The 115,343-nt window shown below is 39.2% G+C and carries 110 protein-coding genes, 1 tRNA gene and 1 riboswitch (1 of these 112 running past the window's edge); of the genes, 60 read left to right on the top strand and 51 right to left on the bottom strand.

The window, feature by feature from the left end; genetic code table 11:
- Positions 1 to 6: 6 nt before the first annotated feature.
- The 4 genes from IO68_RS30485 to IO68_RS30500 all read right to left on the bottom strand — a co-directional run bounded on the left by IO68_RS30485 (position 7) and on the right by IO68_RS30500 (position 2,315).
- The gene (locus IO68_RS30485) at positions 7 to 318 is read right to left on the bottom strand and encodes a hypothetical protein (RefSeq protein WP_023014030.1); all 312 of its coding nucleotides are present in this window, start codon (positions 316 to 318) and stop codon (positions 7 to 9) included.
- Between the two features lie 158 nt (positions 319 to 476).
- A complete protein-coding gene (locus IO68_RS30490) occupies positions 477 to 1,094 on the bottom strand; it encodes a DUF6915 family protein (protein ID WP_023014032.1) in 618 nt (205 codons plus the stop codon).
- A gap of 115 nt (positions 1,095 to 1,209) precedes the next feature.
- The gene (locus tag IO68_RS30495; RefSeq protein ID WP_007482728.1) at positions 1,210 to 1,719 is read right to left on the bottom strand and encodes a GNAT family N-acetyltransferase; all 510 of its coding nucleotides are present in this window, start codon (positions 1,717 to 1,719) and stop codon (positions 1,210 to 1,212) included.
- Positions 1,716 to 2,315, bottom strand: a complete 600-nt coding sequence (locus tag IO68_RS30500) for a TetR/AcrR family transcriptional regulator (protein WP_007482727.1) — start codon at positions 2,313 to 2,315, stop codon at positions 1,716 to 1,718. Before IO68_RS30500 ends, IO68_RS30495 begins: the two co-directional genes overlap by 4 nt.
- Before the next feature lie 195 nt (positions 2,316 to 2,510).
- Between IO68_RS30500 and IO68_RS30505 the strand changes: the two genes are divergently transcribed.
- Positions 2,511 to 4,313 carry an acyclic terpene utilization AtuA family protein gene (locus tag IO68_RS30505; RefSeq protein ID WP_023014033.1) on the top strand — a complete coding sequence of 601 codons (1,803 nt, stop codon included), beginning with the start codon at positions 2,511 to 2,513 and terminating at the stop codon, positions 4,311 to 4,313.
- A 66-nt stretch (positions 4,314 to 4,379) separates the two neighbouring features.
- Here the strand turns inward: IO68_RS30505 and IO68_RS30510 are convergent, their stop codons facing one another.
- Positions 4,380 to 6,347: a DUF2075 domain-containing protein gene (locus IO68_RS30510; protein ID WP_023014034.1), complete on the bottom strand. Its 1,968-nt coding sequence runs from the start codon at positions 6,345 to 6,347 to the stop codon at positions 4,380 to 4,382.
- Positions 6,348 to 6,529: 182 nt separating this feature from the next.
- Between IO68_RS30510 and IO68_RS30515 the strand changes: the two genes are divergently transcribed.
- The 5 genes from IO68_RS30515 to IO68_RS30535 all read left to right on the top strand — a co-directional run bounded on the left by IO68_RS30515 (position 6,530) and on the right by IO68_RS30535 (position 13,081).
- A complete protein-coding gene (locus IO68_RS30515; RefSeq protein ID WP_023014035.1) occupies positions 6,530 to 7,411 on the top strand; it encodes an SDR family oxidoreductase in 882 nt (293 codons plus the stop codon).
- Entirely contained in the window at positions 7,408 to 9,021 is a 1,614-nt protein-coding gene (locus IO68_RS30520) for an acyl-CoA carboxylase subunit beta (protein WP_023014036.1), read from the top strand. Before IO68_RS30515 ends, IO68_RS30520 begins: the two co-directional genes overlap by 4 nt.
- Positions 9,022 to 9,119: 98 nt before the next feature.
- Positions 9,120 to 10,277, top strand: coding sequence for an acyl-CoA dehydrogenase family protein (locus IO68_RS30525; RefSeq protein ID WP_023014037.1), 1,158 nt, complete (start codon positions 9,120 to 9,122; stop codon positions 10,275 to 10,277).
- Positions 10,278 to 10,292: 15 nt separating this feature from the next.
- Entirely contained in the window at positions 10,293 to 11,126 is an 834-nt protein-coding gene (locus IO68_RS30530) for an enoyl-CoA hydratase/isomerase family protein (protein ID WP_023014038.1), read from the top strand.
- A complete protein-coding gene (locus IO68_RS30535) occupies positions 11,126 to 13,081 on the top strand; it encodes an acetyl/propionyl/methylcrotonyl-CoA carboxylase subunit alpha (protein WP_023014039.1) in 1,956 nt (651 codons plus the stop codon). Before IO68_RS30530 ends, IO68_RS30535 begins: the two co-directional genes overlap by 1 nt.
- A 29-nt stretch (positions 13,082 to 13,110) precedes the next feature.
- On the opposite strand, the gene IO68_RS30540 is transcribed toward IO68_RS30535, so the two are convergent.
- The 10 genes from IO68_RS30540 to IO68_RS30585 all read right to left on the bottom strand — a co-directional run bounded on the left by IO68_RS30540 (position 13,111) and on the right by IO68_RS30585 (position 21,063).
- Positions 13,111 to 13,578: a hypothetical protein gene (locus IO68_RS30540; protein WP_023014040.1), complete on the bottom strand. Its 468-nt coding sequence runs from the start codon at positions 13,576 to 13,578 to the stop codon at positions 13,111 to 13,113.
- A 124-nt stretch (positions 13,579 to 13,702) separates the two neighbouring features.
- On the bottom strand, positions 13,703 to 14,632 hold the full coding sequence (locus IO68_RS30545; RefSeq protein ID WP_031234917.1) for a lipase secretion chaperone: 930 nt from the start codon (positions 14,630 to 14,632) through the stop codon (positions 13,703 to 13,705).
- 15 nt (positions 14,633 to 14,647) lie between these two features.
- The gene (locus IO68_RS30550) at positions 14,648 to 15,994 is read right to left on the bottom strand and encodes a sphingomyelin phosphodiesterase (RefSeq protein ID WP_004877444.1); all 1,347 of its coding nucleotides are present in this window, start codon (positions 15,992 to 15,994) and stop codon (positions 14,648 to 14,650) included.
- A 409-nt stretch (positions 15,995 to 16,403) separates the two neighbouring features.
- Entirely contained in the window at positions 16,404 to 16,823 is a 420-nt protein-coding gene (locus IO68_RS30555) for a roadblock/LC7 domain-containing protein (protein ID WP_019383686.1), read from the bottom strand.
- A 23-nt stretch (positions 16,824 to 16,846) separates the two neighbouring features.
- Positions 16,847 to 17,389, bottom strand: coding sequence for a GTP-binding protein (locus IO68_RS30560; protein ID WP_019383687.1), 543 nt, complete (start codon positions 17,387 to 17,389; stop codon positions 16,847 to 16,849).
- Between the two features lie 8 nt (positions 17,390 to 17,397).
- Positions 17,398 to 18,369 carry a hypothetical protein gene (locus IO68_RS30565; protein WP_023014042.1) on the bottom strand — a complete coding sequence of 324 codons (972 nt, stop codon included), beginning with the start codon at positions 18,367 to 18,369 and terminating at the stop codon, positions 17,398 to 17,400.
- A gap of 166 nt (positions 18,370 to 18,535) precedes the next feature.
- The gene (locus IO68_RS30570; protein WP_004877436.1) at positions 18,536 to 18,895 is read right to left on the bottom strand and encodes a hypothetical protein; all 360 of its coding nucleotides are present in this window, start codon (positions 18,893 to 18,895) and stop codon (positions 18,536 to 18,538) included.
- A 387-nt stretch (positions 18,896 to 19,282) separates the two neighbouring features.
- Positions 19,283 to 19,942 carry a hypothetical protein gene (locus IO68_RS30575; protein WP_004877434.1) on the bottom strand — a complete coding sequence of 220 codons (660 nt, stop codon included), beginning with the start codon at positions 19,940 to 19,942 and terminating at the stop codon, positions 19,283 to 19,285.
- Positions 19,943 to 19,963: 21 nt separating this feature from the next.
- Positions 19,964 to 20,389, bottom strand: coding sequence for a ClpXP protease specificity-enhancing factor (locus IO68_RS30580; RefSeq protein WP_004877433.1), 426 nt, complete (start codon positions 20,387 to 20,389; stop codon positions 19,964 to 19,966).
- A 14-nt stretch (positions 20,390 to 20,403) separates the two neighbouring features.
- Positions 20,404 to 21,063 (bottom strand): glutathione S-transferase N-terminal domain-containing protein, encoded by a 660-nt coding sequence (locus tag IO68_RS30585; protein WP_023014043.1) that lies wholly within the window; start codon positions 21,061 to 21,063, stop codon positions 20,404 to 20,406.
- Between the two features lie 126 nt (positions 21,064 to 21,189).
- Here IO68_RS30585 and IO68_RS30590 point away from each other — a divergent pair, with 126 nt between their 5' ends.
- Positions 21,190 to 21,591 carry a hypothetical protein gene (locus IO68_RS30590; protein ID WP_023014044.1) on the top strand — a complete coding sequence of 134 codons (402 nt, stop codon included), beginning with the start codon at positions 21,190 to 21,192 and terminating at the stop codon, positions 21,589 to 21,591.
- 58 nt (positions 21,592 to 21,649) lie between these two features.
- Here IO68_RS30590 and rpsI read toward each other — a convergent pair whose 3' ends face one another.
- On the bottom strand, positions 21,650 to 22,036 hold the full coding sequence (gene rpsI / locus IO68_RS30595) for a 30S ribosomal protein S9 (protein WP_004877427.1): 387 nt from the start codon (positions 22,034 to 22,036) through the stop codon (positions 21,650 to 21,652).
- Between the two features lie 12 nt (positions 22,037 to 22,048).
- Positions 22,049 to 22,477 carry a 50S ribosomal protein L13 gene (gene rplM, locus IO68_RS30600; protein WP_004877426.1) on the bottom strand — a complete coding sequence of 143 codons (429 nt, stop codon included), beginning with the start codon at positions 22,475 to 22,477 and terminating at the stop codon, positions 22,049 to 22,051.
- Positions 22,478 to 22,737: 260 nt separating this feature from the next.
- On the opposite strand from rplM, the gene IO68_RS30605 reads away from it, so the two are divergent.
- The 17 genes from IO68_RS30605 (at position 22,738) to IO68_RS30685 (ending at position 38,564) form a co-directional block, all read left to right on the top strand.
- Positions 22,738 to 23,388: a hypothetical protein gene (locus IO68_RS30605; RefSeq protein WP_004877424.1), complete on the top strand. Its 651-nt coding sequence runs from the start codon at positions 22,738 to 22,740 to the stop codon at positions 23,386 to 23,388.
- Between the two features lie 83 nt (positions 23,389 to 23,471).
- Positions 23,472 to 24,458: a 4-hydroxythreonine-4-phosphate dehydrogenase PdxA gene (pdxA, locus tag IO68_RS30610; protein WP_023014045.1), complete on the top strand. Its 987-nt coding sequence runs from the start codon at positions 23,472 to 23,474 to the stop codon at positions 24,456 to 24,458.
- Positions 24,459 to 24,498: 40 nt separating this feature from the next.
- The gene (gene rsmA / locus IO68_RS30615) at positions 24,499 to 25,311 is read left to right on the top strand and encodes a 16S rRNA (adenine(1518)-N(6)/adenine(1519)-N(6))-dimethyltransferase RsmA (protein ID WP_023014046.1); all 813 of its coding nucleotides are present in this window, start codon (positions 24,499 to 24,501) and stop codon (positions 25,309 to 25,311) included.
- Positions 25,311 to 26,150, top strand: a complete 840-nt coding sequence (locus tag IO68_RS30620) for a symmetrical bis(5'-nucleosyl)-tetraphosphatase (protein ID WP_023014047.1) — start codon at positions 25,311 to 25,313, stop codon at positions 26,148 to 26,150. Before rsmA ends, IO68_RS30620 begins: the two co-directional genes overlap by 1 nt.
- Before the next feature lie 127 nt (positions 26,151 to 26,277).
- Positions 26,278 to 27,594, top strand: a complete 1,317-nt coding sequence (locus IO68_RS30625; RefSeq protein WP_171068584.1) for a glycosyltransferase family 4 protein — start codon at positions 26,278 to 26,280, stop codon at positions 27,592 to 27,594.
- A 25-nt stretch (positions 27,595 to 27,619) separates the two neighbouring features.
- The gene (locus IO68_RS30630; protein ID WP_007482695.1) at positions 27,620 to 28,171 is read left to right on the top strand and encodes a phosphatase PAP2 family protein; all 552 of its coding nucleotides are present in this window, start codon (positions 27,620 to 27,622) and stop codon (positions 28,169 to 28,171) included.
- Positions 28,172 to 28,267: 96 nt separating this feature from the next.
- Entirely contained in the window at positions 28,268 to 28,468 is a 201-nt protein-coding gene (gene iscX, locus IO68_RS30635) for a Fe-S cluster assembly protein IscX (RefSeq protein WP_004877416.1), read from the top strand.
- 109 nt (positions 28,469 to 28,577) lie between these two features.
- The gene (gene ndk / locus IO68_RS30640) at positions 28,578 to 29,009 is read left to right on the top strand and encodes a nucleoside-diphosphate kinase (protein ID WP_003654870.1); all 432 of its coding nucleotides are present in this window, start codon (positions 28,578 to 28,580) and stop codon (positions 29,007 to 29,009) included.
- Between the two features lie 120 nt (positions 29,010 to 29,129).
- Positions 29,130 to 30,365, top strand: coding sequence for a 23S rRNA (adenine(2503)-C(2))-methyltransferase RlmN (rlmN, locus tag IO68_RS30645; RefSeq protein WP_004877414.1), 1,236 nt, complete (start codon positions 29,130 to 29,132; stop codon positions 30,363 to 30,365).
- Positions 30,366 to 30,381: 16 nt separating this feature from the next.
- Complete coding sequence (gene pilW / locus IO68_RS30650; protein WP_007482693.1) at positions 30,382 to 31,182, top strand: type IV pilus biogenesis/stability protein PilW; 801 nt, start codon at positions 30,382 to 30,384, stop codon at positions 31,180 to 31,182.
- A complete protein-coding gene (locus IO68_RS30655) occupies positions 31,173 to 31,964 on the top strand; it encodes a helix-turn-helix domain-containing protein (RefSeq protein ID WP_023014050.1) in 792 nt (263 codons plus the stop codon). The genes pilW and IO68_RS30655 overlap by 10 nt, the downstream gene beginning before the upstream one ends.
- Before the next feature lie 22 nt (positions 31,965 to 31,986).
- Entirely contained in the window at positions 31,987 to 33,102 is a 1,116-nt protein-coding gene (gene ispG, locus IO68_RS30660; protein ID WP_004877403.1) for a flavodoxin-dependent (E)-4-hydroxy-3-methylbut-2-enyl-diphosphate synthase, read from the top strand.
- On the top strand, positions 33,099 to 34,391 hold the full coding sequence (gene hisS / locus IO68_RS30665; protein ID WP_023014051.1) for a histidine--tRNA ligase: 1,293 nt from the start codon (positions 33,099 to 33,101) through the stop codon (positions 34,389 to 34,391). The genes ispG and hisS overlap by 4 nt, the downstream gene beginning before the upstream one ends.
- A 31-nt stretch (positions 34,392 to 34,422) precedes the next feature.
- Positions 34,423 to 35,121, top strand: coding sequence for a YfgM family protein (locus IO68_RS30670; RefSeq protein WP_023014052.1), 699 nt, complete (start codon positions 34,423 to 34,425; stop codon positions 35,119 to 35,121).
- Positions 35,121 to 36,263 (top strand): outer membrane protein assembly factor BamB, encoded by a 1,143-nt coding sequence (bamB, locus tag IO68_RS30675; protein WP_004877394.1) that lies wholly within the window; start codon positions 35,121 to 35,123, stop codon positions 36,261 to 36,263. The genes IO68_RS30670 and bamB overlap by 1 nt, the downstream gene beginning before the upstream one ends.
- Positions 36,264 to 36,438: 175 nt before the next feature.
- Positions 36,439 to 37,848 carry a ribosome biogenesis GTPase Der gene (gene der, locus IO68_RS30680; protein ID WP_004877392.1) on the top strand — a complete coding sequence of 470 codons (1,410 nt, stop codon included), beginning with the start codon at positions 36,439 to 36,441 and terminating at the stop codon, positions 37,846 to 37,848.
- Between the two features lie 62 nt (positions 37,849 to 37,910).
- On the top strand, positions 37,911 to 38,564 hold the full coding sequence (locus IO68_RS30685) for a 4'-phosphopantetheinyl transferase family protein (protein WP_023014053.1): 654 nt from the start codon (positions 37,911 to 37,913) through the stop codon (positions 38,562 to 38,564).
- Positions 38,565 to 38,621: 57 nt separating this feature from the next.
- Here the strand turns inward: IO68_RS30685 and IO68_RS30690 are convergent, their stop codons facing one another.
- Positions 38,622 to 40,052, bottom strand: coding sequence for an NCS1 family nucleobase:cation symporter-1 (locus IO68_RS30690; RefSeq protein WP_023014054.1), 1,431 nt, complete (start codon positions 40,050 to 40,052; stop codon positions 38,622 to 38,624).
- 191 nt (positions 40,053 to 40,243) lie between these two features.
- On the opposite strand from IO68_RS30690, the gene IO68_RS30695 reads away from it, so the two are divergent.
- The gene (locus IO68_RS30695; RefSeq protein WP_004877353.1) at positions 40,244 to 40,957 is read left to right on the top strand and encodes an aspartate/glutamate racemase family protein; all 714 of its coding nucleotides are present in this window, start codon (positions 40,244 to 40,246) and stop codon (positions 40,955 to 40,957) included.
- 105 nt (positions 40,958 to 41,062) lie between these two features.
- On the opposite strand, the gene secF is transcribed toward IO68_RS30695, so the two are convergent.
- The 8 genes from secF to queA all read right to left on the bottom strand — a co-directional run bounded on the left by secF (position 41,063) and on the right by queA (position 49,803).
- Positions 41,063 to 42,031, bottom strand: a complete 969-nt coding sequence (gene secF / locus IO68_RS30700; protein ID WP_004877351.1) for a protein translocase subunit SecF — start codon at positions 42,029 to 42,031, stop codon at positions 41,063 to 41,065.
- Between the two features lie 10 nt (positions 42,032 to 42,041).
- On the bottom strand, positions 42,042 to 43,943 hold the full coding sequence (secD, locus tag IO68_RS30705; RefSeq protein WP_004877349.1) for a protein translocase subunit SecD: 1,902 nt from the start codon (positions 43,941 to 43,943) through the stop codon (positions 42,042 to 42,044).
- A gap of 51 nt (positions 43,944 to 43,994) precedes the next feature.
- Positions 43,995 to 44,324, bottom strand: coding sequence for a preprotein translocase subunit YajC (yajC, locus tag IO68_RS30710; protein ID WP_004877347.1), 330 nt, complete (start codon positions 44,322 to 44,324; stop codon positions 43,995 to 43,997).
- Between the two features lie 99 nt (positions 44,325 to 44,423).
- On the bottom strand, positions 44,424 to 45,554 hold the full coding sequence (tgt, locus tag IO68_RS30715) for a tRNA guanosine(34) transglycosylase Tgt (RefSeq protein WP_023014055.1): 1,131 nt from the start codon (positions 45,552 to 45,554) through the stop codon (positions 44,424 to 44,426).
- A 162-nt stretch (positions 45,555 to 45,716) separates the two neighbouring features.
- Positions 45,717 to 46,286: a LemA family protein gene (locus IO68_RS30720; protein WP_019383705.1), complete on the bottom strand. Its 570-nt coding sequence runs from the start codon at positions 46,284 to 46,286 to the stop codon at positions 45,717 to 45,719.
- 79 nt (positions 46,287 to 46,365) lie between these two features.
- Positions 46,366 to 47,394: a membrane protein gene (locus tag IO68_RS30725; RefSeq protein ID WP_023014056.1), complete on the bottom strand. Its 1,029-nt coding sequence runs from the start codon at positions 47,392 to 47,394 to the stop codon at positions 46,366 to 46,368.
- A 164-nt stretch (positions 47,395 to 47,558) separates the two neighbouring features.
- Positions 47,559 to 48,626: a hypothetical protein gene (locus tag IO68_RS30730; protein ID WP_023014057.1), complete on the bottom strand. Its 1,068-nt coding sequence runs from the start codon at positions 48,624 to 48,626 to the stop codon at positions 47,559 to 47,561.
- A 139-nt stretch (positions 48,627 to 48,765) separates the two neighbouring features.
- On the bottom strand, positions 48,766 to 49,803 hold the full coding sequence (gene queA, locus IO68_RS30735; RefSeq protein WP_007482668.1) for a tRNA preQ1(34) S-adenosylmethionine ribosyltransferase-isomerase QueA: 1,038 nt from the start codon (positions 49,801 to 49,803) through the stop codon (positions 48,766 to 48,768).
- 179 nt (positions 49,804 to 49,982) lie between these two features.
- On the opposite strand from queA, the gene IO68_RS30740 reads away from it, so the two are divergent.
- The 10 genes from IO68_RS30740 (at position 49,983) to IO68_RS30785 (ending at position 61,019) form a co-directional block, all read left to right on the top strand.
- Positions 49,983 to 50,069, top strand: a tRNA-Leu gene (locus IO68_RS30740).
- Between the two features lie 115 nt (positions 50,070 to 50,184).
- Entirely contained in the window at positions 50,185 to 50,811 is a 627-nt protein-coding gene (locus IO68_RS30745; protein WP_023014058.1) for a hypothetical protein, read from the top strand.
- A gap of 178 nt (positions 50,812 to 50,989) precedes the next feature.
- Positions 50,990 to 52,261 (top strand): sensor histidine kinase, encoded by a 1,272-nt coding sequence (locus IO68_RS30750; protein ID WP_023014059.1) that lies wholly within the window; start codon positions 50,990 to 50,992, stop codon positions 52,259 to 52,261.
- A 72-nt stretch (positions 52,262 to 52,333) separates the two neighbouring features.
- Entirely contained in the window at positions 52,334 to 55,084 is a 2,751-nt protein-coding gene (gene glnE / locus IO68_RS30755) for a bifunctional [glutamate--ammonia ligase]-adenylyl-L-tyrosine phosphorylase/[glutamate--ammonia-ligase] adenylyltransferase (protein ID WP_023014060.1), read from the top strand.
- A gap of 29 nt (positions 55,085 to 55,113) precedes the next feature.
- On the top strand, positions 55,114 to 56,040 hold the full coding sequence (locus IO68_RS30760) for a branched-chain amino acid transaminase (protein WP_004877335.1): 927 nt from the start codon (positions 55,114 to 55,116) through the stop codon (positions 56,038 to 56,040).
- A gap of 142 nt (positions 56,041 to 56,182) precedes the next feature.
- Entirely contained in the window at positions 56,183 to 57,343 is a 1,161-nt protein-coding gene (locus IO68_RS30765; RefSeq protein ID WP_023014061.1) for a nucleotide sugar dehydrogenase, read from the top strand.
- A gap of 179 nt (positions 57,344 to 57,522) precedes the next feature.
- Complete coding sequence (locus tag IO68_RS30770; RefSeq protein ID WP_004877331.1) at positions 57,523 to 58,278, top strand: hypothetical protein; 756 nt, start codon at positions 57,523 to 57,525, stop codon at positions 58,276 to 58,278.
- Positions 58,279 to 58,313: 35 nt separating this feature from the next.
- Positions 58,314 to 59,309 (top strand): Stealth CR1 domain-containing protein, encoded by a 996-nt coding sequence (locus IO68_RS30775; protein WP_023014062.1) that lies wholly within the window; start codon positions 58,314 to 58,316, stop codon positions 59,307 to 59,309.
- Between the two features lie 15 nt (positions 59,310 to 59,324).
- Positions 59,325 to 60,083, top strand: a complete 759-nt coding sequence (locus IO68_RS30780) for a glycosyltransferase family 25 protein (RefSeq protein ID WP_023014063.1) — start codon at positions 59,325 to 59,327, stop codon at positions 60,081 to 60,083.
- Between the two features lie 24 nt (positions 60,084 to 60,107).
- Complete coding sequence (locus IO68_RS30785; RefSeq protein WP_023014064.1) at positions 60,108 to 61,019, top strand: glycosyltransferase family 32 protein; 912 nt, start codon at positions 60,108 to 60,110, stop codon at positions 61,017 to 61,019.
- Between the two features lie 11 nt (positions 61,020 to 61,030).
- On the opposite strand, the gene IO68_RS30790 is transcribed toward IO68_RS30785, so the two are convergent.
- The 3 genes from IO68_RS30790 to IO68_RS30800 all read right to left on the bottom strand — a co-directional run bounded on the left by IO68_RS30790 (position 61,031) and on the right by IO68_RS30800 (position 64,976).
- Positions 61,031 to 62,968, bottom strand: a complete 1,938-nt coding sequence (locus tag IO68_RS30790) for an acyltransferase family protein (RefSeq protein ID WP_031234919.1) — start codon at positions 62,966 to 62,968, stop codon at positions 61,031 to 61,033.
- A gap of 94 nt (positions 62,969 to 63,062) precedes the next feature.
- Positions 63,063 to 63,959: a hypothetical protein gene (locus tag IO68_RS30795; RefSeq protein ID WP_023014066.1), complete on the bottom strand. Its 897-nt coding sequence runs from the start codon at positions 63,957 to 63,959 to the stop codon at positions 63,063 to 63,065.
- A 111-nt stretch (positions 63,960 to 64,070) separates the two neighbouring features.
- The gene (locus IO68_RS30800) at positions 64,071 to 64,976 is read right to left on the bottom strand and encodes a family 8 glycosyl transferase (RefSeq protein WP_023014067.1); all 906 of its coding nucleotides are present in this window, start codon (positions 64,974 to 64,976) and stop codon (positions 64,071 to 64,073) included.
- A gap of 385 nt (positions 64,977 to 65,361) precedes the next feature.
- Here IO68_RS30800 and IO68_RS30805 point away from each other — a divergent pair, with 385 nt between their 5' ends.
- A complete protein-coding gene (locus IO68_RS30805; protein ID WP_023014068.1) occupies positions 65,362 to 66,156 on the top strand; it encodes a glycosyltransferase family 25 protein in 795 nt (264 codons plus the stop codon).
- Between the two features lie 113 nt (positions 66,157 to 66,269).
- Entirely contained in the window at positions 66,270 to 66,989 is a 720-nt protein-coding gene (locus IO68_RS30810; RefSeq protein ID WP_007482485.1) for a putative nucleotide-diphospho-sugar transferase, read from the top strand.
- A 45-nt stretch (positions 66,990 to 67,034) separates the two neighbouring features.
- On the opposite strand, the gene IO68_RS30815 is transcribed toward IO68_RS30810, so the two are convergent.
- The 5 genes from IO68_RS30815 to IO68_RS30835 all read right to left on the bottom strand — a co-directional run bounded on the left by IO68_RS30815 (position 67,035) and on the right by IO68_RS30835 (position 71,821).
- A complete protein-coding gene (locus tag IO68_RS30815) occupies positions 67,035 to 67,817 on the bottom strand; it encodes a glycosyltransferase family 32 protein (RefSeq protein ID WP_023014069.1) in 783 nt (260 codons plus the stop codon).
- Positions 67,818 to 67,919: 102 nt separating this feature from the next.
- Positions 67,920 to 68,789 carry a lysophospholipid acyltransferase family protein gene (locus IO68_RS30820; RefSeq protein WP_023014070.1) on the bottom strand — a complete coding sequence of 290 codons (870 nt, stop codon included), beginning with the start codon at positions 68,787 to 68,789 and terminating at the stop codon, positions 67,920 to 67,922.
- 5 nt (positions 68,790 to 68,794) lie between these two features.
- Positions 68,795 to 69,016, bottom strand: coding sequence for a hypothetical protein (locus IO68_RS30825; RefSeq protein ID WP_004877311.1), 222 nt, complete (start codon positions 69,014 to 69,016; stop codon positions 68,795 to 68,797).
- Between the two features lie 119 nt (positions 69,017 to 69,135).
- On the bottom strand, positions 69,136 to 70,917 hold the full coding sequence (gene aspS, locus IO68_RS30830) for an aspartate--tRNA ligase (protein WP_004877310.1): 1,782 nt from the start codon (positions 70,915 to 70,917) through the stop codon (positions 69,136 to 69,138).
- Between the two features lie 139 nt (positions 70,918 to 71,056).
- Positions 71,057 to 71,821 carry a DUF4184 family protein gene (locus IO68_RS30835; protein WP_023014071.1) on the bottom strand — a complete coding sequence of 255 codons (765 nt, stop codon included), beginning with the start codon at positions 71,819 to 71,821 and terminating at the stop codon, positions 71,057 to 71,059.
- A 137-nt stretch (positions 71,822 to 71,958) separates the two neighbouring features.
- Here IO68_RS30835 and znuD point away from each other — a divergent pair, with 137 nt between their 5' ends.
- The gene (znuD, locus tag IO68_RS30840; RefSeq protein WP_023014072.1) at positions 71,959 to 74,025 is read left to right on the top strand and encodes a zinc piracy TonB-dependent receptor ZnuD; all 2,067 of its coding nucleotides are present in this window, start codon (positions 71,959 to 71,961) and stop codon (positions 74,023 to 74,025) included.
- A 79-nt stretch (positions 74,026 to 74,104) separates the two neighbouring features.
- The gene (locus IO68_RS30845; RefSeq protein WP_023014073.1) at positions 74,105 to 75,568 is read left to right on the top strand and encodes a phospholipase D family protein; all 1,464 of its coding nucleotides are present in this window, start codon (positions 74,105 to 74,107) and stop codon (positions 75,566 to 75,568) included.
- Between the two features lie 26 nt (positions 75,569 to 75,594).
- Here IO68_RS30845 and IO68_RS30850 read toward each other — a convergent pair whose 3' ends face one another.
- On the bottom strand, positions 75,595 to 76,044 hold the full coding sequence (locus IO68_RS30850; RefSeq protein WP_171068585.1) for a hypothetical protein: 450 nt from the start codon (positions 76,042 to 76,044) through the stop codon (positions 75,595 to 75,597).
- A 171-nt stretch (positions 76,045 to 76,215) separates the two neighbouring features.
- Here IO68_RS30850 and IO68_RS30855 point away from each other — a divergent pair, with 171 nt between their 5' ends.
- The gene (locus tag IO68_RS30855) at positions 76,216 to 76,701 is read left to right on the top strand and encodes an RcnB family protein (RefSeq protein ID WP_004877299.1); all 486 of its coding nucleotides are present in this window, start codon (positions 76,216 to 76,218) and stop codon (positions 76,699 to 76,701) included.
- Between the two features lie 151 nt (positions 76,702 to 76,852).
- The gene (locus IO68_RS30860) at positions 76,853 to 77,218 is read left to right on the top strand and encodes an RcnB family protein (RefSeq protein ID WP_004877296.1); all 366 of its coding nucleotides are present in this window, start codon (positions 76,853 to 76,855) and stop codon (positions 77,216 to 77,218) included.
- 41 nt (positions 77,219 to 77,259) lie between these two features.
- Here the strand turns inward: IO68_RS30860 and IO68_RS30865 are convergent, their stop codons facing one another.
- Positions 77,260 to 77,757 carry a phosphate-starvation-inducible protein PsiE gene (locus IO68_RS30865; protein ID WP_023014075.1) on the bottom strand — a complete coding sequence of 166 codons (498 nt, stop codon included), beginning with the start codon at positions 77,755 to 77,757 and terminating at the stop codon, positions 77,260 to 77,262.
- Between the two features lie 491 nt (positions 77,758 to 78,248).
- Here IO68_RS30865 and IO68_RS30870 point away from each other — a divergent pair, with 491 nt between their 5' ends.
- The 5 genes from IO68_RS30870 to IO68_RS30890 are packed head-to-tail and all read left to right on the top strand — an operon-like array spanning position 78,249 to position 81,925.
- Positions 78,249 to 78,644 (top strand): type IV pilin protein, encoded by a 396-nt coding sequence (locus IO68_RS30870; RefSeq protein ID WP_023014076.1) that lies wholly within the window; start codon positions 78,249 to 78,251, stop codon positions 78,642 to 78,644.
- A complete protein-coding gene (locus IO68_RS30875) occupies positions 78,641 to 79,111 on the top strand; it encodes a GspH/FimT family pseudopilin (protein ID WP_023014077.1) in 471 nt (156 codons plus the stop codon). Before IO68_RS30870 ends, IO68_RS30875 begins: the two co-directional genes overlap by 4 nt.
- Before the next feature lie 11 nt (positions 79,112 to 79,122).
- Complete coding sequence (locus tag IO68_RS30880) at positions 79,123 to 79,623, top strand: hypothetical protein (RefSeq protein ID WP_023014078.1); 501 nt, start codon at positions 79,123 to 79,125, stop codon at positions 79,621 to 79,623.
- A 12-nt stretch (positions 79,624 to 79,635) separates the two neighbouring features.
- Positions 79,636 to 80,715, top strand: a complete 1,080-nt coding sequence (locus IO68_RS30885; RefSeq protein WP_081401475.1) for a PilW family protein — start codon at positions 79,636 to 79,638, stop codon at positions 80,713 to 80,715.
- 13 nt (positions 80,716 to 80,728) lie between these two features.
- Complete coding sequence (locus IO68_RS30890) at positions 80,729 to 81,925, top strand: hypothetical protein (RefSeq protein ID WP_023014080.1); 1,197 nt, start codon at positions 80,729 to 80,731, stop codon at positions 81,923 to 81,925.
- A 52-nt stretch (positions 81,926 to 81,977) separates the two neighbouring features.
- Here IO68_RS30890 and IO68_RS30895 read toward each other — a convergent pair whose 3' ends face one another.
- Both IO68_RS30895 and IO68_RS30900 read right to left on the bottom strand, forming a co-directional pair.
- Complete coding sequence (locus tag IO68_RS30895; RefSeq protein ID WP_004877291.1) at positions 81,978 to 83,759, bottom strand: acyl-CoA dehydrogenase C-terminal domain-containing protein; 1,782 nt, start codon at positions 83,757 to 83,759, stop codon at positions 81,978 to 81,980.
- A 160-nt stretch (positions 83,760 to 83,919) separates the two neighbouring features.
- Positions 83,920 to 85,722, bottom strand: a complete 1,803-nt coding sequence (locus IO68_RS30900; protein ID WP_023014081.1) for an acyl-CoA dehydrogenase C-terminal domain-containing protein — start codon at positions 85,720 to 85,722, stop codon at positions 83,920 to 83,922.
- Here IO68_RS30900 and IO68_RS34030 point away from each other — a divergent pair.
- Positions 85,714 to 85,887, top strand: coding sequence for a hypothetical protein (locus tag IO68_RS34030; protein ID WP_155598339.1), 174 nt, complete (start codon positions 85,714 to 85,716; stop codon positions 85,885 to 85,887). The genes IO68_RS30900 and IO68_RS34030 overlap by 9 nt on opposite strands.
- 123 nt (positions 85,888 to 86,010) lie before the next feature.
- On the opposite strand, the gene IO68_RS30905 is transcribed toward IO68_RS34030, so the two are convergent.
- The gene (locus IO68_RS30905) at positions 86,011 to 86,385 is read right to left on the bottom strand and encodes a hypothetical protein (RefSeq protein ID WP_023014082.1); all 375 of its coding nucleotides are present in this window, start codon (positions 86,383 to 86,385) and stop codon (positions 86,011 to 86,013) included.
- Between the two features lie 131 nt (positions 86,386 to 86,516).
- On the opposite strand from IO68_RS30905, the gene baeS reads away from it, so the two are divergent.
- Complete coding sequence (gene baeS / locus IO68_RS30910) at positions 86,517 to 88,187, top strand: sensor histidine kinase efflux regulator BaeS (protein WP_023014083.1); 1,671 nt, start codon at positions 86,517 to 86,519, stop codon at positions 88,185 to 88,187.
- Positions 88,188 to 88,236: 49 nt separating this feature from the next.
- Positions 88,237 to 88,923: a response regulator gene (locus IO68_RS30915; protein WP_004877282.1), complete on the top strand. Its 687-nt coding sequence runs from the start codon at positions 88,237 to 88,239 to the stop codon at positions 88,921 to 88,923.
- A gap of 274 nt (positions 88,924 to 89,197) precedes the next feature.
- On the opposite strand, the gene IO68_RS30920 is transcribed toward IO68_RS30915, so the two are convergent.
- The 3 genes from IO68_RS30920 to IO68_RS30930 all read right to left on the bottom strand — a co-directional run bounded on the left by IO68_RS30920 (position 89,198) and on the right by IO68_RS30930 (position 92,543).
- A complete protein-coding gene (locus tag IO68_RS30920; RefSeq protein ID WP_023014084.1) occupies positions 89,198 to 89,779 on the bottom strand; it encodes a L,D-transpeptidase family protein in 582 nt (193 codons plus the stop codon).
- A gap of 15 nt (positions 89,780 to 89,794) precedes the next feature.
- Positions 89,795 to 91,237, bottom strand: coding sequence for a protein adenylyltransferase SelO (locus IO68_RS30925; RefSeq protein ID WP_023014085.1), 1,443 nt, complete (start codon positions 91,235 to 91,237; stop codon positions 89,795 to 89,797).
- 136 nt (positions 91,238 to 91,373) lie between these two features.
- Positions 91,374 to 92,543, bottom strand: a complete 1,170-nt coding sequence (locus tag IO68_RS30930) for an acyl-CoA desaturase (RefSeq protein ID WP_004877277.1) — start codon at positions 92,541 to 92,543, stop codon at positions 91,374 to 91,376.
- A gap of 211 nt (positions 92,544 to 92,754) precedes the next feature.
- Between IO68_RS30930 and IO68_RS30935 the strand changes: the two genes are divergently transcribed.
- The gene (locus IO68_RS30935; protein ID WP_023014086.1) at positions 92,755 to 93,282 is read left to right on the top strand and encodes an META domain-containing protein; all 528 of its coding nucleotides are present in this window, start codon (positions 92,755 to 92,757) and stop codon (positions 93,280 to 93,282) included.
- A 29-nt stretch (positions 93,283 to 93,311) separates the two neighbouring features.
- On the opposite strand, the gene IO68_RS30940 is transcribed toward IO68_RS30935, so the two are convergent.
- From IO68_RS30940 to IO68_RS30950, 3 genes are all read right to left on the bottom strand, one after another.
- On the bottom strand, positions 93,312 to 94,031 hold the full coding sequence (locus IO68_RS30940; RefSeq protein WP_023014087.1) for a glycerophosphodiester phosphodiesterase: 720 nt from the start codon (positions 94,029 to 94,031) through the stop codon (positions 93,312 to 93,314).
- A 19-nt stretch (positions 94,032 to 94,050) separates the two neighbouring features.
- Entirely contained in the window at positions 94,051 to 94,638 is a 588-nt protein-coding gene (locus IO68_RS30945) for a cob(I)yrinic acid a,c-diamide adenosyltransferase (RefSeq protein ID WP_023014088.1), read from the bottom strand.
- Positions 94,639 to 94,731: 93 nt separating this feature from the next.
- Positions 94,732 to 96,588 (bottom strand): TonB-dependent receptor plug domain-containing protein, encoded by a 1,857-nt coding sequence (locus IO68_RS30950; protein ID WP_023014089.1) that lies wholly within the window; start codon positions 96,586 to 96,588, stop codon positions 94,732 to 94,734.
- Positions 96,589 to 96,624: 36 nt separating this feature from the next.
- Positions 96,625 to 96,837: riboswitch (cobalamin riboswitch) on the bottom strand.
- A 118-nt stretch (positions 96,838 to 96,955) separates the two neighbouring features.
- Here IO68_RS30950 and IO68_RS30955 point away from each other — a divergent pair.
- The 3 genes from IO68_RS30955 to IO68_RS30965 are packed head-to-tail and all read left to right on the top strand — an operon-like array spanning position 96,956 to position 99,347.
- Complete coding sequence (locus IO68_RS30955; protein WP_023014090.1) at positions 96,956 to 97,612, top strand: phosphoribosylanthranilate isomerase; 657 nt, start codon at positions 96,956 to 96,958, stop codon at positions 97,610 to 97,612.
- The gene (gene trpB / locus IO68_RS30960) at positions 97,596 to 98,825 is read left to right on the top strand and encodes a tryptophan synthase subunit beta (RefSeq protein ID WP_004877265.1); all 1,230 of its coding nucleotides are present in this window, start codon (positions 97,596 to 97,598) and stop codon (positions 98,823 to 98,825) included. Before IO68_RS30955 ends, trpB begins: the two co-directional genes overlap by 17 nt.
- Positions 98,826 to 98,834: 9 nt before the next feature.
- Positions 98,835 to 99,347: a DUF1543 domain-containing protein gene (locus IO68_RS30965; protein ID WP_023014091.1), complete on the top strand. Its 513-nt coding sequence runs from the start codon at positions 98,835 to 98,837 to the stop codon at positions 99,345 to 99,347.
- A 50-nt stretch (positions 99,348 to 99,397) separates the two neighbouring features.
- Here the strand turns inward: IO68_RS30965 and IO68_RS30970 are convergent, their stop codons facing one another.
- Positions 99,398 to 101,182: a bifunctional metallophosphatase/5'-nucleotidase gene (locus IO68_RS30970; protein ID WP_023014092.1), complete on the bottom strand. Its 1,785-nt coding sequence runs from the start codon at positions 101,180 to 101,182 to the stop codon at positions 99,398 to 99,400.
- A 217-nt stretch (positions 101,183 to 101,399) separates the two neighbouring features.
- On the opposite strand from IO68_RS30970, the gene IO68_RS30975 reads away from it, so the two are divergent.
- Positions 101,400 to 102,395 (top strand): DUF2804 domain-containing protein, encoded by a 996-nt coding sequence (locus IO68_RS30975; RefSeq protein ID WP_023014093.1) that lies wholly within the window; start codon positions 101,400 to 101,402, stop codon positions 102,393 to 102,395.
- A gap of 112 nt (positions 102,396 to 102,507) precedes the next feature.
- Here IO68_RS30975 and IO68_RS30980 read toward each other — a convergent pair whose 3' ends face one another.
- Positions 102,508 to 103,383, bottom strand: coding sequence for a metal-dependent hydrolase (locus IO68_RS30980; protein ID WP_023014094.1), 876 nt, complete (start codon positions 103,381 to 103,383; stop codon positions 102,508 to 102,510).
- 119 nt (positions 103,384 to 103,502) lie between these two features.
- On the opposite strand from IO68_RS30980, the gene IO68_RS30985 reads away from it, so the two are divergent.
- Complete coding sequence (locus IO68_RS30985; RefSeq protein ID WP_023014095.1) at positions 103,503 to 104,525, top strand: AraC family transcriptional regulator; 1,023 nt, start codon at positions 103,503 to 103,505, stop codon at positions 104,523 to 104,525.
- Between the two features lie 292 nt (positions 104,526 to 104,817).
- Here IO68_RS30985 and IO68_RS30990 read toward each other — a convergent pair whose 3' ends face one another.
- Positions 104,818 to 106,149: a Na+/H+ antiporter NhaC family protein gene (locus IO68_RS30990; protein WP_031234922.1), complete on the bottom strand. Its 1,332-nt coding sequence runs from the start codon at positions 106,147 to 106,149 to the stop codon at positions 104,818 to 104,820.
- A gap of 276 nt (positions 106,150 to 106,425) precedes the next feature.
- Between IO68_RS30990 and trpA the strand changes: the two genes are divergently transcribed.
- Genes trpA through IO68_RS31010 form a run of 4 tightly spaced genes read left to right on the top strand, consistent with a single transcriptional unit; the run spans position 106,426 to position 110,466 of the window.
- Positions 106,426 to 107,229, top strand: a complete 804-nt coding sequence (trpA, locus tag IO68_RS30995; protein WP_004877253.1) for a tryptophan synthase subunit alpha — start codon at positions 106,426 to 106,428, stop codon at positions 107,227 to 107,229.
- The gene (accD, locus tag IO68_RS31000) at positions 107,226 to 108,122 is read left to right on the top strand and encodes an acetyl-CoA carboxylase, carboxyltransferase subunit beta (RefSeq protein WP_007482532.1); all 897 of its coding nucleotides are present in this window, start codon (positions 107,226 to 107,228) and stop codon (positions 108,120 to 108,122) included. Before trpA ends, accD begins: the two co-directional genes overlap by 4 nt.
- Positions 108,119 to 109,405, top strand: coding sequence for a bifunctional tetrahydrofolate synthase/dihydrofolate synthase (gene folC / locus IO68_RS31005; protein ID WP_023014097.1), 1,287 nt, complete (start codon positions 108,119 to 108,121; stop codon positions 109,403 to 109,405). Before accD ends, folC begins: the two co-directional genes overlap by 4 nt.
- The gene (locus IO68_RS31010; RefSeq protein ID WP_004877249.1) at positions 109,396 to 110,466 is read left to right on the top strand and encodes an SPOR domain-containing protein; all 1,071 of its coding nucleotides are present in this window, start codon (positions 109,396 to 109,398) and stop codon (positions 110,464 to 110,466) included. Before folC ends, IO68_RS31010 begins: the two co-directional genes overlap by 10 nt.
- Before the next feature lie 25 nt (positions 110,467 to 110,491).
- Here the strand turns inward: IO68_RS31010 and IO68_RS31015 are convergent, their stop codons facing one another.
- From IO68_RS31015 to IO68_RS31025, 3 genes are all read right to left on the bottom strand, one after another.
- Positions 110,492 to 111,073 (bottom strand): dual specificity protein phosphatase family protein, encoded by a 582-nt coding sequence (locus IO68_RS31015; protein ID WP_031234923.1) that lies wholly within the window; start codon positions 111,071 to 111,073, stop codon positions 110,492 to 110,494.
- A gap of 1 nt (position 111,074) precedes the next feature.
- A complete protein-coding gene (locus IO68_RS31020; protein ID WP_023014099.1) occupies positions 111,075 to 111,884 on the bottom strand; it encodes an MBL fold metallo-hydrolase in 810 nt (269 codons plus the stop codon).
- Between the two features lie 246 nt (positions 111,885 to 112,130).
- Positions 112,131 to 112,766 carry a peroxiredoxin gene (locus IO68_RS31025; protein ID WP_004877243.1) on the bottom strand — a complete coding sequence of 212 codons (636 nt, stop codon included), beginning with the start codon at positions 112,764 to 112,766 and terminating at the stop codon, positions 112,131 to 112,133.
- Positions 112,767 to 113,142: 376 nt separating this feature from the next.
- Here IO68_RS31025 and secA point away from each other — a divergent pair, with 376 nt between their 5' ends.
- Positions 113,143 to 115,343 carry the 5' portion of a preprotein translocase subunit SecA gene (gene secA / locus IO68_RS31030; protein ID WP_023014100.1) on the top strand. 532 nt of this gene lie beyond the right edge of the window, so 2,201 of the gene's 2,733 nt are visible here — the first part of the coding sequence; the start codon lies at positions 113,143 to 113,145; its stop codon lies beyond the right edge, outside the window.

The following is a 115,343-nucleotide window of genomic DNA, read 5'->3' on the forward strand; positions in this document are numbered from 1 at the left end:
GCTAATTCAGCACATATCAGAGTGCCATTCTAAGGCAATATTTGAATAAGGATCATATTCAGTTGTATCATCACTGAGCATATAGCTGTTTTTATTAGGCAGCCAAGTAACATAACATTTAAAATTTTTAGGATATTCAATTAATTCGTAAATATTTCTGTCAAGTTTTATAGTAAGATCATGAATTTCATCATCTGTTAACGATTTTTTATAATAACGATCATACATCTCATCAAAGTCTAAATTTGCATCATTCATTTCGAATGTACAACCTTCAAAAGCAAAAATATCATAACCTTGAGTTTTCTGAAAATCCAATTCTAATTTTTTTCATTCTTTAATTGCATCTTGTTTATTATAAAATAGATGGTGTATCGAGTTTTCACAAGAATAAGGTTGATAATATTCATCGGTATACCAATAGCCACGATAAACAATCACATAAACTTTGTTATCTTCCATATTTAATTGACCTTTTAAGCAATCTTCGTTTTTAATTCTTGTAGTTTAAGAGCACTCGGTGGTGCGGCCATCCCATTATCCATCCACAGTTCAAAACGCATTGGATTGAAAAAGAAGTCTGGACTGATATCAAAATCAATCAACTTGGCTTCGCTTTTTCCCATCATTGGCAAAATGGTATTAATAAACCAACTATTGTGCGTAATCAGTAAGGACTTTAATTGACCGGTCACTGATAATGGAGAGAGTAATGTAGCTGACAGCTTTGGGTCATCAATAACATCAGCGTGGAATTTCTCTAGGCGTTTCGCTAGTCCATCTGAGGGGATATCCTGCATTGCTGCAACAAAGTCTCCGATCGTTGGAATAAAACGATGGTGGAAATCGACCAGCAAATGATCTTTTTCGCATAAGTCTTTGACTTCGATACTTTTGCCTGCACTATTTTCAAAGTGGTGTCCAAAAATCGGAATAATCACTTCTTGCACGCCCCAAAAAGTATGCAAGATACGATGGCGATTGTCAGTGCATAGCATTTTGGTGCTGTCGATCAAAGCGTGAATATCAATATAATCTTCAAGCTCGCCCCCACGACGTTTCACCGAAATATTGGCATGTTGGACTGGATTCATTTTTGCATTTTTATAATCATTGATGTTTCTGAAAAATAGCAGTTTTTTAGGCAAACGCAAATAGAATGAATGGGCTAAACGTTAAGTTATGTCGTGATTAAAATGTAAGTAGTTTTTAGAAGGCTTGATATTTTTGATCTGTCCAATCTGTATTTAAAATTGCCCAACGCTCATGGTCTTTCCATGCTTTTCCACCGACTCGAAGATATTGGCGAGAGAAGCCTTCTTTCACAAAACCTGCATTTGCGGCAAGGCGAATAGAGGACAGATTGTCTGGTTGAATATTAGCTTCTAGTCGATGTAGATTCAGTGTTTGAAATGCTTCTCTTAGAACCAGTTGAAGCCCATGTCGCATATAGCCTTGTCCTGCATAAGGATAAAAGGCTTCATAACCTAAATAGGCAGAATGAAAATAACCTCGAATAATATTTGAGATGTTAAAAGTGCCTACAATGACATCATTTTCTATTAAACAGACAAAATAACGATGTTCTTGAGTGAGATATTGTTCAAAATCGGTTGGTGGATAAGTCCAAGGTTGATGAAGTTGAATACTATTTTGATAGGCGAGTTTAATTTCTGCTAAATCATTTGGTTGAGGTTTGCGTAAATAGATAGCACTCATTTAATCGCCATTTCCCAAACCATTTCAGTCAACTCATCAATTTTGACTTTACCTTCTGGTCGATACCAAGTCACAGTCCAAGAAATAGAACCACCAACTAAACGACGCCAGATAAAAGCATCATGTTTAACTTTACCGAGTACGCGTAATTTCTCAATGACATCGAGCCAAACTTGCTCATATTCATTGCGCATTTTTAAAAGATAATCTTGTTTTTCTTTAGAAAGGGCAAACCATTCATGCACAAGTACCGCCATGGCTGCGCCAGTATCGCCAGCAATCGAAAGTAATTCAGCTTTAATTAAATGACGTAATTGCTGTTCAGGATCATTTGAGCGTTCAGCTGCTTCTTTTAAACGGGCAAAATTATAAATAATGGTTTGTTCCATCACTGTTGCAAGAATTTCATCTTTACTTTTGAAATGATGAAATAAACTGCCAGATTGGATACCAATAAATTCACCGAGTTGGCGTACTGTGGTTTTGTCATAACCTTGTTTGTAAAATAGATAGGCAGCACCTTGCAATAAGCGCCCGCGTGGAGTGTCATCAAAACAAACAATTTTGGGTATTTGCTCAATTGAAGTTGCGATCATGCCGATTTTTCTATCCCGTCTCATCTAAAGTGTATTGTAACAAAATTCATTTCAAGAATTGTCTTATCTTTTTATAACAAGCATTTGCCTGTGTTTGTCTCATTTTGCCAATACAGCATATCATTATGCACTTTACAAACCAAGCACTTGCTTGGTAATGTTAAGTCGTTTTTAGCAATAACAATGAGAAAGCGCATGACAAGTGTCAAACAGGATGAGCAGAGGGTAATCAAAATAGGCTGTGCATCAGGATTTTGGGGCGATACCAATACTGCTGCATTTCAACTAGTGCATTTGAGTGACATTGATTATCTAGTTTTTGATTATTTGTCAGAAATCACCATGTCGATTATGGCAAAAGCGATGATGACTGATCCAAATCATGGTTATGCACTAGACTTTGTTAGCCGCGTCATGTCGCCGCTGCTCAATAAAATTGCTGAGAAAAAAATAAAAGTAATCAGTAATGCCGGTGGGGTGAATCCACTGGCTTGTCGTGATGTGTTACAGAAAATTATTGATGAAAAAGGTTTAGATTTAAAAGTTGCTGTGGTTCTAGGTGACGATGTATTACCTAAGCACACTGAATTACTCAAGCAAAATGTGCAGGAAATGTTTAATGGCGAAGCTTTACCACATCATGTAGCCAGCAGTAATGCTTATTTAGGCGCAGTTGCGATCCGTGATGCACTAGATTTAGGTGCTGATATTGTGATTACTGGGCGTGTGGTTGATTCGGCGGTTGTGCTTGCCCCATTATTGTATGAATACAAATGGTCACTGGATGATTATGACAAGTTGGCACAAGGATCATTGGCAGGGCATGTGATTGAATGTGGTGCTCAATGTACAGGTGGGAACTTCACTGATTGGCGTTTAGTACAAGGCTTCGACAATATGGGCTTTCCAATTGTTGAGGTCAGTGAAGATGCTTCATTTATTGTGACGAAACCACAAGGCACAGGTGGACTGGTTTCAAATGCAACGGTGGCAGAACAAATTGTCTATGAAATTGGCAATCCGCAGGCTTATTTACTTCCTGATGTGACGGCTGATTTTAGCCAAGTGCATTTAGAACAAATTGATGAAGATCGAGTCAAGGTGACTGGTGCAACAGGTCGAGCACCAACACAACAATATAAAGTTAGTGCCACTTATGCCGATGGTTATCGTGTGTTAGTGAGTTTTTTGATTGCTGGGCGTGAAGCACCTGAAAAAGCACAGACTATCGCTGATGCCATTATCAACAAATGTGAACGAGTTTTGGCTTTGCGTTCTGTGCCACCTTTTAGTGAAAAATCTATCGAAATTTTGGGTATCGAAAGTACCTATGGATCTCATTCTCGAATTCAAGAAAGCCGTGAAGTTGTGGTCAAAATTGCGGTCAAACACATGTTTAAAGAAGCCTGTATGTTCTTTGCTTCAGAAATTGCACAGGCTTCAACAGGGATGGCTCCTGCATTGGCTGGGATTGTCGGTGGGCGTCCTAAAGCTTCGGCAGTGGTGAAGTTGTTCTCTTTCTTAATTGATAAAGATCAAATTAAGGTTGAAGTTGATTTTGCAGGGCAACGTCATCCAGTGCAGATTCCAACAGGTTCTGCCGATCAAGCATTTACTCAACATCCTGTGGGTGAGGTCGCAGTTTATCAGGGTGATGAAATTGAGGTTGCTTTAGTTGAAGTTGCACATGCGCGTAGTGGTGATAAAGGCAATCATAGCAATATTGGCGTGATAGCGCGCAAAGCAGAATATTTGCCGTGGATTCGCGCTGCTTTGAATGAGCAGGCTGTCGCTGAATATATGCAGCATGTTCTCGATCCAGAGAAATCAAGAGTGATTCGTTATGAACTGCCTGCCATGAATGCATTAAATTTCATGTTGGAAAATGCCTTAGGTGGTGGTGGTATCGCTAGTTTACGTATTGATCCACAAGGCAAGGCATTTGCTCAGCAATTGTTAGATATGCCAGTAAAATTACCTAGAAAACTATTATCTTGAGCTGCATTTACCTGGTGTTGGAGTCTCGTTTGTCGTAAAGCGGCACAAACGAGATTCTGATACTTTTTACATTATGTCTAACCCACAAGAAACCAGATAGTTATAGATTGAGTCATAGTATTTTTGAGGTCTTGTTGGATCTTTTCCATCTACAGCAGGAATAAAAATAACCATACCTTGTCGGGCTCGGGTTAATAGAACTCTATAAGCATTGAGAAGGTAACTTTTAGCTGAGTCTTTATTAATATTCTGCCACTTTGAACCTTTAAAGTTTTGAAATTTCCAACCTTGATCATAATAGAGGTTAATATCCCAAGCTACGCAGGTAGAGTCGATTTCAAGTCCTTGGATATCGAACTCAGTCGCAATATCCTCTAAATAATAAGATGATCGGGTATCATCTTGATGATTTAAAAACCAATCAGTTGGAGATATATTATTCTTAACATAGATACCTTCTGCTTTTAGTCTTTTAGCGCCTGAACTTGTGATTAGTCCAATTCTTTCCGTACCTCTAGCTTGATGTCTTAACCAGTTTTTTGCCTTGTCTAAATCTCTCGTGATTTTAATTGGATAATTATGTTTGATGTCTTGGAAAATTTGAGCGGCTTGATCATTTTGATTGTCTAAAATGGATTGGATCAAGGATGCAACTTTTTCACTTCGAAATGAGCGGACAGAGGTGGATAAATGAAGATCAGTTTTTTGATGTCCATGTTGTTCTAACCAATGTGATAAATCTGAATTATTTAGATAGGTATTAGGTTCAGCCAAAATCTTATCTGAATAATAAATATCCCAAGATTGGTATTTTGTTTTTAACGACTCAATCCATTCTGAAACACCGGCTTCACCTGTATTGATTTCTTGTCCGCCTCCGATTAAACATATAATTGTACACCAATCTTCATGTCGATCCATTACACTGATTAAATATTCGGGTTCAGACATGTCAAAGTTTGTGATTCCCTTTTTCTGTTGCATAAACTTGGAGACTTGTTCTTTTTGCCAAGCTCTTTGTGCTTCATCGAAAACGACAACCTTTTCAATAGGGGCATGAGGCGTTCTTAAATTGTCATCTCTAAAATGATGAATATTTTGGATAAAAGCCTTTGCTTTCCTTTCAGCTTCTGTGCGTAATATTCTCTGACCACTCCTTTTAGCAGATTCTACTGAATCTCTGGTCAATGCTTCTCTCAAGACATCAACTAACGGACCATTACCAGATAGAAATACTGAGTGTTCTGATTCATCTGCTTTTAGTCGTTCATTTGCGATGTTTAGACCTGCAAGCGTTTTTCCTGCACCAGGAACACCTGTTAAAAAGCAGATTGATTTCCTATGCTGGGCTTTAGAGTCTTCGATAATTTTATTTATTAAAATAGAGGTGTTGGAGAGGTTAATTGCACCAGCATCACTTCTTGAAATTTCTTTAACACTATGGCCTTTATATAAAGCTTGAGCTGCTTCAATAATAGTTGGTGTAGGTTTATATACGCTATTTTCCCAAGTCTGAATATTTAAACTTTCTTCTATTTTTATATGGTCTAGAATTTTGATCAGCGTTGCTTTAAAGTTTTCTTTATTACATAGGATACAACTGTTCAGCGCTAGAGAGCTCTCAATCTGAGAGGTAGTATTAGGGGCATTCGTCGCGATAAGGATCGGGATAATCGTTTTATTATGACTTCTTTCATGAAAATTTTGTAAATCTAAGCAATAGTCAATTGCCTGATTTTGAGCATAGTTTGAATAACTTTTTTCGCCTACTTTGAACTCTATTACAAATATTAAATTATTTATAATTAATATATTATCTACTCGTTTTCCCATTCTAGGGATAGAGAATTCAAAATATAAGTGTCCACAAAACTCTTTAAGTTCCTGTTTTAGAAAATCAATTTGTTCAAGCCAAGCATTTTTCTGTAAATCTTCTAAATCATGTTGATGATGACGTGCAAGTTGTCCAAAAATGGCATTTTTATTTTCATTTAAAAAAAAATCTATTGAACTTTGATAATAGCTTGTATTCATTGTCAGTTTTTAAAATTTAAAAAAAATCTTAGATTGAACAGCATGTTAGCACTATAAATAATATTTTAGCAAAAAATGACATTTTAATTTGAATAAGAAAGGCATCTTGGTACTTTACAAACCAAGCACTTGCTTGGTAGTGTGTATTCAGTAAAAAATAATAGATGAATGGATCATAAAACATGGGTTATCAATCAATTTTCAGGACAGATGCATTTGCTGACAAAGTTGTGATTGTCACAGGAGGAGGCTCTGGTATTGGCCGTTGTACTGCACATGAGCTGGCATCTCTGGGTGCTCAAGTTGTGATTACAGGTCGAAAAATCGAAAAGTTAGAAAAAGTCAGCCAAGAAATTATTGAAGATGGTGGCAAAGTCCATTTCATCGTCTGTGATAACCGTGATGAAGAACAAGTCAAAAACATGATTGCTGAAGTGATTGAAAAGTTTGGCAAGTTAGATGGTTTGGTGAATAACGCGGGTGGTCAGTTTCCTTCTGCATTAGAGAATATTTCTGCCAATGGATTTGATGCTGTCGTACGTAATAACTTGCATTCAACTTTTTACCTGATGCGTGAAGCTTATAACCAGTGGATGGCAAAACATGGTGGCAGTATCGTCAACATGACCGCAGATATGTGGGGTGGGATGCCGGGAATGGGGCATTCGGGTGCAGCACGTTCAGGTGTCGATAACCTAACCAAAACTGCTTCTGTAGAATGGGGGAAATCAGGTGTACGTGTCAATGCGGTTGCACCGGGATGGATTATTTCATCTGGGATGGATAACTACAGTGGTGATTTTGCCAAAGTAATCATTCCAAGTTTAGCTGGCAATGTTCCATTAAAACGCATGGGAACAGAATCAGAGATTTCATCTGCCATTTGTTATTTGCTTTCCGATGCAGCGGCTTTTGTTTCAGGTGTGACTTTACGTATTGATGGTGCTGCTTCGCAAGGGACACGCATGTATCCATTGGCAGATGCAACAAATAATGAAGCCTTTAATGGCTTCCATCGCGCATTTATACCAGACATATTTAAAACAGATGGAGAAGAAAAATGAGCATTCTCCAATCTGAAATTGCGGTGGGTAGCGAACAATATGAACAAAATCGAGAGGCTTTATTAGCACAACTTGCTGAGGTCCGTGCGGTTCAGCAAAAAAGTATTGATAAATCTTATGCGGCAAAGCCGAAATTTGATAAGAAAGGCAAAATTCTACCGCATGAACGAGTGCGCTTACTGCTTGATGCAGACTCTCCATTTGTTGAGCTTTGTAGTCTTGTCGGCTACAACATGCATGATGATAAAGATGGCTCAGAAGCGGGTGGTGGCATCATTGCAGGAATCGGATTTGTCAGTGGTGTTCGTGCTTTAGTGACTGCCAGTAATAGTGCAATCAAAGGCGGTACGATGTCGCCAATGGGCGTACAAAAAACCTTACGTTTACAAAAGATTGCCCTTGAACAAAAATTGCCGATCGTCACACTGACTGAAAGTGGTGGCGCGAACCTCAACTATGCTGCTGAAGTATTTACTTATGGTGGCATGACCTTTGCTAATCAGGCACGCATGTCTGCGGCAGGGATTCCACAAATATCAGTTGTTCATGGTAATGCTACTGCAGGTGGCGCGTATCAACCCGGTTTATCGGACTATGTGATTGCAGTTCGCAAACAAACTGAAATGTTGTTGGCAGGTCCGCCATTGTTGTTGGCGGCAACAGGTGAAGTTGCCACGGCTGAGGAACTCGGTGGTGCAGAAATGCATACCCAAGTATCAGGTGTTGCTGAGTATTTAGCTGAAAATGATGCCGACGGTATTCGACTTGCTCGTGAGATTTTAGAGCATTTGAATTGGAAGGAACAAACCACTCGTTTAGATCAAAATTATAAAGAACCGCGTTTCGCACCTGAAGAATTGCTTGGCATCATTCCTAAAGATCCAAAACAGCCTTTCGACATGAAAGAGATCGTGGCACGACTTATTGATGACTCAGATTTCCTTGAGTTTAAACAGGAATACGATGCTTTAACGATCTGTGGTTGGGCGAAAATGGGTGGGATACATATTGGCATTATTACCAATAATGGTCCGATCACACCACAAGGTGCGGTAAAGGCTGCGCAGTTCATTCACCTCTGTGAACAGACGCAACGTCCGCTGTTATTTTTGCATAACACCACTGGCTTTATGGTGGGAACAGATGCTGAACAGAACGGCATCATTAAGCATGGTTCGAAATTAATCCAAGCGGTTGCTAACGCTACCGTGCCAAAAATTTCGATTGTCATCGCTGGTTCTTATGGTGCAGGTAACTATGCCATGTGTGGTAGAAGTCTATCGCCTGATTTTATCTTTGCTTGGCCGAACTCGCATGTCGCTGTGATGGGTGCTGCACAAGCGGGCAAGGTGTTAAGGATTGTCGCTGAGGGGAAACAAAAAGCTTCAGGGATGGAACCAAATCCACAAATGTTAGATTTCCTTGAGCAAAGCACCTCCATGAAACTAGAACAACAATCAACGGCATTGTTCAACACTGCAATGTTGCATGATGATGGCATTATCGACCCACGAGATACTCGTAAGGTTCTGATCTTCTTGTTACAGACCATTTATGAAGCACAGCAACGTGAGTTAAATCCAACACGTTTTGGTGTGTCGAGATTTTAAAAAATCTCCCCTAACCCCTCTTTAAAAAGAGGGGGACTCCTCCCTTTTGAAAAGGGAGGCTGAGAGGGATTTATGAAATTAAATTTAAGGAAAAAACAATGAAATTTACCGCAGAGCATGATGCATTACGCCGTACAGCACGTCAGTTTGTAGAAAATGAACTCAATCCATTTATTCCAGAATGGGAAGAAGCTGGGCGTTTTCCAATTCATGACGTCTTTAAAAAAATGGGGGATTTAGGTTTGCTGGGTATTTGTAAGCCTGAGGAAAATGGCGGTTTAGGTCTCGATTATTCTTATAACCTTGTAGTCGCAGAAGAATTAGGTCGTGCTGCATGTGGTGGGGTGCCATTGGCCATTGGGGTGCAAACTGATATGGCAACACCTGCACTGGCTCGTTTTGGCAGTCAGGAATTACGAGATGAGTTTTTAAATCCTGCAATTCGTGGTGAATATGTGGCATCGATTGCCGTGTCAGAAGTTCATGCTGGTTCTGATGTTGCAGCAGTAAAAACGACAGCAAAAAAAGATGGAGATGATTACATCATTAATGGCAGTAAGATGTGGATCACTAATTCACTACAAGCAGATTTCTTTTGTTTACTTGCCAATACCTCAGATGACAAACCGCATGTTAATAAATCGATGATTATTGTTCCTGCTAAAACTGCCGGGATCAGTTTTTCAGAACCGCTCAATAAATTGGGTATGCGTTCAACGACAACAGCTCAAGTTTATTTTGACAATGTTCGTGTACCACAGCGCAATTTAGTCGGTGCTGAGGGCATGGGTTTTATGATGCAGATGATGCAGTTCCAAGAAGAACGGATGTGGGCATGTGCCAATGCCATTGGTGGTTTGGAAAATGTGATAAAACAAACCATTGATTACACAAAAGATCGTACTACTTTTGGTCAGCCGCTCATTAACAATCAGTATGTGCATTTCCGTTTTGCTGAGTTGATGACCGAGGTCGAAGCACTCAAAGCACTCACTTATCAAGCTTGTGAGCAACACATCGCAGGCGAGAATGTCACCATGTTGGCGTCGATGGCGAAACTCAAAGCAGGACGTTTAACTCGTGAAGTTGCTGATAGTTGCTTACAGTACTGGGGTGGAAATGGTTTTATGTGGGATAACCCAGCGTCACAACTTTATCGTGATGGTCGTTTAGGCTCAATTGGTGGTGGTGCAGATGAAATCATGCTCGGAATCATCTGTAAATTGATGGATATTTTGCCGAAGAAACAGAAATAAAATAGGAGAAGAAAAATGACACTTTCAACTTCTCTTACTGATCTACAGGTTGATGACAGCATCCAACTTGAACAACACGGCAGCATTTTAACACTTTGGCTGAATCGACCTGAAAGCCGTAATGCCATGAGTTTAAATATGGTCAATGCCATTCAACAGGTATTTACCCATATTGAGAATGATACTTCGATTCGCGCTGTCATTCTGCGAGGTCAAGGTGGTCATTTCTGTGCAGGTGGTGACATTAAAGATATGGCGGCATTGCGTCTCGAAGCAGCCAATCTCGGCAGTTTGCAGCCTTATGTGGATTTCAATCGCCGTTTTGGTGCGATGATTGAGCAAGTCGATCAAGCTCCACAAACGGTAGTGGCCGTTTTGGAAGGTGCTGTGCTAGGTGGTGGCTTTGGCTTAGCCTGTGTTTCTGATATAGCGATTAGTCGAGATACAGTACAGTTTGGTTTGCCAGAGACTGGTTTAGGTGTTTTGCCAGCGCAAATTGCGCCGTTTGTGGTGAAACGAATTGGACTGACCCAAGCACGTCGTTTGGCATTGTTAGGTTTACGCTTCAATGGTGACACTGCACAAAAATTAGGTGTGGTACATGATGTAGTTCGTGATGAAACTGAACTTGAGCAGTTACTCAGTGAGACCATTCAATACATCAAACGTGCCGCACCTTTAGCCTCCCGCAATACCAAAGCACTGTTACATCGTACTTTGAACGAACCTTTAGAGTCTTTACTTGATGACGCTGCACAGCAATTTGCGCAAGCAGTCGGTGGTGCAGAGGGGCAGGAAGGTACGATGGCATTTATTCAAAAACGTTTACCAACTTGGACTGAACAATAATGAAATTTTCAAAAGTTTTAGTCGCAAATCGTGGTGAGATTGCTGTTCGTGTGATGCAAACCGCAAAAGCGATGGGTTATCAAACAGTCGCTGTGTATTCAGATGCCGATGCTAATGCTCGTCATGTTCAGGTTGCTGATGAAGCGGTTTATATTGGTGAATCGAAAGTTTCAGCATCTTATTTATCGATTGCCAATATCATTGCTGCGTGTCAAAAAACAGGCGCAGATGCCGTACATCCTGGTTATGGTTTCTTGTCTGAAAATACCGATTTTGCTCAGGCTTGCAGCGACAATGGCATCACTTTTATTGGGCCAAATGCTGCTGCAATTCATTTGATGGGGAGTAAACGCTTATCTAAAATTGCCATGATTGAAGCAGGTGTTCCTTGTGTTCCGGGTTATGAGGGAGATCAGCAAGAGATTGAATACTTGGCTGAGCAGGCTGAAAAAGTTGGTTTTCCTTTGATGGTTAAGGCCTCAGCGGGTGGTGGTGGTCGCGGTATGCGACTGGTTCATCAATCTGCTGATTTACTAGAGGCATTAAAAACAGCACGTTCAGAAGCAGAAAATGCCTTTGGTTCTGGTGAGCTGATTATTGAAAAAGCCGTGATCGCACCGCGTCATGTGGAAATCCAAGTCTTTGGTGATATGCATAGCAATTATGTCTATCTATTTGAACGAGATTGTTCGATTCAACGCCGTCATCAAAAGGTTGTCGAAGAAGCACCTTGTCCAGTAATGACGCCTGAATTACGTCAAAAAATGGGTGAAGCAGCAGTTGCTGCCGCGAAAGCTTGTGACTATATCGGCGCGGGAACGGTTGAGTTTTTGTTGGATCAATCTGGCGAATTTTATTTCTTGGAAATGAATACGCGTTTACAGGTTGAACATCCTGTCACTGAGATGATTACGGGATTGGATTTGGTAGAATGGCAACTCCGTGTTGCCAATGGTGAAACTTTACCACTGCAACAACATGAACTGACTTTAAATGGACATGCCATCGAAGTGCGTTTATATGCAGAAGATCCGCGTCAGGACTTCTTGCCGCAAACAGGCAAAGTATTACGTTGGCAACCTGCTGGCTCTGATGGAATGCTACCGAATGTTCGTATTGATCATGGCATGTTAGAGGCGGGAGAAATCAGTCCGTTTTATGATCCAATGGTGGCGAAGGTGATTGCTTATGGTAAAACCCGTCAAGATGCGATTCGTTTATTAGCGCGTGCAGTAGATGATTGCGTATTACTTGGTGTAAATAGCAATAAACAATTTTTGGTGAATTTATTACGTCATCCGATTATTGTGGCTGGCGATACCAATACTGCATTTATCCAACAGCATTTTCAGGATGATGTGAGCTTGCATCAACAAGTTCCAAGCATTGAAAGTCTAGCGATTGCAGCAACATTATTTGCACAACACAGGGCTTTAACGGTATGGCAAACAGGCATTGCAACGCCGTTACCATTAAAGTTGAAATGTGCAGATCAACAATTGTCACTACAAGTCGAGATGGATCAGCAGCAAGTCACCGTGCGATTATGTGATCAACACTGTACGATTCAGGTTGTAGAAATAACGGATAATCAGATCATCTATAACGTTGATGGTGTGCGCCGTAAATTGAGTTATGTACTTGATCACAATCAACTCTATTTAGATGCAGCAAACGGTAATTTAGTGATTGAAAATATCACCTATGCCGCGCCTGAAGCTGCTGAAGTGGTGGGTGATGGTAAAATTCGTGCACCGATGGATGGAGCAATTGTGAATCTATTGGTCAATGCAGGAGACACGGTTGTTAAGGGGCAAACCTTATTGATTTTGGAAGCCATGAAAATCCAGCAACAAATCAAGTCGGATGTGGATGGGGTTGTGGATGAGTTGATCGGGCAAATTGGGCAGCAAGTGAAAAAACGACAATTGTTGTTGAATGTCTCAATTACATAAAACCGAATAATTAAAAAGCTAGGCTAGACCTAGCTTTTTAATAGCTTCTCTACTGCTTTTAAGGAGTTGTTGGAGTTACCTTTTAATTCTTGAGTTGCAAACTCTGCTAGAGCTTGCTCATGCGCTAGTAAATATTGAAGAAACACTTGAGTTTGAGTATCCGCATGTTGATTCATTCGCTCAAAAGTTTGCATAAAAGGTTTTGTACCCTGTTTAAGCAAATGCATTGCAACTTTCCAAGGAAGTTTTGCCATAGCAATCCCTGATGCTTTGGCTTGTAATCTAATATGTGGTCGAATTTTTGCTGTTTGACTATTTTGAATCAGAAATTGCTGTAATTTGTGTAAGGTCTGAGTTTCTAATTGGGCCAAAACTTGCCACTTATGCTGTTGCTCCTTATTACGACAATGCTTTGCTGCATTAATAAAAATCAATTCACCTAAGATTTCTGATTCTAATGCGATATTTAAGTCATGTTGAAATTTGGGATAATTCATTCCATTGATTTCCAAAAAGAGGTGTGGGATATCACAAGCTAATTTTTCAAATGTTATTAGCAGTATAGGAAAAAATGGAATATGGTGAAATAGTCGCCACCCAAGTTGCTGGATGGCGCGAAAGCTAAGGAAACATTTTCAGTCTTAAATTTTCTAATCGTGTTTCATATTGCTGTTGCCATTCAGTGTTTGAAAGCTGAGTTTTTAATGGCTCCATATCTTGTTGTAATTGTTTTAATGCTTGTTGATATTGATCAACTTTTTGCTGCTGTTGCCCTTCACGTTGTTCTTTAAGTTGCATATCAACTTGTTCTTGTTTGGTCAAATAACGCTCTTGTAAAGTCTGCTTTAATCGTTCTGTTTCAGCAGGATTACTTGAGTTTTGATTGAGCAAACGTAACGCTTGTTCATATATGCCAATTTTACTTTCCTGTTGAACTGCATCTGGATATTGTTGCTGTAATTCATCAAAGGCTTTAAGACGTTGTTCCGTGCTAAGGCTCGAATTATTTACCAAGTCATTGTAAGCAAATCGGTAATCTGCATATTGACGTTCTTGTCCAAAACCAAGTTTGGCTTCGGCTTGTCCTAAAGTTTGTTCTCTTAGTTTCCAGATCTGATTAAAGCGTTCTTTAGGCGATAAGCTTGTTGAGAGAACTGTACTTTGCATTTGTTGTTCATATTGCGGCATACGCTGTAATAAATTTTCAACTAAATGCGCAAATTTTTGATCAGGATAATTGGCTAAAGCTTTGGCAAGCGCAGCATTGCAATCCTGAACTTTACAGCTTGCTTGAAAATCAGTTAAGAACTGAGTGATATTTCCTGGTTGTTGCTGCAACAGATGTAATTGTTTTGATAAAGATTCTTGAAGAAGCTCATCCTGAGTTTTATTTTGCATCGTCTCATTCGTTGAATGTTGTGATGAATCTGTAGATGCTATTGTGGATTTGGTTTGCTGGATTGCAGCGGAAGAGGCGGTGCTCTTCCAAACTACAATCCCGACCAAGACCACTAAAACAATAATTATTGTCAGTAATAGTCTTTTGTTCATACCGTTTTCCGAAGTTTAAGGACTGTAATTAAATTGTCCCATTACAGGGAAGTGGTCTGATAAATCCCAAGTCATATAAAGTGGGTCAGCAGTCGTACGTAAAATACGAACATCATTGCGTGATTGGATCGGTTGACGATGTGTATTTGACGCAACGATATAATCGAGGTATTCGACAGCTGTACCACCTGAACCTGCTGCACCAGCCAATTTATTGACACGAGGATCAAAAGTTGATGCCGTATAACCTGTGCTTGGAGCTGCGGTTGCATTGAGGTTCATCAACATATTTTGATAGTCTTGAGGCCATAACAATTTATTGACGTTGAAGTCACCACCCATCAATACAGCGTCAAAACTTGGAACATTTTGCTGATTTACAAGTTGGCGAATTTGCTGGAATTGAACTTGACGTAGCGCACGAGCTTCATCCGTATCAAACGATGCGGTATGCGTTGAAGTCACATGGTAAGCCTTACCGTTTTTAATGATTTCAGCATATAGCACGCCTTTGTCTGCAAAACAGTCTGTTCCAGTACAATCTGGGTAAATAAATTGTGCTGTTTTCACAATAGGATATCGGCTTACGATAACTAAACCACTATCAAAGAGGTTATAGCCTGAACCTACAGGGATATGTGTTTGATATGGATACTGTTGTGCAAGTTGATTCAACATACCCGTACGAGAAGAGGCGAATGCTTCTTGCATCATAATCACATCATAACCACTTAGATGATTTGGAAGCTCTGCTAAACGTTCACTAATTTTACTCGCAACCATTGGTAAAGCGTAAATGTTATACGTCAATACCTTTAATTCATCTGCACTCGCAGAGACTGGTTCTTGTACAGTATTTTGGTGGATTGTGTAATGGAAATCATCATAACCACCTGTATATTCAGCCTTTACTGCAGCTTGAGCTGATAAGCCAGCATAGTTGGTATTGATACGATGTACATCACGATCAGAATACCAAGGAGAAGTTGTAGATGCTGTTTGGATGCCATGTTTAATTGAGCTGCCAGACCAAGTGCCAGTCATGGTTTGTTTTAGTGTCACTTGTGAATTACCACTTGTGACTACAGTATCAAAATTATAAGTTTTACCTGACTTTAAACCTGTATAACGGTTCATACGCAGAACACGTTTAGTCTCATAAGGTGCAATTTGAGTGGCTTCTTGAGCCCATTCATTTCCTTGTTCTAAAATATCAGTCCCTGTATGGTTTACTTGTATTGATACAGTTTGTGGTGTGGTATTTGTAACAAAAACATAAGAATCAGCGAGCGCATCTTGCATTGCAAAACCACTCACCATTAACGCTACCCCTGCGCCTAGTTTTAAGCTCTTCAGCTTCATTTTTCTCTCTCCATAGTGCATAAAGTCTATGAACAAAGAACAATCAAAGTTATAAAATATTCATTATTGAAAAAATGATGATTGTTATTTGTTCGAAATTTATATTAGTGAAAATTTGTTTCTGATTCATGTAAATTTTTGACCATTCATCTGAACTAATTGCTTAATAATTATTGTTTTTTACTATTATTGTGATTTATTTTGCTTTTGTATCATTTTTAAAGAACAAAAATACTCAATAATTTTCTTAAATGAAAATTACTGGGGTGTGAGTTTATCAATCTTTTGTTTTAAATTTTATGAAAAGTAGTGTTGTTACAGAAAATTGAAAAGAACTTTTATAACGAGCAAGAATGAAAAAACCGACAGCCTTGACCACTGTCGGTTCTTAATAATAAAGAAAAAAGTGTTATGTTTGATCAGCAGCAACAATCGCAGCACTGGCTTGCTTTAAGCTGTAAAGTAATTGACCGAGCAAAACATCTTTATTACTGAGTGTTACCATTACCATTGGATGATGTGGGGCGGGAATGGACGTTAAAATCGCTTTCCCATTCTCAGCATCTAACGTGATACTCTGACAGCCTGTGAGTTGAATCTCATTTAAAAATGCGCTTACCATCGCCAAAATAGAGCTACTCACCGCAGCAAGTTTAGTACTGTTGTATGGATTCTTTTTGTAGATAGAAGCCAGCTCAAAGCCATCGGTCGAGCAAAGCATAATATAATCAATCCCACGGATATTGGTGATGATCTCATTGGCTTGAGCTTTAGCCAATTGGATAAGTTCAGTTGGCGCTGTACGTTGTTGACTTGGAATGCTGAACATAATTTTTCTCTTTTATAAAGTAATTAATTTGTTGCTCTGAGATTCACTTCAAGTGCTGCAATAAGTGATTCAACCATCAGCAAAATGTGTTCTTGTTTTCTAGCATCAATAAAAAATAAAGGATATTGGTAGTCATTTTGGATCAGCCAATCTCGATAAATTGAAATTGGTTGTCCTTTATTCTCATCTACATGAGTAATACCAATCGAGATATTTTTTGTATAGTCTTTAAATGTATCTAAATACCCTTCGAGTTCTTCGAGAGGGACTGTACTGTTATGATCAACTAGAATAATTGCACCAAGAGCTCCTTGGCAAATCACTGGCCAAATAAAGTCGAAACGTGTTTGTCCAGGTGTTCCATACAATCCAATTTTGGCGCCGTCGTCTAATGTAATTTCACCATAATCAATGCCAACAGTAGTTTGCATTTTATTATGAGCCTGACTATCTGTATTGAATGCTTCAGTCGCAAGTACAGGAATTTCAGAGAGAGATTTAATTGCTTCAGTTTTACCTGCACCCATGCTTCCTGCAAATACGATTTTATATTGTTGGAGAATCATAGTATTCCTTAAAGCCCAAATCGGCGTCTGATTTTGCCGAAAAATTTATTTAAAAAGCCGTTTTGTTCAGCGGATTGTTCATCTGTTTCTGATTTTAAATAATGGCTGTCTGATGCTGAAATAATACCGCCGTTATTGGATGCAATGCAGGCAGCAATAAATTGTTGAACCGTTTGAATAGGAAGTTTTAATTGAGTTGCGACTTGAGAGAGTTGAGCTCCTTGTATAAAACATGCTGCGAGTAAAAGCGTTGTTTTGCGGTCAGCACTTTTGAAAGGCTGAGGCCAATATTCGATTTTAAAGTACTCATTTTCGCTTGGTGCGAGCGCTTGAAACTCCAAAGAATGCCAAAAAAGGTTCCACAACCAATCTTGTAGATCGTACTCAACCTTACGAGATACCTTGGTAAAGTCAGAGGTCGTTGCAAAGCTATAATTAAAGCTATGATTGGTTTGAGTTTGTGTTCTCGTCGGCTCCAACCAAGCAATTTGACTGCGTGTATCAATAATTGCTAGCGTGCCATGATCATCAAAAAGATGTAGCCGAGCATTATCAGGATTCAACATATCGTTAAGAAATTTCTCATTCACAATATGATGCGCAGAAACTTCTTCTTTTGCTTTCGGTTGTTGTGATTGTTGATGTGATAGATAGCTCAGCAGTCGAAGATGAATCCAGTTTTTTAAAGCATCGGTTTGTTGGAATGGCAAATAAAGTGTGTTGTTTTCCTCAATGTTGCAAGCACCTTGAGCTTTAGAAACTTTTAAGCATGGTAATTTTTTTTCTTCGATAATACGTTGGATACCTTCGGTATCAAAAAAATTTTCATTTATTAATAATAAGTCTATATTTGGATCGGCAATATTAATCCAGTTGATTCCAAATTCATTCGGTATTGTTTTTCTAAGTTCTATTTTTAATTCATCTGAAACTTTTAAACTTATACCTGAAATTGCGATATTAATGCAATGTCCATTCATAGTATCACTTTAATATTTTATAAAACATTGGACTGCACAACTTTAGTCTTAATACTAAAGACTAATAATAGACCGCTTGTATTATTTTAAATTTACTTACTGGTCAAATAAATAAAATTAAAATATATACAAGAAGTCTAATATATTAAAGATTCTGCAAAACTAATTAAGCAAAGTCTAATTCTTTCTCGAAAGTTTTAAGTTCGTGGCGAGCCATCGCTAGGTTAGATTTAGTACGGTCTAAAACGAGGTAGAGAAACAGATTGCCATTGCTTTCTAATGGACGGATTAAGTGATATGCCTTGCCAAGAGTAATCAGGATATCTTCGATGTCATCGTTGAGTTTCAATGAGTTGGCAACACGGCGTTTTGCTCGAATAACCTCGGTATTACCTGCAGCTGCTAATTCTAAGTCGATTGCACCCCCACCTTGTGTTGCCAGCGCCAAACCGCTTTCTGTGTCTACTAACGCTGCTGCAACGAAACCATCAATATTTGTCAAGCTTTCTAATGAAATTTTAGCCATGATATTATCTCTACTAATACATCTTGTTTATGAATTTATATTCCCTACTTTTGTTTTAGATTATTCTTCAAAAGCAGTTAATTTCATTATAGGAAACTCTTTTATTAAATCAATCATGTTTGAAAATAATTAAAATCACAACAGTGCTATTAATTGACAATTTTTGTCAATAAAACGTTTTAAAGTGGATGGTGGGGATAATATTTTTAATTTTTTGTGATTTTATTCACATTAATATTTTATTTTAAGTATGTTTTTTGATTGTAAATAAATGTAAAATATTTTTTATTAAAAAGTTTTGAATTAATAATTAAATAAATTTAAAAATATTTTAAGTGTATGATAGAAAAAGGTTTTGTACTTTTCCTATCATAATCTTTAAAGAAATTAATGCCCGATTAATTGACTATATGAGCAATAGAGTGACAGCAAAATGACCAATGCAACGATTGGGGAAAGCAGGTAAGACCAGCCTGGGATACTTGGTTGTTCAACGTCAAGTTCTTCTGCGTGATGAACGTTAGGCTGTGCTTGATTAACCATTTGATTGAACTCCTGCATGGTTGCTTCTAAAGAGATTTCTTCTTGTTCGATTGGTTTGGAACCGATGAGCTCAGTGAGCTGATTGGTCGACCAAACCCAATCTTCTGCTTGGCCAGAAAGATGTTCAACCTGTCCTAATAACAACTCTGCTAAGCCAGTTTGACCAAAGTTGCCTGTCTGATCCAACTGATTTAATTCATTGAACTGTAAGCTCACAATCTCAGAAATACTGGATTCTTGCTCTGATGCAGTTAATTTCGATTGGTTCTTTGCAGAGGTTGTTAGATGGCGTGCAATTTCTTGAATATAAAGCGGATCAGTCGCTTTAATTTCTTGATATAGCTTTTGTGGATTTTGTTTCCAAAGACTAATTAACTGACCTAATGTCAGCGCATTGACTTCATCAACAAATGCACACTTCTCTTTGGGCGAGTGTGTGCTAAAAAGTTGCGGTTTTTGAATTTTAATTTGTTCAGAAAAATACTGAACTAAGTCAAATGCCATCTCGGACGTCCTCTTTTATTTTTAATCTAAGATTCTTAAAGACGGCTTCTTCTTGCTCGGTTCCGCCTCTTGTTTAGTTTCATCTGTTTGCGTAATTGGTTGCTCTTGAATATCTTCATATTCACTTGGATCGAAAAATAATCCTTGACCATTTTCACGTGCATAAATACCGAGAACTGCTCGAATTGGCACATAAATTTCTTTGGCTACACCACCAAAACGCGCTGAAAAAGTAATTGCATCATTACTCATGTGTAATTGATGAATTGCATGAGGAGCTAAATTTAAAACGATTTGACCATCTTTCACAAATTGTTGAGGAACTTCAGTATTCGGCTGAGTCGCGTCAACTAATAAATATGGTGTTAGTTGGTTATCGCAAATCCATTCATAAATGGCACGAGCAAGATACGGGCGTGTTGGAGAAAAAGTGATTTGCTCAGACATAATTTATAAACTTGTTAAATCGTTGAAATGAATTCATTGTAGCTGTTTTTTTCTTGAGCTGTCATTGATTTAATGAAAGAAGGTCGGCTAAAGATACGATGACAATACAAGAAAATAGGTCGACAGTGTTGTTGTGGTAACTCGATTCCCATGCTTTTTAAGCGCAAGAAGATCGGGGCTAACATACAGTCCAAAATTGAAAAGGTTTCAGACATAAAAAAGGGAAAGTGTTGAAATAGAGGCGTCAATGAAATCAATGTATCTCTTAATTCTTTTTGCGCTTTTTGCTTTTGAGTTAAATCTAATGTATCTGCATGTCGAAGCATACTGTCTGCAAGCTTGAACCAGTCTTGTTCAAAACGCCAAATATACTGTCTTTGTTCTGCTCTTGCCATAGGAGCATCGGCATAAAGTTTATTCTGGCGATAGCGGTCATCTAAGTATTCTGCAATCACATTCGGAGAAAATAGCTTTAGATTTTGCTCAATTAACATTGGCAACTGATTGTATGGATTGAGATCAGCCAAATCCTCATCTTCATGGTCTGTGAGAGTCAGATGGTATTTGATTTGTTTTTCAGCAAGCAAAAAACGAATCCAGTGCGAACGGAAATCATCGGCATGACTATACAATGTGATGCCTTGAACAGGGCTTGGGGGATTTTCTAAAGACATAAATCCGAAAAATTATGATTGACTGTTTAGAATACTAAAATTAACGTTGGAAATCACTTAAAGCTTAAGAATATGATGATTCAAATAAATCTAATATTCAATAAATTCAAAGAGAGAAAAAATTAAATGAAATATTATGGCTTGATGATCTTGTCGAGTATGTTATTGCTGAGCAGTTGTGCAAGTGTGTCTAATCAAGGATCAGCAGTTGATGTTCGATCTGAAAATGATGTGCAAATCTCAATTGCGGCGGATTCTTGTGATGATCAGAGTGCTGATGCTTGTAATGAGGTGCAAGATTACGGTGGTATCAAAAGTGAGTACGTGGTCAAGGGATGTAAAGTAACGATTTATAATAATGGGCCGATCAAAATGGTAAATGAAAAGACTGATCAGCCATGTAATGCACCAATCCCAGAAGACCATCAGTTTTCGAAAGGTGGAACTAAGACTTATATGCAAGATGGTTGTCTTGTGACAGAGTATTCTACAGGTGATGCTGTTATGGATTGTTCTAAGAAGAAATAATCGGCAAATAAAAAAACCTCGGAAATATCCGAGGTTTTTTGTCCAATTCGTAAAACGATTAACGTTTAGAGAATTGAGGACGTTTACGAGCTTTACGTAAACCAAGTTTCTTACGTTCAACTTCACGAGCGTCACGAGTAACGAAACCAGCTTGACGAAGAGCAGGTTTTAAAGTTTCGTCAGCAGCGATCAATGCACGAGTAATACCGTGACGGATAGCGCCAGCTTGACCACCCATACCACCACCTTTAACAGTGATGTAAAGGTCATATTTTTCAGTTGCTTCTAAAAGCTCTAAAGGCTGACGCACAACCATACGAGCAGTTTCACGACCGAAATATTGCTCTAAAGTACGATTGTTAATTACGAGTTTGCCTGTACCAGCTGATAAGAAAACACGTGCAGTTGCGGTCTTACGGCGACCTGTACCATAGTTAGTAGCCATGTGCTGTATCCCTTAGATGTCCAAAACTTGTGGCTGTTGAGCAGTATGAGGATGCTCGCTACCAGCGTACACTTTCATCTTCTTGATCATCGCATAACCAAGAGGACCTTTTGGCAACATACCTTTTACAGCACGTTGGAAGATTTCTTCTGGTTTGTGCTCAACTAATTTTTCAAAATTAGTTTCGCGAATACCACCAGGGAAACCAGTGTGGCGATAGTATTTTTTATCAAGTGATTTGTTACCAGTCACTTGAACTTGTTCAGCATTGATCACAACGATGTAGTCACCAGTGTCAACGTGAGGAGTATAAGATGTTTTGTGCTTACCGCGTAAACGACGAGCGATTTCAGTCGCAAGACGACCTAAAGTTTTGCCTGAAGCATCAACAACGTACCAGTCGTGTTGAACTTCAGCAGGCTTAGCGCTGAGAGTTTTCATTAACCACTACCTATTATAGTTGGTTTGAGCAAGGAATCGCCCAAACAAAAGGAGACCGAATTCTATATGAATTTATAAAAGGGCACAAGAACAATTCAATCAAGATGTCATATTTTGCTGCAATGTGACTGATTTTGTAAACAACAAGCGTGGATGGAAATCATGATTATTTATCTTGTGAGTGTATAGGATTTACCCTATTATTTTTATACCAAGTAATTAAAAAATAGAATTATTTATTTGTTTTTATGGGGAATTTGATGGAGTTGTCGTTTTCTACAAAAATAGTTGTAGTTGCACTATTAGTCGGTGTTTGTTCAGCACAGACAAATGCTCGACGACTTTATAAATGGGTAGATCAAACCAGTGTTACGAACTACTCTGAATTCCAGCCAAAAGAAGGTACTAGCCGAAAGCTTGAAGTTATCGAAAGTCGTGGGGATGAACATATCGACCCGATGATGGCTGTTACGAATGAAATGAAAGCGATTGAAATCCCTGTGGATCCGATGAATCTTCAAGACACATCAAGTGGCACAGCATCTCAAGCACCGAAACCAACGACGCAAACAATTGTTAAGCAAGGTGTCCTTGCTGCTCAACCTTATGTGAGTCCTGCAAGTGGTGTGGTTGCTTCATCGCCAGTTGAAAAGAAAGAGCAACCAATTGCTGTTGTTGAGAAAAAGGAAACAGTTGTAAATCCAATCGCTGAAAAAGTGAGTAGTAGTGTTGTGGTTATCGATAGACCTAGTAGTAGTGTCGTTGTCGTAGAGAAAAAAGATGAGTCTGCAACTGTTGCTCGTCCTGAGCATAAAAAGACACAGCAAAAGATTAATCCTTGGTCAAGATCACCAAATTTTGTACCTTCCAACTTAGTGCCTGAAAATTTACCGAAGTCTACAATGCCGTAGCGAAGATGTTTTTCAAAGGAATACTATAGCTACATTTAGATTTTCGCTACACTATATTGAAATCTAGATGATTGGCTGTTTCTATGCTTCCTTTATATGTGACTTCAGGTGAACCTGCGGGAATTGGTCCAGATATCTGTCTGAGTTTGGCGGATCGTGTAGATGAACGCCCAGTAGTTATTCTCGCTGATATAAAAATGCTAGAGCAGCGTATTAATCAGTTGAATTTAAATGTTGAGATTGTTCCATATAATGGCCAAGTGCAATCGAGTTTAAAAGGGCAACTATTTGTAGAACATGTACCTTTGAAAAACTCAGTTGTTCTAGGTCAATTGGATTCGGCTAATTCGGCCTATGTAATAGAACAATTACGACGTTCTGCTGATTATGCGATGACTGGAAAGAGTGTCGGGGTTGCGACAGCGCCTGTGCAAAAGTCAATTATCAATGATGCTGGTATTCGCTTTAGTGGTCATACTGAATATTACCAAGAGTTTGCGGGTGCTGATCGTGTGGTGATGATGTTGGCCACTAAAACTTTACGTGTTGCATTAGTGACGACTCATTTGCCTTTACGCGATGTACCAGATGCAATTACCAAAGAGCGCTTAAAGCAAGTGATTGATATTTTAATTCATGATCTAAAAACAAAATTTAAAATAGCTGCACCCCGTGTTTTAGTCTGTGGTTTGAATCCACATGCGGGTGAAGATGGCTATTTAGGGCGTGAAGAAATTGATGTGATCAATCCAGCTTTGGAAACTTATCGCGATCAAGGTATTGAAATGAGTCTGAGCTTACCAGCAGATACTCTATTTACTCCAGAAAATCTGAAAGATGCGGACGCTGTTTTAGCGATGTATCACGATCAAGGTTTACCTGTGTTAAAATCACAAGGCTTTGGTGAAGCAGTCAACATTACCTTAGGCTTACCATTTATTCGTACATCTGTCGATCACGGTACAGCACTTTCTCTTGCAGGCACTGGACAAGCAAAAGCATCGAGTTTGCATGTTGCAGTAGATTTAGCACTTGATTTAGCTCGAATCTCCCCAAATCCCTCTGCGTAAAAGAGGGGAGAGTTAAATCTGAAATTTTGAGTATAAATATATGTATCAAATTAATGCCCTAAACCCTAAAGATGAAGGGCATCAGGCTCGAAAACGTTTTGGTCAAAACTTTTTACATGACCAACGTGTGATTGCCAAAATTGTACGTTCAGTGAATCCCCGTGCTGGCGAAAATATTGTGGAAATTGGTCCGGGTTTGGCTGCGTTAACATCGCCTTTAATTGGTGAGTGTGATGCATTGACTGTTGTTGAGCTGGATCGCGATTTAGCAGCTGGTTTACCGGGGCGTGTACCTCATCCTGAACGTTTGACGATTATTGAAGCAGATGCTTTGAAATATGACTTTACTCAACTTTTCCAAGAGGGTCGTCCGCTTCGCGTCGTTGGGAATTTGCCATATAACATTTCAACTCCGTTATTGTTTCACCTTTTGGAGTTTGGCGACAAAGTGAAAGATATGCACTTCATGTTGCAAAAAGAAGTGGTTGATCGTATTACTGCAACGCCAAACACTAAAGAATATGGTCGTTTATCAGTGATGATTCAGTATTATTGTAAACCAACGTTCTTATTTGAAGTGCCGCCCGGTTCATTTAACCCTCCACCGAAAGTAACATCTGCTGTGTTCCGTTTAGAACCTTATGAAACTAAACCAATCGTTGCAAAAGATGAAAAAGCATTGGCACGGTTAGTGGGTCATGTATTTACCCAACGTCGTAAAACCTTACGTAATAGTTTAAAGGGAATGTTGGCGGATGATGGTTTTGAAAAAGCTGGTGTTGATCCAATGGCCCGCCCTGAAACCTTGAGTTTAGCCGATTTTGTCGCATTGTCGGATCAAATGGTGGCTTAATGTCTAAACGCTATAATTATGTCATTGGTGATGTCCAAGGCTGTTTTGAAGCACTGAAAGCATTGCTAAAAGAAATTCGTTTTGATCCTGATCAAGATTTTTTATGGTTCGCTGGTGATTTGGTTGCGCGTGGAGAGAATTCTGTAGGTGCTTTACGCTTTGTAAAAAAGTTAGCTGATCGTGGTGCTGCCTCAACCGTATTGGGTAATCATGATCTAACCTCGATTGCATGTGCGCGTGGTTTTAAAAAGGCAAAAGAGAAAGACGGCACGCAAGATATTATTGATGCCATAGATGGTGATGAACTGATTGATTGGTTGCGTAAACAACCTTTAAGTTTAAGTCCAAATGCTAAAACGCTAATTACACACGCGGGTGTTCCATGTATTTGGGATGCTGAGCAAACAATTCAGTTGGCAAGCGAAGTACAGCAGATTATTGGGCATGACGATCTAACTGTTTTGGATACTTTTCTTGCTGAAATGTACGGTGAACAACCTGATCTTTGGTCAGATCAACTGACAGGAATGGCACGATTGCGTTGTATTACCAACTATTTAACCCGTATGCGGTTAACCGACGCTGAAGGACGCTTAGAGTTTGGTTTTAAAGATGCGCTTGATGCACCGATGCCCGTAGGTTTCCAGCCTTGGTTTGAGTTTGAAAGTCTTGCAGCACAAACCCATCAATTAATTTTTGGGCATTGGGCTGCTTTACAGGGCAAGACTATTAATTCTCAAATTCAAAATGTTGATGGTGGCTGTGTTTGGGGGCAGCAATTGATGGCGTTCCGTTTGGAAGATCAACACATGTTTGCGGTGGATAATCCTTTGAGTTGATTATCTGACGATATGGTTTGAATGTCTAATTTCATGGTGAGGTTGGGCATTTTTTATTTTAAGACTGTCAAAAAACTGTCATACACTGATCATTAAATTGTCAAAAATTATTTATAAGCTATAAAGCATGAAAATAACGACACAAATGGATGGCGATATGCAAAGTACATACGCGACATCTTTATTAAAGCAAGATCAGTTTCCAGATAGTTTTAAATTCTACTTCAAAAGGAAACAGCTTAAAAATAAGCAAAATGAGTTTTCTGAACTTGAAGAACTCGTACGTCCCCGTTTAAAAATAGCAATTGTGACTGAAACATGGCCACCTGAAATTAATGGTGTTGCTTTATCAATGATGCAGCTTTGCCAAGGGTTACAACGCCTTGGACATAAAATCTTATTAGTCCGTCCAATTCAAAAAGCAGCATGTACTGAATTTCATCCTGATCAGGAATGTTTGGTCATGTCACAGCCAATCCCTAAGTATCCAAGTGTGCAGTTTGGCTGGCCGCAGTACATTAAAGTATCTAAAGCTTTTGAACGCTTTTCACCAGATGTTGTGCATATTGTGACAGAAGGGCCATTGGGTCTGACTGCACTCCAAGCGGCGAAGTCAAAGAAAATTGCAGTCTCAAGCGGATTCCACTCAGCATTCCATGATTTTAGTCGTTTCTTTGATTTGGCTTTTTTGGTAAAACCGATTCAGCGCTATTTAACATGGTTTCATAACAGTACGGATGTAACTTGTGTTCCAAGTCAATATACGGAACAAGCCTTACGTGGTTTTGGTGTGACTTGTCCTTTAGTCATTGTTGGGCGTGGGGTAGATACCAATAAGTTTTCTCCGCAACATCGCTCGCAAACGCTAAGACAACAGTGGGGTGCCGACGCTGATACCCGTGTCATGCTATATGTGGGGCGATTATCTCCTGAAAAAGAAGTGGATGTATTGATTAAGAGTTTTCATGCGCTGCAAGCACAACAGGGTGAAAATGTTAAATTTGTGATTGTCGGTGAAGGACCAGATCGAGTTCGTTTAGGAAAATTAACAAGCTCGAAAGACGTTATTTTCACTGGTAGTTTGAGTGGGCAAGCGCTTTCTGAAGCATATGCGAGTGCAGATGTATTTACCTTTGCAAGTCAAGCTGACACTTTTGGAAATGTCGTTTTAGAAGCAATAGCGAGTGGTCTGCCTGTTGTGGCATATGATTATGTTTGTGCGCATCAATATGTAAAACAAGAAGTCACGGGATGGTTGAGTCCGCTTGGACATACATCCGGTTTAATCCAATCCATTTGTCATTTACCAGCACTTCCAAAACTAAGACAAATGGGATTGCTGGCGAGCGAAAGCGTACAAGAAAGTAGCTGGCAGTTTCCCGTACAACAATTAGAACAAGCACTTTATCAGGTAGCAAAGGAGTCTCCCATGACCTCTACCTAAAGTATCCTCAGAAAGGAGAAAAAATATGAATCTTCAAAATGCAAAAATAAAAATACTAGATTTAGATTTAAAAGGGTGTGTATACCTTAATCATCTCTCACATTCTCAACGTATCGCCTTATTCTTTAAAACGATTAGTCGTTTGGGCGATGGGCCATTTTGGTATGTCATGTTGTTGTCCGTTTGGGCTTTACAAGGCTTGGCATATGGTCTTCAAATCTTATATCTAATTGCCGCAGGGTCGGTCGGTACGCTGATATACAAATATCTAAAACACAAAACAACACGACCAAGACCTTATCAAGTTCATCAAGTGATTGTCCTCGGTGAGCGACCTTTGGATCATTTTAGCTTTCCGTCAGGCCACACTTTGCACGCAGTTATGGTGACAATTACTTTAGGTTATATACAGCCAATTTTGCTGATATTGATGTTGCCATTTACAGTGTTGGTTGCATTATCAAGAATGGTATTAGGACTTCACTACCCAAGTGATGTGATCGTCGGGGCGACAATCGGTGCGACAGTTGCAAGTAGTATTATTCTCTTAGCACCAAGCTTTAACATTGTTTTGTGAGCAATCGGGTTGTGAATTTCTCAACAGAAAACTATTTTTTCAAGCGTATGTTTTGTTAAAGTAGCTCCAATGTTAAATATTTATTCAGGTTGTCATATGGGCTTACGTTGGACTGATACGATTGATATTGCAATTGAACTCGTAGAAGCACATCCAGATGTTGATCCACAATGGATTCGTTTCACAGATTTACACGCATGGGTTTGTGCTTTACCTGAATTTAATGATGATCCTAATAAGTCAACTGAAGGTTTGCTAGAAGCAATCCAAATGGCATGGCTGGATGAAGTTCGATAAAAATTCATCAGAAATCGCTGAACTTTTACAGATTCAAGCTGATTATTGGCGATGACATCGGTATAATGCGGCAAATTTTTTTTAGTTTACACCATAATAGGAGTCAATCATGGCGATTGAACGTACTTTATCTATCGTTAAACCTGATGCAGTTTCTAAAAACCACATCGGTGATATTTTTGCTCGTTTTGAAAAAGCTGGCTTAAAAATCGTTGCAACTAAAATGAAACACCTTTCTCAAGCTGATGCTGAAGGTTTCTATGCAGAGCACAAAGAACGTGGTTTCTTTGGTGATTTAGTTGCTTTCATGACTTCAGGCCCAGTTGTTGTGTCTGTTCTTGAAGGCGAAAATGCAGTTCTTGCTCACCGCGAAATCTTAGGTGCTACCAACCCTAAAGAAGCTGCTCCAGGTACAATCCGCGCTGACTTCGCTGTAAGCATCGATGAAAATGCTGCTCACGGTTCTGACTCAGTTGCTTCAGCTGAGCGCGAAATCGCTTACTTCTTTGCTGATAACGAGATCTGCCCACGCACTCGTTAATCCAAAGCATTCGAACCAGATAAGTGGTATACTGCTTATCTGGTTTTTTGTTTTCTATAGATTGAGTTGTGTAAGTACTGCACAGCATTTCTAGCGTTGATATGGTTTAGGTAAATATTCATGAGTTCTGCAGTGGTCGTTTCATCAGAAAATTTAGATGAAAAACAACAGTCTGTTTCTACGCCTGTCGTTCATGCTGCCGACAAAAAAGTGAATCTACTAGGCATGTCACGTGCAGAGTTAGAAAAGTTTTTTGAAGATTTGGGTGAGAAGAAGTTTCGTGCTGGTCAGGTCATGAAATGGATTCACCAATTTTTTGTGACTGATTTTGCTGAGATGACCAATATCTCAGGCAAGTTAAGAGAAAAACTAGAAAAGATTTGCGAAATTAAAGCCCCAGAAGTGGTGCATCGTAATTATTCTAAAGATGGAACACGTAAATGGGTGTTTCGTGTAGGTGATGGTGAAGGCTCTTTAGTTGAAACTGTTTTGATTCCTGCTGAAGATAAAACAGGCGCAAGAAAGACACTTTGTATTTCTTCACAAGTGGGCTGCGCACTTGACTGTTCATTTTGTTCGACAGGAAAACAAGGTTTCCAACGTGATTTAACACCAGCTGAAATTATTGGTCAGTTGTGGATGGCAAACTATTCCTATATGGAAGAGGTGCCTGTTGCAGAGCGTGAACGTACTGTGACCAATGTGGTGATGATGGGTATGGGTGAGCCATTACTCAACTATGATGCTGTACTCAGCTCAATGCAATTGATGTTAGATGATTTTGCGTACGGAATGTCAAAGCGTCGTGTGACTTTATCGACCTCAGGCGTTGTGCCTAAAATTGATCAATTGGCACAAGATATTGATGTCGCTTTAGCGATTTCTTTACATGCACCAAATGATGAGTTACGTAATGAACTTGTTCCAATTAATAAGAAGTATCCACTGGAACAATTGATTGCTGCATGTCAGCGTTATTTAGCGAAAGATGGTAATGAAAGTGCTCGCCGTCACGTAACGATTGAATATGTAATGTTAGATGGCGTAAATGATCAGCCAGAGCACGCACAACAATTATTAAAATTATTGAAAAACTTACCGAGTAAGATCAACTTAATTCCATTTAACCCGTTTCCACATGCACCTTATGGTCGCTCAAGCCGTAATCGTATTATCGCATTTCAAAAAACTTTGTCTGATGCAGGATTTGTGTGTACGATTCGTCAGACACGTGGTGATGATATTGATGCTGCGTGTGGTCAATTAGTGGGACAGGTAGCTGATCGCACGCGTCGTGCTGAACAGTGGAAAAAGAAAGTGGCGCAACGGCAAGAAATTTTGCGCACACAAGGATAAAACTTGGGGAAAAGCGTTGAATACAACTCGATCAAAAACGATTATAGCAACTACTATTTTGTTCACCGTATTGGGTCTAACCGCCTGCCAATCGACAAAGACAACAAAAGATCCTGAAAAAGCTGTGCAAGTTCGAACACAACTTGCAGCAGAATATATTAGAACGCGTGACTTAGACTCGGCTAAACGATCATTAGATCAAGCCCTGAAAATAGATTCGCGAGATGCAAATGCCAATATGATGATGGGAATTTTGCTACAACAAGAAGGTAGCAAAACCAATATGGAAAAAGCAGAGTCTTATTTTAAGCGTGCAATTTCTTCTGAACCTGATAATGCCCAAGCTCGTAATAATTACGGTACATATTTGTATCAAATGGAGCGTTATAATGAGGCGATTGAGCAGTTTACGATTGCAGGTGCAACCTTAGGTTATGATCAACGTTTTCAATCGTTGGAAAATCTTGGGAGAATCTATTTAAAACTGGGCGATGTTGCGAATGCTGAAAAAGCATTCAAACAAGCGCTACAAGCAAATCGAAATGCGACAATATCAATGTTAGAGTTGTCGGAAATTTTCTATTTGCAACAAAACAATAGAGATGCATCGCAACTCTACGAACAATATGTTCGTAATGTGGGGCAGAAAAACCAAGGTGCTCGTGCGCTTTGGATAGGTTTACGCATTGCTCGAGCGAATGCGGATCAGTTAGGAATGCAAGTGTTAGTCAATCAGTTGCGTGCTTTATTTCCTGATAGTCCAGAATATCAACGTTATTTGCAATTACAGTACAGTACTGAGGCCGTATGGAAATAAATCCAAATTCACATCAGCCAACTGGCTCAAACTCACCGTCGCCTACGTTAGGAAATATTCAACGACCTGGTGAGTATTTGCGTCAAATTCGTATTGCACAAAAGAAAGAACTTGAAGAGATTGCAAACGTATTGAATATGCCAGTCAAAACTTTGACGGCATTAGAGCAAGATGATTATAAATCTTTGCCAGAAGCAACCTTTATCAAAGGATATTATCGTGCATACGCAAAATGTTTAAATGCTGATGCGAGCGCGATCATTCAACGTTTCGATGAAATTTATGCGAATGATACGGGCCTTAAAGCAAGTCATGCTTTGAGTAACTCACCGATTAAAACCATGGGTAAGTTAACTGGTTCAAAGAGTGTACGTAATCGTCAGTGGTTAAAGCGTATTGTGATTTTGGCTGTCGTGCTATTGTTGGCATGGTTAGCTGTGATGGCCGTGCAAAACTGGACTTCAAGTCACAAAGATGATGCAGATGTACCAAAGATTAAGAATTCTGAAGTTGAGATTCTTCCAATGGGGAATGTAGCCGCTACTTCTGGAGATCAGCTTGTCTTGAACTTTAGCCGACCAACATCTGTGCATATTGTTGATGCTACAGGTAAAGTACTGGCAACAGGTCGTCAAGCATCAACTTTGAATTTGAGTGGTGAGTCACCGTTCCAAATTCGCTTAGATGATGCGACAGCTGTAGCATTGACTTTAAATCAGGAACAAATTTCATTGTCTCCTTATACTGTCAATGGAAAAGCAGAATTCCGTTTGTCTCGTTAATGCCAAAGAGTAGAGCTATACGATGATTGTGAACCCCATTAAACGCCGTCCAACACGTAAAATTCGTGTTGGTTCTGTGTATGTCGGTGGTGATGCGCCGATTAGTGTTCAAAGTATGACAAATACTGAGACTTGTGATGTTGATGCAACTGTTGCTCAAATTCAACGTTGCGTAGATGCTGGTGCAGACATCATGCGTGTTTCAGTTCCATCAATGGAAGCAGCTGAAGCATTTGGTGCGATTCGTAAACGCGTTTCTGTGCCTTTAGTTGCTGATATTCACTTTGATCATCGTATTGCATTGGCAGTTGCTGATTACGGTGCAGATTGTTTGCGGATTAACCCAGGTAATATTGGATCGGATCAAAAAGTTCGAGAGGTTGTTGCTGCTGCTAAACATCATGGTATTTCAATTCGTATTGGTGTGAATGCTGGCTCTTTGGAAAAAGATTTGCAAGTCAAATACGGTGAGCCAACGGGTCAAGCTTTGCTTGAATCTGCAATGCGCCATATTGATATTTTGGATCGTTTAGATTTCCATGAGTTTAAAGTCAGTGTAAAAGCATCGAATGTGTTTTTGACCATGGATGCTTATCGTTTACTTTCTCAGCAAATTGACAATCCATTGCATTTGGGTGTGACTGAGGCGGGGATTTATCGTACAGGTACAGTGAAGTCAGCAATCGCCTTGGGTGGTCTGTTGATGGAAGGTATTGGCGATACCATGCGTATCTCGCTTGCAGCTGAACCTGAAGATGAAATTAAAATCGGTTTCGATATTTTAAAATCTTTAGGTTTGCGTTCAAATGGCATTAACTTTATTGCTTGTCCAAGTTGTTCACGTCAGGAATTCAATGTAATTCAGGTGATGCAGGCTTTAGAAGAGCGTTTAGAAGATGTGCGTACACCGATGGATGTGTCTGTCATTGGTTGTAAAGTGAATGGCCCAGGTGAAGCAAAAGAAGCGGATATCGGGGTGGTGGGTGCTGCTCCACGTTCACTTGTGTATCGTAATGGCGAGAAAAGTCATTTAATTGATACAAATCAGTTGGTTGATGAAATTGAAACAATGGTTCGTCAACGTGTTCAAGAGCTTGAAGAAGCAAAATCTAAAGAAATTATTCGTAGTTCATCATGAGTTCAATCGTCGCTATCAAAGGTTTTAATGACATCCTTCCATCGCAAACTGCGGCTTGGAGAAGTCTGGAACAACAACTTGCATCATTGATGGATGCTTATGGTTATCAACAAATCCGTTTGCCAATTGTTGAGCAAACTGGATTATTCAAGCGTGCTATTGGCGATGCAACCGATATTGTTGAAAAAGAAATGTATACCTTTTTTGACAAAGGGACACCGCCTGAATCACTGACTTTGCGTCCTGAAGGAACTGCGGGTTGTGTGCGTGCGATGTTGGAACATAACCTATTACGTGGTGCAACACCGCGTGTTTGGTATGTTGGGCCAATGTTCCGCTATGAAAAGCCTCAAAAAGGTCGTTATCGTCAATTCCACCAGTTTGGTGTGGAAACCTTTGGTGTTGCAACGCCTGATATTGATGCTGAAATCATTCTGATGACCGCTCGTTTGTGGAAACGTATGGGTGTTGCAGCGAATGTTCGTCTTGAACTGAATACTCTGGGTGAAACGGATGAGCGTGCAGAATATCGTGCTGCATTAGTCGAGTTCTTAAATCAGCACAAAGATGCATTAGATGAAGATTCTCAACGCCGCTTAACCACCAATCCTTTGCGTATTTTGGATTCTAAAAGTGAGTCTACGCAAAAGATTTTGGAAAATGCGCCGAAATTGCACGATTTCTTAAAAGAAGATTCTCTCAACCACTTCCAACAACTACAGCAGTATTTAACCGATGCTGGTGTAGAGTTCATGATTAATCAAAAACTTGTTCGCGGGCTTGATTATTACAATAAAACGGTATTTGAATGGACCACAACTATGTTGGGTTCACAAGGTACTGTTTGTGCTGGCGGTCGATATGATGGCTTAGTTGGTCAGCTTAAAGGTAAAGCTGATCAATCAGTTCCAGCGGTTGGTTTTGCGATGGGGATGGAGCGTTTATTGCTTCTACTTGAGCAAGTTGAACAGGCAAAAGTTGTTCGTGATTGTGAAGTTTTCTTAGTGGCTGAACCGGCTTATCAATCGAAAGCTTTGGTATTAGCTGAACAAATTCGTGATCAGCTCGAAGCAGTGAATAGTTTGATTCGATTCAAAACGGGTTCACATGGCAGCATGAAAAGCCAAATGAAAAAGGCTGATCAATCTGGTGCGGTTTTCGCTGTGATCTTGGGTGAGCGTGAATGGGAATCTCAACAGCTATTGGTAAAAGAGCTTGCAACCGCAGAACAGTCTCAAGTGGCATTGAATGAGCTGACAGCATTTTTTATCGAAAAATTTAAACAATAAATTGCACAATATCTAGGAAAAGGACAATCACATGAGTTTAAGTGATGAAGAACAACTCGACCAGTTAAAGTCGTTTGCCAAAAAATATGGTTCTGCAATTATTAGCGGAATTCTCATTGCCCTGATTGCCTTTTTCGGATGGGAATATTGGCAAAAGAAGAATCTTACTGAAGCTCAAAGTCAAACGGCCAAAGTGCAAAAGTTAATGGACGAAGCAAAAGCTGCCTCAAGTCAGCCGAACGCTTTTGCAACATTATCTGAAGCCGCAGACAAAATCGTGAAAGAAGACCCTGATTCAGTTCAAGCGATCCAAACACAATTTATTTTGGCTAAAGTTGCGTATGATAAGCAAGATTATGCTGCTGCTGAGAAAGCATTAAAAAAAGTTGAAAACTCAAAAATTAAAGATGCTGGTCTGTTACAGATTATCAAACTTCGTTTGGCTGATGCTCAGTTAGCACAAAAGAAATATGATGATGCTTTAAAAACTTTGACAGCGGTGACTGAGCCATCATTCAAAGCAACAGCCGATGAACTTCGTGGTGATATTTATGTTGCTAAGAAAGACAATGAATCTGCTCGTAAAGCGTATCAAAGTGCATGGGATGATCTCGTTAAACGTAAACAGGAACGTCAGCTTTTACAAATTAAACTCGAAAGTGTCGGCGTTTTAGTAGATGATCCTGAAATCGATAGCCCGATTGTAGATACCAAAGTGGATGAGTCTTAATGCAGAATAAACTAAAACTACCTTTGGCGATTGCAATTGCTTCAGCTTTATTGGTTGGATGTTCGAGCAATAAAGTAAAAGAAGCAAAACCAAATCCATTGCCAAAAATCACGCAACAACAAAATTTAAACCTCGTATTTTCTCAAAGCGTTTCCTCAACGAACGCTGCTGAAGCTTTACGCTTACAGCTAGATACGGATAACGGTGTGATTTTTGCTATTGATCCAGATGGTCAGGTTTCTGCGTATCAGGGTAAACAGCGTCTTTGGAAAAGTAAAATCACGAAACAAGAACTGACGGCTGGTGTTGAAGCTGGTGAAGGTGTTGTTGTTATCGGTAACCGTAAAGGGCAGCTTTTTGCTTTAGATCAAGCCACTGGTGAACAAAAGTGGACGACACAGCTATCAGGTGCGATTTTATCACCTTCATTGATTGAGTCAGGTCGTGTTATCACACTTGCCAATGACGGTACTGTATTTGCGCATGACGTGGTCACTGGACAGCAAGTTTGGGCATATAAGCTTCCAAATGTTCAGTTTAGCTTACGTGGACAGCCAGCACCCGTTGCGTTAGATGAACGTACAGTGTTAGTCGCTTCTGCAAATGCTTATATCTATGCTTTAGATATCATCAGTGGTGTACCTCGCTTCCAACGCCGTGTTGCAATTAGTGATGGCCGTTCTGATATTCAGCGATTGATTGATATCGTGGGTGATCCTGTTGTTGCTGGTCAGTTCTTGGTGACAACAAGCTTCCAAGGTCAAGTAACAGTAACCGATTTGGCTTCACAACGTGTGGTGTGGAGTGAAGATGCAAGCAGTACAAATCGTCCTGAAGTTGCGGATGACAAAGTATTTGTATCAACGGTTGATGGTAAGTTGAATGCCTATAACCTCACTACGGGTGAACTGGTTTGGCAAAATGAAGAGTTATTAAACCGTAAGTTAAGCAATCCAGTCATGCTTGGTCAAAACCTTGTAGTAGGCGATTTGGATGGAGTGATTCACCTTATTGATCCGACAACAGGTAAGTTAGTTGGTCGTGCAAAAACTAGCGGTGAAGTGCAAACCTTGCGTGTGATTGACAATCAACTTTATGTGTCGACTCGAAAAGGTGCATTAAGCATTTGGCAGAATCGTTAATTTTACCTTCTGTTGTGGTAAAATATTCGATTAGCTATGGCTAACAAAAGAATGATCGGGGTATTTGTTTAGACAAAACCCCGAATTTTTATTGTGATCTGTGATCACCAAAATCTTCCATACTATTTCTGATACGATGTCATCTAGCGTGGCTCGTCTGAATTAAGGTTAATTTATGAAACCCGTTATTGCGCTCATTGGTCGTCCAAACGTCGGAAAATCAACGCTATTTAACCAAATCACAAAAAGTCGTGATGCTTTGGTTGCTGACTTCGCTGGTTTAACTCGTGACCGCAAATATGGTGACGCGGTTTATCAAAATAAATCTTTTATCGTTGTTGACACTGGCGGTATCGGTGAGAGCGAAGGTGGTATTGATTCGTACATGGCTGAGCAGTCAAAAACAGCGATTCATGAAGCCGATATTATCGTTTTTGTTGTTGATGCACGCGCAGGTTTATTGGCTTCAGATGAGCAAATTGCACGTGAACTTCGTACCTTAGGTAAGAAAGTATATTTAGTTGCAAACAAAGTAGATGGTGTTCACGCTGAAGCTGCCTTAGTCGAGTTCTATAAACTTGGTATGGGTGAGCCAATGCAGGTTGCTGCGAGCCACGGGCGTGGTGTACAGCAAATGCTTGAAGAAGTATTAGCAGAGGTTCCAGAAGATGAAAACCCAGATGAACATAATAAAAATACAGGTTTACGCTTAGCGATTATTGGTCGTCCTAACGTAGGTAAATCAACCTTAGTCAACCGTTTACTTGGTGAAGAACGTGTGGTTGCATTTGACCAACCTGGTACAACCCGTGACTCAATTTATATTCCTTATGAGCGTGATGGTCGTCAATATACATTGATTGATACTGCGGGTGTTCGTCGTAAAGGTAAGGTCGATGAAATGATCGAGAAATTCTCGATCGTTAAAACACTACAAGCAATGAAAGATGCGCATGTCGTTGTAGTGGTGGTTGACGCTCGTGAAGGTATTGTTGAGCAAGATTTACATTTGATTGGCTACGCGCTTGAAGCAGGGCGTGCCATGGTGATTGCGATCAACAAATGGGACAACATGACCGAGTATGATCGTAAGCAATGTAAACTTGATGTGGAACGTCGTTTTGACTTTATTCCATGGGCGAAAATCCATTTGATTTCGGCATTACATGGTACGGGTGTGGGCGAGCTTTATCCATCGATTCACCGTGCTTATGAATCTGCAAATCTAAAAGTTTCTCCTGCGAAACTGACTCAGATTTTAAGTGATGCGACAGAGGCTCACCAGCCACCAATGATCAGTGGCCGTCGTATTAAAATGCGTTATGCGCATATGGGCGGACAAAATCCACCAACCATCGTAATTCATGGCAACAAGGTCGATAAGACTCCAGCGGATTATCGTCGTTATTTAGAAAATGTATTCCGCAAAGTGTACAAGCTTGAGGGCACACCAGTCCGTATTGACTTTAAAACGTCAGAAAACCCATTTGAAGGACGTAAATCACAAGTGGATGAACGCGTTGCTGCACGTAAGCGCCGTTATGTTCAGAAATTTAAAAAAGCAGAAAAGAAATACAAGCGTTAAGCTAATCTTGAAGCAAAAAGCCCAAACTCTGCTTTGGGCTTTTTAATAGATAGGGAGAGCCAATGATGACACGTGAGATTCAGTTGCATATACATGCTTTGGCTCAACTTTTAACTCAAACTAAATCAGACTTTCCTAGCTTTCGTGATTTTAATGTTTATAAAAAAGAACAGATTCAGTCGTATCGTAATCAGATTTTAGCAAAGCAATTGAATTGTGATAAGAACACACTCGTATTTTCTAAGCATGAGCATGGTAAGCCATTTTTATCATCTCACCATTTGCACTTTAATCATTCGCATAGCCATGAATATTATGCTTTGGTCATGAGTCAACAGGTGAAAGATATTGGTGTAGATGTTGAAGAATTAGGGCGGAAAATAAGATTTGATGCCTTTGCACAACATGCCTTTCATATAGATGAATACAAAACTTGGCAACAGCAAGGACAAGACAGGGAATATTGGTTTAAGGTTTGGACAACCAAGGAAGCGATATTAAAAGCGTCTGGTTTGGGTATTCGTTTGGATTTAAATAGTTTGAATACACAAGTTCATCCTGAACAAAATGGAGGAATGTGTACTCATCCGATAATTGGAACATTTGCATATCAAAATTTTATTTTAAATCAGAATATTGTGGTAACAGTGGCTTGGCGTGCAGAGCCATCATGTCGAGGATTTCAGTTTCCACAAATTAAAATCAAACAAGATTAGAAACTAGAACCATTAATCCGAAAACTAATGGCTTATCCATTTCTTTAGCCTTGCATATTAAGCAAACTTTTTCACTTTCGCGCTTACCGTTTCTCGAGAAATTGTATAGTAAAAAGTCCCGCCAAACAGTACGCCGATAAACCAATTAAATGGTGCCAAGAATTGTAAACTCGGGATAAGAACCAACATCAGACCAATACTGACAGATGTTATCAATGCAATGACTGCTTTTCTATTAATCCCTTTTTGGTAGTAATAATGACCTGTCGGCTTATCGTTAAATAGGTCATCGACAACTACATTTTGTTTGTGAATAAAATAGAAGTCAGTCAGCAAGATGCCAAAAAGAGGGCCGATAAAAGCAGCAAGCGTATCAAGTGTGTAGTGGATTAGTTCAGGTGAATTAAATAAATTCCAAGGCGTGATGAAGATGGAACCCACCGCTGCAATCATGCCTGCTCTACGAAAGTTGAGATAACGGGGGGCAAGATTTGAAAAGTCAAAACCCGCTGAAACAAAATTGGCAACGATATTGATTCCAATTGTTGCAGTTAATACAGTCAATAAGCCTAATACAATGACAAGACCACTATCCATCATTGCGACGGTCTCCAATGGATCATGTACCATTTTACCGAAAACACTAAATGTTCCTGAAACGATCATTACCACAATAATAGCGAAGAAAATGAAGTTGAACGGAAGTCCCCAAAAGTTCCCTTGTTTGACCTGTTTCATGTCTTTGCCATAACGAGAAAAATCACCAAAATTTAATAATGGCCCTGAAAAATAGGAGACAACTAGGGCAATCGCGACAATAGTTTGCATTATCTGTTGGTTTAAAGTGAGTTGTTTATCACTGAGGTTAAAGGAAATATTATGCCAACCAGCTTTCCAGACGAGCCATAAAGCGAGTGCCAACATTACGACATAGACCATTGGTCCAGCCCAGTCGATGAATACTTTGATGGTTTCCATTCCTTTCCAGAAAACCAAGGCTTGTAAAATCCACATGAAAGCAAAGCAAATCCATCCAATTGTGCTTAAACCAGCAAACTCGGTCAATGCGAATGGATGTAAGGAAGGGTAAAATTTCAATAGAACCATCATGAGAGCATTAGAGGCTAACCAAGTTTGAATACCGTACCATGAAACTGCGATCAAACCTCGAATGAGGGCTGGGATGTTCGCACCGTAAATTCCGAAAGCTTGACGTGAAATCACAGCATAAGGCACACCTGAGATTTGACTCGGTTTTGCAACGAGATTCGCCGCAATTTGAACGATCATGATGCCAATTAGCAATGCGAGTAGAACTTGCCAGCTAGCAAGACCCAGTGAAAATAAACTCGCCGCAACAACGTAGCCTCCCATACTGTGTACATCAGACATCCAGAAGGAGAAAATATTATACCAAGTCCAGTTTTGCTTAGCTGGTACGAGATCTTCATTAGAAAGTTTAGGACTATAGTTTGCATTATAGTTCATAGCTGGTCTTCAAAAATAAACAACAGTTCAGACCAGTTATGCGAAAATTGAGCCAAAATTATTTTTTTATAGATTTTAATTTTTAATTAATTGATAAATATTGCTTTATAAATTTTATTAATTTTTATCTGTTCAGACCAGTTGTATTGAAATATGATCGAATTTATTTTGTGGCTTAAAAATGTGCATAAATGGGAAAATCAACCCGAATCCAAATTATTAATCCGAATACCAGTATCAAAATGACACAGGCGATTGGTGAAGCTGCTTGTCAGGTCGCATTTGCTGATAGCGAAATTATTGCTCAATCTCCAGAGGAGGGTGTTCCTTCGATTGAGGGACATTATGACGAAGCAATATCGGCAATCGGTATATTGGAGCTAATCAAGCAAGGAAAAGAGCAGCAAGTCGATGGGCATATTATTGCTTGTTTTGGTGATCCAGCTTTACATGCGGCTAGAGAATTGGCGCATGCGCCTGTGATTGGAATCGCTGAAGCTGCATTTCATATGGCGAGTTTGATTGCAACAAAATTTTCGATAGTGACAACTTTACCTCGAACAAAAATTATTGCTGAGCATTTACTGCATCAGTATGGATTTGAAAGGAAATGTGAAAAGATTCGTTGTATTGATTTACCTGTATTGGCGTTGGAAAATGATAAGCAAATTGCTTATGAAAAATTATTAGAAAGTTGTCAACAAGCTAAAATGAATGATGATATTGGTGCAATTGTTTTAGGCTGTGGAGGAATGGCGGAAATGGCAGATCAGGTCAGTGCAGAGTTGGAAATTCCAATTATTGACGGTGTACGTGCTGCCGTAAAATTGATTGAAAGCTTACATCACTTAGGCATTAAAACGAGTAAATGGGGAGATTATGATTATCCTTTGGAAAAGTTATAAGTTAAGCCGTTTTCCAGAAGTCTCAATATAAAAAATTTAGCTAAGCTAAAATACAAAAACGCCAGCATTAAGCTGGCATTTTTTGAATCATCATAAAGTTTAGATTTAAGGAATCTCTTCTTCATCAAATTCAGGTTTAACTTGTACAATGAAGTCTTGACGGTTCAAGCCACGCCATAAAGCAAATGCAGTACCGATATAAATCGAAGAATAAGTACCGACAAATACCCCGATAATCATAGCTAAAGAGAACCAGTGTAGACCATCACCACCAATGAAGAACATTGCAAGTACGACGAGTAATAATGTCATAGAGGTGTGAATCGTACGGCGTAAAGTCTCAGTTAACGCAATATCCACAATTTCTGTTGGTGTAGCGCCACGGATCTTACGGAAGTTCTCACGAATACGATCCGATACAACGATGTTATCGTTAAGTGAGAAGCCAATAATTGCTAAAACTGCAGCAAGTACGGTTAAGTCAAATGACCATTGGAATAAAGCAAATGCACCAAGGATAAGGATGATATCGTGGAATAACGACATCACAGCACCCATCGCGAGTTTAAACTCAAAGCGAATAGTGACGTAAACCAGCATTAAAAGTAATGCTAGTGCAACTGCACCCGCTGAACGAACATAAAGCTCGTTACCGACTGCACCACCCACCGCATCGACTTTATGTACTTCAACGGTATTGTTTGGTAGTTGGACAGCTGTAGTGATTGCATTACTCAAGTCTTCAACTTGCAGATCTTCTTGAACAGGCATACGAACGATCAGGTCAGTGTTACTTCCTAGCGTTTGTACAACCGCATCTTTAAAGCCTGCTTTATCCAAGGCTTGAACAATTTGACTTGGTTGAACTGCTTGTTTGTAGTTCAATTCAGCAGAGATACCACCAGTAAAGTCCAAACCTAAGTTCAAACCTTTCGTTACGATAAAGAAGATACTAGCAATCGTCAGTAAGATCGAGAAGATTGCAGCTGGTTTAGCAATCTTCATGAAAGGGATGATTTTTAAATCATCTGGACGACCGTATTGTTTTGAGTCTTGTTGAGTCAGATTCGTCATATCAATCTCCTTAAATGCTCAACTTCTTCAAATCACGACGTTTGCCATAAATGATTTGTACAATTGCACGAGTCACTGTAATCGCCGTAAACATTGAACAGACGATACCGATCATGAGGGTCACAGCGAAGCCTTTAATTGGGCCAGTACCGATTGCAAACAAGATGAATGCAACAAGGAATGTGGTTAAGTTCGAGTCAAAAATAGTGTTATAGGCTCGATCATAACCCGCGACAATCGCCTGTTTAGGCGAGGCGCCCCATAGAATCTCTTCTCGTATCCGCTCACAGATCAATACGTTTGCATCGACGGCCATACCAATGGTAATCACGATACCCGCAATACCCGGAAGGGTGAGGGAAGAGCCAATCCACGACATTACTGTAAGAATCATTGCAAGGTTAAATACCAATGCAAAGTTTGCGATCAAACCAAATACACGGAAGAACACAACCATCCAGATCGCAACCAGTAAGAAACCGATTTGCGTTGAAAGAACACCCTTATCAATGTTTTCTTGACCTAGACTAGGGCCAACTACGCGCTCTTCAACGAAGTACATTGGTGCAGCTAAAGCACCCGCACGTAACATTAATGCTAGTTCTGCTGCTTCTTGAGGTGAGTCAAGACCCGTGATTCGGAATTGTGAACCCAATACTGCTTGAATCGTTGCCGCATTAATCACGACAGATTCTGTATAAGGTGTACGAACTTCAGTTTGAGTACCAGTTTGTGGATCATTCACATAGCTAATCTTTTGTTTATTCTCAATAAACAAAACAGCCATGCGTTTACCAACTGCATTACGTGTCGCATCAGCCATCAGCTTACCGCCAGCGCTGTCTAAGGTAATATTTACCTCAGCACCACCAGAGTCTTGGCTAAAGCCAGAGCTTGCATTTTGGACGCGCTCACCCGTTAAGATACGGTTACGATTTAAAAGCAGTTGGCGACCACTGTCTAAAGATTCATAAGCAAAAACTTCAGTACCCGGAGGGAGTGGTTGACCATTATATTTTCCAGAATATGGATCAATATATTGATCATTACTATCAGAAACTAAACGGAACTCTAAGTTTGCAGTACGACCTAAGACACGTTTTGCTTCAGCAGTATCTTGAACACCCGGTAGTTCAACCACAATACGGTTATTACCTTGAGTTTGGACTAAGGCTTCTGCAACACCGAGTTCATTAATACGGTTACGTAAAGTCGTTAAGTTCTGGTTGACTGCATAAGATTGAATTTCTTGACGACGTGCATCTGAGTAAGTCAGTCTTAATGTCGCTCCATTTGCTGTTGCAACTGATTGCTGAGTGAACTCATTACCGTTACGACGTAAGAAGTCAGCTGCAGCATCACGATCAGCGCTATCTGCAAATTGAACCGTAATGGTGTTATTGTTTAAAGCAAGATTGTTAAATTTGATTTTGTTATCACGAAATTGACGACGCAGATCAGTCGCAGACGTTTCTAAACGTTGACTAATCGCTTTATCCATGTCGACTTCGAGCAAGAAATGTACACCACCACGTAAGTCCAAACCGAGTTTCATCGGCTTAGCCCCAATCTTTTGCAGCCATTCAGGTGTAGTTGGCGCAAGGTTGAGAGCAACCACGTAGTCATCACCTAAATCACGGCGTAACACTTCTTTCGCTTTTAACTGTGACTCAGTTGTGTCCAAACGTAATAAAGCCGCATTATTGGTGAAGCTATTATCATGACTGCTAATGTTGGCAGTTTTTAAAATCTGCTCAGCTTTTTGCACCACAGTTTGATCAATCTGAGTCCCTGCTTTTGCCCCTGAAATTTGGACGGCAGGTTCATCTGGATACAAACTAGGAAGTGCATATAACGTACTGACCACAAGAACAACGAGGATCAGTAAATATTTCCATGCAGGGTAACGCATTCGTTTTCTTCTTAAATGAAAAAGTCGTGCTAAGGCACGACTATTTTATGATTAAAGGTTATTTAGAGTGCCTTCAGGAAGTACTGAAATAACACTTGCACGTTGGATTTTTACATCAACACCACGGCTGAGTTCAACAACAGCGAAATCACCATCAATTTTAGTGATTCTACCCATTAAACCACCAGCAAAAACGATTTCACTGCCTACGCCTAAACTTTCAACTAAAGAGCGGTGTTCTTTAGCGCGTTTCGCTTGAGGTCTCCAGATCAAGAAGTAGAAGATTGCAACGAAAACAGCAATCATCAATATGTTAGCCATTAAGCTTGGACCTTGTGCAGCTGCAGGAGCGGCGTGAGCGGTAGAAATGAAAAAGCTCATTTTAATTTCCTAATCAAATAAAAGCGAAAAAATTAACAATAAATTCCAATTCGTTTTGCAATGTACCTTGTCTTGCGTTTAGGCGCAAATCTTGATGCATCAATCTTCAGGGCAAGGTGGAACTTCTAATCCACGACGAGTATAAAAGTCCTGAACATATTCATCAAAAGTGCCATTGTCCAATGCATCACGCATACCTTGTGTAAGGCGTTGGTAATAACGCAAGTTATGGATTGTGCCGAGCATAGATGCCAGCATCTCACCGCACTTCTCTAAATGATATAAATAGGCACGCGTAAAGTTTTTACAAGTGTAGCAATCACAATGTGGGTCTAAAGGCCCTTTATCATGGCGATATTTACTATTACGAATTCTTACCAGACCATCGGTGACAAAATAATGACCATTACGTGCGTTACGAGTTGGCATCACACAGTCGAACATATCGACGCCACGACGTACTGCTTCTACGATATCTTCGGGCTTACCTACACCCATCAAATAACGTGGTTTGTCATGTGGCATTTTATTCGGTAAATAATCAAGAACCTTGATCATTTCCTCTTTTGGTTCACCAACAGATAAGCCACCAATCGCATAGCCATCAAATCCAACCTCTAAAAGACCTTTGAGCGACTCATCGCGTAAATCTTCATACATCCCACCTTGGATAATGCCAAATAACGCATTTTTGTTGTTCAGCTCATCATGGTGATGTGTTTTACAGCGTTTCGCCCAACGTAAAGAAAGCTGCAATGATTTTTGTGCTTCTTCATGGGTGGCGGGATAAGGTGTACATTCATCAAAAATCATCACGATGTCTGAATTGAGTACGTGTTGGATCTCCATTGATATTTCTGGAGATAAGAACACTTTTGAACCATCGATAGGAGAGCGGAAAGTTACACCTTCTTCTTTGATTTTACGCATCGCGCCTAAGCTGAATACTTGGAAGCCGCCTGAGTCAGTCAGAATCGGTTTATCCCATTTGATAAACTCGTGCAGACCGCCGTGCTCTTTGATGACTTCTAAGCCAGGGCGTAAATACAAATGGAAGGTGTTACCCAAAATAATTTGTGCTTGAATCTCTTCAATATCACGAGGCAACATGCCTTTTACAGTACCGTAAGTACCAACGGGCATAAATACTGGTGTTTCAACAACACCATGTTCTAAAGTGAGTCGACCACGACGGGCGCGCCCCGACTGACCTAATTTTTCAAATTGCATGACACCAATCCATCAAGGCGAAAAAACAGTTCGCTGATCAAAAACGGCTATTTTCCTTGATTATGGTGTCTAGTTCTACTACTAAATGTAGCCATAACCAAAAAATAAAAAAGCCAATTCAAGTGGAGACTTAAATTGGCTTTAAAATGATTGGACTTGAGTTTAAAAATTTGGTTTATAGTCAAAATTCTCAGTCGCAAGATTATCCCGAAATGGGCGAATTTCTTTCTTCGATAATGTCAGTGTATTGATCAGGTTGTTTGGGAAAACTTGGATGTGGTTGTTGAATAACTCAACATTACGGTTAAAGATCGTAATCGCAGCACCAACATTTTCGTTTTGCTCTTGAATGTCATCCATCATTTTGCTGTAAAGCGCATCAGCTTTTAACTCTGGATAATTTTCTACAACGACGTTGAGGCTACGGATGAGTTCTTTACTCATTTTTTCGATGCTTTGTAGTTGAGAAATATCCGTATCATTGACATTCAAGTTCAAGATTTGTTGACGAAGCTCTGTAACTTTTTCTAAGGTTGATTTTTCAAACTGAGTGTATTGCGCCAAGGTTGCTTCCAAAGCCTCTAAAGTTTTTACTTTTTGGCGTTCAAAGTTAGCGACTTCTGACCAAGCTCGTTTAGTGGCATTGAAGTAACGCACAATCGTATTGCGAATATTGATGCCCCACACAATCAATATAACAAAAATCCCCAAGAAAATGAGCAGGCCCATCATTGTCGTTCTCCTTATTGTTATTGCTATAAATCCGCTCTTTTGAAAAGAGAGCAACTGTGTTGAAAACAGTGAAATGGATTTAGCGAATTAAGTTAAGCATGTGTTGCTGAAATTTTTGATATTGGGGCATGGTCATAGTGCGTAAATGACCACGCAACGCTGGAATATCATGAATCTCATCTCGTTTACTTGTGGTTTGAAAGAGGTCTTGTTCACCCACATAGCAAAGAATTTTCTCTTGATGATGATAAATTAAATCACCACTAAAATGTTGAAAAAAATCATTTAACTTTAGCGTCATACTAGGACTAACCTCCCTTGCGAGTTGATGTTGGTCGCATCCAAAAATATTGATTTTTCGATTAATTAAAATATCGCTACTTTGCCAAGAACAATTATACGGTTCAAAGAATCGCGAGCGTTGATTGCTTACAGCAATACCGAGTGCTGGCATTTGAAAAATGAATGCACCCCATAAGTCCTTTTCAATTTCTTTTACGATTTTTTTATCAGTATTGCCATCCTGAAAAATAGGCATTTCACTGACGTATTGATATTTAAATACCAAGACTTGATGTTCAATTTCACCATCATTCCATGTTGTAGAGGCGTAATAGGTGATTTCATTTGATTTATCCCCACGATTGAAAAGTGGGAAGTATTGCTTTAATCGACTGATAACCAATATCGGTTGTGCTTGGATTGGAAGGTATGCTGGAAGTTGTTGAAACTTTAATCCATAGCGTAAATCAATCATTCGTTGTTCAAGATAATGAATCACTTGTCTGAGCGGTTGTTGCGATTCATAAAGCAGATAGGCTAGAAATCCTGTGAGGAATGCACCTAAAAAGCTCCATATAAATTGGATATGTGGATGGAGAAAAAAGCCAAAAACTAAAGTGCTAATACTGGTCATGGCTAATAAATAGGGGAGTACATTAAAAAAACGTAGACTATGATCTTCTCGCCAAGGATGTAATTTATCTAATAGCTCTTGATCACTATGAGACGTTTGCCCAGCTTCCCAAAGTCGAGCAATATTTCGAAAAACCTGTGCATTTTTTTTACGTCTGATATGTAAGGCTTCTTGTACTGTGTCGATCGGCATGGGATTAGTCGGTTCATTATAATAAATCTGTATGATTTAGATTATGCTTTAAATTTCAGAAACTAAGAAGTGTCTTAATCGTGCTTTTTATACTTGGCGAATTCATTAGAGTATATGGAGTTGTTTTTATTGTTCAGCTAATTCATTGATGATCTATCATTTATTTACGCGTTTGAAGAGTATGATGATGAGGACGATACTTTATAAATATCACTTCTGAATCTGCTACTTCGTCGTGGAGTTTCAATGATTAGATGTTTAAGTGCATCAGCAAATTTTTCAAAGTTTGGCATACGGATTTTAGCTAGTTGGTCAGCCAAATCAGCAACCGTGTTAACTTGATATAGATCAGATTCTATTTGAGATAAATCTACATCACATATCCAACATAGTGTTGCTGTTTTAGGATGTACATAAAAGTCCCCAGAAAACTGATGCAATATTTTCTCTAAGTATAGTAAACGTTCAGGACTTAGAAAGCGTGCAAGTTCAAATTCGTCAATACCACTTTGTTGAAAGCTTTGATTAAAGCGTATATCGCTTGATTGCCATTCAACACCCAAGCGACATAGTTTTTTCTGCTGGGTAGAGATGCTTATACCTCTTACAGGAAAGTTTTCTAGAAAGATTCCCCACAAACAACGCTGTACATCTTTGAGTTCCCATTTGTCTTTTGCAACCCGAACCATTTCTCGATTGACATATTGATAATCAAAAACAGAGTAGGCATATGTGTGCTCTTGAATATGCCACTGACCATTAAATAGAAAATGGATATTATTTTTTTGACTACCTAACTTAAAAAGAGGAAAGTTTGTTTCAATGTGTTTGTGCTGTTCCAAATCCTGTTCAGAGTAAAATTTGAAATTGTATTTATTTTCTAAGCAATAATTGTTGAGTTCATCGAATAGAGCATTTAACTCTGTGGATGGGGTATACACTGAATAGCCAAAAAGTAACATGCAAAATGCGAATAGGATTAAGGATATTGCCCAGATTGAAAATGATGTAAAAATAATACCTATACAAAGAGTAATGAGCCCCATAATGACTGTATTTACTGTCAAACTATTATTTATATAAAGTGTTTGATTCGACATGTTTCTTAATTGTTGAAGCAGAACATCTATTGGCGGTTTAGTCTCTAATAAAGCCTTTACCGTTTTTATATTCTGGCGTGTTTGCTTATTGTGATCACGTTGTTCTTTTATTTGTTGATCTATAAAACTCATCGTATTTATTCCGGAATAACATAATTATTTCACTAGACTTATCTAGCTCCCAATCTTAGAAAGCTAGATAAGATGTGAATTTTATGAAATTTATTTTTGCAAATTTATAATTGGTTTTTTATCGCTAAAGCACAACTTCTTAAAATTTTACTTGATCAACCAACATCGCATCGCCATAACTAAAGAAACGATAACGTTGCTCAACTGCATGTTTATAAGCCGCTAGAATATTGTCGCGATTCGACAAAGCTGAAACCAACATCAATAAGGTCGATTCTGGTAAATGGAAGTTGGTAATCAAACGATCCACGATGCAGAACTGATAGCCTGGGTAAATAAAAATTTGCGTATCACCAGTCCAAGCGGCAATTTGTCCTTGATTTGCTTGTGCAGCACTCTCTAAGGCACGAGTTGCTGTTGTGCCTACAGCAATCACTTTATTTCCACGGGCTTTGGTTTCTAAAATCAAATCAATCGTTGCTTGTGGTACATCGCACCATTCACTATGCATAATGTGATTGGTAATGTCAGTCGTGCGCACAGGCATAAATGTACCTGCGCCAACATGTAAAGTCACAAATGTTTTTTGCACGCCTTTTGCAGCTAGTTTTTCTAATAAATCTTGGTCAAAGTGCAAACTTGCTGTTGGTGCTGCAACACTAGCAATTTTTTCAGGATCGTGAAAAACCGTTTGATAGCGTTCAGTATCAATGTCTTCAGCTTCACGATTGAAATATGGTGGAATCGGTAACTGTCCATATTGATCAAGTACAGATAAAATAGGTTGCGAAAACTTAACGACAAATAAGTTTTCATGGCGGCCTTGTACGGCTACAGGAACAGCATCTTCACCAATATAAAGTTCTGCACCAGCTTTGGGTGAGTTGCTCGATTTAATATGGCAATGCGCTGTATGCGTATCCAACATACGTTCAACGAGGACTTCGATCGCACCACCTGTAGCACGTTTTCCTTTTAATCGTGCTTTCATGACCTTTGTATCATTGAGTACGAGTAAGTCTCCATCTTCCAATAGATCTAAAATATCGGTAAACGCGTGGTCGTGATACTGACCGTTTGCATCGATATGGAGTAGGCGTGATGCACTACGGCTATCTAGAGGATAGCGAGCAATAAGTTCATCTGGAAGATCAAAAGAAAAGTCGGAGAGTTGCATACATCTAAAACATTGCAAAAATTGCACGTAGTATAGTCTTTTTTAAGTTTTCTCGCTGAGCTAGATATTTATTGATAGAAAAATATCTGAATGATTTAAAAGTGAGCAATAAGTGGTAGATGGGGTTTGACAATAAAATCAAACAGGTTATGATACGCAACACAAAGCATCGCACTCTTCCCGAGGTGGTGAAATTGGTAGACGCGGCGGACTCAAAATCCGCTGTCAGAGATGACGTGTCGGTTCGAGTCCGACCCTCGGGACCAAGATTCAAAGACCCCAAGCTGGTATTAAAGGCTTGGGGTTTTTTTAATATTTATAACCTGTAAATTAAATATATTTCTCAATAAGAATCTATAGTTCAACAAAAAAGGGGGAGAAGTGTTAGATCTAATAATAAAAGCATTGCCAATTTTTTTAGCTATAGTGCCGCTATTTGTTTGGTTAGATAAAGCAAAAAGATTTACTCATCGAAGAAAATTTTATTTAGAGAGGCTAACAGCTGTAACTGAATATATCGAAAATTATTATGGAAAAGATAAAGAAAAGATCGAAAAAGATTGTGCCGCACAGGCATTAGTATGTTCTGAAAAGGTGAGTTATCTTGAAGTAGATTATGTAATTAAAGAATATCCCCAAAGATTTTTCATCATGATCAAGAAGTTGGTCACTGCCCGTCATATGGTAGATACAACTTTGGATGATGGAAAAATAGCTTTAACGGCAAAATCTTCAAAACAGAGTTATAAAAAGAAAAGATGGGTTTTGGTTGGATGCTATTTTTCATCCATGATAATTATTGAGTCGAATAATTTATTGGTTTTTTTAATGAATAAATTAGGGTTGGTAACATTGCAAGTTGATGCTTGGGTACTTTTAGCTGGGACTATAGTCTCGTTAGTTATTGGAATATTTGTGGCTTTAATTTCTGGATTACTATTTTTGAGTGTAGATGCATTGATTGAGATTTATGATGATTTAAAAGTACAGCATGTACCTAGAGATTAGCTTATCTGTTGGGATTTTATCTAAGTTAAAATTTAATGAAATTTCACGTTTTGTTGCGAATTGATTGATTCTACAATTGCGTTTTTTGTTAAAGTTTGTTAATACTAAGTGATAGTTTTCTCATTTTTTTTAAATAAAACGTAAGTAATGGTATAACGATAATATTCGAGAGGCGTGCATGGCTATTCAATTATTAGAATTACAGCAAGCCGAAAAGCTAAGTGCTTGTAAACTATCTCTTTCTATGGGGCTTAACTCAGACCAAAACACGCTTGAACAATTCTTACAATTTAACCGCAAGTTGATGCAGACTGGCACAGCTTTACTTGCCTTTCACCAAGAACCTTATTTATGGCATCGCTGTTCAGAAAAATTAAAAGCAATTGATACCGCAAAAATCACAAAAAGTTTAAATACGTTATTTGTCAACGATGATCTGATTGACCATTCACATTCACAATATCCAACATTGATTGGTTTTCTCAATGCGTTGAAATGCAAGGCAGAATCAGCTATCGCAGTACATTTGCGACATTCCGACCAAACATCTTTAGGTTATCTCATTCTACTCGATACAAAAGTATTGGAATTTACTGAAACGCAAAAACAACTTCTTCAAGAACATTGCAAAAACTTTATGCAACAGCTCGAGTTAAAACTGAATCATGATGAATTAAAAGAATTATATGAACAAGAATCTGCATTAAATTTTAGTAAAACTAAGTTTTTCTCGATCATTTCCCATGATTTACGTGCACCATTTCATGGTCTCTTGGGCTTCTCTGAAATTTTAGCCAAAGAACGCGAAACTTTGGATGAGTCTAGTATTCAAAATATTGCTGACTACCTCTATGACACATCACAGTCCACTTACAACTTATTGGAAAGTTTGTTGAATTGGGCGATGGCTGAAGGTGGGCGTTTTGTTTATCACCCAATTAATTTTAAATTACGACAGATCACCGATATTGTGACGGATATTTTAAAAACCTTAGCTTTGAAGAAAAATATTCAACTGATTAATCAAGTAGATGAAAACCTAAAAGTCTATGCTGATATGAATATGATCACTTCTTTGATTCAAAATCTTGTGTCAAATGCGTTGAAATTTACGGATATTGATGGTTCTGGAAAAGTTTACATCCAAGCCCAAAATAAAGGTGAAATGGTCGAGATTAGCGTAAAAGATTCGGGTTTGGGCATGACCGATGAGCAAATACAAAATCTATTTCAACCACGTATCACCATGAGTTTCAAAGGTACAGCTGGCGAGAAAGGTGCTGGTTTAGGTTTGTCTTTGTGTAAGCGTTTTGTAGAACTCAATCATGGTGAGATTCATGTGGTTTCTAAGGATGGTGAAGGGACAACATTTAAAGTGACATTGCCTGCAGAGCGTGAACACGTTGATTTATGTACAGATCAACGTAAAAGTAAAGCAAAATTAGCCTAAAGAGATTTTAAACATAAGCTTGTAACTGATATAACTAAACACGATGAGATGACATCGGTAGAGCCTTTTTATATGAATGCGGAACAGCTACAAAAAACCTTAGTTGCAAGTCAGTATGCAGAACAAGTTTTAAACCTATACCAGTCACAACTAGAACAAGATTATTCAGAAGATCAATTTCTTTGCTCGTTGTCTACACAAAGCATCCATCAAAAAGTCCAAGAAACTGTTGCAGAGATCAATGATGAACAGGTATGGATGAAAGCGCTACGTATCCTAAGAGCGCGTTTGATGTTTCGTTGGATTTGGCAGGATGCTAACCAGCTTACCGATGTGGTGACCTTAACCCGTGAATTATCTGATTTTGCCGATGCGAGCATTTGTGCCGCAAAAGCATTTGCACGTATCCCACTTGTTGCCAAGCATGGAGAACCAATCAGTTATGAGGGGAAAGTTCAAGACCTGATTGTTATCGGGATGGGGAAATTAGGTGCACAAGAACTTAATCTTTCAAGTGATATTGATCTCATTTTTGCCTTCGATGAACAAGGCGAGACCAATGGTCGAAAATGCATAGATGTACAACAGTTCTGTATTTTATGGGGGCAGAAACTGATCTATTTACTCGACCATATTACCGCAGATGGTTTTGTATTTCGTGTAGATATGCGCTTGCGTCCTTGGGGCGATGGTTCTGCGCTTGCGATTAGCTATATGGGTTTAGAAAAATATTTGAGCCAGCATGGACGTGAATGGGAACGCTATGCTTGGATCAAGGCAAGGGTTATCACTGGCGGTAAAGCAGGTGCTGACTTGATGGAAATGGCACGTCCGTTTGTGTTTCGCCGTTATGTAGATTATTCAGCATTTGCTGCGATGCGTGAAATGAAAGCCATGATCGAACGAGAGGTCATGCGTCGTAATATTGAGGACGATATTAAACTCGGTGCAGGCGGTATTCGCGAAATCGAGTTTATTGTGCAGGTTTTTCAGTTGATTTATGGTGGCTCAAAGCGTGAATTACAAGATCGTCAATGTTTAGCGAATTTGCATCATTTAGGTGAAGCGGAACTTTTAGACCAACAATCCGTTGATGATTTGGAAGACGCTTATCTTTTTTTAAGACGTGTTGAGCATGCAATTCAAGCCCTGAATGATCAGCAAACACAATCATTACCAACTGAGCCTGAGTTAAGGCAGCGCATGTTGGATACGCTTGGTTTTCAGGATTGGACTGCTTTCATTAACTTGTTGAATCAGAAGCGAGACAAAGTCACAGTACAGTTTAAGCAATTAATTCAAGAAAAAGAATTTTCAGAACCGATTGATGATTTTGTAAAACTTGAACAGAAATTAGATGCTGTACTAGATGACGATGCAAAGAATCTCATTCAAAACTTTTGGCATGGACAAGCATTAAGGAAAATTCCTGCTAGTGCTTTAGAACGATTGAAAAAGTTCTGGCCGCATTTGATTGAGGCGATTTTACAGTCGGACCAACCGCAAATGGCTTTGCTACGATTGATGCCATTAGTTGAATCCGTGCTGCGTCGAACGGTATATCTGGTCATGCTAATGGAAAGTCGGGGGGCTTTACAGCGTCTAGTGAAAATGGCAACGGTAAGTCCTTGGATTTGCGAAGAATTGGCGCAATATCCTGTGTTGCTGGATGAGTTTTTGTCGATGGATTTCGGATTACCTCAACGGCAGGATTTAGAAGATTCTTTACGTCAGCAATTACTTCGTATTGAAATTGATCAAGTCGAAGATCAGATGCGTGTACTCCGCTTATTTAAGAAGAGTAATGTGCTGACTGTCGCGGCGAGCGATGTACTTGCAGAAAGCCCATTGATGAAAGTGTCTGATGCGCTAACAGATATTGCTGAAGTGAGTGTGCAGGCGACTTTAAATTTGGCCTATGAATCTGTTGCACAGCGACATGGCTATCCTGTAAGTACGACAGGAGCACGTTGTAGCTTGGATGCGAAAGGCTTTGCTGTGATTGGCTATGGCAAGCTCGGTGGAATTGAATTGGGTTATGGCTCAGATTTGGATTTAGTCTTCATTCATGCTTTTGAAGAACAAGCTGAAACGGATGGTCGAAAGAGCATCAGTAGTGCTGAGTTTGCGATCCGTGTTGCACAGAAATTCATGTCACTCATGACAACCCAAACCTTAGATGGTCGTGTGTACGAAATTGATACACGTTTAAGGCCGTCAGGAGAGGCGGGAATGTTGGTGACCAGTCTAAAAGCATATGAGCAGTATCAACAAAAAAGTGCTTGGTTGTGGGAGCATCAAGCTCTTGTTCGGGCACGTTCAATCGCAGGTGAGACAACGCTTTGCCAGCAGTTTGAAGAAGTTCGCTGTCAGATCCTGACACAAGTCCGTGATGAAAATGAAGTTCGTGAAGAAGTATTAAAAATGCGCCAGAAAATGAAAGATCATTTGGGTTCATCTTCTGAACAAAAAAAACATGGGATTTTTCATTTAAAACAGGACTCAGGTGGTATCGTTGACATTGAATTTATGGCACAGTATGCAGTGCTTGCATGGAGTGGGACGAATCCTGATCTCGCCCATTTTTCCGACAATGTAAGAATTTTAGAAGATGCTGCTCAAGCAGGCTGCTTATCAAGTGAAGATGCCTCAGCATTGATACATGCTTATCTCCGTGAACGAGCTGAGAGCCACCGTTTAGCACTTGCAAATCAATCCATGCAAGTTAATGCTGCGGACTGGCACGATACCCGCGAGATCGTTTGCAAGTTATGGCAAAGGTTAATTGATCCAAGCGCAACAATTGCATTGGATAGTGAATGATTGTGTAGTAAAAGTTTGGAGTATGCGCCGTGAATTTGGCTGATCGTGATGGTTTTATTTGGCAAGATGGAAAAATGGTTGATTGGCGTGATGCAAAAATTCACGTCTTAACACATACTCTGCATTACAGTATGGGTGTTTTTGAAGGCGTCCGTGCTTATGAAACCCCAAATGGAACAGCAATCTTCCGCTTACAAGATCATACTAAGCGCTTATTAAATTCTGCAAAAATTTATCAAATGAATGTTCCATTTGATCAAGCGACTTTAGAACAAGCACAAATTGATGTCGTGCGTGAAAATAAGTTAGCTTCTTGCTACCTACGTCCTTTGATTTGGATTGGTTCTGAAAAATTAGGTATCGCTGCAACTGAAAATACTGTTCATGCTGCTGTTGCTGCATGGGGCTGGGGTGCTTACCTTGGTGAAGAAGCGATGGCTCGTGGCATTCGCGTTAAAACATCTTCGTTTACGCACCATCACCCGAACGTGACGATGTGTAAAGCAAAAGCATGTGGTAACTATACAGTATCGATCTTGGCTCACCAAGAAGTTGCTCGTGCGGGTTATGATGAAGCGATGTTGCTTGATCCACAAGGTTTTGTCTGCCAAGGTGCTGGCGAAAACGTATTCTTGATCAAAGATGGCGTATTACATACTCCAGATTTGGCAGGTGGTGCACTTGAGGGGATTACCCGCCAAACAGTGATTACGATTGCCAAAGATCTTGGTTATGAAGTCGTTGAGCGTCGTATTACGCGTGACGAATTCTATATTGCTGATGAAGCATTCTTTACAGGTACGGCTGCTGAAGTTACGCCTATCCGTGAATATGATGACCGTGAAATTGGTTGCGGTTCTCGTGGTCCGATTACAACAGTAATTCAAAAAACATTCTTTGATGCTGTTCAAGGTCGTAATGATAAATATGCAGATTGGTTGACTTATATCAAATAAGTGACTTAAATCTTGAAAAAAGCGAAGCCTAGGCTTCGCTTTTTTATTGCTGGTTTGTCAAAAGATTGCAATTAAACCATCATCAATCTTTCATTTTAGTTGATTACGGTGTCTCTAAGTCGAATAAAAAAATAGAGATCGAATGAAAATTACTGTCGTTGGTGCGGGTTATGTAGGTCTATCGAATGCCTTATTATTTTCCAAACAACATGATGTGATTGTACTAGATATAGATAAAACTCGGGTAAAGAGCATTAACCAAAAAGTGTCACCTATCAGTGATACATGTATTCAAAACTACTTAACTGAAGCCAGTGTTGAGGCTACATGTGATAAAGAATTTGCTTATCAAAATGCAAAACTCATTATCATCGCAACACCCACTAACTATAATCCTGAAACCAATTATTTTGATACCTCTAGTATTGAAGCGGTCATTGATGATATCCAAAAAATAAATCCAAAGGCGTTGATGATTATCAAATCGACGGTGCCCGTTTGTTATACCAAAGAGATTTCTAAAAAGTTAAAGCTCAAAAACCTCATTTTCTCCCCAGAATTTTTAAGGGAAGGGCAAGCCTTACAAGACAACTTATATCCTTCGCGAATTATTGTGGGCGAAAAGTCAAAACGTGCTGAAAAGATTGCCAAGTTATATTTGAAAGCGACGGTAGAAAAGAATGCCGTGTTATTGTGTGTGGATTCTACCGAAGCTGAGGCAATTAAGCTTTTCTCCAATACTTATTTGGCCATGCGTGTCGCTTTCTTTAATGAGCTTGATACCTACTGCATGAAAAACAAATTAAGTGCCTTGGATATTACGACTGGGGTTGGATTAGATCCGAGGATTGGTGATCATTACAATAATCCATCCTTTGGTTATGGTGGCTATTGCTTGCCCAAAGATACTAAGCAGTTGTTGGCAAATTATCATGATACACCACAGGAGTTAATCTCCGCGATCATTCGCTCAAATCAGACCCGTAAACAGGCGATTATTGCGGATATTTTAAGCCGAAAAGTCTCTTGCGTTGGAATCTATCGACTGACGATGAAAGCTGATTCTGATAATTTTAGAGAGTCTGCTGTGCATGATGTACTACAAGGTTTAGCCGATGAGGGAATCCGCGTTGTGATTTATGAGCCAACATTGGATGTAAAAGAGTATCTAGGTCATCCTGTTATTTCGAGCTTACAAAAATTTAAAGCAATGTCAGATTTGATTATCGTAAATCGAATGGTGCCGATGTTCAGTGATGTGATGGAAAAAATTTATACTAGAGATTTGTTTGGCATTAATTAAGCTTTTATTTGTGTCGTCTGTTGGTGAAATACCGACAGACTATAAGGGTTTGACGAATTAATAATAAAAAATAATATAAGGTCTATGCTAAGATAGCCTCACATTCAGTGCATATTATTTTTTCGCTTTGGCTACCAAATGCTTGAGCAAAATAATATCTAAGGCATTAAGGTTAGCAGATGGTAGACATTCAACAAAATTCGGCAACTCATGAAGACAATGTTATTTTGTGCATGAAATGGGGAACCAAGTATGGCGCAGAATATGTCAATCGTTTATACAACATGGTTAAACGTCATCTTACTTTGCCTTTTAAAATGGTTTGTCTAACAGACCGCACTGAAGGAATTGATCCTAATATCCAATGTTTTCCGATTCCATCACTTGATCTGCCTGAGGGTAGTCCTGAGCGTGGTTGGAATAAACTTTCAACTTTTGAACCTGATCTATATGGCTTAAAAGGTAATGCGCTTTTTCTAGACTTGGATGTGGTGATTGTCGATAACATCGATTGTTTCTTCCAAGAAAAAGGTGAGTTTTTGGTGATTCATGACTGGAAAAGACCTTGGCGTATTACAGGAAATAGTTCAGTTTACCGTTTTAAACTAGGTGCTTTCCCTGAAATTCTGCCGTATTTCCGTGAACACTTTGATGAGGTTCGCCAAAAATTCCGTAATGAACAAGAGTACCTCTCTTGGTTTGTGCATAAAGAAGGTAAGCTGAGTTATTGGAACAAAGACTGGTGTAAAAGTTATAAATATCACTGCTTACAAAAGATTCCATTGGCTTATTTCAAACCACCTGTAAAACCTCAAAATGCTAAAATTATTATTTTCCATGGTGAAATTAATCCGCCTGATGCTGTCAGTGGTGGCGGGGGTAAGTGGTATCGCTATGTACTGCCATCGGACTGGATTAAAGATGCTTGGCAATAAGCCTTAATCATAATGGAAAAGGTCGAGTTTGATTTATGAAAGATAGCGTGCAAGCGATTGATATTGTTATTGCTTGGGTTGATGGTAATGACAGCAATTTAAAAAACAAACGCCGAAAGTTCATGAATCAAGCCGAGCCTTCTAATGCTTTAGAAGATACTCGCTTTGCCAGTAATGATGAAATTTATTTTTGCATTGCTTCAATTCTAAAGTTTGTTCCCTATAGCGGAACAATTTATGTGGTCACTGATCAACAGCAACCGAAATGGTTGGATCAGTTTGAACAGCAAGGGCTTTGTAAAGCTGGAAAGATTAAGATTATTGATCATCGTGAAGTTTTTAATGGCTATGAGTCAGCTTTGCCGACGTTTAATTCATTAAGTATCGAAAGTATGTTGTGGAATATTCCTGGTATTTCTGATTACTTTATTTATCTCAATGATGATTTCTTTTTTAATCAAGCGTCACGTCAGCAAGACTTTTTAGTTGATGATCAGATGGTTATTTACGGTCATTGGCAGAGTAATTTCATAAAAAAAGTTAAATACCTACTGCGAAAATTTGTACAAAATAAGTTTGGGAAAATTGCCCAGCCTAAATACTCTATGGCTCAAATGCTCAGTGCAGACTGTGTTGGACTCAGTCGTTATTATGAAATTCATCATCGTCCGCATATTTTAAGTAAAGCGCTTTTAGCGAATTATTTTGGACAACATCCCTTGTTCTTACAGCAGCAAATTCGCTTTAAATTTAGAAATATTGATCAGATTTTACCTGTAGGGCTATCTAATCATTTGGCTATACAAAATAATCAAGCGATCTTGAAAGATGATGTTGAGATTGCCTATTTGAAAGATGGGCGAGACTTAGAGCCTTTTATTCAAGCTTTATCTAACGAACATATTAAATTTGGTTGTATTCAAAGTTTAGATCAATTAGAACAGCGTGATGAGCTGCGTATTCGTCATGCACTTGTTGATAAATTTAGAGAAGTTTTGCCTAGTCAAATCCAACCGACTATTGCAGGATAAGCGAAGGAAAATTAAATGAAAGTCGTTACTTATCTTATAAATCTAGACGGTAGTGATCAACGTTTAGCAAGTGCAACTGAGCAATTGCAACAAGCAAATTGGGAGTTTACTCGTTTTCCTGCTTATGATGGACGTGGTAAAGCATTATCCGAGTTTAAAAATTATGATGATGCAAAGGCTCAGGAAATTTTAGGGCGTAGCTTAATTAGTTCAGAGTTGGGTTGTTATCTGAGTCATTATGGCTGTGCTGAAAAATTCTTGCAGACCGATGCAGATTATCTTGTTGTTCTCGAAGATGATATTCAAGTCTTGCCTGATTTTAAACAGAAAGTAGAGGCATTATTAAATTACCTTGATGAGCATAAGGCACTTGATTGGTATGTGGTTAATATTGCAGCTAAAAAGAAAAAACTAGCGAAAGATATTTTACAGCTAGACACATTTAACTTGTGGCATGCTTATTATTTTCCGATCCGTGGGGTAGGTTTAATTTGGTCTAGACGTGGTGCTGAAGAATTTGTACGCTTAGGTAAAACCATGCAAGTTCCAGTCGATATCTTTTTCCAAAGCTGGTTAAGTAAAAATGGTAAAGGCCTAGGCGTGTGGCAGCCATTTGTTCAACCAGCAGGATTAGATAGTGATATTTTAGGCACAGTTGCGGCGCAAGGCATTAAACGAAAAGAGCTAGAAAATCGTAGTTTTTCTCATGGACTCAAAAAGCAAAAACGCATGTGGCGAGATCGTTATTATGCTTTTAAACATTTGATATCCTAATACTGTTCGAAACTGAGCAATTTTATGAAAGTCTTTAAAAAATTATTCTATCTCTTAAAGTTTTATACGATGTATGCGAATAAAAAACGGGATATGAATGATGTCATAGACAATTATGCAGATATTATTGTTCTGAATCCGACAGAGAAAAATGCCATTATTCCTAAAATCATTTGGATGTACTGGGAGGGTGTATTACCACAGTTCGTAGAGAAATGTGTCGAAAATATTAGAACAAAAAATCCTGACTATGTTGTGAACTTTTTAACGCCTGATAATGTTAAAGAATTTTGCGACATTGACTATCGCCGCTTAGCACATGCGACACCTCAGCAAAAGGCTGATCTCATCCGTTTTGACCTCATTTATCAATACGGTGGAATTTGGTTGGATGCAAGCACCATTGTTTATGAAAATCTTGATTGGATACAACAGCTTGTTACTGAGAATCAAACCAATAGTTTTGCATACTACCGTAAAAAAAATACGACTTGCCCAAATTTCCCAGTTTTAGAAAATTGGTTATTGGCGAGTTCAGCAAAGAATGTCTTTTTTAAGTATTGGTTTGATGAGTTGTCTAAGGCGATTGAAATTACACCAAAGCTGTATATCCAAAAAATTAAAGAAAATGATGCAGATTATCAGGACTTGTTCCAAGAAATCGGTCGTTTGGAATATCTTGTGGCATATGTTGCCTGCCAAAAAGTTATGCGTAACGATCTTCCAAGTATGACATTGATCAACTGTGATCGAAATGCTTTCTTCTATCAAGTGAAAAATAAGTGGGTGAAAGAAAAAGTATTGATTGATTTTGCAATCAATTATCCGCCTGCTGATATGCCGAAGCTGATCAAATTGGCTGGTAAAGAAAGAGGAATCTTGAGCCGTTATTATGCGAAAGCAATGTATTTTAACGGCTCATTCATCGATATTTAAATTAATTAGTTTTAGGGTGTTAAGGCTTGCTCCAAGAACTGTTTTAACACGTCGTACTTTGGTTGTTTTTCGAAATATTTCGCTGACTCAAGTGAACCAATAATCGACATGTGACGACCATCTAGGGAGTAGGGTGTATTGCCATTTGCCATTTGATTTGGTCTGAATAAATCATCACGCGTCAGCAATAGTGTATTGCTATGTTTGTACACCATATTGTTGATTACCTCTGTAGCGTATCGCTGTTGAGTTGCTCTATCACTCTTCATGTAATTATTAAGATTAAAGTCTCTATGTAACCACATTGCTCTTTTGAACAATAAGCTAATATTCTTCTTAAATGCATATGGCTCTGACATTACAATCACTTTTTTATGGTGCTGCTCTGTGATATCTAACAGATTAGCAAAACCACTTTGTTGGCTTTTTCCAACAATATCTGACCAACGACCTGCAAAAATCAATACATCATATTTATCCATATTCTTAGCAAGATAATCACGGTTGATTAGACACTGCTCATAGGCATCAGATGGCTGATCTCCAGTAAAGGCATCATTAAGACTTGGGTAACACCAGTTTGTCGAAACAACTTGGATCTGTAGGTTAAGCTTTTTACCAATTTGATCCCAAAAAGGATTGTTATGGCCAGCAAAAGAATCGCCGAACAGTAAGGCCTTCTTCGCAGTAGGTTGTTTTGATGCAATAGAACAAGTTAAACCTTGAGTTCCTACATTAAGATTATCGTCACCTTTAATATTATAAAAGCACCAACCATTTGCGACTGCAGGCATTTGAATTTGTTCTATGCTGGATAGATATTTAGAGCTTGCTCTGTCCTTTACACCATCTTTGCTGATGAACTTATAAATAGGATATGAAGCAATTAGAACAGCAAAGAATAAAACATAAATATATTGAGGTTTGAGCTTTTGCAGGAGATTACGACTACTTTCTATGTATTTATAACTTAACCAACCTAAAAATAGTGAAAGCGTAATTGCGAGGCTTAGATTAAGAAAATTATGTGGAACAAAGAAATAATTCAGTAGGAAAAATACAGGCCAATGCCATAAATAGATTGAATAGGATGCGCTACCAATACTTTGCACGATGGGTGTTTGAGTGAGAAAAGAGTCTTGGCGGTTTGCGATTAGAATCAGCATTGTACCTACAACGGGTAACAATGCTGCATAACCAGGCCAAGGTGTACTTTGTTTTAAAATTACCAAACTAGCAACGATAAGCATAAAGCCGATTGCTTCAGTTAATTTTTTGAGATGTGTATTTAACTGTGTGTTTCTAAAATAATAATAGACAAGACCACCAGCAATCAGTTCCCATGCCCGTGTAGTGAGTTTGAAAAATGCATACATGGAGTCTTTAGGGGTGATATAAATTGAATAACTCAGTGAGGCAATAAATAAGATGCTGAGAAAGATTCCAATGTGTTTTAGCCCTTTGGTTAATTTCCAATAAATCACCAAAAGGATGGGGAACAATAGATAAAATTGCCATTCAACAGCAAGTGACCATGTATGTAACAGTGCTTTCTCATGTGCATCTACTGCAAAGTAATCTCCAGCTTGTCGGTAATAGAGATTATTTGAGAGAAACGTAAGGCTATAACGTGCATCTTTAGCAAATCTTTGAAAATCTTCAGGAATAAAGATAAACCAGCCAAGTATTGTGAGACATACAACGAGAACGAGTAATGCTGGGAAGATTCGGGTGATGCGAGATAAATAAAAGTCACTAAAGGAAAACCGATTTTTCTCTAGTCTTTCAATAATGATCTTTGTCATTAGGTAGCCTGAGATGACAAAGAATATGTCAACGCCGAGGTATCCTGCTGAAAAGCCTAAAATTTGGAAGTGAAAAAGAACGACAAAAATTACAGCGTAAGCTCTTAGTCCATTAATGTCAGTCCGAAAGTTATTGACGCTCATGCAATAATATTTAGCTAAAACTCTAATTGTATGAGCGAATGATTAATTCATGATTAATTTGATTGTGTATTTTTATTAAAGGCTTTTTCTACACTTATTGTATAACTTCAAAGGATCGCTTTTCGAAGGATTCAACGGCACTGTTTGGAGAAAGATTGTAAACGTTGATTTGATGTTCTTTAAAAAATAATGCAGCCGTATCAAACGCACGTAATACAGTCTCGCTATGTATGTCGAGTAACGTTGGCTGCTTATCATCAGTTGTTTCATAGAAGCGTGGTTTAGAAAAATTGCTCATATCTAAGCCAGCAATAAAAATTTCTGTGTAGTTGAGCGAGTTAACAATTTGTAGGGCGACATAGGCAACGGTAAAGTAATCAAATGTGCCGTTAAAAATGTCTTTTGAGAAACCAAAATCATCGTGAATGAAAAAGTGTTCTGCCGTTTTATTCACGAGCATTTCTTCATCAAGAAACACTTCCATGAGGTCTCTAGTGATTGTTTCGATAGTTTTGATACTACATTGAATATCTGTAAATTTAATTCGTCTAAGAATCATATCTAGACAACGAGGTGTGGTGTAAAAAGTACAATTGCTTTGCAGTACTTTCTCTACCAAATCAAAGCGAGCATCCACAAAATTATGGTCAATGATGATATAGCTGTTGTAATGGATATTGTCCAAAGCAATCGCACCATTCACGCCGATATAGTCTATATCTGTTTTTTGAAAAACTTCATTTGGAAGCTGCTGGATAGAAGGCCCTGTCGCAATCAACATGCACTTTGAAGTTGTTGAGGGTTGAATCATCAAATTATCTGAAACGAGCTGGTTCTTAAAATAAACTTTTTCTAAACGACCATGTTCATTACGTTGTACACGATAAAGCGGCCAGAAACGACGATTGTGTTTATATGTTTTTGGGTAAAAAATCTTATAAATGAATTTATAAATGTTTCGTAATAAAGTATCTGAAAGAGATGGAAGCATTTAAAAACTCAGCAATGATTAAGCTAAAAATCTGTTTATTATCGTAAAAACAGTCAGGACTAGAAAAGTATGGAGAGGGAGATTGTACTATGACAATCTCCCTAATATCTATTAATCATCAAGAGAGAAGCTTTTCTTCTTGAACTTTGATTTAAGACTATCGATAGAGCGAGTGAACCAGCTCTTTTCATCTTCTGGACGAGTCACTTTATTGCCATGATAATTGATTTGTGTCGCTTTAGAAAAATCGCCAAAAGGCTCTACTTTATAGCTCTCTGGGCGATAACCTGCCGCTAAAGCTTCGTTGTAATACTGATCAAATAGCTCCGTGAGATCTTGTCTTGGATGTGGCATGATTTTTCCATCAAACCAATGTTTTTGTCCTGATGCCTCTAAGCGTGGTAGGGAATATTTGTGACTAAACTGTGTACCCATGTCTGAATAGTGCAGAATTTTAATCTGCTCAGCAGCGAGACCTTCACCATCAATATTATTATAAGAGTCTTGGTAAGGTTGAACTAGCTCAGGCTTATCTTTCAAAAGTTGCATTAGCTTTTTGTGGCCATCAGGATCAGCTTGAATGTCTTTTAAAGCAGGTAAATATTGCTTAGCTTTCTCGCAGTCCCAAACGCATGTACATAGACGAGCTGAATTTTTGCCTCCTTTGGCAATCACGATCGCATCTTCAGCTTTTGGATGCGCCCACAACTCCGTGATATCACATAAAACCACGACATCGGCATCCATATAGATTGCGCGTCCTTGAAAGTTACATGATTCTGGAATCGCCCAACGAAAACCTGAAAAAGGTGTTGCCCATTTTTCTGTATGCCATCCTTCGCCAGTTGCTTGATTGGTATACCACGGGCTTTCGGGATCATGGCTGAGTTGCATCCATATAATTTCAACTGGGTGTTGCGTGTGTTTACGAACGCTATAATCTAATACCATCATCTGTTCAAGATCACAGTTGTTAGGGTCGCAACCCACAAAAATTTTAATTGCTTCGCTATTCATATTTACACACTTTTCATAAATTATAAGAATCAATACAACAAAAAAGAGATCCCGTTACTTAGAGAACGGTACAGCAACGACTCTACTCCCTATTGTAATAATTGCCTCCTAAATTTTCTAGTGCTGATGTTATCAAGCTTATATATAGCATCTAAATAAAATCAAAAGCTTAAATCAATGACTGCCAAAAAAGACAAAAATTAACGTTTTAACTTTAAGTACTACAAAAAGACGTAAAAATATACAGATTTTTATTTAAATGGAAAAATATTTATATTTAATTATTTTTAAAATGTAATAATATTCAACATATATTTTATACATAACGGTAAAATAATTTTTAAGCTCTTTCTCTATTTAAGAGAAACTATCTTTAGATGAAATTATGAAAAATTTTGTTATTAGTCTTGCTAATGCTCAAGAGCGTCGCAAACATATCGTATCGGAGTTTGGAAAACATCAGGTTGCATTTAATTTCTTTGATGCAATTACGCCTGACCGAATTAACCAAGTTGCTGCAGATTTATTATTAGATATTAAAACAACAGATTTAAGACCTGGGGAAATTGCTTGTTTATTAAGCCATGTGGTTTTGTGGAAAACAGTCGTTGATCAGAATTTAGATTTCATTGGTATTTTTGAAGATGATATTTATTTGGGCGAACAAGCAGCGAAGGTTCTTTCGAGAACTGAGTGGATTCCTGAAGATGGACATATTATAAAAGTTGAAGCATTTTATCCAAAGGTAACAACCTCAATAAAGCTAAAACAAATTAAATGTATCAATCGTAAGTTGATGCCACTTAAGTCAAAACATATGGGGACTGGAGGGTATATTTTATCAAATCAGGGGGCTAAAGAATTATTGGCATTTATTCAAAGCTATAAGAAATTGATTCCTATTGACCACATTATGTTTAAAGATTATTTGCGACAGGGTAAATATGATGTTTATCAGATGTCTCCTGCTGTTTGTATTCAAGACTTTATTTTGATGCGAGATAAGACAAATTTCCCGAGTTATTTATCTCACGACCGTAAGTTACGAAAAGGGGATAATATTCGAGTAAATCATAAATTGATGTTTAAAGACAAAATTACGAGAGAGTTTGTCCGACTGTCTGCTCAATTGATTCGCTTTGTAAAAGCAGAGTCAATTGTTAAGATTAAATTTAAGTAATTTACTGTTTGATTTATATAGGCTTTATTTGATCTTAAAGACTGGTGATGTTGACTAAGGCACTGTGAGAAATTAAGATTATCTTTTATTTTTTCATAGTGCATAGGGCTTTTATGCTAACAATTTTTGGCTTTCATACCGATGACAAATTATATAGAAAGCATGCCCAAATTTTGCAACGTTCAGCTGAAAAATTTGATATCAATGTTCAGTTCAGTGAGTTTTCAAAAGATGACTGGCAAAAGATCATCGCCTTTAAACCAACATTCATTGCAGGTAAGAGACGAGACCTAAAAGGTCCTATTCTATTTGTAGATGCTGACGCTATTATTCTTAAGGACATTCGTCCTTTTTTTGAATCGCTTCAAGAAGATATCGCAGTACACTATATCAATGGTACACGTTTGATTAGTAGTACAGTATTTATTAATGATACACCAAATGCTCGTCTATTAATGGATGAGTGGGAGCGTAGACAGTTAAATCAACCGGATCGTTGGGATCAAGTGGTGCTACAAGAACTTGTTGATGAGTGGGTTGAAGAGAAACGAATCACACTGAATAAATTACCACCCAATTATACCTTTATTTTCGATACATCAAGACGTACTTATGGTGATAGCGTTGAGCCAATCATTGAACAACTTCAAGCAAGTCGTGACAAGCGTTGGATTGATAAGTACCAGCGTAGAAATAGTTTCCATCAATGGTTGATGCGAATTCCTTATTTATTAAAAAGTACCAGAAAGATTGTTGGACGCCATAATGTTGTCAATAATCGAGCAGAAAGCCTTGGTATTGATATTCGTCTTACCATTGATGATTTGATTTAAATGTGTCAATCAATAAAAAGGCTCTATATTTATAGAGCCTTTTTATTACTTATCTTTTTTAATAATAGATCGTACAAAATATCGAATAATGAGAAAAAGCTGAGAAAAATTGATTTTTTTAGCTAAGTCTTTTAGCTGTCTTTTCTCTAATAAAAAATCATCTTCTAATTTTGATAAGTAATATTTATTATGCAATTGTTGTTTGTAAGGTTTTTTTCCATTTTTGTCTTCCAACCATGAGCCAATAAAATGATGGGTTGCATAATTAACCGGAAGGTCTAAACAAAAATAATGTGATGCATAAATATGTAGTGTGTGATGTCCATTAGAACCACTTTGATTGATGTCTTTAGTTCTATCAATTTTAAATTTTTCGGAAATAATATCAGAAATAAAAGAGGTATTTGGAGCTTCTTGATCTGAGTAAGTTTTATTGTGGTAATAGGAGAGAATCTCCTTGCTTAAGCTGTGGTATGGAATAGCTCCCCACACTGCAGTAAAGGGAAGATTAATTGACTCAAATCCACTAAAAGCTTCACATTCTAGAAAATCGTCAAGAGGATGCTTAAGTTCTACATCTGTATCTAGATAGACACCACCAAACTCATGTAATGCCCAAGCACGAACATAATCAGATACGAAAGCATATTTACGTTGTTGGTACGCAGTTTGAGTGAAAATATGCTGATCGACATCAAAGCTTTCTTCATTCCAAAGTTTTATTTCCCAGTCTGGACATTTTTGACTCCAATCACTGATATATTTTTGTAGATGGTCTGGTATCGGTTTTCCACCAAACCAACAATAATGAATAATCTTAGGAATCATAATAAATAAAAGTTTTGAAAATTAATGAAATATAGCACTTTATGAGGACCAGTTTGAATATAAATACTATTTAAAAATAAGGGTATGCATGAAAAATAAAGTTTATTTATAATAATCTTTATTTTCTAAATCACCTCTGAACCTTTTATAGCCCCACATATATTCAGTAGGAAAGCGATTAATCATTTGCTCAACGGTTCTATTCAATGCTGTTGTTGCGATTTCAATATCGCGATCATAAAGTTCAGGATCATTGAGATCATCACAGTAGACATCAAAACCTTCACCATCCTCACGACGGAAACAGCTTAATCCGACTAGACGACATTGAGTTTTTTGCGCCATTTTACTGGCAAGTGTACTGGTGAGGCAGGGGATTCTGAAAAAGGGCACCACGACACCGCCAGAAGGATCGGGAACATGGTCAGGCAGAATCACACTGAAACCACCTTGTTTTAGATTCTTAAATAGCGCTTTGACACCCGAAGCATCAGTAGGTACTAAGGTAGCATTTAGTCGTTGTCGAGCATGTAAAGCAAATGCATTAAAACCACTATCTTTCATTGGTTTATACATGATCGTGGGAGTACCATATTGATTCACCCATGCATTCATCATTTCCCAAGTGCCTAGATGGGGAGTGATGATCAGTGCACCACGAGGGTCGCTAAGAGCATTTGTCAGTACTTCCAAGTGATGCACGGTATGAATCTGTTGGATGCTCCATTCAGGAGGCATTGCCCAGCATTTCCCAGACTCGATATAACTCAGACATTGCTTGGTCACACTCTCTCGAGCAAGCTGCTCTTTTTTTTCTAGGCTTAATTCTGGGTAAGCTAAGCCAAGATTGACTCTAGTTTTCCACAGCATGCTTTTATCAGGATTCTGGTTGATAAAATAAGCTGCCACTTTTGCGATACTACGTAAAAATGCTAAAGGTAAAATGCGAAGGAGAGTTACGTAAAAGGACATCGTGCCTAGTCTTGTTTATCTGCGTTGCCTTTGAGAACCATATAAATCAATGCGACAAAAATGAGTAGTGCACCGACAAGACTACTTACGCAAAAGTATAAGATACGTTGATTGGTGTCCATATTGAAAAGTTCATTTGCTAAGATATAGCGCATGAAAAACCACTGTGCCAAAGAAAACACAATAAGCACAATTGCGTGTCGACGCACATCAGAACGCATCGCCATAGGACCGACCTCTCAATAAAAAGCAGCTTATTATGCCACTAGCAAGCATGTTCGCAAAGTAAAACCATGTAATATAAAAAAACCCTGCATAGCGCAGGGTTTTATACAAACTGAGAAAATTATTTTTCTTCAGCTTTTGGTTTTTCACGTAAACGAATACCTAAGTCGCGCAATTGATTTGCTTCAACTGGAGCTGGCGCTTGAGTCAATGGGCATTCAGCGGTCTTAGTTTTCGGGAATGCAATCACATCACGAATAGACGATGCGCCTGTCATGAGCATGATCAAGCGGTCAAGACCGAATGCCAAGCCGCCGTGCGGAGGTGCACCATAACGTAATGCATTGAGTAAGAAGCTGAATTTCTCTTCTGCTTCTTCTTCGCCGATACCTAAAGCTTCAAAGATTGCCTTTTGCATCTCTAAAGTATAGATACGCAGTGAACCACCACCGATTTCAGTACCGTTCAATACCATGTCATAGGCTACAGAAAGTGCTTCACCTGGATTGTTCTTAACTTCTTCAACACTTGATTTTGGTAGTGTGAATGGATGGTGAACAGATGTCCATTTGCCATCATCAGTTTCTTCGAACATTGGGAAGTCAACCACCCAAAGAGGAGCCCATTCACAAGTTGAAAGATTCAAGTCATGACCGATTTTCACACGAAGTGCGCCCATCGCATCGTTTACAACTTTTGCTTTGTCAGCACCGAAGAATACGATATCGCCATTTTCAGCACCAACACGTTTTAATAGATCAAGCACGATTGGCTCAATAAATTTAACGATTGGAGATTGAAGACCTTCAATACCTTTTTCAAGTTCGTTGACTTTGATGTAAGCCAAGCCTTTCGCACCATAGATACCAACGAATTTAGTGTATTCGTCGATTGCACTACGTGGAAGTGAACCTGCGCCCGGTACACGTAAAGCAACGATACGGCCTTTAGGATCTTTTGCAGGACCAGCGAATACTTTGAATTCAACGTCTTGCATCAAATCTGCAACGTCAATTAATTTCAATGGAATACGCATATCTGGTTTGTCAGATGCATAGTCACGCATTGCATCTGCATAAGTCATACGTTCAAATTTATCGAATTTTACATTCAATAATTCATTGAACATTTTAACCGTTAAGCCTTCCATTAAATCCATGATGTCATCGTCACTCATGAACGATGTTTCAACGTCGATTTGGGTAAATTCAGGCTGACGATCCGCACGTAAATCTTCGTCACGGAAACATTTAGCGATTTGGTAATAACGATCAATACCACCCACCATTAACAATTGTTTGAACAATTGTGGTGATTGTGGAAGCGCATAGAAGCTACCATTTGAAACACGGCTTGGGACTAAGTAGTCACGCGCACCTTCTGGTGTCGCACGTGTTAAAATTGGTGTTTCAACGTCTAAGAAACCGTGATCTTCGAAATAGTTACGAATAAGATTAGTTACTTTAGAGCGGAAACGTAAACGCTCTAACATTTCAGGACGACGGATGTCCAAGAAACGATATTTCAAACGAATTTCTTCAGAAATATTGGTGTTTTCGTCATTCAATGGGAATGGCGGAGTATCAGAAGCTGCAAGAACTTCGATCTCTTTACCTAAAACTTCAATCTGACCACTCACCATGTTGGCATTTTCAGTACCTTCATAGCGACGACGAACACGACCTGTAATTTTTAAAACAAATTCAGAACGTGCTTTATCAGCTGTTGCGAATGCTTCTGGGGTATCAGGATCGATAACGACTTGGACTAAGCCATCACGGTCACGCATATCAAGGAAAATCACACCACCGTGGTCACGGCGACGGTGAACCCATCCGCATAAAGTTACTGTTTGATCGATTTGGGCTTCAGTAAGAGAGCCGCAGTAATGAGTGCGCATCATATTGAATTATATATCCAAACTATATTGGCTGTAGAAGGTGAATGCGTAAACAGCGCACCACCAATGAAGGGGAGATTATGCCTTGTTGAACGTATTGTCTCAAGTCTTAATATTTTCCAAACAATACAATGTTGGAAAACTAACCCAAACGGCTTCTACGATCAAAAAATAACAACAATAAACAAGCAATACTCATGAGAATAAGTCCAGTTTGAGAGAATTCATTTATAGACCTACCGATATAAAAATAGCGTTCACTGTTCCAACGCTCAGCTGGAATTTGTAGGTGTAAATTCCATACAGCGCAAAAACCCACGGTTATAGATATGAGTAAACTTAATACAAAAAATAATCTTAGTTTAATTGGTATGTGAATGTGCTGTTTGTGGCTTTGATAATAGTTAAGGCACATCCATAGCAAGATAGGTAAGGTCAAGACGGATGAGACAATTTGCAAAATAAAATGTAAAGGATAATTCAGACCCCACAAAGAAACTTCTTGGGCAAGTACTGTTTTAAATGCAAATGTACGGAAATCAAGATGGGTAAGCCCATCCCAAATCAAATGCGTCGCTGCACCGATCACAATTGAAACACAGCTCATCAAACTAAAGGCAACAAACTGATCAAAGGAATGAATATTGAGAGAATACTGTATTGATAAAACACGAAAGATCACAGGACGGTACAGCAGATACCACAATAAACAAAAAAATAATCCAATTGGCAGATTGGGAAATAACAACCCTGACCATTGATGTGTAAGTGCAATCGTTTCAGTTGTAAATAGGCGATATAGATCAGGCGTCATACAGCCAATTGCAAGAGCAGCAATGGGGAGCTGACCTTTGCTAAATTTGGATAAAGGTGGTGCTAAAACGGCATGTGAAAGGGTAAATGGCATATCGTTTGAAAACGAGCATTCATAAAATCGTGGAGAAGCAGTGTAGCAAATGTAATTTGCAACTGTGTTTTTTATTGCAAAATAAATGAAATGTTATAGTATAACAAAAATATCGATAAACTGATTCGAGACATGGTATGTCATTTCCACAGAATATTTTGACCTTATCTATTTTAGCTGTTGTCGCTTTACCGACTTTCGCTGCTGAAAATGAAGAAGTTCAAACTTTAGAAACAATACGAATTAAAGCACACCCACTAGAGCAAACATCGAAAGATTTTGCAGTTGCAGATACTGTTGTGGATCAAAAGCGTCTTGCCCAAGGTGCTGTTACGATTGGTGAGGCACTCAGTGGTGAGACTGGAATTGCATCCAATCAGTTTGGTGCGGGTTCTAGTCGACCTGTGATTCGTGGTCAAGATGGACCACGCGTAAAAATCTTGCAGAATTCTTCTGAAAATATTGATGTTTCTACTTTATCACCTGACCATGCAGTTACGGTTGATCCAGCACTTGCAAAGCAAGTTGAAGTGATTCGTGGTCCATCGACATTATTGTTTGGTGCAGGCACTGTGGGTGGCTTGGTCAATGTCAATGACAGTAAACTCCCAACACAAATGCCTGAAAAAGGCTATGAAGGCAACGTTGGTCTACGTTACAACACTGGAAGCGATGAAAAATTAGCAACTGCGGGTGTTACGGTTGGTTTAGGTGATCAAGTTGCTTTACGTGTTGAAGGCTTAAAGCGTGAGGCAAATGATTATATTGCCCCAAATTATTTTCATGAAGGTGAAAAAGAGCGTCGTGTCGACAATACCTTTGCTGAAGGGCAAACAGTAAATGTTGGTTTGTCTTGGATTTATGATCGAGGCTTTACAGGTATTTCATATAGCAACCGCCAAGATAAATATGGCTTGCCAGGGCATAGTCATGAGTATGAGAGTTGTGATGCACATCTTTCAGGACGCCCACATTTACATTGTGGAGATCACGACCATGATCATGGTGATGAGGATGATCATGACCATGAAGAACATGCACATGATGCAGGGCCTTGGATTGATTTGAAGTCTGAACGATATGATTTCCGTACCGAGCTAGATGATCCATTTGTGGGCTTTAAAAAGTTACGTGCTCAAGCAAGCTATACTGATTACCAACATGATGAAATCGAAGAAGATACCATTGCAACACGCTTTAAAAATAAAGGTTACGACGGGCGTTTAGAGTTAGTACACAATCCAATTGGACCTTGGGAAGGGGTGATTGGTACGCAATATAATCAACAAAAATTAGAATTAACGGGCGAAGAAGCATTCTTAGCACCGAACACAACAAAAAAATGGAGTGTGTTTGGTTTAGAGCATGCGCAATTTAATGATGTACATGTTGAGTTAGCTGCACGTGCAGATCAGCAAAAAATTGATATTGAAGATTCTAGTAAAAAGAATTTCGACGGTTCAGCCTTTTCTGTTTCAGGTGCCGCAAATTGGGAGTTCGCACCAGACTATAAATTATCTTTTGTGGCATCTCATCAAGAACGTTTGCCATTGGCTCAAGAGCTTTATGCAGATGGTGGTCACTTCGCAACCAATACCTATGAATTAGGCAATGATCAACTTGGTAAAGAAAAATCAAATAATGTGGAGCTTGGTTTCCATTTTGACAATGACAAATTTGATTATCATGTTCATGTTTATCATAACTGGTTTGATGATTACATTTATGCACAAACCTTAGATCGTTATAAAGACTTCCGCTTAGTGCAATATACCCAAGATAAAGCACGTTTCTATGGTGCTGAAGCAGAGGCGAATTATCAAGTTTCTTCAATCTATAAGCTTGGCGTATTTGGTGATTATGTTCGCGGTAAGATCGATAATGAAAATGCCCCACGTGTTCCAGCAGGTCGTTTAGGTACGAAAGTCAATGCAGACTTTGGTGATGGTTTTAGTGGTTCTGCTGAGTACTATCATGTCTTCCAACAAGATAAGATTGCTGCTTATGAGACAGATACACAAAGCTATAACATGCTTAATCTTGGTGTAGCGTATTCTGGGCAATACAGCAATGTCGGAGATTATCGCGTGTTCCTAAATGCGAACAATCTGTTAGATGATCAAGTTTATCAACATGCTTCGTTCCTTTCGACGATTCCACAAGTGGGACGTAACTTTACCGTCGGTGTTAATTTTAGCTTCTAATTTTTCACTTAAATCTTATTGAAAAATCAAAGTATAAGCTCTAGCCTTAAACCATTAGGCTAGGGCTTTTTTTGTTTATATGCGTATCTTCCAACGAATCCACCGAAAATTAAACTGGTCAGGTCGACGTTACATGGCAGTCATATTGAGTATTTTTGCGATTGGGTACATTGCTTCGGCAATTTATCACACTGTAAAACCACTCCCGAAAGGCTTGGATTTTACGGGGCAACTACGTCATGCCAATGTAAAATTTTTGGCTGATCAGACTTATATGGATGCGCAAGGTCAGCAACAAGTTGATCAACATATATTTAAAGAAGTGTTTCAGTTAATTGATCAAGCACAAACAACTATCGTCTTAGATATGTTTTTGTTCAATCAAGAGGTTGGGGACTCGAAAGTTAAACAATTTCCATTAATGCAAGAACTGACTGATGCGTTGATTGTGAAACGCAAATTAAATCCTGCGATTGAAATTGTGGTCATCACTGACCCAATCAATTCTGTCTATGGTGGGATGACGCCTAAACATTATGCTCAGTTACGTCAAGCAGGTGTTGATGTCATTGAAACGGATTTAAAACCATTACGTGCTTCAAATCCACTATGGTCAGGTCTTTGGTATATCTGTTGCCAAAACTTGGGGAATAATCCTGAGGGTGGATGGTTAAGCAATCCTTTTGGTAATGAAAAGATTACTTTACGCAGTTATTTAGAATTATTTAACTTCAAGGCGAATCATCGGAAAACGTTGGTTGTGGATACTGCCCAAGGTTGGAAAAGTTTAGTCACTTCTGCTAACCCCCATGATGGTAGTTCTCATCATAGTAATGTGGCTTTAGTTGTTGATGGTGCAACCGCGATTGATGTCCTGCAAACTGAACAAACTGTTGCCAATATGTCGAAAGGTTCAAGTCCTTTTGTGATTATGGGTGGATTAACAGAAGATAAAAGTTTACCTCAAGTTCAAGTCCTGACTGAGAAAGCGATTTATGATGCTGTTTTAAAAATGATTGAGACAGCGAAAAGTAAAGAGCATATCGATATTGCAATGTTCTATTTATCTGAACGTCATATTATTGATGCTTTAAAGCAGGCCCAGCAACGTGGTGTGAACATCCGAGTCATGCTTGATCCGAATAAAGATGCATTTGGTCGCCAAAAAAATGGTATTCCAAATCGTCAAGTCGCTTCGGAACTCAATGCAGCAGGAATTCCAATTCGCTGGTGTGATACGCATGGCGAACAGTGCCATAGCAAAATGTTGGTCAAATACAATACCCAGCAAGCTGAGCTGATTTTGGGTTCTGCAAACCTTACTTCACGTAACCTGAAAAATTATAATCTTGAAACAGATTTTCGCGTGCTTGGCGCAGCACAAGCGCCAGTGTTTAAAGATGCTGGGCAGTATTTTGATGCAGCATGGACAAATGCCAATGGTCGTCAGGTGACGGTTGATTATTCAAAATATGCAGATGAATCGAAAACCAAATACTGGATCTATCGTTTTATGGAATGGTCGGGATTGTCGACCTTCTAAAAGAAAAGAGGCGTTAAGCCTCTTTTTTATTGTGGATTTGGTGGAATAAGTTCATCCAAATCTTTATCAGCCATCTGATCCAGTTCACTTAAATCAGTTTTAATTTTCCACTGATTTTCATCTTCAACTGGGGTGGGTAGACGTGCCTCTAACCAGTCACAAACAACATCTGGATTAAACTCCGGATGATTACACTGGATCACCCATGCCAAGAAATCTTTGGCTTCACCATTCATATAAGGTGGTGGAGATACTGGAAAAAATAGTGTCGGTAAACGTTCGTTTGTAGATAAGTAATTCAGCACATGCCCAAGCTCTTGAACTGTTTGCCATGCCAGTGGATGTTCGACATCAATATTGAATTTGAACCACCACGCATGTTGACCATCTGCGCCATGTGCCACAATTCGAGATTCTTGCACACTCGGAACTTTGCAGAAAAATTGATAGAGACGATCAAAATTCATTTCAGACACAGACATTGCCTCAAAACCAAAAAAACGATCTTAACATATCTCGATCTCTGATGAAGTCAGTACAGCTAATCCATTGAATAGGGCACTTAATCTGAAAAAATATTATTACAACAGATATGCTGCTTTTTTATTCTAAAATAAAAGGATACTCTGATTTTTAGGGAGATGCAGATGAAACAATCTAAATTTCATATCTATAGTTTGGTTGGTATCTTGAGTTATCTTCCTATTTTAGCTTATGCAAATAATTGGGGGGGATACACAGGTTCGGAAAGACGTTCATATCCTCAAACACCAACGTATCAGCAACCTGCACAAGATCCGTTTGCATTTTCAAATCAGCGCTATACACCGACTGCACCACCGAAAGGCTACTATTATCAGCCTAATCAAAATAATTATTATCCCTATCCGCATCAACGACCTGGTGTTCGGATTGAATATTATCCAGATACGCAATATGAGCACAGCTATCGTAGAGAGTCTTTTGTTGTTGGTAATGAATTACCGAGCGAGTTTCGTAGTGAGCGATATGTGATTCGGGATTGGGATAGCTATTCTTTGCGTGAACCACCAAGAGGTCGCCATTGGGTGATGATTGACGGGCGTTATCTTTTGGTGACTGATGATAATTTTAGAATTGAAATTATTCGCTGATTTTCAGGTAATTTTCATTATTTAATTGAAAATAGGTTCTCCATATTTTCTTGGATTTTATTACAAAGCTTTGCAATGTCATTGGTTTTATTCATGGTTTCTCCTTGAGTTTCTCTTAATCTGATTTCAGATCAAAACTGAGGATCAAACAATGAAAAAGGCAGTCGTTTTACTCGTATCAACTTTAATGTTAGGTGTTTCAGCATCTGCTATGGCGGATTCAAATCGTTGGGATAATCACCATGATTACAAGCACCGCTATGATCAACGTTATGATCGATACGAGCATCGAGATCAACCACGTTGGTCAAATGGTGATCGTGGTAATCATTATGGTCAACGTATTAACTTTAAACGTGGAGAGCGTTTACCGTCAGAATATCGCAACAAACGTTTTATCGTTTCGAATTACCGTTATCACCGTTTATATACGCCACCGCGTGGGTACAACTGGATGCAAGTTCAAGGTAAATATGTATTGGTGGATTCGAAATATCGTGTCTATCGCGTTGCATAATAAGCATAATCAAAAGCAGGCATTCAAGCCTGCTTTTTTATTTAGGCCAATTCATCATCTTGAGGTTGCGGTATTTTATTCGTTGGAAGTTGCTGTTCATGCTTTTTACCACGAATCACCGAAGGGTAGTGCCATGAAGCAAAACGAACAACAAGAATTGCCAAAGCCAAAATTAAGATTGATCCTGTAATAATGACCAAGTCCATCGAAGCTTTGTGATTATGCTGAATATCTGCAATTAATAAACGAGTAAGTGCTGTAATTGCAACATAAATCAAGAAACGAACGGGCATATGATTGGTTTTAAAATAAATCCCGACCATTGCACCGAGTTCAAGATAGATAAATAACAATAAGATGTCATCAATCGTTGCATACTGTTTGACGGTTAGAATTTCAATCACAGTATGAACGGCTGACCATGCAATCATACAGCCAATGATAAACAGCGCGAGATAATGAAAAGCTTCAACGGCATAGTGACCAAAGCGATCCAATAAACGCTCTAAATTTTCAAGTTTTTCTTTCGAGTTCGACATAAAGATTAGGCTACTCAATATAGGTATATGAGTTTGTTATGCAAATTTTATGCTGAATTTTAACAAACATGTTTTGTGTGTTTCAAAGCTTGTACATGTGTGTCAGTAAATAGAGAGTATTTTCTGAAAATTTTTCTGTAATCCTAAAATAATTAATACGTTAAAAATGATAGTAACTCTTGCTTAAAAATATCGACTTATACTTCAATGGGTTATTGGTTGTGTTGGTATATTTTATTTTACCTTTTGGTAAAACATTGGATTATTTAAATAAATATTTATGATTTATATTATATTTTACAGTATATTATGTTGAATTAATTTTTACATGGTAAAAAAATAAAAATAATTTTTTGAACAATAAGAATAAAAAAATGACACTTTTGGTCATGTGATTTTTATCTTTTGATAAATGTTTAAAGAAATAATATGATGACTTGGCAATATTTAGTCTAAAAAAAATTTATAAAAGTTTTATATTAGGATGGCAAATGAGAGCATCGTCGGGGTTCACATTAATCGAATTAATGATAGTGGTAGCGATTATTGCAATTTTTGCTGCGATTGCTATACCAAGCTATACAAAGTATATCGTTGCGAGTCATAGGACGGATGCACAGGCAGCCATGCTCAGCCTAGCACAGTATTTAGAAAGTAAGTATAACGCTAGTTTTAGTTACCCAGCATCGACGGATATACCTAGTGGTTTGAAGGCACCTAGTCACATATCTACCTATTATACGTTATCGGTAACTATCCCAAGTGGATCACAAGCTTATACCATCACAGCAACGCCAACCAATGCTCAGTCTGATTCTATGTGCGGAACCTTAACGATCAAAGAGGATGGATCCAAAACACCTACAACTGCAGGGTGTTGGAAATGAGAAGTTTAGAGGGATTTACACTTGTTGAGTTAATGGTTACGGTAGCCGTGCTTGCAATTCTGGCCACGATAGCTGCACCTAGTTTGAGTAACACTTTAAAAGATACTAAGGTGAATACCAGTAGCAGTGATGTGCTAAATTTTTTACAACAATCACGTACTGAAGCAATTCGATTAGGGCATCCAGTAACTGTATGTGCTAGCACAGATGGTTCATCTTGCGTGACAACGAATAAAAACAATTGGGCTGTTGGTTTGATTGCCAAATCGGGTTCAACCATCGTACAAAAATTTGTATTTGATAATGCTTCACTGACGGTGACTGCACCTGACAGTATTACTTTTAATACAGTGGGTTCAACGAATAATAATTATACCATCACAGTGGGTATGTCTGGTGCTTCGACTAATTATTCTGTTTGTGTCGAAGTCATAGGACGGGCATCGAAAAGTAAGACGGGGTGCTAGTTGTGAATAAGATGAATTCTCAGAAAGGTTTTGTATTCATTGAAGCACTTATTGCAATGTTTATTACGGCAGGTGTTTTACTTACTTTGGGTGTCTTGCACTTAAAATCCATGCAGCAAAGTGCTTTAACAACGCAGCGCACAATTGCAACTATTCAAGCAAATGATTTAATAGATCGGATGTGGGCAAGTGTTTGCTCTTTAGATAATGCAGCAGGTGCTCTTAATCAAGAAACCACAGGGCCTTTAAACGCGATTAAAGTCCAGTGGCAAAATCGTTGGAAAGTCACAGGCAATACGAGTGATTTTGTTGCAAGCTTATCTAGCAGTCAAAAAGCACTACATGGACGAATGAATGGGTGGGCAGGTAATTTAGAGGTCGTTGATGTGACTAAGCGTCGATATAAAATTACGATTGAATGGCAAAATCAAAAAGCCAAATGGTATGAAACAGATCCAACGACAAAAGAAACATTTCACTATTTTTTCACCGTACCAAAATGTGATGTTTAAGAGAGGGGACACATGAGAAATAAAATGCAAATGCCTCGATCACAAGCAGGTGTGTCCCTTGTGGAGTTGATGGTAGGTTTAACAATTGGATTGATCATCACAGCAGGAGCGATGACTGTTTTATTCTCTAATCAGAAATTGATTCTAAGTAAAGATAAGATGGATCGTGCACAAGAAAATTTCCGTTTTGCTTCAACTACGATTTCACGTGTGGTGCGACAGGCAACTTCATTCGGTATTCCAAGTGATAATAATGAGTTAATAGTACATTTTGATAGCTCGCAACGAGATTGTTTGGGGCAAACCAATTACTCCAGCGTAAATACATTCAAGGTGGATGCGGATAATAAATTACTTTGTATTTTAGATTTGAATGATGGTACGAGACAAACTATTACTTTGGCTGAAGATATATCTGATGTTAACTTTACTTATGGTATTCAAAATGGTGCTTCTGCTAACTCACTAGTTTATAGACCTTTTTTTATTGGTGGGGATGGGACAATAACAAATCCATCCGTCAGTAATGTTTGGGGAACTGTGACTAGTGTACTGACAAAGATGAGTGTTGTTGATGGTGAGGCTAAAAAACCAACTGTTGATTTTATTTCAACCTCACATCTGTTGGCGATGACACAACTTGCGTCAAGTGGTGGAACAAGTAAAGTGAATCCACCAAGTTCTGGTGGGGGTAGCAGTACGCCTGAGCCTGATGATGGGGATGACGATACTGATGATCCAAATGATACTGGTGATGGAAGTGATAATCCACCTGATGATGGCAATGGTGGAGACGAAACTTGCTCAAATTCGATGTTAGCTAACATTAGCTTAACTGCTAATGGAACTACTCATCCTTGGAGTGGTGGAAATTTTGTGGCGGGAAAAGCGGCAACGGTGACTCTTACTGTGAATAATAGTGTTAACCGTACAGGTTGGACTATTGATAGTGATAAAGATAGTTCACCACCTGAAAGTTTAAATTTAACCCACAGTTTTTCTTTGCCGAATGGAAATAATAAGCAAATGAAATTGACCTTAAGATGTGGCACTCAAGTGACTAGCGAGAGTATCACTATATACAGTAATTAGTGGAGAACAAAAAATGAAACAACAACACGGTTCCGTACTGATTATTACAGTTGTGATTTTATTTGCTGTGACCATGATTAGTTTATATGCGATGCGTGGTACGATCATCCAAGATAAGATGACGGCAAATATCACAAATAAAGTGATTACAACCAATGCTGCTGAGGATGGTGCGACACAATTTTTGAATTGGGCAAATGATCAGTTTAAAAACCAAGGTGGGTGGCCAACATCAAATACAGATAAAAGTCGTTGGAATACGGTTGCAAGTATTCCGAATAGCAATACTGGAACATTAACGGTTAATTCTGGAAATAATGGTTATTTCTGGATTAACCCGTCAGACAATATTATAGGTTGCGTAACTACGAATACCAATCCGTGTTGGGATGATGAGAGTAAGATTGTTACTGTCAAAGTAACAGGTAACTTAATTAAAACTAGTAATAGTACAACTAAGATTTTAGGGCAAAGTGCTTATCAGATTAAGATTAAAGGCAAGTTTCCTGATGCGGTCAAACTACCAGATTTTCCTGCAGCTTTAACTATAGGTGGAAATGTTGGTTCATTTACTGGAAAAAATAGTAATCAATTTAAAATTAATGGTACTAGTAAGCTTGCAATTGCGACTATGGATCCTAGTTCAAATAATAGTACGGTGTTAAATGGTATTCCAGCCAATAGACGAGATGCCGATCATTATCAAGGTGGTGCAGATTGCCCATCTGCAAGTGGCGCATGTGTAAAAGAAACAGACCTAGGAATGTGGGAAAATCCGAATGAAATTATGGCGTATGTGGATACCATTAAAAGCTTGAATGGTGTGACATATATCGCTGGTAATGTGAGTGGAAAGCTTGAAGATGCTGTACCGTCTTGTGCTGGAATTGTGATTATTAGAGGTAACTATACTGCTAATGGACAACAATGTGGTGGTAATTTTAATGGCGTATTACTTGTTCTAGGGGGGCAATATAATTTGTCGGGTGGGGGAAACACTAAAATTCGTGGTGCAGTTTATGTTGCTAATATTCAGGCTGATGGGGCTGGATATGCCTTTAAAGGAACAAGTGCAGCAAATTTTAGTGGTGGTGGTAATATGACGATTACTTATGACCAAAGTTTTCTAGGTGGAGATCCTGACAATCCCTTAATCAGTGGTGAACAGAAAACAACGATTCTAGCTTGGAGTGATGTTGACACGCTCTAATTATTAATTTAAAAAAACGCCTGAATTTTCAGGCGTTTTTTTGCTGATAGATTTAAGCTTGATTTGTAAAGTAGTCTTCGCTGAAGTTCATAATGAGATCAGAACCAGCTTCAACTTTCTTAATGCGGGCTTCTAATTCTGGCAAGATACGAGTAACGAAGTACTGTGCCAATGCAAGTTTGTTTTGATAGAAGTCACCAGATTTGTCTTTCGCAGCAGCAGCAATTTTTGCGAACATATAGCTAAAGCTGAGTAAACCAACTGCATGTAAGTAATCAACAGCAGCTGAGTTCGGGAACTCAATATTTTCAGCAGCTTGCTCAATGATGAATTGAGTAACAGCTTCAACTTCAGTTGCAGCATCTAAAGTTGCATCTTTGATGAAGTTCAAATCAGCATCTAATGTATTTGCAAAATCACGAATTTCAGCGATGTATTCAGCGATGAATGCACCACCATTTTTAATCACTTTACGACCAATTAAGTCTTGTGACTGAACGCCGTTTGTTCCTTCGTAGATTTGCGCAATACGAAGATCACGAATACATTGTTCCATACCCCATTCACGAATATAACCGTGACCACCAAATACCATCTGAGCATCTAAAGTTGCTTGGAATGCTGTATCAGTAAGGTATGCTTTTGCAATTGGTGTTAATAGCGCAACGCGGTCATTGGCTTTCTTCACAGCTTCAGCATCAGTTGAGAATTTAGTGATGTCGAGCTGTTGACCAACATACACCGCAAATGCACGAGATGCTTCATTGTTCGCACGGACATTAAGCAACATACGACGTACATCACCATGGACTAAGATGCTATCTGCTGGTTTGTTTGGCGATTGAACGCCAGAAGCACTACGACCTTGTAAACGATCAGTCGCATATTGAGCTGCATTTTGATAAGCAAACTCAGAAGCTCCAAGACCTTGGATACCCATTGATAAGCGCTCGTAGTTCATCATCACGAACATCGCAGCAAGACCTTCGTTTTCTTTACCAACGAGATAGCCTTTTGCACCGTCAAAGTTCATTACGCAAGTTGCAGATGCTTTGATCCCCATTTTGTGTTCAATTGAACCAGGACCAACAGGATTGCGTTCACCTAAAGAGCCATCTTCATTTACAAGGTACTTCGGTACGATGAATAAAGAAATACCACGAGAACCCGCAGGTGCATCAGGTGTTTTTGCCAATACGAGGTGAATGATATTTTCAGCTAAATCATTGTCGCCACCAGTGATGAAGATTTTAGTACCAGTGATGTTATAAGTACCATCTTCATTACGTTCAGCTTTAGTTTTAATAATACCTAGATCAGTACCCGCATGAGGTTCTGTTAAGCACATCGTACCTGACCATTCGCCAGAGTAGATTTTAGGTAAATAAGTTTCTTTTTGCTCTTGTGAGGCATAGCTATTTAAAGCCATACCAGCACCAACTGAAAGGAGCGGGTAGAGCATGAATGATGGGTTTGTAGCGAATAACATTTCGTCAGAAAGTACCGTCAGCATTTTTGGCATTTCTTGACCGCCCCATTCTGCATCAGCACCTAAGCCGATCCAGCCGCCTTCAGCATATTGACGGAAAGCTTCTTTGAAACCAGCAGGAGTGAATACTTCACCATTTTCCCAACGTGCGCCTTCTTCATCGCCCGTACGGTTTAACGGGTGCGTCACGTTTTGAGCAAATTTCGCCATTTCTTCTAAAATAGCTTCAGCAGTTGCAGCATCTACATGAGCAAGTTTCTCATTAGACTGCCAAAATTGTTCTGCTTTAAATACATCATTTAAGATGAATTTCATGTCTGCTAAAGGAGCATTGTAAATTGGCATAATCGTTCCCTTCTACGCACATGTCATGTGCAAAGTGATCAAATAAAACGAACAAATAAATGAATAGTGTAAATTTAGCATTGATTAAACAAAAAAAGGACGGTCAAAACTGACCAGTCCTTTTTCTGTGATGAACGTTGCATCTCATTCTAAACTATGTTTAGAAAGCGAAGTGTTCCGCATCAAGTTCAAACAATGGCGCTACGCCAGTTGAAAGTACGTCTACGTGAGAGCGAACACGTGGCAAGATCTTCTTGAAGTAGAAGCGAGCTGTTGTGATTTTCGCATTGTAGAAGTCAACTTCAGTTGAACCTTCAGCTAATTTTTCTTGAGCAACAAGTGCCATACGAGCCCATAGGTAAGCAAGCGTTACATAACCAGCGAAGTATAAGTAGTCAACCGCAGCTGCACCAACCTCATCAGGGTTTTGCATTGCACGCATACCGATTTGCATCGTGATGTCGCCCCATTCTTTGTTAGCAGCAGCCAATGGCGCGATGAACTCTTGCATAGCAGCATTGTCTTTGTTTGCTTCAACAAATTTATGGATGATCTTGGTAAAGTCTTTCAGCATTGCACCTTGAGTTTGCAATACTTTACGACCTAATAAGTCAAGTGCTTGGATTTCAGTTGTACCTTCATATAAGCAAGCAATACGTGTATCACGTACGATTTGCTCCATACCGTGTTCAGAAATAAAGCCGTGACCACCAAATACTTGAACACCGTGTTTAGCAGATTCAGAACCAGTTTCAGTTAAGAATGCTTTAGCAATCGGTGTTAACAATGACAAGATGTTGTCTGCAAACTTACGCTCTTCTTCAGTTTCGCCTTTTTCAACGATATCTGCATATTGAGCAAGTAAGTAAACCAGTGCACGACCACCTTCAGCAAATGACTTTTGAGTTAAAAGCATGTTGCGAACAGCTGGGTGAACAATAATTGGATCTGCTTCTTTTTCAGGTGCTTTAGGACCAGAAAGTGAACGCATTGCTAAACGGTCTTTTGCATACGCTAACGCGCCTTGGAAAGAACCTTCAGATGCAGCAAGACCTTGTACAGCCGTACCAATACGTGCAGTGTTCATGAATGTGAACATGCAGTTTAAGCCACGGTTTTCAGGTCCAATTAAGTAACCTTTTGCTTGATCAAAGTTGATCACGCAAGTTGCATTACCGTGGATACCCATTTTATGTTCGATAGAACCACAACGTACTGAGTTGCGCTCGCCAACAGAACCGTCATCATTTACATGGAACTTAGGTACGATGAAAAGAGAAATACCTTTAGTACCTTTTGGAGCACCTGGTAAACGTGCAAGAACGATATGGATGATATTGTCAGCCATGTCATGCTCACCAGCAGAGATAAAGATTTTCTCGCCAGAGATTGCATAACTACCGTCAGCATTTGGTTCAGCTTTAGTACGGATAATACCAAGGTCAGAACCAGCGTGAGATTCTGTTAAACACATCGTACCTGTCCATACACCTGAAACAAGGTTTGGAAGGTAAGTTGCTTTTTGCTCATCAGAACCGTGATGTTCAAGCGTACGAACAGCACCATGAGAAAGACCAGGGTACATACCCCATGACCAGTTTGCAGTACCAACCATTTCAGAGATCGTGATCCCTAAAGAGTTCGGTAATGCTTGACCGCCAAACTCTTCATCAGCAGAAAGAGAAGGGAAGCCTAGTTCGATATATTTTTGATACGCTTCTTTGAAACCTGTAGGCGTAGTTACAACACCGTCATTCCAAGTACAACCTTCACGGTCGCCCACTTGGTTTAAAGGAGAAAGTTCATTCTCACAGAAATCTGCCGCTGCTTCTAAATATTGATCAACCAATTCACGGCTTACGGTGCCTTGAAATGCAGGAAGTTTTGCGTAATGTGCTTCAGCATTTAATAATTCGTGCAATACGAACTGCATATCACGTAAGGGTGCTTTGTATTGTGGCATAGCGGGTTCCTCAATACTGGTGAAACCAGAGTTAAAATCTTAGTCAATGATAAATGTGCCCAATTGGCACCATTTTGTACCGCTAATCGTGCAACAAGTTATAGTTCGGTACAAGCTTTTGCAGGTCATTTCTTAGTGACTGCGAAGTCAAAGTTTGTGATTTAACCTGTTTAAGCTCCTAGATTGTAGGTGTTTTTTTTCGAATTTACTTAAACAGCTTGTTGAAAATCGTAAGCAGCTGTGTAAATAAAAAAAGGCGCTAAAAAGCGCCTGTGAGGAAGATGAATATTAGGTCGTAGCATTTGGCTGACGTTTAAATTGCGATTTATCTGGCGTAAAATGAACTTCACATGTACCTTCGATTACACGATTATTCCACTGAACATTCACACGTTCACCAATGCGTTTACCCTGACAAGCCTTTTCGATCTGTGCACGTTGGGCTTGATGTTCTTTACGCATTTGTTCGCGTTGCTCTAATCGTTGTTCACGTTTTTCTTGCCACTCAGCACGTTGCTCTGGTGTAAGCGGTGCACGTTGCATATTATGGCGGTGATGATCGCGATTCATTGACTGTTCTGCTGGCGTTGTCGATTGACAAGCAGCTAAACCTAAAGCAGAACCGAGTAGAGTGGTCATTAATACAATTTTTGTCTTGTTCATTGTTTTATCCAGCGTGATCAGTTGTGATTCGATGGTTAAAGATTAGATAATAAAGATGAAGAAACAATGGAGAGTTTTTTTCGACCATGTTGGTTACAATCCATAAATAGAACAATATTGAGACTCAGCTTTTGAATGTTCGTCGTGTCCCTATCGCCTTACGCTTATTTTTAACGGTGTTGCTTACAACTTTGCTGATCGCCACGATTAGCTTAGGTATATTGCATTGGACGATGCAAAAGAACTTTGCTCGTTATGTCGCAGATGTGGAAATGCAGAAGTTAGACCGTTTAATTGCCAATTTAGGCAATGTTTACTCTGTTTATCATGATTGGGGCAATGCGATTCAGGCACAGATTCTACAAATTGAAGGGACTGCGGCAGCAGATGACTATGATCGCTTGTCTCAGTGGTGGTTACGCCGACAGTATGATATTGCATTACAACAACGTTATTTTAATGATCATACCTTACTCAGCTTATCTCCGACATTAGCGCAAAATAGTACAGAAATAAAAAGCCGTCAGATTTTTAATGAAGAAGAACTCAGAATTTTGAAGCAAAATTTACCTTCGGAATATCAACCCTTTGAAGGCTTGCGCTTTCCTTTAAGTCAGAGCCAATTTCGTTTAAAGAAAGATACAAAAGAGAGTAATAAACAAACGGGTCAACTCAATCAGAATAATGAACATGGGAAAAAGCAGTTTGTGGCTATTCCTGATCGATTGGGCTTAAGCTCGCGTCTTTCTTTATATGATAATAGACATCAGTTTATCGTGGGAGAGCCTACAACCGATCAAATTTCTTATCGACCTATTATGGTCGGTCAAGAAATTGTGGGCTATTTAGGCTTGAAGCCTGTGCTTGATCAGGAAGATGCATCCAGTATTAATTTCTTTAGTAATCAAAAGCGTTATTTATTGCTTGTGTATGCCTTAACTGTACTTTCAAGTTTGGTTGCGGCTTTGCTGATGGCAACTTATTTTAAAAAGCCAATTCAGCGTCTCCTCAAAGCAACTTTGGAATTAACTCGAGGTAACTATCAACATCAAGTTGTGATTAAACGAAATGATGAACTCGGTGATTTATCAAATCAATTGAATCATTTAGCTGATATTCTACATCAGCATGAAGAGTCTCGCCGTCAGTGGGTTGCGGATACTTCACATGAGTTAAAAACACCATTGGCAGTGCTGCAAGCTCAGATTGAGGCGATGCAAGATGGGATTCGTAAAGCGACACCTGAGCATTTGGATGCAATGATGCGTCAAGTAAGCAGTTTGAAGAAGTTGACACAAGACCTTGCTGATTTGGCGCAAGCAGATGCTCAACAATTGAAGTGTTATTTCTCAGAAGTTGACCCGTGGGATGTCGTTGTACAAGAGGTTGAAAACTTTAGATCAACCTTTGAACAGCACCAATTAGAGGTTTCTTTATCAGGTGAGGGTGTCAAACTTTCATTAGATAGAGATCGTTTGAAGCAGATTATTGTCAATTTGTTAGGTAACTGTGTTCGTTACACTGAGCAAGGTGGAAAAATACAGATTCACACTCAACAAAATGATCAACAATGGATACTGTATGTTGATGATAGTCCATATGGTCTGAGTGATGAGCAACTGACACGTTTGGGTGAGCGTTTCTACCGTGTTGATGATTCTCGTACACGTAGCACAGGTGGTACAGGTTTAGGTTTAGCATTGTCATGTAAATTAGCGCAAGCCTTAGGTGGTTCACTGAGTTTTGATCACTCACCACTGGGTGGGTTGCGTTGTGTATTGACTTTTCCAAAAGCAAATTAAATATTGATAGATCCTCCAAGTGTTGAGGATGATAAATAGGAAGAACACCATGAAACATATTATGTTGGTTGAAGATGAAGTTGAACTGGCACAGTTGGTTCGTGATTATTTAGAAGCAGCTGGTTTTGAAGTCAGTATGTTTCATGATGGGCAAGATGCGTATACCCAATTTCAGCAACGCAAACCAAGTTTAATGATTTTGGACTTGATGGTACCTCGTATGGATGGTCTAACCATTTGCCGTAAAGTACGAGAGCAGTCTGATCTACCGATCATTATGGTGACTGCACGTACTGAAGAAATTGATCGTGTTTTAGGTCTAAATATGGGAGCCGATGACTATATCTGTAAACCATTTAGCCCTAAAGAGTTAGTTGCTCGAGTGCAAGCCGTTTTACGCCGTTTAGAGCGTAAAGCTGAGCCTGAGCAAAATGACTTATTCCGTATTGATAAAGCGCAACAACGTATTTGGTATCAACAAAAAGCACTGACGTTGACGCCAACAGAATTTCGCATTCTAGAATTGTTCTTAGAGCATTTGGGACAAGTGTATTCGCGTGCACAGTTACTCGACCATATTAATCCTGACAGCTTTGATGTTGCGGATCGCGTGATCGATAGCCATATCAAAAACCTCCGTCGCAAGATCTCTGAAGCGGCAGATACGGGTAACCGTCACGAGTGGATTCAGGCGGTTTATGGTGTGGGTTATCGCTTTGAATATCCTGATGAGTAAGTAACTTTGTTTTATCCTGTGGATAACCACAGCGTTATCCACAGAAAATGTGGATAGTTTCTTAAAAATTTTGTAGAAATTATCTACTTTTATGCTCTTTAGATAAAAACAGAAGTTGTCGATTTTTAAATATTACATTACTTTACAAAAGCTTATGGTAAGTGAAAAGGGCTGTTGAAGACATCTACATACCTTGGAAGTTATCCTCTGCATAAGCCTTATACGGTTTAATAAAGCGGTTCATCCCCAGTAGACAGATATTATTTCTTTAGGATTATGGATGAATGATGATAGGCGTATTGTTCTTAACGAGTTGCCAAATTTCATCCATATCCGAATTTGTAACAGCAATACAGCCTAATGTCCAATCCTTGCGCGGCATATATGAAGCGCTACTTGGGAATGAGGTTGCTTGCTTTGGGACAGTGCCATGAATCATCACATCGCCACCTGCAGATTGATTATGTTGTTTGGCATAAGCCGCATCATTTGCGTTGGGGTAGGAGATATGCAGTGACTTGTAGAATGCACTTTCTGAGTTACGCCAATCAATCGTATACGTTCCTTCAGGTGTTTTACCATCACCTTCAAATTGTTTGTGCCCATTTGGATCAAAGCCTAAGCGAATAGGATAGCTTCGGATAACTTCTTGTTGATGTTTCAGTTGTAATAATCTTTGATCTTTAAACACCTCAATCGTGGTGACTGGTTTGGTTTTGTTTAAGCTTTCTATTTCTTGGGCTGAAAGGGCTTGATGTTTTGATACAAAAGTTGGAATAAACTTTTCATACTTATAAAAAGTAAATCCGCCCAAGATGACAATGATGATAGTTGCAACAAAAAGCCCTAATTTCATATTGATCCTCGTAACTTAGGATGAGCAACTTACAGAAACTTCAGGTATATCACTTGGTAATGGTGCAGTGTCCTGTTCAGTTTCCAACTCTAGTTGTCGAGTATAGGGTTGATTAAGCAACTGGAATAAACGTTCAACCTCACTGAAATCCCCACGTTCGGCTTGTTCAATTGCTTTTTGCGCCATGTGATTACGTAAAATATAATGTGGATTGGCTTGTTGCATGGCTTGGTCTAATGCGACAGTATCTTGATGTTCACGAATCTGTTGATATTGATGCATAAACCCATCAAATTGACGTAAATCTATGCAATCATCACGAAGTGCTTTATATTCTTGGTTTTGTAAACGAAGAAAGCTCTGAGTGTAGTCGAGTTGTTCTGTTTGCAAGATTCGCAAGAATGAAAAACTGCAATCTAAGCTATCCTTATGAAAATGAGGAAGCCCCATCTTTTGACATAAACCTTGTCCATAATGTTCTAAAAAAATAGGTTCGAACTGTTCTAAACATTTTGCTAAATCAAGTTTGAATTGTTCTTTTTGTTCAGCTTCAGCCAAAGGAATGAGATTGTTTAACCAAGTCCACAGATTCCAGTGGCCCACACTTGGCTGATTTTGATAGGTATAACGACCTTGGTAGTCTGAATGATTGTTGATCCAATTAGGTCGGAAACGCTCCATAAAACCATAAGGGCCAAAATCTAAAGTAGAACCTGTAATATTTAAGTTATCTGTATTCATCACACCATGTGCAAAACCGACCAATTGCCATTTTGCAATCATAATTGCAGTCCGATCAATTACAGCTTGAGCAAATGCAAGTACTGGATTTTCAGCTTCTAAACATGCTGGATAATGCCATTCAATGCATTCCTGAGTAAATTCGGCCAATAGCTCAGGTGCATATTGGTTAATCCATTCAAAATGCCCTAAGCGAATATGACAATCTGAAGTACGTAATAGCATGGCGCCGAGTTCTAAGGTTTCACGCTGTACGCCTTGACTTGAAGATGTAAATCCGATGGCATGACTTGATGCAACGCCAAGTGCATTGAGTGCATGACCTGCCAGATATTCACGAATCACTGAGCGTAGTACAGCACGCCCATCCCCCATACGCGAGTAGGGAGTAGAACCCGCACCTTTAAGATGAAGATCAATCGTTTGACCTTGCGTATTGAGGATTTGTCCAATCAATAGGCCGCGACCATCGCCCAGTTGTCCTGCCCATTGCCCAAATTGATGTCCTGCATAAACCATCGCTAACGGTGGAAATTCAGCAAAGGTTTTTTGCCCACTACAAATTTCAACCCAGTTCGCTTTGTCTTCTTCACTCCATTGCAACTCATCCGCCAAAGCTTCATTGAAATGACCTGCTTTTGCACCACGCAAAGGGCTGGGTTGCTGTAGATGATAAAGCTTGGGATTCAGAGCGTTGTAGCGAGGATTGAATTGCATAACTGAAATATCTTGGGAGGGGAATGTGTTGACTATAACAAATTTTAAGCTGAGCAGCGATGAAGTCCGTGATAGCAAATATGTATCAGTAGACATAAAAAAGGCCTCGTTGTGAGACCTTTTTTTTATATTGAGTTTATTCAGAAACAGGTGCTTTTTTAATATTACGCATCAATGTTTCTAAGCACTCACGATGATGAGCAAGTCTGTGTTCAAGCAATTGGAAATCAACTTTCAGTTTATGATCCATTTGATGAATTTTCTCAGCTACAGCTGCTTTTTTCGCTTGGATTTCTTGCTCTTTCAATTTCGCCCAATCATTTAAGGTATGGGTAAATGCTTCATATTCTTGCGCAATACGTTGCTTCATTTGAACGATGTCAGTATTTACATCGTGCCCATAAATTGCCAAATCTTGTTCAGCATATTTAAACTTCATTGCAAGTTCGGCTTTTTTAATATTAAAGCTTGGAATACGACGTAAGTTTTTAGCTAGACCGAGCTTAGAACTCGTCCAAATTAACCATTTTGTTGGGTCATATTGCCACCATTTTACCCCATTACGATAGTCGTATTGGAAAATGTGGTGGTAATTATGATAACCCTCGCCCCAGGTGAGGATGGCGAGAATAAAGTTATCACGCGCCGTATTTTCATCTGTATATGGACGTTTGCCCCACATGTGGCAAAGCGAGTTGATGAAAAAAGTCACATGATGGCTGATGAATAAGCGAACCAAACCACCTAGAAGTAATACGCCCCAGATATCGCCTACAAGCCAACCAATAGGTAACAAAATACCTGCATGGACAGCAATGACGAGTGGAACGTAATATTTATCTTGGAACATCACTAACTTGTCATTTAACAAGTCTGGTGCATTTTTATAGTTTGGTTCAGCGGCTGGGTAGTTACGTAACATCCAACCCATATGCGCGTACCAAAAACCATTATTAATTGAATAAGGATCTTGGTCGACGTCATCAACATGACGGTGATGTGTACGGTGACCAGAAGCCCAAAACAGAATGCTGTTTTGAACCGCAAATGTACCTGCGATCATCAATAAAATTTTAAGAGGTAAAGCTGCTTCATAAGCACGATGTGCCCATAAGCGGTGATAGCCTGCAGTAATACCTAAACTGCTTATACCCAGTAAGACAAACATGCTAATCCATGCGCCCATACTGAAGTCATGATGATAGGTATAGATTGGAATAGAAATTAGTGCAACAATTGGTAGAAATACCAACGCAAAAATTGCAATCCAATTAATAGGTGCTTTCTTGAGTGGGGCGGAATTCATATCCGGCAGCGCTCCTAATATCCTTGTTTGCACAAGATAATAAAACTAAACGAGATAGCAAAACCAATCATGACGATATATTGCTATGTTATCACTGATATTAGCATGCTCGGATTCATTAGCACTAGTATTATTGTACAGTTGTATCGAAAGAACAGTAACAGAATTCATTTGTTAGCTTGATCAATGAATTAAAAGGTGAAATAAATCAATGTCTGAGCAATTTACCGTGAAAAATCCTATTTTCTCCAAGAAGGCATTTTTTAACAAAACTTTCATATTATCTACTGTTGTGATGCTTGCGGCTTGTCAAAGCCAGCCATCAAAAGTGCAAAAAAATACCTTACAACCCAAACGAGTAACTCAGTTACCGAGTATGCAAGTACGTAAAAGTACTGATGGCGTTCAAGATGTCGATTGGCAAATTACCATGATTCAAAACAAGCGGGCTTTGTTCTTTAATCAATATCCGAGTTTTACTTTGAATTCGGTATCAAAATTGGTTTCTGGGCATACGGGATGTAATAACCTTTATGGACGTTACACCTATGACTTTGCTCAAAGAAAGCTTGATTTTGATGTCATGGCGGGGCATTACAGTTGTAATAAGGCTTTAGCTCAAGAGGCGGATCTTATGGATGCAATACAACGTGTTACACGCTTCCAATTTGATGGAACAAATTTATATTTGTTAGATGCTAAAGGGCAGAGATTAATACAAGCACAGCGTAAAAAGTAAAAAGAAAGGCAGAATTTGTTCTGCCTTACTTATAACTGAAGGTGTTGTAACATCGTTGTCGGAACATCTGTAATTAAACCTTGGATACCGAGTTGTTGGAGATGTTTGGCTCGATCAACATCATTCACAGTCCATACGCTGATCTCTAAATTGGCTTGCTGAGTTTGGCGAATGATGTCATCTGTAGCGAGTTGATCTTTCCATCCGATTCGACAACAGCCATATTGATGTGCAAGTTCAATTGCATATTCTCCGACTGGTATTTCGATCAGCAAACCTCGTTTAAAATGGCTTTGTTGTTGGGCGAGAGCAGCTAAAATTTTGATATCAAAACTGGTAATCGTTGCTGTTTTTTCAAAGCTTTTGAGGTCTTGTTGTACTTGGTGAATTAGGCGTTCGGCAGCAGCCTCATCGGAGACAGCTTTCACTTCAACTTCGATATGCTCAAAGTCAGTTAAGCAATCTAAAACGTGGGGAAGATTAGGGGTGTATTCTTCAAATGCCCACGCATGCCATTGATGGCGATGATCGAATTGTTGTGCTTCAAGTAAATTACAGCTTTCAACATGTTGTGATCTGCCCGTGGTACGAACAAAATCATCATCATGAATCACAACCAATTGGTCATCTTTGAGTTGGCGTACATCAAACTCAACTGCACGTATGCCTAAATCATGCAGGTAACGAAAGCCACCTAACGTATTTTCGGGAGCTTCACCCCGTGCACCACGATGACCAATAATTTGCATTCGTTATCTGCCTTTTAGCTTATTGTGCGTCAATGCTGTCATTAATATTTTTTTGCCACAGAACTTCACTACCGCCTTCGGCACGTTGTAAAGCACGTGAAGCAACAAATAACCAGTCTGATAAACGATTCAATAATTGTAATGCGGTTGCTTGAATATTTTGGTCTCGATTCTGTACAGACATTAATGCGCGTTCGGCGCGGCGGCATACGGCACGTGCTTGATGAGCATAACTACAAGCCAAGCTTCCTGACGGTAATATAAATTCTTTGAGCATTGGCAAAGATTCATTCATTTGATCGATTTCTTTTTCAAGAAACTCGATACAGACAGGTTGGAGCAGGTGATAGTTTGGAATACACACTTCACCACCAAGATCAAATAACCAATGTTGAATTAGGCTTAGACTTTTATCCCAATCGGTTTTATTTTCAATTTGAGATGCGCTGATTTGTGCTCTTAATACGCCAATAGTTGCATTAAGTTCATCAACGTCACCCAAGGCGGTAATACGCAAATCATCTTTGGCTACACGAGAACCATCTCCAAGACCAGTAGTGCCTGAATCACCTGTACGTGTATAGATTTTGCTTAAACGATGTCCCATTGGGTTTCCTAAAAATAAAAAGGGGATAATGTCGGTCAAAACATTACCCCGAAAATGGAGTTAAGAAAATATTTTTGTTATTTGTTTGCGCGATTAATAACGGAAAGTTACGCCAGCAGAAGCTTGACGACCACCGTTGATGTAATACACACCATTACCGTTATAGGCTGTTTTATAGTTTACATCCCCAATGTTTTCAATATTTGCAAACAGCTTGATCATTGGAATCGGCTGCCAATAAATATTTACATTGGTTGTCACGTAACCAGGATTGGTTGTCGGTGTAGTAGACGGCCAATCAGCAAAGTCTTTTGAATTTGATTTAGCAACTACAGAAGCTGAAACACCATACTCACCATCATCCCAACCTGTTGTAAGCGTTAAGCTTTGGCGTGGGCGGCGGTTTAGATCTTTTTTGGTTTCATCATCTTTTGCTTGTACATAAGCATAAGTTGTACTTAAAAAGAGTTCATCTTGTTGCCATTTGAGGGATGCTTCCCCGCCTGTAAACGTCGCTTTATTTACGTTGATTAATTTATTTCCTTGATAGCTGATAAGGTTATCAACTTTATTTCGGTAAATAGATAAACCAAGGTTGATATTGTAATTTAGCTTTTGATCGACACCAATTTCGTAAGAAAAGCTTTCTTCAGGCTTAAGGTCTGGATTTCCACCCCATGAAATAGCATATAAGTCATTTGTAGTCGGTGCGCGGAATGCAGAGCCAATATTTGCATAAACGCTTGTAAGTGGTAGAACTTGATAGCGAATAGCACCTTGACCAACAGTATGTGTACCAAACTTTTCATTATCTTCAACACGAACGCCAACTTGCGTTTCTAAACCATTACTTTTGTATTGGTGCTGCGCGAAGTAACCAATCGTATCTACTGATTCTTTATATTTAACGTCTTGGCCACCCCAAAGATTTTTAGAGTACACATCACCTTTGATATCTTTATATGTTGAACCCACTAAAATATTCTGAGCAGGCGTCATTTGCCATTTGGTATAAAGCTCAGCTTCTTGTGTAGTACTATAAACGTAGTCTGGAGAGTTATTCTGATTTAAATCATCTTTGAACTGCGATAAACGAGCATGGATAGCTAGATTATCAAGAACATTTGCTCGACCTTTTACGTTGATCACTTCATTTTTAAAGTCTTGAGAAACGAGGTTGCCGTAGTTGTCATAGTCACTATAGCCTTCGTTTTCACTATAATCGACAGAAGCTGCAAATAGCTCTTTTTCAACACCGATTTTTGCGCTATAGCCTTTTTGATCAAAACTGGCTTTTTTATTGTCTTTTGCATCAGTGACTGGTGTACCGTCAGTTTCTAAGCGTTGTCCACGAATTTGAGCATAAAAACCATTTTCAGCGAGATCTGCGCCAACAACTGACTTATACGTTTTATTTTCGCCAATTTCCCCAGTTATGAATGCTGAAGTTTTTTCTGGAGTTTTTGAGATAAGCTGTACTACACCACCAATTGCATCTGCACCATATAGAACTGATGCTGGGCCTTTTAAGACTTCAATTTGTTTAATATCAGTTGTATCAATAAATGGTAATGATGCTGCACCAGATGTATTTGAGTTAAGACGAACCCCATCTCTTAACAGCAATGTATGGTTAGAGTTAGTTCCGCGTAAAAAAATAGAAGCTGATTGACCATAACCGCCGCTTTGTACCATGTTGATTGAAGCATCGGTTTCTAATAGTTGTGGTAAAGAAGCAATTGGCGATTGTTCAAGAATCTTTGGTTCAATAATATTGATACGCGCTGGAACTTCGCTGATTTTCTGTTCACTACGAGATGCTGTCACAACAATCGTATCAAGCGTTGCTGTTTTTTCTGTTGATTGATCTTGAGCAAAAGCAGGTGAAGCAAACCCCATCGCAATAGCGATAGCACCAACTAAACGAGTTGGTTGAAAAACTGTAGACATGATGTCGCTCCAGACATTCACCCATCGTGAATGTTAATGTGGAAATGAACAACAAGCAGGTCTCCGGACTTCACTATATCATCACAATGATGATGCTATTAATCATCTTCCCACATCGATCCGACGCAGTGATTTGGCGTTGAGCTTGATTAATAATTCGGTGTTACCGTTGCGAGGGCAGTGTTGGATTTTCACCAACTTCCCTATAAGCAAAAGAATTTGCTTTAGACTTGTTGCGATATTGGGCGAAGTATAAAGTGTTAACGTTTTTTAAACAATCGCATTTCGAAATGAACTTTGCCCCAAGTGAGTCAAATTGCATTACAATGCGATGGTTTCAAAATATTCATTTTAAATTGGACACATCATGCGCCAATCTCAAATGCGAACTCGCGCCAAGATTTGTGGAATAACTCGAGCACAAGATATTCAAGCTGTGGTGCAGGCAGGCGCAGATGCAATCGGTTTTGTATTTTTCCCGCCTAGTCCTCGCCATGTCACTGTTGGGCAAGCGCAATCGTTGGCAAAACATATTCCGCCTTATGTGCAATTGGTGGGCTTGTTTGTAAATGCTAGTGCTGAAGAAATAAAAACGGTGCTTGATTCAGTTCCGTTGGATGTATTACAACTACATGGTGATGAAACACCTGAACAATGTCAGCAGATCGCAGAATCATGTAAACGTCGTTGGTATAAAGCAATTCAAGTGAAATCTGATTTAGATGTAGTGGCAGAAGTTCAACGCTATCAAGCGGCTGGTGCCAGTGCGGTATTGTTAGATGCATGGCATCCTGAGTTAAAGGGTGGAACAGGCCATCGCTTTGATTGGAACAAATTTCCTCAACTTGAAGTTCCACTAATTTTGGCAGGTGGCTTAACACCTGAAAATGTGAGTGAAGCTATTGATACTACAGCTGCTTTTGCTGTAGATGTCAGCGGAGGCGTAGAGTCCGCAAAAGGTATAAAAGACCAACAACTCATTGAAAAATTTATGCAAGGAGTCCAACGTGGATCAGCAAAATAACGTGATTGACTACACCCAGTTTCCAGATGCTCAAGGGCATTTCGGTATTCATGGTGGACGTTTTGTGTCAGAAACGCTAATGGCTGCACTTGAAGATTTAGAAAATCTTTATGGTCGTATGAAAAATGATGCTCAGTTTTTGGCAGAGTTTGATCGTGATCTTGCGTTCTATGTTGGTCGTCCTAGTCCACTTTATTATGCTGAACGATGGTCTCAGCACCTCGGCGGTGCGCAAATTTACCTGAAACGTGAAGACTTGAATCACACGGGTTCACACAAAGTGAATAACACGATTGGTCAGGCATTATTGGCAAAGCTATCAGGTAAGAAGCGTATCATTGCTGAAACAGGTGCAGGTCAGCATGGTGTGGCGACAGCAACCATTGCAGCACGTTTGGGTATGGAGTGCGTGGTATACATGGGCGCTGAAGACGTAAAACGTCAAGCGATGAATGTATATCGTATGCGTCTGCTTGGTGCGACAGTTGTTCCTGTACAAAGTGGTTCAAAAACATTGAAAGATGCCATGAACGAAGCAATGCGTGACTGGGTCACCAATGTTGATAGCACTTACTATGTGATCGGTACTGTTGCTGGACCACATCCATATCCTCAGCTTGTTCGTGACTTCCAGTCGATTATTGGTCGTGAAGCACGCCGTCAAATTCAAGAGCAAGCAGGTCGTTTACCTGACGCATTGGTTGCTTGTGTTGGTGGTGGTTCAAATGCGATGGGCTTGTTCTATCCATTCTTGAATGATCAAGATGTGAAAATGTATGGTGTTGAAGCAGCGGGTTACGGCATTGAAACTGGTAAACACTCTGCGCCATTAAATGCAGGTCATGTCGGCGTATTACATGGTAACCGTACCTACTTGATGTCGGATGAGCAAGGCCAGATCATTGAAACACATAGTATTTCGGCAGGCCTAGACTATCCAGGTGTTGGTCCCGAACATAGTTTCTTGAAAGATATGAAACGTGTTGAATATGTGCCAATCAATGATGACGAAGCGCTACAAGGTTTCCGTGATCTCACTAAAATTGAAGGGATTATTCCTGCACTTGAAAGCTCTCATGCCATGGCTTATGTCACTAAACTTGCGCCAACCATGTCTAAAGATCAAATCATCATTGCAACCGTTTCAGGTCGTGGTGATAAAGATTTAATGACAGTTGCGCGTATTGATGGTGTTGAAATGGTTGAGATGTAAGTTTTCACAATGCCAAGTTTGTTTATGGTGATGTTGGGTGGCCGACATGCAAAAGCCAATACTGAAGTTCATGATGTAGTAATGGCAATAGGTGAAACACTACCTGAAATCATGCCACAGTTAAAACAAGCTTGGTTTGGTGAGTTGAAAGGACTGCATATTGATGCTTGGGCACAGTTTACAGGTGTGCAATCACAAGGTGTGAAGTACCAAATACATTTTTCTGATGCAGCGCCGTCAGTTTCGGATGAAAAATTGTATTTGATCAACTTGGGTGGATATGTCCCGAAAATTTTTGGTGAGTTACATAGCTATCATCTTGTTGTGGCTACAGATTCAACAAATGCAAAACAGCTCGGTAAGCAATATATCGAGCAACACTGGCATAAACCGCATACAGACCGTGTCGTTGATGTAGATGATTGTATTGCTATCGATCATGTAGCAGGTCGTTATATCCAGTTGGTTCAAGGTGAGTTTAACCCGACCATTTGGGAAAATACTTATCTCACCATAGGTTAAAAGCTCAATAAAAAAGGGAAGCAAAAGCTTCCCTTTTTTTACTCACTATTTTATTGAACTAACTTGATTCGATTGGTATTTGGTATCGTAAGCGGAGAGTTTTGAGTAACATATTTTTCCAATGCATCAATATCTTGACCGCCACCAATTGGGTTCTTACCATCTTTTAGAACAGTAAAGTTATCACCGCCATCGGCAAGGAAGCTATTTACAGTCACACGATAAACTTTCGTATCAATAAGTGGTTGTCCTGCGACCATGACAAGACTTGCACGCGGTGATACAGAACTATCTTTGTTGTATGAATAACTAAACTCTTTCGATGGTTGCAAGATGCGGACAGTTGCTGCATTTGCGCCAGACCATTGTTGCTCTAATACATCACGAATTTGTTTGCCCGTAAGGCTTAAAGTCACTAAGGAATTACCAAATGGTTGTACCGTAAATACGTCGCCGAATGTGATTTGATTATTGGTGTTAATGAGTAGGTCAGCACGTACACCGCCTGGATTCATTAAGGTGAAATCAGAACCTTGATCACTTGCAGCTAACGCAGCGGCTTGTTGTGCATCCGCAATCAGATTCCCTAATGCACTTTCGCCACTTTCAGTTGCAGTACGGCTAATTACACTGTTCGCAGTACCAACAACGCGAGCAGAGATAGTCGTTACTGCTTGGCGATATTTATCAAGTATGGCTTCGATGCTCGGCGTCTTATTGAATTTTTCATAAAGATTAGTCAAATTTACCGTATTTGAACCAGAGGTATACGCTTCACTTTGAACAGGAACTTGAGAGGCATCTTTTTTGATCACATCGCCTGTTTTTCCATCCAATTCCAGTTGAATATTGGTAATTGCTGTACCGTATTGACCAGCGGAAGTGAGTAAAAATGGTTTTTGCGGATTTTTGGTTGCGTAATCGCAAATATAAGACTGATGTGTGTGACCAGACACAACAACATCAACAGCTGGATCTAAGCGATCTAAAATTCCCAATAGTGGCCCACTTAATCCATCACAGGTTTTGCTATTAAACTTGGTACTTGGTGCAACCCCTTCATGCACCACAACGACAATGGCTTCAATACCTTGTTTTTTTAACTCGGGAACTAAAGCATTGACTGTATCTGCTTCATCATGAAAATCAACATCTTTAATACCCGCAGCAGAGACAATGCTTGGTGTTGCTTTTAAGGTCATACCGATAAAGGCAACTGGAATGCCACCATAGGTTTTGACTTTATATGCAGGAAATAATGTTTTACTTGGGTCTGCTTTCATCGAAACGTTGGCAGCCAAAAAGTTGAATTTTGCACCCTCAAAGTTTGGGTTGATTTGACATGGTTTAGCACTGGTATATTGCTCACATCCACCATTTTGTAAACGACGTAATTCATCTGTACCACGGTCAAATTCATGATTCCCCACGGCATTAAAATCAATATGAATATCATTCATGGTTTCAATGGTTGGTTCGTCTAGGAATAGTGATGAGGTGAGCGGGGAAGCACTAATTAAATCACCAGCAGAAACGACAGCATTATTTGGATATTTAGCACGGAGTTTATTTATTGCATCGGCAAAATAACTTACCCCACCCACAGGGATTCGTACTGATTTACTGGTATCTGTTGGATCTTCTGCTTCAATATAGCGTTTCGGTGGTTCTAAGTTTCCATGAAAGTCATTGAATGCAAGAATGTTAATGCTTTGATTTTGGCGTTCAGTAACAGGTGGTTGATTGCTATTATCATCGTTATTGTCGTTGCATGCCGTTAAAGCTAAAAGCATTAAACATAATGCTTTTGTTTTGAATATTGTTTGCAGAGTCATATTTTTATCATCTGGTATAAGATTGTTTTTAAAAATAAAGTGTTCGTATGAATCTTTGATGAAAAAATGGATGACATCTACTCGTGAGTGCTGTCTGAAGAAATGGTGAATCACGCTTAAATTTTGTATAAATTTTATTCTTTTAATGGTGTTAATCTTCTGATTTACAGACTATTATTGGCAAAGATTTAAACAATCAGTCATGGAATGTTTTGAAATGGATTTGATACAAGCCAATGGTCAGCCTCGTTATGGGCGTTTTGACCACGTACCATCACGAATAAATCTAGATGACTATATTTATAAAACACCGTATGGTCAGATACTTAAAGGCTGGCGCAAACAACTTAAATATAAAAAATTTAAATTTTGTGGCTTACAGCATGAGCATTTCAGTATTGGCATCGCGATTGTCGATCTATCATGGGCAGGGCATGGTTTTTTCTATGTCTATGACCATCTCGCTAAAAAAGTAATTGAATGGAATGCAATTCAACCGCTTGCTATGAAAACGCAACTGGATGAACAACCATTATTTAGTCAAAGTTATTTCAAAAAGTCAGCTTATCAATTCGATATGCAACATGCCAATGGCGTGCGTTATATTCAAGTAACTAAGCATGGTGAAATTCAGTTAAAAGCACGGATTTTTTGTGCGGGTACGGATGCCTTAAGTTTATGTAGCCCGACAGGTATTAATGGTTGGACTTATACTCAAAAGCAAACCACATTGGCGGTTGAAGGGTTCTTTATTAGCCCAGATCGACAACAGATTGAATTTAATGCTCATAGCCTTGCAGCACTGGATGATACTTGTGGTTTTCTTCGTCCTGAAACAGCTTGGTTTTGGTTGTCATGCCAATTTATAGATAAAAATGATCGCCGTATTGGTTTAAACCTTGCATCTGGCGTGAATGAAAGTTTTGGTAATGAAAATGCGCTGTGGGTCAATGGACGTTTGTATCCACTGACGGATGTTCTATTTGAACAACAAGGTGAAATGACATGGTCGATTCGTTCTTTGGGTGGATGTTTGAATTTAATGGTGGAAACAGGTTGGTGTCGTTTTGAGAATATTAACTTACGTCTCATCGGCAGCCAGTTTAATCAATGGCAAGCCAAAGTCAGCGGTACGATTGCGCATGAACAGGTGGAGTTAGTGACCTTAGATAATGAATATGGCTTATTAGAACAGCATTATGCGAAGTGGTGAGTAAACAAATAAAAATTTCCTCTAGCCCCTCTTTAAAAAAGAGGGGCTAGAGGAATTAAACTGCTTAACCGAGTGGTATTACTGATATAGAGGGAATTTTATTTTAGGTAAGTTAAAGCCCCGCTTGCCAAAAAGCTTCACCCGCAGCAATTGGATCATTGGTCTTGGCTAAAGTATCGATCCAGACATCGTATTGGCGAATCACTGGGTGTTGATTTGGGTGAAAATCTTTTTTAAACCAGTCACTGTATTGCGCTCTTTTCGCAGTCAAAATACCGTTACGACCAAAGAACCACGGCAAGCCTTTACGAGCCATATCAAAACGTTGTCTCAAGCTAAAACCATCGGTTTTGAGCATCACATCAGTACGATATAGAGTAAAACCAAACATCATCACTGTCGTGAAAACCAAAGCAAAGCGACGGGTCGCTTCTGGGACTTCACCGACTTCGCGCATCACATCAAAAGCAACATCACGATGTTCCATTTCTTCAATCGCGTGCCAAGCAAACAGTGCTCTAACAAATGGATCTGCCTCAGCCAAAGTTTCTTTTTTACTATAAAAAGTATCTGCCATCAGTGCAGTTAAATGCTCGGCTGCTGCGGTCATGGCAATGTTGTATTGAGCCGAACGATTTTTTAATTCAAATCTAAAAATCTTTTTCAAACGCGTGGTGAACTGATCAACAGGCATGCCTTGTTCTTTCATGATCTGATTCATTTTGTCATGTGCAATACCATGCTGCGCTTCCTGACGAATGAAGTCAGCGACACGTTCCTGTAATTCAGGATCATTAATTTTGTCGCGGAATAAACGCACGCACTCAATAAAATAGCGTTCACCATCAGGAAAGGTGAGACTTAATGCATCAAACATACGTGTGCGGAAAGGATCACCGCCAAACCAAAAGCGAGGTGCTTGATCTAAGTGGAAATCTAGTTTTGTTCTAACAACTGGCTCAACTTGATAGGAAACATGTGCATTCATTTTTTGCTATTCCTTGTCTTTTCTTCATGAACTCAGTATGGAAAAAGTCCAACAAAATGTTTTGACAGTTACAGCCAAGTTTTATACAAATAACGACATATCAGGGATGAGATTGGCGTATGTCAGTTAAAATTATAATTGGATATTTGCGGCTATTTAATCGCGTTTTACAACAAGAACAAATTGATTTGTCAAAAGTTGTTTCGCCTGAGCTTTGGCACGCTTTCCAAAACTGTCTAGAAAACCCGGATGAACAAGACTTTGACGTTGAGCGTTATGCTTTATTGTTACAAGCCGCTCAACCACATTTCACACGGCCGATTACGCTGGTTTTAGCTGAACATGCCAATTTGCAAGATTTAGGATTGATGGGCTATTTGGCATCGACTAGTTTTGATTTGCAGCAAGCTTTGCAATTGCTACAACGTTACTATTCTCTGGTTTTCAAACAAACCAATTTAGAACAACTCAATGTTCAGCAATTACCTGAATATATTCAAATCGTTTGGAGCGCATCTTATCCTGACTACCGAGAAATGTATGAGCTTAATTTAGCGTTGATTTTTAAAATTGCTCAGTCGATTGTCTTAGATCATTTAGCACCACCGCAAATGATTCAGTTTGGATATGCACCGCATACATCGCTATATCATTTCGAGCGTTTTTATGGCTGTTCTATTCAAGTTCAAGCTGGACAATATGCGATACGATTTTCCAACCAGATTTTAAAGGCCAAAAGTATTGCGGCGGATCAGCAGTTGAATCAGGTGTTGTCGACGCAAGCGCAACAGTCGTTGAGTCGGATTAGTTCAATCGAGATTCAGCAACAACAATTCAGACAAAAGATTTTGACTTATATTGAGCAAGGTTTTGTACAACAAGAAGAAGTGTTGCAGAGTTATGTGGCTAAGCGATTGCATTGTTCTGAAAGAACTTTACAACGACAACTCAAGGTGTATCAGCTTAATTTTCAGGATATTCTAGATCAATATCGTTTGGAGCAAAGTAAGCTGTATTTACAACAAGGAAAATCACTTTCTGAAATTGCGGAACTTTTGAATTATGCGGATCAAAGTGCGTTTGGGCGTGCATTTAAGCGTTGGACAGGGCATACGCCGAAACAGTTTTTAAAATCTCTTTAGATTTTAAATCAGACTGCTAGTCAAACTTTTAATTCATCAGTGAGTTTAACTAAGGTCGTTCAGTTTATGAATAATCAGATGGGTTTGATATTTTCCTTACTTTTCAAGGATGAAAGTAAAAAAATCCTCTGTTGGACTGATGGTTCGTCCTGAGCAAATTTTAAAGCACTGCTTTGAAATGCACTGCAAGATAAGTCCAACGGGCGACATCCATGTCGCCTGTCACGATAGTAAATTGTTGTCTAAATTAAAGCGTTATTAAGAGTAGAACTTGATCAGTAATTCAAACTTTCTATTGGTTTTTTAAACGTGGATAATTAAATGCGATTGCGAAAATAGCAAAGATAGCCAAAATCCAACAATAGTAAATATGTCCAATGAGCTCAACTGGTGAGAGTTTAGCAATTGAACATGCAAGTAGAAGTTGAGCGCCGTAAGGGATCATTCCTTGCACCACACACGAGAAAATATCAAGCAACGCTGCACTACGTTTAGGATCAACGCCATATTCTTTAGCAACTTCTCGTGCCATGTCACCTGAAAGAATGATCGCAACGGTATTATTGGCAACAAATAGGTTAGAGAAGACCACGAGGAAGCTGATTCCAAACTCGCCAGCACGTTGTTTGCCAAATTTAAATAACCGTGTAATCGCATAAATACGTTGAATTAGCCACTCTAATCCGCCTTCTTTTTGCATCAATGCCGAAAGCCCGCCAAGTAGCATCGAAAGTAATGCAACTTCGAACATGCCAACAAAACCGTCATAGATACTGCTGTTGAGTTTTGCAAGATTAAATTCAGGTAGAGTTACTAAACCAATCGCACCAGACAAGACGACACCAACCATTAAAACGGCTAAGACATGCAGACGAGTAAATGCCAGAAAAAATACAGCGAGATAAGGCAAAATCAACCAAATATCAAAAGGTTTAGATTCAATCGCATTGGCTTGATGACTCAGTGCAATATAAACCCCGAGTGTGATAATCGCCGCTGGCAATGCGATCCAAACATTGACTTTAAATTTATCTCTTAATTCAACATTTTGACTGCGTGTTGCTGCAATAGTCGTGTCTGAAATCATCGACAAGTTATCACCAAACATTGCACCACCAACCACAGCACCGATTGCATAGAGTGGGGTAATATCTGTTGCTTGTGAGAAACCAAAGGCGATGGGCGCACAGGCTGCAATTGTTCCCATTGATGTTCCCATTGCGGTTGCAATGAAAGCGGCAATGATAAATAGCATCGGTAAGACATATTCGGCTGAAATCAAAGACAGCCCAAGTTGAACTGTGGCATCTACACTACCAATCGCGCCTGATACGCTTGCAAATGCACCTGCTAGCATAAACACCATAAACATCAATATGAGATTAGGGTGACTCGCACCTTGTAGAAACTCTTCAATTGCCGCATTTAACTTTTGTTTATAAAGCAGTAATGCCAAAATGACAGCTGGTATCGCTGCTACAGGTGCTTTGACTTGATAAAACGCAAATTCAGTCCCTATCATTGAATGATATAGACCACTCCCGAGAAAGATGATCAAAAATACCAATAGTGGCAACAAAGCAAGCGCATTGCTTTGCACTTTTTCCTGAGAGTGGGCAGACATAAAAATAAAAAGAAAACTTAGAAATTGCGCGTAGTATAAAGGAGCTTTGCTAATTTCTAAAATGCCGAGATATTCGCTCAAAATTAGGAAGCTTTGATCATTGAGAAAAAATTGAAAATATAGATAAATGTGCAAGTGGGATTGGAAGTCGTCATATTCACTGTTGCAATCACGTCAAACTCTGTTCAATGAACAAAAAATAGCGTTACAATGCAGTGTTTTTGTATGACTACAAACAACTCCTCAATTTATATAAATCAAGGAAAGCATAATCCTATGTCACGTCTTGCCACTCGTTTTGAACAGCTTAAATCTCAGCAACGTAAAGCGCTTGTTTCTTATGTAATGGCAGGTGACCCGCATCCACAAGTAACAGTTCCTTTGCTTCATCAAATGGTTGAAGCAGGTGTTGATGTGATTGAGCTTGGTCTACCATTTTCAGATCCAATGGCTGATGGTCCTGTGATTGCTTTAGCTGCTGAACGTGCTTTGGCAGGCGGAACCAATACTTTAGATGCTTTGGATATGGTTAAAGCCTTTCGTGAAAAAGATCAAACGACACCCGTTGTTTTGATGGGATATTTAAATCCTGTTGAAGTGATCGGTTATGAAAAGTTTGTCGCTTATGCGAAAGACTGTGGTGTTGATGGTGTTCTTTTGGTGGATTTACCACCTGAAGAGTCGAAGCAGTTTGGTGAAGTCTTGAAACAAAATGAGATGGATCAAATCTTCTTGCTTGCACCGACATCAACCGACAATCGTATTCAACACGTGGTTGATCAAGCCAGCGGTTTTGTTTACTACGTGTCACTAAAAGGTGTGACAGGTGCAGCAACATTAGATACCTCAGAAGCTGCGGCGCGTATTGCAAAAATTAAATCGAAAACCAATGTTCCTGTAGGTGTTGGTTTTGGGATTAGTGATGCAGCGTCTGCTAAAGCAATGGGTCAAGTTGCTGACGCGGTGATTGTAGGAAGTGCTTTCGTTAAATCTTTTGCAGCATTGCCAGCAGATGAAGCTGTGCAACAGACGGTGAATAAAGTGAAGGAGCTTCGAGCTGCGCTCGATGAGTTAGTATGAGTCAAGAATTAACAGCAGGGAAGGTTCTTAGCCCTTCAACACCTTGGACTGATCGTCAAGTTCCAGGCATTCAAGTTGCTGATGAACAACAGACATTCAAAGCGACGTTTACAGAACCTACGATTGAATGCCCTGAATGTCATGCACTTGTGACACGTACCGCAATGTCATTTAACGCATACGTTTGCCCTCAGTGCGATGAGCATTTACGTATGCGCGCCCGTGATCGTTTGAACTGGTTCTTTGATCAAGTCAATGGTGAGCTTGGACAAGAGTTTAGTGCAAAAGATCCATTACAGTTTGTGGATAGCCGCCCTTACCCAGATCGTATACGTGAGGCACAAGATAAAACGGGTGAGACCGAGGGTCTGGTTGTCATGCATGGTTCACTCAAAGGTTTAAATTTGATCGCTTGTGCGTTTGACTTTGAATTTATGGCTGGGTCGATGGGCACAGTAGTTGGTGATCGTTTTGTACAAGCGGCAGAGCGTGCGATTGCATTACATCAACCATTAATCTGTTTCGCAGCTTCTGGTGGTGCACGTATGCAAGAAGGCATGTTGTCTTTGATGCAAATGGCGCGTACTGCAGCTGCAATCCAAAAAATGAAAGAAGCACGTGTACCTTATTTAGTGGTACTCACTCACCCAGTTTATGGTGGTGTAACTGCGTCATTAGCCATGTTAGGCGATGTACATATTGCTGAACCGAAGGCTATGATTGGCTTTGCTGGTAAGCGAGTGATTGAACAAACGGTACGTGAAAAATTGGAAGAACCATTCCAACGTGCAGAATATTTGCTTGATCATGGTGTGGTCGATCAAATTGTTCATCGTCATGCATTACGTGATACTGTATACAGACTTGTAGCTAAACTGATGAACTTACCTTGAGACAGCACGCACCACATTCTACAGATACATTAACAACATGGCTCGATTATTGGAGCCATGTTCATGTTACAGGGATTGATTTAGGTTTAGAACGTGTTATTCCTGTCGCTGAAAAGCTAGGGGTAATGCGACCTAAAGCAAAAGTTTTTACGGTTGCTGGAACCAATGGCAAAGGTTCAACCACAACAACTTTAGCTGCTATTTTAAATGCGCAAGGTTATAAAGTTGGGCTGTATCAATCCCCGCACATTTATCGTTTTAATGAGCGAGTTAAACTTGCTGGAATCGAAGTTGATGATCAGCATTTGATTGATGCTTTTGTTTTAGTTGATCAAGCGCGCCGTGAATGTGATCTAAGCTTATCTTTCTTTGAAGCAACCACATTGGCTGCTTTTGTTATTTTTAAGCAACAGCAATGTGATGTGTGGGTACTTGAAGTTGGCTTAGGTGGTCGTTTAGATGTTGTTAATGTGATCGATTCTGATATTGCGGTTATTACCAATATTGGATTGGATCATACTGATTGGTTAGGCGATAGCATTGAAAAGATTGCTTTTGAAAAAGCAGGCATTATTCGTCCCAACATTCCTGTTATTTTCGCTGGTCAACAACAGCTCCCTCAAGCGATTCAAGATAAAGTCACTGACACTCAAGCACAGTTGTATGCGCTGAATCGAGATTATTTTTATCAATTAAATGAAGATGGCGAGACATGGTCTTTTGCTTCTTCTGGTACAACCCTAAAATTACCTGTTGGTCAATTAGCGTTAGATAATATTTCTACAGCAGTCGCAGCGATATTGGTGAGCGGCGTTGAAGTGACACAAGCTGCAATCGCAAGCGGAATTTTAAATGCTCAATTGCAAGGTCGTTTTGAAATTCGTCAAATTAAAGATAAAACGGTGATCTTTGATGCGGGCCATAACCCACATGGCGTCGAATTTTTATTGAATCAGTTGCGAAAATTCTTAAAATACAATAAACAGTACACAGAAGTTGTGGCTGTATTTTCCATGTTGGCAGATAAAGATATTGCTTCTGTCACCGATTTACTAAAAACAACAGTAAAAAATTGGTTTATTGCTACTTTAGATGTGCCTAGAGCCGCGCCTATGCCGCAGTTAACAGATGCGCTTCGTGGTGAACAGGTCGATGAGTTTGGCAGCATTCAGCAAGCGTTTGAAACTGCACTGAAGCAAAGCAATAACAATCAATTGATTTTAGTCTGTGGTTCGTTTCATACCTTGGAAGCGGTCTGGGAGTATTTAGAAGAATGTCAATGAATAACAAACAACGTTGGATGGGTGGCGTTGTTTTACTAGGTGGTGGTGTTTTATTGGCAGCATTACTTCTGAAAGGTAATGAAGAAATAGAGCAAGATAAAGCGCAAGCTGAGATTACTCATCCTATTCCCAAAACAGACTCAACTCCAAAAACAGCACAACCTGCACAAGATAGTGACATGGTTTCATTACAACCTTTAGCGGTTGATGTTGAAACAGAAAAACGTTTACTAGAAGAACAGCGTAGATCTCGTGAAAAAGCAGTGGCTGAACAAGAAGCAAGAGCTGCTGAGTTTTTGAAGATGCAACAAGAGGCAGAAGCGGCAGCAGCACGTAAAGCAGCTGAAGAATATGCAGCGTTAAATGCACGCCGAGCAGCTGAGCAAGAAAGTTCAGACAATATTCCACCAGAAGTTGCTGAAGATGATAAGGCTAAAGCACAACGTCTGGCAGAAGAGAAACGAAAGCAAGACGAAAAGAAAAAGGCTGAACAACAAAAAGTAGATCAGCAAAAAGCTGATGCGGACAAGAAAGCGACGGAAGAGAAACGTAAAGCAGAAGCTGAGAAAAAGGCTGCTGAAGATAAGCGTAAAGCAGAAGCTGAGAAGAAGGCTACTGAAGATAAGCGTAAAGCCGATGCTGAGAAAAAGGCTGCTGAAGATAAGCGTAAAGCTGATGCTGAGAAGAAGGCTGCCGAAGAAAAACGTAAAGCAGAAGCAGATAAAAAAGCTGCTGATGAGAAAAAGCGTAAGGCTGAGGAAGCTAAGAAGAAAGCTGAAGCGGATAAAGCGCGTGAGATCATGGAAAGTGGCGATAAGAACTGGATGGTTCAGGTTGCTTTGGCTGCGAATCAAGCTAATGCGGATGCTGTTGTATCAAAGCTACGTGCTAAAGGCTATAAAGTGACAACAAGCCCAACGTCTAAAGGTATCCGTATTATGGTCGGTCCTGCCAAAGACCGTGATGTTGCAGATGCGACGCGTAAGAAGATTACCAGCGATGATAGTTTAAATATGAAGTCAGCATGGGTGATTGATTGGGTTCCACTTGATCAACGTTAAATGAAACCCTTGTCTAAACTTTGATTTAAGATGGATTCGACAGTTGCTGTTGAATCCATTTTACATTTTGAGGTGTAAATAAATGATCAATGTTTTTCCAAATCACATGATAACCATAGCCGCCTTCTTTCATTTCTTTTACGGCATCATCAATTGACCAATTTTCAAAAATAATTCGATACATGGCAATCGTTGCACCAGTACGGTCAGAACCGTGATAACAATGTACTAAAATTTTATGATTATTCTGCTTTGCTATTTGAATCGCTTTCATTGCTTTCAACAAATCTGAACGATTAATTGCCCACGTATAAATTGGAATATGAACCAAATTAAAATTCTGATCTTTTAAAACAATGGCATCTTCATTGCGAGCTCGCAAATTGATGATGGTATCAATTTTTTCAGATTTTAATGTTTGGGCTAACTCAGCATTTGGCTGCTCGCTTCGAAATACATCCTGACTCACTTGATAGAAATTGTGCGAATTTGAGATGAGTGTTCCCCAGTTTTGGGGGCGTTGCTCGTCATCTAAGCTCGGGTGCTTCATGCATCCACTGACACTCAGTGTCGTAACTAAAATCGTGGCAATAAGAGTTCTTTTCATATTACTGATAACGGTTAAATTCAACTGGATCGTGGGCACAAATTAACTCAATACTTGATTCGTGTTGAGCGAGATATTGTAACTGCTTGAGATTATGTATTCGTTGCTGGTTATTTTCTGCAAATAACCGTTCAGTGATACCGAGTGCACGAAGTTTATTGTTCGGATCTAACTCTAAATGTGAATAATAAGCATCACCACAGAAAAGTAACCAACCATCCGATTTTTTAATTGCAATCCCACAGTGACCAGCTGTATGTCCTAGCAGGGGAATCATCAAGATTTCATCTTGAAATAAAGGTAATCCTCTGACTTTTTGAAGATTAAACCATTCTTCGCCATCATTATGTTCAGCAAAGCTCCAATAGCGATGTTGTTTAAATTGGTCTGTTTTATAACGAAGTTTATTTTTGACAGATAAGGATTGTGTTGCATTGAACTCCGCCGCAAGCACATGAACGGTTGCATTTGGAAAATCAGTAATACCGCCTGCATGATCAAAATCGAGATGAGTGACAAAGATATGTTTCACATCATTTGGACTAAAACCGAGTTGTTGAATTTGTTGAATGGCACTTAATTTTAAATTTGATTCGATATGCCCAACTTTTTTAACCAAAGTACCTAGGCGCTTTTCCATATTTAAATAATCTTGTAAGCCCAATCCCGTATCAATCAGCACTAAGCCTCGATCAGTTTCAATTAAGAGGCAATGGCAGACCAGATGTGCTTTCCAACCTTTCTGTCCAAATAATGGCGCGCATACAGGGCAAAAGCTTCCACAATGTAAATGATGGATGTTATAGATCATGAGCGTTTTTATTGTGTAATGAGCTGACTTATTCTTATAGCCTATTGATGCGTGCATACCCAAATATTTATTTCAAAAAAATGCCTATCGAGTAGATAGGCGATGGAGTTTTAATTTTTTATATTGCAAAATTTTGTGTATTTTTCGCTTTAATTGAAGCCTTTAAAAGTTAATTACCAGCATAGCTATTTATCTTTCTTGCAGAGCTTTGTTGATTCTCAGGAACGAGCGTTGCTCGTTTGATCCTTACTCAGGCTGTGGTGTCAATCTTAAGTAAGGTTTGATAGCCTTATAACCCTTTGGAAAACGTTGTTTGATTTCATCTTCATCTTTTAATGATGGAACAATCACAACGTCCTCACCTTGTTGCCAATTCGCAGGCGTTGCAACTTTATGATGATCCGTTAATTGCAATGAATCGATCACACGAAGTATTTCATTAAAATTACGACCTGTGGACGCAGGGTAGGTAATAATCAGACGAACTTTTTTATTTGGATCAATAATAATGAGTGAGCGAACAGTTAGTGTTTCACTGGCGTTTGGATGAATAAATCCGTACAGCTCAGACACTTTACGGTCTTTATCCGCAATAATCGGAAAATTAACGGTCGTATTTTGAGTTTCGTTAATGTCTTGAATCCAATTTTTATGAGACTCAACATCATCAACTGAAAGAGCAATCGCTTTAACACCACGTTTGTTAAACTCCTCTGAGAGCTTTGCCGTAAAGCCTAATTCAGTTGTACAAACAGGGGTAAAGTCGGCTGGATGTGAAAATAAGACACCCCAATGACCATCCAAGAATGAATAAAAATCAATGTGACCTACACTTGATTCTTGTTGGAAATTTGGAGCGATATCGCCTAATCGTAATGTCATAATAAATCCTAAAAATATTGTGTAATGGTCTTGTATGAACTCAATATGCAGCATTCAATTTATAAAGAAAATTATTGTTTTTTGATGTTGTTATCCATTTTTAAGATATAAGCAAAAAAGCGGTGTTAAAATATTGATCAGAATTTCACATTCAAGTCGATGTAACTTAAATGCAAATTTGCTACATTAACCGTCTTTAGTTGATTGATGTCAGAATCGCCTAGCAGATTTTTTTACCTGTTTGGATGCAAAGCCCTTGTAGTTCTTATTTCTGACACCATAATAAGGCTTATTCAGCTTTCTTTGATGAAAGCTTTAAGCTCGAAAGCTAAGAAAAAATTACCTATTTAAACAAACAGGATTAGAGAGTTTATTCATGTTGGCAAGTCTGATCGGAGGTATCTTCGGTACTAAAAATGAGCGTGAACTCAAACGCATGCGTAAAATTGTTGAGCAAATCAATGCGCTTGAACCGACGATATCTGCACTAAACGATGCAGACCTTTCTGCAAAAACTCCAGAATTCAAACAACGATTTAACAACGGTGAAAGCTTAGATAAATTATTGCCAGAAGCGTTTGCTGTTTGTCGTGAAGCTGCAAAACGTGTGATGGGTATGCGTCATTATGACGTTCAGCTAATCGGTGGTATTACACTTCATGAAGGTAAAATTGCCGAGATGCGTACTGGTGAGGGTAAAACTCTCATGGGTACATTGGCATGTTATCTCAATGCATTAAGTGGTCAAGGTGTTCACGTGATTACCGTGAATGATTACTTAGCACAGCGTGATGCTGAGTTGAACCGTCCATTATTCGAATTTTTAGGTTTGAGCATCGGTGTGATTTATTCGATGCAAATGCCTGATGAGAAAGCTCAAGCTTATCTTTCTGATATTACTTACGGTACGAACAACGAGTTTGGTTTCGATTATCTTCGAGACAACATGGTGTTTTCTCTACAAGAGAAAAAACAACGTGGTTTAAGCTATGCGATTATTGATGAGGTCGATTCGATCTTAATTGATGAAGCGCGTACACCATTAATCATTTCTGGTCAAAGCGAAGATTCATCTCAGCTCTATCAGCTAATCAACAGTATTCCACCAAAACTACATCCACAAAAAGAAGAGAAAGTGGCTGATGGCGGTCATTTCTGGGTGGACGAGAAACAACGTTCGGTTGAAATGACTGAAGTGGGTTATGAAACTGTTGAACAAGAATTGATTCGTATGGGCTTGTTAGCTGAAGGTGAAAGCCTCTATTCAGCAACAAACTTAAACTTGGTTCATCATGTAACTGCAGCGATTCGTGCACATTATTTATATCAAAAGAACGTGCATTACATCATTGGTATTAATCCACAAACACAGAAAGAAGAAGTGATTATTGTGGATGAAAGTACTGGTCGTACGATGCCTGGTCGTCGTTGGTCTGAGGGTTTGCACCAAGCAGTTGAAGCCAAAGAGAACATGGAAATTCAACCAGAAAACCAAACGTTGGCAACCACGACTTTCCAAAATTATTTCCGTCTTTATAAAAAGCTTTCAGGTATGACAGGTACTGCTGATACTGAAGCAGCGGAAATGAAAGAAATTTATGGCTTAGATGTTGTGATTATCCCAACGCACCGTCCAATGGTTCGTCAAGATCACAACGACTTAATCTATCTAAATCGTAATGGTAAATACAACGCTATCATCGAAGAAATTACCAATATCCGTACTCAAGGTGTTGCACCAATTTTGATTGGTACAGCAACGATTGAGGCGAGTGAGATTTTATCTGCAAAACTACTGCAAGCTGGTATTCATCACGAAGTTTTGAACGCGAAACAGCATGAGCGTGAAGCAGATATTATTGCGCAAGCGGGTAGCCCAAATGCAGTAACGATTGCTACTAACATGGCTGGTCGTGGTACGGATATCTTGCTTGGTGGTAACTGGAAAGCCAAACTTGCAAAAATTGAGAATCATACTGCTGAAGATGAAGCTCGTTTACAAGCACAGTGGGAAAAAGATCACGAAGATGTTTTAAGTTCAGGTGGTTTACATATTATCGGTTCTGAACGTCACGAATCACGTCGTATCGATAACCAGCTGCGTGGTCGTGCGGGCCGTCAAGGTGATCCAGGTGTGTCACGTTTCTATCTATCTCTTGAAGATGATTTGATGCGTATCTTCGCGGGTGATCGTGTTGTTGCGATGATGCGTGCGATGGGTTTACAAGAGAACGAAGCCATTGAACACAAAATGGTGAGCCGTTCAATTGAAAATGCACAACGTAAAGTAGAAGCGCGTAACTTTGATATTCGTAAGAACTTATTGAAGTACGATGACGTGAATAACGAACAGCGTAAGATTATTTACTCTCAACGTGATGAAATCCTCGCTGAAAGTACGTTGCAAGATTACATCGAAGAAATGCACCATGAGGTGATGAAGGGTGTTATTGCGAACTTTATTCCACCTGAGTCAATCCACGATCAGTGGGATATTGAAGGTTTAGAAAATGCATTACGCGCGGATTTAGGGGTTGATCTTCCTATTCAACAATGGTTAGAACAAGATCGCCGCTT

Source organism: Acinetobacter sp. COS3 (assembly GCF_000475335.1).
In the GTDB taxonomy this organism is placed as follows: Bacteria; Pseudomonadota; Gammaproteobacteria; order Pseudomonadales; family Moraxellaceae; genus Acinetobacter; species Acinetobacter venetianus.

Coding starts and splice junctions, on each gene's coding strand:
- IO68_RS31010 (WP_004877249.1), top strand. CDS start 109,396: ATGTCAATGAATAACAAACAACGTTGGATGGGTGGCGTTGTTTTACTA.
- IO68_RS31015 (WP_031234923.1), bottom strand. CDS start 111,073: ATGAAAAGAACTCTTATTGCCACGATTTTAGTTACGACACTGAGTGTC.
- IO68_RS30655 (WP_023014050.1), top strand. CDS start 31,173: ATGGAAATAAATCCAAATTCACATCAGCCAACTGGCTCAAACTCACCG.
- IO68_RS30630 (WP_007482695.1), top strand. CDS start 27,620: ATGAATCTTCAAAATGCAAAAATAAAAATACTAGATTTAGATTTAAAA.
- IO68_RS30605 (WP_004877424.1), top strand. CDS start 22,738: ATGGAGTTGTCGTTTTCTACAAAAATAGTTGTAGTTGCACTATTAGTC.
- IO68_RS31025 (WP_004877243.1), bottom strand. CDS start 112,766: ATGACATTACGATTAGGCGATATCGCTCCAAATTTCCAACAAGAATCA.
- rlmN (WP_004877414.1), top strand. CDS start 29,130: ATGAGTTCTGCAGTGGTCGTTTCATCAGAAAATTTAGATGAAAAACAA.
- IO68_RS30565 (WP_023014042.1), bottom strand. CDS start 18,369: ATGAATGGACATTGCATTAATATCGCAATTTCAGGTATAAGTTTAAAA.
- IO68_RS30535 (WP_023014039.1), top strand. CDS start 11,126: ATGAAATTTTCAAAAGTTTTAGTCGCAAATCGTGGTGAGATTGCTGTT.
- IO68_RS30890 (WP_023014080.1), top strand. CDS start 80,729: ATGAAACAACAACACGGTTCCGTACTGATTATTACAGTTGTGATTTTA.
- IO68_RS30815 (WP_023014069.1), bottom strand. CDS start 67,817: ATGATTCCTAAGATTATTCATTATTGTTGGTTTGGTGGAAAACCGATA.
- glnE (WP_023014060.1), top strand. CDS start 52,334: ATGAATGCGGAACAGCTACAAAAAACCTTAGTTGCAAGTCAGTATGCA.
- IO68_RS30765 (WP_023014061.1), top strand. CDS start 56,183: ATGAAAATTACTGTCGTTGGTGCGGGTTATGTAGGTCTATCGAATGCC.
- IO68_RS30905 (WP_023014082.1), bottom strand. CDS start 86,385: ATGAACAAGACAAAAATTGTATTAATGACCACTCTACTCGGTTCTGCT.
- rplM (WP_004877426.1), bottom strand. CDS start 22,477: ATGAAAACTCTCAGCGCTAAGCCTGCTGAAGTTCAACACGACTGGTAC.
- rsmA (WP_023014046.1), top strand. CDS start 24,499: ATGTATCAAATTAATGCCCTAAACCCTAAAGATGAAGGGCATCAGGCT.
- IO68_RS30955 (WP_023014090.1), top strand. CDS start 96,956: ATGCGCCAATCTCAAATGCGAACTCGCGCCAAGATTTGTGGAATAACT.
- IO68_RS30520 (WP_023014036.1), top strand. CDS start 7,408: ATGAGCATTCTCCAATCTGAAATTGCGGTGGGTAGCGAACAATATGAA.
- IO68_RS30525 (WP_023014037.1), top strand. CDS start 9,120: ATGAAATTTACCGCAGAGCATGATGCATTACGCCGTACAGCACGTCAG.
- IO68_RS30490 (WP_023014032.1), bottom strand. CDS start 1,094: ATGAATCCAGTCCAACATGCCAATATTTCGGTGAAACGTCGTGGGGGC.
- IO68_RS30720 (WP_019383705.1), bottom strand. CDS start 46,286: ATGATGGGCCTGCTCATTTTCTTGGGGATTTTTGTTATATTGATTGTG.
- IO68_RS30785 (WP_023014064.1), top strand. CDS start 60,108: ATGAAAGTCTTTAAAAAATTATTCTATCTCTTAAAGTTTTATACGATG.
- IO68_RS30505 (WP_023014033.1), top strand. CDS start 2,511: ATGACAAGTGTCAAACAGGATGAGCAGAGGGTAATCAAAATAGGCTGT.
- hisS (WP_023014051.1), top strand. CDS start 33,099: ATGAGTTCAATCGTCGCTATCAAAGGTTTTAATGACATCCTTCCATCG.
- iscX (WP_004877416.1), top strand. CDS start 28,268: ATGGGCTTACGTTGGACTGATACGATTGATATTGCAATTGAACTCGTA.
- IO68_RS30800 (WP_023014067.1), bottom strand. CDS start 64,976: ATGAATAGCGAAGCAATTAAAATTTTTGTGGGTTGCGACCCTAACAAC.
- IO68_RS30580 (WP_004877433.1), bottom strand. CDS start 20,389: ATGTCTGAGCAAATCACTTTTTCTCCAACACGCCCGTATCTTGCTCGT.
- IO68_RS30810 (WP_007482485.1), top strand. CDS start 66,270: ATGCTAACAATTTTTGGCTTTCATACCGATGACAAATTATATAGAAAG.
- bamB (WP_004877394.1), top strand. CDS start 35,121: ATGCAGAATAAACTAAAACTACCTTTGGCGATTGCAATTGCTTCAGCT.
- IO68_RS30865 (WP_023014075.1), bottom strand. CDS start 77,757: ATGTCGAACTCGAAAGAAAAACTTGAAAATTTAGAGCGTTTATTGGAT.
- IO68_RS30770 (WP_004877331.1), top strand. CDS start 57,523: ATGGTAGACATTCAACAAAATTCGGCAACTCATGAAGACAATGTTATT.
- ispG (WP_004877403.1), top strand. CDS start 31,987: ATGATTGTGAACCCCATTAAACGCCGTCCAACACGTAAAATTCGTGTT.
- znuD (WP_023014072.1), top strand. CDS start 71,959: ATGTCATTTCCACAGAATATTTTGACCTTATCTATTTTAGCTGTTGTC.
- IO68_RS30590 (WP_023014044.1), top strand. CDS start 21,190: ATGAAATATTATGGCTTGATGATCTTGTCGAGTATGTTATTGCTGAGC.
- queA (WP_007482668.1), bottom strand. CDS start 49,803: ATGCAACTCTCCGACTTTTCTTTTGATCTTCCAGATGAACTTATTGCT.
- accD (WP_007482532.1), top strand. CDS start 107,226: ATGAGTCAAGAATTAACAGCAGGGAAGGTTCTTAGCCCTTCAACACCT.
- IO68_RS30795 (WP_023014066.1), bottom strand. CDS start 63,959: ATGCTTCCATCTCTTTCAGATACTTTATTACGAAACATTTATAAATTC.
- IO68_RS30690 (WP_023014054.1), bottom strand. CDS start 40,052: ATGAACTATAATGCAAACTATAGTCCTAAACTTTCTAATGAAGATCTC.
- IO68_RS30530 (WP_023014038.1), top strand. CDS start 10,293: ATGACACTTTCAACTTCTCTTACTGATCTACAGGTTGATGACAGCATC.
- IO68_RS30940 (WP_023014087.1), bottom strand. CDS start 94,031: ATGCAAATTATTGGTCATCGTGGTGCACGGGGTGAAGCTCCCGAAAAT.
- IO68_RS30685 (WP_023014053.1), top strand. CDS start 37,911: ATGATGACACGTGAGATTCAGTTGCATATACATGCTTTGGCTCAACTT.
- IO68_RS31020 (WP_023014099.1), bottom strand. CDS start 111,884: ATGATCTATAACATCCATCATTTACATTGTGGAAGCTTTTGCCCTGTA.
- IO68_RS30775 (WP_023014062.1), top strand. CDS start 58,314: ATGAAAGATAGCGTGCAAGCGATTGATATTGTTATTGCTTGGGTTGAT.
- IO68_RS30560 (WP_019383687.1), bottom strand. CDS start 17,389: ATGATTCTCCAACAATATAAAATCGTATTTGCAGGAAGCATGGGTGCA.
- IO68_RS30900 (WP_023014081.1), bottom strand. CDS start 85,722: ATGCCACAATACAAAGCACCCTTACGTGATATGCAGTTCGTATTGCAC.
- IO68_RS30555 (WP_019383686.1), bottom strand. CDS start 16,823: ATGTTCAGCATTCCAAGTCAACAACGTACAGCGCCAACTGAACTTATC.
- tgt (WP_023014055.1), bottom strand. CDS start 45,554: ATGCAATTTGAAAAATTAGGTCAGTCGGGGCGCGCCCGTCGTGGTCGA.
- IO68_RS30920 (WP_023014084.1), bottom strand. CDS start 89,779: ATGAAATTAGGGCTTTTTGTTGCAACTATCATCATTGTCATCTTGGGC.
- aspS (WP_004877310.1), bottom strand. CDS start 70,917: ATGATGCGCACTCATTACTGCGGCTCTCTTACTGAAGCCCAAATCGAT.
- yajC (WP_004877347.1), bottom strand. CDS start 44,324: ATGAGCTTTTTCATTTCTACCGCTCACGCCGCTCCTGCAGCTGCACAA.
- IO68_RS30860 (WP_004877296.1), top strand. CDS start 76,853: ATGAAAAAGGCAGTCGTTTTACTCGTATCAACTTTAATGTTAGGTGTT.
- IO68_RS30950 (WP_023014089.1), bottom strand. CDS start 96,588: ATGTCTACAGTTTTTCAACCAACTCGTTTAGTTGGTGCTATCGCTATT.
- IO68_RS30925 (WP_023014085.1), bottom strand. CDS start 91,237: ATGCAATTCAATCCTCGCTACAACGCTCTGAATCCCAAGCTTTATCAT.
- trpA (WP_004877253.1), top strand. CDS start 106,426: ATGTCACGTCTTGCCACTCGTTTTGAACAGCTTAAATCTCAGCAACGT.
- secD (WP_004877349.1), bottom strand. CDS start 43,943: ATGCGTTACCCTGCATGGAAATATTTACTGATCCTCGTTGTTCTTGTG.
- IO68_RS30885 (WP_081401475.1), top strand. CDS start 79,636: ATGAGAAATAAAATGCAAATGCCTCGATCACAAGCAGGTGTGTCCCTT.
- IO68_RS30570 (WP_004877436.1), bottom strand. CDS start 18,895: ATGGCTAAAATTTCATTAGAAAGCTTGACAAATATTGATGGTTTCGTT.
- IO68_RS30500 (WP_007482727.1), bottom strand. CDS start 2,315: ATGATCGCAACTTCAATTGAGCAAATACCCAAAATTGTTTGTTTTGAT.
- pdxA (WP_023014045.1), top strand. CDS start 23,472: ATGCTTCCTTTATATGTGACTTCAGGTGAACCTGCGGGAATTGGTCCA.
- IO68_RS30915 (WP_004877282.1), top strand. CDS start 88,237: ATGAAACATATTATGTTGGTTGAAGATGAAGTTGAACTGGCACAGTTG.
- IO68_RS30990 (WP_031234922.1), bottom strand. CDS start 106,149: ATGTCTGCCCACTCTCAGGAAAAAGTGCAAAGCAATGCGCTTGCTTTG.
- secF (WP_004877351.1), bottom strand. CDS start 42,031: ATGACGAATCTGACTCAACAAGACTCAAAACAATACGGTCGTCCAGAT.
- IO68_RS30510 (WP_023014034.1), bottom strand. CDS start 6,347: ATGAATACAAGCTATTATCAAAGTTCAATAGATTTTTTTTTAAATGAA.
- IO68_RS30750 (WP_023014059.1), top strand. CDS start 50,990: ATGGCTATTCAATTATTAGAATTACAGCAAGCCGAAAAGCTAAGTGCT.
- IO68_RS30695 (WP_004877353.1), top strand. CDS start 40,244: ATGGGAAAATCAACCCGAATCCAAATTATTAATCCGAATACCAGTATC.
- IO68_RS30895 (WP_004877291.1), bottom strand. CDS start 83,759: ATGCCAATTTACAATGCTCCTTTAGCAGACATGAAATTCATCTTAAAT.
- IO68_RS30980 (WP_023014094.1), bottom strand. CDS start 103,383: ATGAATGCACATGTTTCCTATCAAGTTGAGCCAGTTGTTAGAACAAAA.
- IO68_RS30790 (WP_031234919.1), bottom strand. CDS start 62,968: ATGAGCGTCAATAACTTTCGGACTGACATTAATGGACTAAGAGCTTAC.
- IO68_RS30625 (WP_171068584.1), top strand. CDS start 26,278: ATGAAAATAACGACACAAATGGATGGCGATATGCAAAGTACATACGCG.
- IO68_RS30730 (WP_023014057.1), bottom strand. CDS start 48,626: ATGAGTTTTATAGATCAACAAATAAAAGAACAACGTGATCACAATAAG.
- IO68_RS30975 (WP_023014093.1), top strand. CDS start 101,400: ATGGATTTGATACAAGCCAATGGTCAGCCTCGTTATGGGCGTTTTGAC.
- IO68_RS30930 (WP_004877277.1), bottom strand. CDS start 92,543: ATGAATTCCGCCCCACTCAAGAAAGCACCTATTAATTGGATTGCAATT.
- IO68_RS30985 (WP_023014095.1), top strand. CDS start 103,503: ATGTCAGTTAAAATTATAATTGGATATTTGCGGCTATTTAATCGCGTT.
- IO68_RS30965 (WP_023014091.1), top strand. CDS start 98,835: ATGCCAAGTTTGTTTATGGTGATGTTGGGTGGCCGACATGCAAAAGCC.
- IO68_RS30945 (WP_023014088.1), bottom strand. CDS start 94,638: ATGGGACATCGTTTAAGCAAAATCTATACACGTACAGGTGATTCAGGC.
- IO68_RS30575 (WP_004877434.1), bottom strand. CDS start 19,942: ATGGCATTTGACTTAGTTCAGTATTTTTCTGAACAAATTAAAATTCAA.
- IO68_RS30870 (WP_023014076.1), top strand. CDS start 78,249: ATGAGAGCATCGTCGGGGTTCACATTAATCGAATTAATGATAGTGGTA.
- IO68_RS30515 (WP_023014035.1), top strand. CDS start 6,530: ATGGGTTATCAATCAATTTTCAGGACAGATGCATTTGCTGACAAAGTT.
- IO68_RS30875 (WP_023014077.1), top strand. CDS start 78,641: ATGAGAAGTTTAGAGGGATTTACACTTGTTGAGTTAATGGTTACGGTA.
- IO68_RS30725 (WP_023014056.1), bottom strand. CDS start 47,394: ATGCCGATCGACACAGTACAAGAAGCCTTACATATCAGACGTAAAAAA.
- IO68_RS30820 (WP_023014070.1), bottom strand. CDS start 68,789: ATGTCCTTTTACGTAACTCTCCTTCGCATTTTACCTTTAGCATTTTTA.
- der (WP_004877392.1), top strand. CDS start 36,439: ATGAAACCCGTTATTGCGCTCATTGGTCGTCCAAACGTCGGAAAATCA.
- IO68_RS30670 (WP_023014052.1), top strand. CDS start 34,423: ATGAGTTTAAGTGATGAAGAACAACTCGACCAGTTAAAGTCGTTTGCC.
- IO68_RS30585 (WP_023014043.1), bottom strand. CDS start 21,063: ATGTCTTTAGAAAATCCCCCAAGCCCTGTTCAAGGCATCACATTGTAT.
- IO68_RS30970 (WP_023014092.1), bottom strand. CDS start 101,182: ATGACTCTGCAAACAATATTCAAAACAAAAGCATTATGTTTAATGCTT.
- IO68_RS30805 (WP_023014068.1), top strand. CDS start 65,362: ATGAAAAATTTTGTTATTAGTCTTGCTAATGCTCAAGAGCGTCGCAAA.
- IO68_RS30550 (WP_004877444.1), bottom strand. CDS start 15,994: ATGAAGCTGAAGAGCTTAAAACTAGGCGCAGGGGTAGCGTTAATGGTG.
- IO68_RS30855 (WP_004877299.1), top strand. CDS start 76,216: ATGAAACAATCTAAATTTCATATCTATAGTTTGGTTGGTATCTTGAGT.
- IO68_RS30540 (WP_023014040.1), bottom strand. CDS start 13,578: ATGAATTATCCCAAATTTCAACATGACTTAAATATCGCATTAGAATCA.
- IO68_RS30545 (WP_031234917.1), bottom strand. CDS start 14,632: ATGAACAAAAGACTATTACTGACAATAATTATTGTTTTAGTGGTCTTG.
- IO68_RS30780 (WP_023014063.1), top strand. CDS start 59,325: ATGAAAGTCGTTACTTATCTTATAAATCTAGACGGTAGTGATCAACGT.
- rpsI (WP_004877427.1), bottom strand. CDS start 22,036: ATGGCTACTAACTATGGTACAGGTCGCCGTAAGACCGCAACTGCACGT.
- IO68_RS30825 (WP_004877311.1), bottom strand. CDS start 69,016: ATGGCGATGCGTTCTGATGTGCGTCGACACGCAATTGTGCTTATTGTG.
- IO68_RS30880 (WP_023014078.1), top strand. CDS start 79,123: ATGAATTCTCAGAAAGGTTTTGTATTCATTGAAGCACTTATTGCAATG.
- IO68_RS30935 (WP_023014086.1), top strand. CDS start 92,755: ATGTCTGAGCAATTTACCGTGAAAAATCCTATTTTCTCCAAGAAGGCA.
- IO68_RS30835 (WP_023014071.1), bottom strand. CDS start 71,821: ATGCCATTTACCCTTTCACATGCCGTTTTAGCACCACCTTTATCCAAA.
- IO68_RS30845 (WP_023014073.1), top strand. CDS start 74,105: ATGCGTATCTTCCAACGAATCCACCGAAAATTAAACTGGTCAGGTCGA.
- ndk (WP_003654870.1), top strand. CDS start 28,578: ATGGCGATTGAACGTACTTTATCTATCGTTAAACCTGATGCAGTTTCT.
- IO68_RS30620 (WP_023014047.1), top strand. CDS start 25,311: ATGTCTAAACGCTATAATTATGTCATTGGTGATGTCCAAGGCTGTTTT.
- IO68_RS30495 (WP_007482728.1), bottom strand. CDS start 1,719: ATGAGTGCTATCTATTTACGCAAACCTCAACCAAATGATTTAGCAGAA.